Source organism: Microbacterium yannicii (assembly GCF_024055635.1).
GTDB classification, from domain to species: Bacteria; Actinomycetota; Actinomycetes; order Actinomycetales; family Microbacteriaceae; genus Microbacterium; species Microbacterium yannicii.
Genome location: NZ_JAMXMB010000021.1, coordinates 1 through 115,343, shown reverse-complemented (window position 1 = coordinate 115,343; position 115,343 = coordinate 1). Strand labels below are relative to the sequence as shown.

Here is a 115,343-nt window from a genome sequence, read left to right as displayed (position 1 = left end):
TGATCGCGACGGATGCCCCGACTCCCGTGCTCGAGCCGCCGCCGGTCGCGTCGGCCTTCGCCTTCGCGGTGTCGGTGCGGCGGTTCTCGGCCGCGATGAGAACGTCGCCGGTGCCGAAATCGACGCGGGCGCTGGACGGGATCCACGCCTCGGTGCTGTCGAACACGATGTTCAGGGCGACCGCGCCCGCGACACCCACGTCGTCGGAGCCGGCGCCCGCGTTCGCGATCGCCGAGAAGTCGTGCGTGGTGTCGGAGCCGACCGTCGTCATGAGCGCCGCGGCGGTGAAGCCGTCGGCCGAGATGACGGCGTCGTCGCCCACCCACGCGTTGTTCACGAGGAAGACGAGGTTGAGCGCGACCGCGGCGCCCACGCCCGCGTCGTCCTGCGCCAGCGCGGTGCCGCTCGCCTCGGCCTTGCCGTCGACCTGCGCCGACGAGGTGAGCCAGACATGGCCGCCGGCCGTGAGCTCGAGGGCGTCGGGCAGCCACGCGGTGAAGCTGACGTCCGAGATGGTGAGCGCGACCGCCCCGGCGACCGAAACGCCGCCGTCGCTGGTCGATGCCGACGGGCTCTCGCTGTTCTGGACGCCCGCACCGCCCTGGCCGAGGCTGGCGGTGTTCGCGTAGTCCCGCTGCTCCTGCACCTGGCCGTCGACCCCGCTCGAGGGGGCGTCGCCGCTGGACTCGCCGGGAGCGCCGCTCGCCGAAGCCGTCGCGGTGGCTCCGTTGAGGGAGGACCCGGTCGCCGAGAACGCCATCCAGCCGCCGGAGGTGATGCTGCGACGCGTCGTGGCGAAGACGCTGTCGAAGGCGAAGTTCAGCGCGATGGCGACGCCCACCGCGGCATCCCCGGCATCGGTCGCCACCGCGCCGGCCGTCGTGTGGGCGGCGGTGTGCTGCATGGCCGAGACGAGCACGTTGCCGGTGACCACGATCGACCCCGAGGCGAGCGAGCCGATGACGGCGGTGGTGCTGACATCCGACACGGTGATCGCGATCGACGGCGTGACGGTCACGTCGCCGCCCTTGGCACCCATGCGGGCCTCGGTCGTGGTGCGGCTCACCGACGAGGCGGCGACCGTCAGGTCCTCGGCGCCGGTGAGCGAAACCTCGTCGTCGAGACGCGCGTGCGTGTCGCTCGTGACGAGCGCGAGTGCGAAGGATGCCCCGACCCCCGCGTCACCCGTGGCGACGACGCCTTCGCCCGCGGCCAGCGCCTTGACCGTGGTGTCGATCTTGCTGCCGGCGCCGAGCGTCGCGTCGCCGCCGGTCAGGATCACGGTGCCCGACGCGGCGGCCAGGGTGTCGAACCACACCAGGCCGAGCGCCACCGATCCGGCGACGGACACCTTGCCGCCGCCCGCACCCGAGGACGCCACGGCACGGATCGTGGAGGTGTCGTCGGCGCCGTCCATCGTGATGGCGGCGAGCACGGCGAGCGCGTGCGCGCGGAGCGTCAGGGTGGCCGGCACGATCGAGCGGTTGACGACGTCGACGTACGTGATCGCGACACCGACACCGATCGCCGCGTCGCCGCCACGCGAGGCCGAGCCGTCGCCGCCGGACGCGGCATCGGTGTTCTGCGACGACGACAGCGTGGCCGTGCCGGTCGCCGTGATCGCCGCCACCTGCGGCTCGACGATGGAGCGTGCGCGGACGGTCGCGATGACGATGCCGACTGCGGCGGCGACGTTCACCGGACCCGAGCTGGTCTCGGCGTTCGGCGTCTCGGTGTCGCCCGACCCTTCGACGCCGTAGTCGCCGGCGACCTGATCGGCGTAGTCGCGCTGGCCGCCGACCTGCTCGTCGACGCCGGTGCCGGCGGCGCCGCCCTCGGTCGCGGGGTCGCCGGTGCCGGCGTCCTCGTCGTTCTCCGGGGCTCCGGCCGCGGAGGCGGCGGCCAGGGCGCTCGAGCGCGACCAGCTGAAGGCCTGCATCGTCAGGTCGCCGCCGGCCGTGGTGTTGCGGCCCAGCATCGCCGTCACCGTGTGGTTGGCGACGGTGAGCGCCAGACTGACGCCGACTGCCGCGTCGTCGGAGGCGATGGCGGCGGCAGAGGCCGAGTTCTCGGCGGAGGCGTGCTGCGTGGCGCGGATCAGCACGTCGCCGCTCGTCACGAGGACGCCGGTGCCGATCCGGGCCAGCGTCGTCACGTGGGAGAGCACGATCGCTACGGCGGGCGCGATGGCGACGCCGCCGCCCTTGGCGCCCATGCGGGCCTCGGTCGTGGTGGCGTCGCGCGCTTCCGCGGTCAGGCTCACGTCGCGCGCCCCGGTCACCGAGACATCGTCGCCGATGAGCGCGCTGGTGCGGTGCGTGTCGAGGGTGAGGGCGAAGGATGCCCCGACCCCGGCGTCGCCGGTGCCGCTCGCGCCCTCTCCCATCGGCAGTGCGGTGACGGTGCCGGCGACGGCGCTGCGTGCCAGCAGGGTCGCGTCGCCACCGGTGAGGATGAGCGTGCCGAAGACCGTCGCGAGCGTGTCGGTGGTGACGATGGCGATGGCGACCGATCCGGCGACCGACACGTTGCCGCCCGCCGCGCCCGAGGATGCGGCGGCGCCGAACGCGGAGGTGGCATCGGCGCCGTCGGGCGTGACCGTGGCCGACAGCGTGACGTCGTGCGCCGTCACCGTGAGGAACGCCGGAACCGTCGCGCGGTTCGTCGTGGTCGAGAAGGTCAGCGCGACGCCGGCGCCGATGGTGGCGTCGCCGTCGCCGGCGGCCGATCCGTCGCCGCCCGAGCGGGCGTCGGTGTTGACGCTGGTCGCCAGCACCACGGCACCCGCCGCGGTGATCGAGGTCACCGTCGGCTCGACGAGCGTCTCGGCGCGGACCGTCGAGACCACGATGCCCACCGCCGCCGCGACGCTGACCGGGCCTTCACTCGTCTCGGCGCTCGGGTTGCCGGTCGCGCCGGAATCCTGGCCGCCGTTGGCGGTCGAGACGTCGTCCGCGTGGTCCCGCTCGCGTTGAGCCACCTGGTCGACACCCGTGCCAGAACCGCCGCCCGGGTTGCCTGGATCGCCGGAATCCTCGTTCTCGGGCGCACCGGCCGCCGACGCCGCCGCCAGCGCGCTCGAGGCCGAGATGCTGGACCCGCGCAGCACCACATCGGCGCCCGCGACGACATCACGCGCGAGGGCGCTGGTCGCCCCGTGGTTGGCGATGGTGAGCGCCAGCGCGACGCCGATCGCGGCATCCGCGGCATCCAGCACGGCCGACGACGCCGTCGTGGCTGCCCGGGCGGTCTGCGTGGCCACCATCGTGAGGCTGCCCGTGACGCTCAGGACGCCGGTGCCGATGCGCGTCCAGGTCGTGACGTTCGAGAGGGTCACGGCGACCGCCGGCGCGAGCGCGACATCGCCGCCCTTCGCGCCCATGCGCGCCTCGGTGACCGCGGCGTCGGTCGCGGTGGCCGTGAGCGTCACGTGGCGGGCGCCGGTGAGGCTGACGCCGTCGGAGACCTCGGCGCTCGCGCGGTCGGTGATGAGGTTCAGTGCGACGGATGCCCCGATCCCGGCGTCGCCGGTGGCGATCACGCCGTCGTCGTGCGGCAGCGCCTTCACGGTGCTCGACACCGAGCTCGTCGCGGTGAGCGCGGCGTCGCCACCGGTGAGGATGACGGTGCCGTCGATGCCGGCGCGGGTGGTGTGGTTGACGACCGCGAGCGCGAACGAGCCGGCGACCGAGATCTTGCCGCCCCCGGCGCCCGAGACGGCCTGGGCGCCCATCGTTGCGGTGGTGTCGGCGCCGGCCGCCGTGACCGTGGCGCTCACGAGGAGGTCGTGCGCGCGCAGCGTGAGCGTGACGGGCACGTCGGCCGCGTTCGTCACGTGGGCGAGCGTGAGGGCGACCGCCGCGCCGATCGTCGCGTCGCCGTCGCCGGCCGCCGACCCGTCGGCAGAGGATGCCGCGTCGGTGTTGGCGCTCGTCGCCAGGGCGACGGTGCCCGCTGCGGTCACGGCCGTCACCACCGGCTCGACGATCGTGCGCGCCCGCACCGTCGACAGCGTGATGGCGATCGCCGCTGCGACGTTGACCGGCCCGTCGCTCGACTCCGCCTCTGGGGCGGCCTGGTCGCCGGAATCGTCGCCGCCGTTGGCCGTCGCGACCGAGTCGGCGTGCGCACGCTCGCTCGCGGCGAGCTGGTTGACGCCGGTCCCCGACGCACCACCGGGGTTCGCCGGATCGCCGGAGTCCGCGTCGTTCTCGGGGGCGCCGGCGGCCGAGGCCGCCGCGGTCGCCGACGATGCCGAGATGCTCGACGCCTTCAGCGACACGTCGGCGCCCGCCGTGACGTTGCGGCCGAGCGCGCTGGTCACGACGTGGTTCGCGACGGTGAGCGCGAGCGAGACGCCGATCGCGGCATCCGCTGCTCCCAGCACCGACGACGAGGACGTCGTCGCCGCCGCAGCCGTCTGGGCCGCCGACATCGTCAGGCTGCCGCCGATGGTGAGCGTGCCGGTGCCGATGCGGGTCGACGTGGTGACGTTCGACAGCGTGATCGCGACCGCGGGCGCCAGCGCGACGTCGCCGCCTGCGGCGCCCATGCGGGCTTCGGTCACCGCCGCGTCGGTCGCCGTCGCGATGAGCGTGACGTGGCGTGCGCCGGTCAGGCTGACGCCGTCGGCGATATCGGCCGTGGTCTTGTCGGTGATGAGGTTGAGTGCGACGGATGCCCCGAACCCGAGATCGCCGGCGCCGGTGACGCCCTCGCCGGCCGGCAGCGCCTTGACGGTGCTCGAGACGGTGCTGGTCGCGGTGAGCGCCGCGTCGCCGCCGGTGAGGACGACGGTGCCGTCGACCCCCGCGCGGGTGGCGTGGTTGACCACGGCCAGCGCGAACGAGCCGGCGACCGAGACGTCGCCGCCGCCCGCTCCGGCGACCGACTGCGCTGAGATGGTCGACGTCTGATCCGTCCCGTTCGGCGTGACCGCCGCCGACACGATGAGGTCGTGGGCGGTGACGGTGAGCGTCGCCGGAACTGTCGCACGGTTCACCACGTGGGCGAGCGTGATCGCGACCGCCGCACCGATCGTCGCGTCGGTCCCCTGCGACGCCGAACCGTCCGCCGACGAGGAGGCGTCGGTGTTCGCCGAGCTCGCGAAGGCCGCCGTTCCGCCCGCGGTGAGCGAGGACACGCCCGGCTCCACGATCGTCTCGGCCCGCACGGTCGCGAGGGTGATCGCGACGCCGGCCGCGGCGTTCACCTCGCCCTGCGAGGACTCGGGGGCGGGGGTCGTGGCCGACCCGGCGCCGTCGCCGCCGTTCGCGCTCGAGGCCGCTCCGGCGTGGGTGCGCTCGGCCTCGACGGCGTCGGTGACGCCCGAGCCCGAGCTTCCGCCACCGCCCGCGGACTGCGGCGCGCCGGCGGCCGACGCGGCCGCCGACGACGCCGACGTCGAGTTACCGCTCGCGCGCAGCGAGACGTCGGCTCCGGCCGTCACGTTGCGCGCGAGCGAGCTTGTCACCGTGTGGTTCGCGATCGTCAGCCCGAGCGCGACGCCGATCGCGGCATCCGCTGCCGCCGAAACGGCCGACGTGGCCGTCGACGTGGCCGACGCCGTCTGCGTCGCGATCATCGTGAGGCTGCCGGTGAGGTTCAGGGTGCCGGTGCCCACACGGGTCCACGTGGTGACGTTCGACAGGGTCACCGCGACCGCGGGCGCGAGGGCGACGTCGCCGCCCTTGGCGCCCATGCGCGCCTCGGTGACGCCGGTGTCGGCGGATGTCGCGGTCAGGGTGAGGTGACGGCCGCCGGTGAGGGTGCCCCCGTTCGCGACCTCGGCGCCGGTCTTGTCGGTGATGAGGTTCAGGGCGACGGATGCCCCGAAGCCGAAGTCGCCCGCATCGGTCACGCCTTCTCCGGCCGGCAGCGCCTTGACGGTGCTCGCCACGGCGCTGCCCGCGGTCAGCGCGGCGTCGCCGCCGGTGAGCGCGACGGTGCCGTCGATCGCCGCCCGTGTGAGGTGGGTGACCACGGCGAGCGCGAACGAGCCGGCGACCGAGACGTCGCCGCCACCGGCGCCCGAGACCGACTGCGCCGAGATCGTCGAGGTCTGGTCGGCTCCGTCGACCGCGACCGTGGACGAGATGATCAGGTCGTGGGCCGTGACGGTCACGCCGCTCGGCACGTCCGCGCGGTTGCTCACGTCGGCGAGCGTGATGGCGACGGCCGCACCGATGGTCGCATCGCCACCCTGCGAGGCCGACCCGTCGGCGGACGATGCGGCGTCGGTGTTGGCCGCGCTCGCGAACATCGCGGTGCCGCCTGCGGTGACGGCGATCGCCGGACCCACGATGGTCTCTGCACGCACCGTGGCGAGCGTGATCGCGACGGCTGCGGCGACGTTCACGCCGCCCTGCGACGATTCGGCCTTGGGAGCGGCGGCCGTGCCGGCGCCCTGGCCGCCGTGGGCGGTCGAGGTGGAGTCGGCGTGCGCGCGCTCAGCGGCGACCACCTGGTCGACGCCGGTGCCCGAGCCGCCGCCTCCGCCGCCGTTGCCGGGAGCACCGGCGGCAGAGGCCGAAGCGGTCGCGGCGGACGACGAGACCCCCGCGGCCTTCAGCGCGATGTCGGCGGCCGCCGTGAGGCTGCGGCGCAGCTCTGCGAAGACCGAGTGGTTCGCGATCGTGAGCGCGAGGCCCACGCCGACGCCGGCGTCTGCGGCGCCCAGCACCGCGGCTGAGGCCGTCGTGGCAGCCGAGGCCTTCTGCATAGCGGTGGCGGTGAGCGAGCCGCTCAGCGAGAGCAGCCCGCCGGTGCCGAGGCGGGTCGAGGTGGTGACATTCGAGAGCGTCACGGCGACCGCCGGCGACAGCGCGACGTCGCCGCCGGCAGCGCCCATGCGCGCCTCGGTGACGGCGATGTCGGCGGCGGTGGCGCCCAGCGTCAGGTGCCGCGCGCCGGTGAGGGTCGCCCCGTCGGCGACCTCGGCGAGGGTGGTGTCGGTGACGAGGTTGAGAGCGACGGATGCCCCGAAGCCGAAGTCTCCCGCGTCGGTGACGCCGGCTCCCGCCGGGAGCGCCTTCACGGTGCTCGACACGGCGCTCGCGGCGGTGAGAGCGGCGTCGCCGGTGAGTGCCACCGTGCCGTCGATGCCGGCGCGGGTGGAGTGGTTCACCACGGCGAGCGCGAACGAGCCGGCCACTGAGACGTCGCCGCCGCCGGCTCCCGCGACCGACTGCGCCGACACGGTCGAGGTCTGATCGGCGCCGTCCGTCGTGACGGTCGCCGAGACGATCAGATCGCGCGCGGTGACGGTGACGCCGACGGGGACCGCGGCGCGGTTGACGATGTTGGCCAGTGTGATCGCGACGGCCGCGCCGATGGTGGCGTCGGCTCCCTGCGAGGCCGAACCGTCGGCCGCCGACCCGGCATCCGTGTTGGCGCTCGAGGCGAGCATCGCTGTGGCGCCCGCCGTGAGCACCACGCCGGCGACCACTGACGTCTCGGTGGTCACGGTCGCGAGGGTCACCGCGACCGCCGCCGCGGCGTTCACGCCGCCCTGCGACGACTCCGCGGCGGGAGCCGAGGAGCCTGCGGCGGCTGCGCCGCCGTTCGCGGCGGACGTCGACGATGCGTGGGAGCGCTCGGCCTCGACCGCCTGATCGACGCCCGAGCCGGCGCCTCCCCCGCCGCCCGAGTTCTCGGGTGCTCCCGCGGCCGATGCGGAGGCGGTCGAGGAGGAGGACGAGACGCCGAACGCGCGCAGGCTCGCGTCGGCGGCGGCGGTGACGTTGCGGGCGAGCAGCGCCGTGACGGTGTGGCCGCTGATCGTCAGCGCGAGGCCGACACCCACGCCCGCGTCGCCGGCGCCGAGCACGGCGGCCGATGCCGTCGACGCCGCGCGCGCCTTCTGGGTGGCGGTGGCCGAGAGGCTGCGCAACAGGTCGATCGGCGCACCGGCGCCGAGTAGTACGGCGGTGGCGACGGTCGACAGGGTCACGGCGACGGCCGGCGACAGTGCGACGTCGCCGCCCGCGGCGCCCATGCGCGCCTCGGTCACGGCGCCCGAGTCCGCGGTCGCCGCCAGCGTGAGGTCGCGGGCACCGGTGATCGTCGCGCCGGCGGAGACCTGCGCGGTGGTGCGGTCGGTGACGAGGTTCAGCGCAACGGACGCCCCGACCCCGAGATCGCCCGCGTCGGTGACGCCCGCGCCAGCCGGCAGTGCCGAGACCGTCGAGGTGACGGCGCTCGCCGCGCTCACCGTGGCGTCGCCGCCGGTGAGCACGACGCCGCCGTCGAGCGCCGAGAGCGTCGTGTGAGTGACGACCGCCAGGGCGAACGAGCCCGCGACCGAGACCTTCCCGCCGCCGGCACCGGCGACCGACCGGGCACCGAACGCGGACACCGTGTCGGCACCCGACGGCTGGACCCCGGTCTGCACGGTCAGATCATGAGCCGCTACCGACGCTCCGGCCGGCACGATCGCATGGTTCACCACGTCGGCGAGCGTGAGTGCCACCGCGGCGCCGATGGTGGCGTCGGCGCCCTGCGAGGCAGAGCCATCGGCCGACGAGGTGGCATCGACGTTCGCGAGTGAGGCGAGCGAGACCAGCCCCGTCGAGGTGATCGTCGTCCCCGCCGCGAGGCGCGACTCCGCCCGGGCGGTGGCGAGCGTCACCGCGACAGCCGCGGCCGCGTTCACGCCGCCCTGTGACGACGCCGCCTGCGGCGTGGTGGCACCGCCGCTGGCCGACCCGCCGTTCGCGGTGGCGACCCCGTCGGCGTGGGACCGCTCGGCGGCGACCGCCTGATCGACGCCGGTGCCGCCCGCGCCGCCGGGGTTTCCGGCATCGCCGGAGTCGGCCGGGTTCTCCGGAGCGCCCGCCGCCGAGGCGGTCGCGGTGGACGTCGACGTCGAGGTGAGGAACGTCGCCAGCGTCACCGCACCGGCAGCGGTGACGCTGCGGGCGAGCTCGGTGAGGGACGAGTGGTTCGCGATGGCCAGCGCCACGCCCAGCCCCACCGCCGCGTCCGAGGCGCCCAGCGCCGAGGACGAGGCGGTGGCCGTCGCGGTGGCCTCGAGCACCGCGTCGAGGTCGACGGCACCACTGACCGTGACGAGCGCGCCGCTGCCGACGCGCGCCGTCGAGGTCACCGTCGAGAGGGCGACGGCGACGGCGGGAGAGAGGGCGACGTCGCCGCCCGCCGCGCCCATGCGGGCTTCGGCCGAGGTGGTGCTGCGCCCGGAGGCGAGCAGCGTCACCGCGCCGGACCCGGTGACCGTCGCCCCGTCCGCGATCTCGGCTGTGGTGCGCGACGTCACGATCGCGAGTGCCACGGAGGCCCCGAACCCGAGGTCGCCGGCATCCGTCACGCCTGCTCCTGCGGGGACGGCTGCGACGGTGGTCGCGGTGCGCTCGACGGCGTTCGCTGTCAGCGCGCCGCCGGTGAGAGCCGCGGTGCCTGCGACTCCGGCGTCGACGGTGTGGTTGACGACGGCGAGCGCGAACGAGCCGGCGACCGAGACCCTGCCGCCCCCGGAGCCGGCCACCGAACGGGCGCCGAACGTCGAGACGTCGTCGCCCTCCGTCACGGTCGTCGCCGTGGTGGTGAGAGCCTGGGCGGCGACCGTGGCGTCGACGGGCACGACGGCACGGTTGACGACCTCGGCCAGCGTGAGCGCGACCGCCGCGCCGATCGTGGCGTCGGCGCCCTGCGAGGCCGAGCCGTCGGCGGACGACGAGGCGTCGGTGTTGGTGCCTGTGAGCAGGCCGACCGTGCCGCCGGAGGTCAGCACCACGCCGGCTGCCAGCGCGGACTCCGCGCGCACATCCGCGAGCGTCACCGCGACGGCGGCGGCGGCGTTCACGCCGCCCTGCGACGACGATGCGCTGGGTGCTGCCGCGCTTCCGGCGCCCGCTCCGCCGTGGGCCGCCGACGTAGTGGAGGCGTGGTCGCGTTCGGCCGCGACGGCCTGATCGACCCCGCCGCCGGCCCCGCCGCCGCCCGAGTTCTCCGGTGCCCCGGCGGCGGACGCCGAGGCGGTGGAGGTCGACGTCGACACGCTCGTGGCCTGCAGCTGTGCGGCGACGGATGCCGACGCACTGCGCGCGAGCACCGCGGTCACCGTGTGCTGGGAGATGGACAGGGCCAGGGAGAGGCCGATGCCGGCGTCGCCGGCGGCCAGCACCTGCGACGAGGCGATCGCGGTCGACGCCGCCCGCTGGGTCGCCGTCGCGCTGAGCGAACCGGTGAGCGCGAGCGGCCCGCCGGTTCCCAGGCGGGCGGTCGTCGTCACGGTGGACAGCGTGACGGCGACCGCGGGTGCCAGGGCGACGTCGCCGCCGCGCGCGCCCATGCGCGCCTCGGAGCCGGCCTCACTGCGACCGTCGGCGGACACGGTGAGGTCTCGCGCGCCCGACAGCGTCGCGCCGTCGGCCAGCTCGGCGAGGGTGGACTGTGTCACGAGCGCCAGGGCGACCGAGGCGCCCAGACCCAGGTCGCCGGCGTCGGTCACGCCGACGCCGGCCGGCAGGGCCGCCACCGTCGTCGCGGTGCGGCTGCCGGCCATCACTGTCGCGTCGCCGGCAGCGAGCGTCGCCGAACCGGCGAGGGCCGCGCGGGTGGTGTGAGTGACGACGGCCAGGGCGAACGAGCCGGCGACCGACACCTTGCCACCGCCCGCACCGGCCACCGACCGCGCTCCGAAGGTCGAGATGCCGTCACCGCCCGGTGCCGATGCGTCGGCCCGCACCTGCAGGCTCGCGGCCGAGACCGCGGCACCTGCGCCGACGTCGGCGAGGTTGTGCACCGTGGCGAGGGTGAGGGCCACGGCGGCGCCGATCGTCGCGTCTGCGCCCTGCGAGGCCGAGCCGTCGGCAGACGACGAGGCGTCGGTGTCGGCGCGGGCGAGGAGCGTCACAGCGCCCGACGAGGTGATGACGACGCCGGGGCTCAGCTGGACGCTGTTGTCGACGGTCGCGAGCGTGACCGCGATGGCGGCCGCCGCGTTGACGCCGCCCTGCGACGAGGCGGCGCTCGGTGTCGCCGCGGCACCGGTGCCCGCGCCGCCGTGGGCGGTCGAGGTGGCGCCGGCGTGGGCGCGTTCGGCGGCGACGGCGTCATCGACGCCCGAGCCGGCCGCCCCGCCCGGGTTGCCCGGATCGGGCGAGTCGGCGCCGTTCTCGGGCGCGCCGCTCGCGGACGCTGTGGCGGTCGAGGTCGTCGTCGAGAGCATCCGCGTCTCGAGGACGACGCTGGCCGCGGTCACGCTGCGGGCGAGCACCACCGAGCCGGTGACCCCGGCGATCACCAGTGCCAGCGAGACGCCGACACCGGCGGTCCCCGCACCGAGCACGATCGCACCGGCGGTCGCCGCGGCGACGGAGCGCTGCGAGGCGAAGAGCGAAAGCGCCCCGGTCACGGTGGTGGCCGTGCCGCTGCCGATGCGGGCGACGGTGGTCGGCGTCGTCAGCGTGACGGCGACGGCTGGCGCCAGCGCGACATTGCCGCCGGCGGCGCCCATCCGTGCTTCGCTGCGCACCTCGAGCTCGCCCACCGCCATGACGGTGAGATCGGTCGCTCCGGTCAGGGTTGCGCCGTCGCCGACCTCGGCGCGCGTAGTGGCGGTGACCACGGCGAGCGCGAAGGATGCCCCGAGGCCGAGGTCTCCGGCATCCGTCACTCCCTGACCGGCAGGCAGCGCCTTCACCGAGGCCACCACGGTGCCGGCGGCGCTGAGGGCGACCGCGCCACCGACCGTCGCCGCGCCGTCGAGCCCGGCGCGCACATCGTGGGTGGCGAGGAGGATCGCGACCGAGCCGGCGACGGAGACCTTGCCTCCGCCGGCGCCCGCGACCGATTCCACCACGAGCCGCGACACCGGGTCGCCCGGCTCGGCGAGGGCGCGCGCGGCGATGGTCAGCTGCCCGGCGACGATCGTCACACCGGCGGGCACGACGGCGGTCGCATCCACGTCGACGAGTGCGAGCGCGACCGCCGCGCCGATCGTGGCGTCGGTACCCTGCGAGGCCGAGCCGTCGGCGCGGGCGGTCACGTCGGTGTCGGTGGCGGTGTCCAGTCGCACGAGCTCAACGGCGGTCACCGTGATGCCCGAGGCGAGATCGGCGCCGGCTCCGACGGTGGCGACGACGAGCGCGACGGCGGCCGCGGCGTTCACGCCGCCCTGCGACGTCTCGGCGCTCGGTGCGACCGCGCCACCGGTGCCGGCGCCCCCGTGGGCGGCCGAGACGGCGTCGGCGTGGTCGCGCTCGGCGGTGACCGCGGCATCTACTCCGTCGCCGGCGGCGCCGCCCGGGTTGGACGCGTCGCCCGAGTCGGCGCCGTTCTCAGGCGCCCCCGCCGTCGACGCTGTGGTGTTCGCCGTCGCGTCGGACGTGGCGTGGGCCATCAGGTCGACCTGCTGCGCGGTGAGGCTCCGCGCCAGGGCCGTGCGCGTCGAGTGGTTCGCGAACGTCAGCGCGACGGCCGCGCCGATGCCGGCATCGCCGGCGCCGACGACGATCGCTCCCGCGGTCGAGCTGGCCGTCGCCTTCTGCACGGCCGCCACCTGCACCGCGCCGCTCGCCGTCACGAGCGTCCCCGAGCCGATCCGGGCGAGGGTCGACACGTCCGACAGTGTCACGGCGACGGCGGGCACGACGGCGACACCGCCACCGGACGCCCCCATGCGCGCCTCCGTGGTGGACGTGCTCGCGGAGCTTGCGAGGATCGTGAGCGCCGCGAGCCCCGGCAGTGCGCCGTCGTCGCCGACGCCCGCGGTCACCGTGACCGTGACGAGCGCGAGCGCCACCGATGCGCCGAGGCCCAGGTCGCCCGCGTCGGTGACCCCCTGGCCTGCCGGCAGGGCCGCGACGGTCGTCGTGGCGTCCGCCTCTGCCGAGAGTGTCACCGCTCCGCCGCCGGCCGATCCGTCGACCGCGGCCATCGTCGCGCGATCCACGACCGCGAGCGCCAGGCTGCCGGCGACCGAGACCTTGCCGCCCCCGGCTCCCGCGACCGAGCGCGCGCTGGTCGTCGACGTGGTGTCGGCGCCGTCGGCGACGGTCGCCGCGCGCACGGTCGTCGACGGCGCCGTCACGCTCGCACCGGCCGCGATGACGGCGCGGTGCGCCAGGGTCGACAGAGTGAGCGCGACGGCCGCGCCGATCGTCGCGTCGCTCCCCTGCGACGCCGAGCCGTTCGCGTCGGAGGCGGCATCCGTGTTCTCCCCCGCGGTGATCGCCACCGCCCCACCTGCCGTGATGGCGGCGCCCGGGAGGACGGATGCCTCGACCGTGGCCGTGACGATGGTGACGGCCACCGCGGCCGCGGCGTTGATCTGGCCCTGCGAGGTCGCCGCACTCGGGGTCGCCGCGGTACCCGTGCCCGAGCCGCCCGCGGCGGTCGCGACGTCGTCGGCGTGGTCGCGGGCACCGCCGACGGCCGCATCCACTCCCCCGCCCGCGGCGCCGCCCGGGTTCGAGGCGTCTCCCGAGTCGGCCGGGTTCTCCGGTGCGCCGGCCGCCGATGCCGCGGCGGTCGAGGACGAGGACGAGACCGAGCCGGCGCCGAGCGTGACCGCTCCACCTGCCGTCAGCGCGCGTCCGAGCGTCGCGCGCACCGTGTGCGTGGACACCGTAATCGCGAGGCCGAGGCCGACGGCGGTGCCCGCCGACGTCCCTGTCGCGGCCCGAGCCTCGGTCGAGGCGGTCGCGCGCTGCGCCGCGCTCACGAGCAGCGCACCGGTCAGCGTGATCGCCGCGCCGGCGCCGATGCCCGCGGTGGTGGAGACGGCCGAGAGCGTCACCGCGACGAACGGTGCGACCGCGGCGTCCGCGCCGCGCGCCGAGCCCTGCGCGACGGCGGATGCGGCATCCGCGGTGCTGGCCGTCACATCGATGTCGTCCGCGCCGGCGACGGTCGCGCCGGCGCCGATGGCCGAGCGGGTGTGGTGGTCGACGCTGGTGAGGGCGAACGAGGCGCCGATCCCCGTGGTGGGCGTGCCCGCACCGGCGTCCGCGAGGAGCGCCCGCGTGGTGGTCTGCGCGGCCGACGAGGCCGAGATCGTGAGCGATCGATCGGCGCCGGTGAGAGTCACGGCCGAGCCGGTGGCCAGTCCCGCGGATGTCGTGAGGACGACGACCGAGAGGGCGACGGATCCGGCGACCCCGAGGTCGCCCCCGGATCCCTGTCCGGCGGTGGCGGTGGTGGTGAAGCGGTGCGAGGCGTCGGATGCGCCTGCCGCGTTCTGCGGGGCGATGCCCGCGATGAGCTGGAGCGTGTCTGCGGTGATGCTGGTGGAGGGGCCGACCTCGGCGCGGACGGTGACATCCGCCAGGGTGATCGCGACGGCCGCTGCGATCGTGGCGCCGCTCGGGGGTCCGCGGGTCGCCGGGGAGCCGGTCGCCGTGGACGCGGCCGACAGGTTGCCGAGCGCCTCGAGCCGCACCGTCGGCGCGACGAGGGCGATGCCCGACACCGACACGTCGGCGTTCAGCTGGTGGATCGTGAGGGCGAAGGCGGCGGTGACCGTGACATCGCCCTGCGGCGTGCTCGGCGTGGGGATCGGCGTCGAGCCGCTGCCGCCGGTGCCGTTGCCGGCCGCGCCGGCAGCCGGCGCGACGGCGTCGGCCCAGGTGCGGGCGTCGGTCGCCTGGGCGGCCGGAGATTGCGCGACCGGCGAGCCGTCGGCGGGAGCGCCGGTCGCCGAGGCGGACGCGGTGGTCGCGGACGACGCCATGCCGATGGCCTTGAGCGTGATCGCCGCCGCCGTCAGATCGCGGGCGAGCTCGGCACGCACCGCGTGGTCGGCGAAGGTCAGTGCGATCACCGCGGAGACGGCGGCGCCGTCCTCGGCGCTGACGTTGCCGGTGGCGGTCGTGACGACGGGAGCGATCTGGGTGGCGGTCGACGTGTAGGTGCCGGTCAGCGTAAGCGGCGCTCCGGTGCCGAGCCGAGACAGCGTCGTGACGTTCGAGATGTTGACGGCCATGACCGTCGAGATCGCCGCCTCCGACGCCACCCCGCCCTGCGCCTCGGCGGTGGCCGGCGACGTCGACTGTGCGGTGAGACTCAGGTCGGCGACACCCGTCAGGGTCGCGCCGTCGCCCACCTCGGCGATCGCGCGGTCGTTGGCGATGTTGAGGGCGATGCTCGCGCCGATGCCGGTCGTCGCGCCGGCCAGCGTGCCGGGCAGCGCGCGGGCGATAGTGTCGTTGTCGCCGGTCGCGGCGAATGCCAGATCGGCTCCCGGCGCGGTGACGGTGACGCCGCTCAGGATGGCGGCACGGGTGAGGAAGCTCGCGATGTTGACCGCGAGCGCGCCGGCAGCGCCGACGATCGAGGCGCCGCCGGCGCCCGACACCGACTGCGCGCGGTACTCGTTCACGCCGGCCGCGGTGCGCGGGGCGGCGGTGGCGGATGCCGTGACGCCGGTCGCGGTGAAGGCGACGTTGCCGATGCGGGCCTCGGTGCGTGCGTCGGCGAGGTTCACCGAGACGCCGACGCCGACGCCGGCGGCCGATCCGCCGACCGCCGAGCCGTCGGCTTCGGTGATCGCCGATCCCGACGAGACGGCCGAGACCGCGACGCCCGTGCCGCCCGCCGTCACCGCGAGAGGCGACGCGCTGCCGAGCGAGGCGATGGTCTCCTGGTCGAGGTCCGAGAAGGCCAGCGCCCCGGCGACGCCGATCGCGCCCCCCGGTGCCGAGGCGAAGCCGCCGGGCTGCGACGCCGTCGCGGTGGTGGCGCTCGGCGAGGCGCCGTTCGCCGTCGATCCGCCCGGGCTCGCGGTCGCCTTCGTGAGGAGCGTGTGCGTCGAGTCGGCCGTGACCGTGAGCGCTCCGCCGGCGACGATCCCGGCCGGTGACGTGCTGTCGATGACGGCCGCGGTCCGCGTCGTCGCCTTGGTCGTCGCGACGGCGGCTCCCGCCGTGGCCGCGGTGGCGTCGGCGGTGGTCGTCGCAGTCGTGACGGTCGTCGCCGAAATGCTGACCGCGCCCGCCGCCTGCACCGAGGCGGTGTCCGTGATGCGGGTCACGGCCGAGTTGTCGATGGTCGCGTGAGCCACGGCGGCGTCGATCGCGGCATCCGCTCCGGTTCCCGTCGAGGTGGTGACCAGCGTCGCCGTCGACGAGCTCGCCAGCGACACGGTGCCCTGCGCCTCGATACGCGAGGTGCCTGCCAGCTGCACGAGCGCCGATGCGACGCTCTCGCCGATGGCGAGTCCGACAGTGGCCCCGGGGTCGGCGGTGCTGACCGCGGTCGCGGTGGCCTCGACGTTGCCGCCGCGCACGATCGCATCGGTGAGGATGACCTCCGCGATCGCGGGGGTGTCGTCGGCCGTGGTGGCGGTGGCGGCCAGGGTGACGTCGGCGGCGCCGGCATCCAGTACACCGCCCGGGCCGACCAGGACGCGCGTCGCCTCGAACCGGAACGTCACGCCGTGGAAAGTGAGTGTGCCGACGATGCGGATCGTCGCGCCCTTGCCGGTGCTCTTGACGACGAACGAGCCGAGGGGGCGGACCGAGTGGGACTCGAAGGCGTTCGCCAGGCTGCGCACCAGGATGTAGCCGATGTTGACCGCGTCGGGCGTCACCTCGATGGTGTCGTCGTCGGTCGCGTCGGCGAAGTCGAAGTCTGTGACGTCGGCCGGCCCGATGGGCTCGAGACCGTCGTACGCGAGGGTGGTGCCGCCGACCATCAGGGTGCCGGACTGCGAACCGGTCGGGCGCGACGTCACCGCTCCGTGCGCTCCGCTGAACCGCAGCACGTCGTAGCCGCCGGCACCGCCGTCGACCCGCCCGATGCGTCCGCCGGGAGCGACGACGAAGTCGTCCCGATTGCCTGCGGCCCCCTGCAGCACGTCGAACCCCGAGAAGCGCTGGCCGGCGACGGTGCCGGTGCGCTGTCCGTCGATCTGCCACGTCGTGTCGGCTGCCGGACCACGCAGCACGTGACCGCCGCCGACGGCGACCAGCCGGCCGACGCCCGAGAAGGCGGTCGCGCCGACGGATCCGCTTCCGGCGCCGTCGCTGTTCCAGGTGACGCCGGTTCCGCTGACCGCGAGTGCCGCTGCCGAGGTGACGGTGACGGTGATGCCGAGCGAGGCGGGGAGGCTGACAGAGCCGCCCGCCGAGATCGTGAGGGCGGTGACGGATGCCGCGGCCCGTCGCGTCGTCCCTCCATCGGCGACGATCACGAGGTCGGCGCCGTCGATCGTGACCGACACGTCACCCGCCGCGGTCACCTGCCACGGTCCCGGCTGCTCCGCGACCGGTGCGGCCGGGTCGGCCGGCGTCGCGGCGGGGTCGGTCTCCGTCGGCGTCGCGTCCGTCGGAACGGGCTCCGACGCAGTCTCGTCGACGGCCGGCGCGGTCGCCGGCTGCTCGGCCGGCGTCGAGGACTCGGTCTCGGTGGCGGCGGGCTGCTCTGAGGCCGCCGGAGCGGCGGGCTGCTCGGCCGGCTGTTCGGCGGGGGTGCTCGAGGTGCCGTTGTCCGCGGCACCGGCCTGACCGGCCGTACCGGCGCCGGCGCCGTCAGCCGTCGCCTCCGCGGTCGTGGTCCCACCCTCGGGGGCGGTCGCCTCGAACGGGCGCACCTCCAGCATCGCGGGCGCCCCATACATCGCGCCACCGGCTGCCTCGGGCGCATTCTGCGTCGGCGACGGGTCGGGCGTCGGCTCCGGGCTGGGCGTCGGCGTGGGCGTGGGAGTCGGGATCGGCGGCGTCGGCGGCTCAGGCGGGTCCGGCGGCTCGGGCGGCGTCGGAAGACCCGGGATCGTCGGCGTCGGCGGGGTCGCCGGGCCGCTTCCGATCGTGCCCGGGTTCACCGTGCCAGGACCGCACGTCAGGCTCGTCGAGCTGGTGCTCGTCGTGGACGAGTTCGTGGTGCCCCCGCCGGCCTGCGGCGTCGACCCGGTCGACACCTGCTGGCAGTTCGGTCCGAACGGCGAGACCGGCGATGCCGGAGCGGCCGGCGCCGTGGCCGGCGGCACGACGACGACGCTAATGGTCGTCCGGGTGCGCGGCGGCACGGGTACCGGCTGGGAGGGAGCGACCGGCAGCACCTGCTCGACCGGCGCGGGCTCGGGAGCGGGCTCCTCGCCGAGGTCGAGGGGACCGACGAAACGTGGCGTCTCAGCGGGCGTGACGATGTCGGCCGGTGGCTCGGTCGCTGCTGCGATGGCGGGAGAAGCCCAGGTCAACTGCGAAAGCACGAGCGCGGACGCGACGAGGGCCACGACCGCGGTCCTCCGTCGGCCGTGCACCAGTGAGACCGCCGTGCGCGAGACACGGCGCTGCTCTTGCGAAACCCCGAAACCGGGGGATCTCCGACTCATGGGGCCCCTTCTGCCCATTCGTCCTACAGAAATCCCCACCCCTACGCACCGCCAGACAATCCGGTGCGCATCCGAGTGGGAATGTAACGGCTCGGACGACCATCCACAAGAGAAGAGTCGGATTCCCGTTCCGGAATACATCGCCGGCGAAACGAGAGAAGGCCCCGCCGAAGCGGGACCTTCTCGGTGACGACGTGCGTCGGAATCAGCGGGACGCGATGATCTCGCGCATCAGGGCGGCGGTCTCGGACGGCGTCTTGCCGACCTTCACGCCGGCGGCCTCGAGGGCCTCCTTCTTGGCCTGCGCCGTGCCCGCCGAGCCCGACACGATGGCGCCGGCGTGGCCCATGGTCTTGCCTTCGGGAGCGGTGAAGCCGGCGACGTATCCGACGACCGGCTTGGTCACGTTGGCCTTGATGAAGTCGGCAGCGCGCTCCTCGGCGTCGCCGCCGATCTCGCCGATCATGACGATCGCCTTGGTCTCGGGGTCGGCCTCGAAGGCGGCGAGCGCGTCGATGTGCGTGGTGCCGATGACCGGGTCGCCGCCGATGCCGATCGCGGTCGAGAAGCCGATCTCGCGCAGCTCGTACATCATCTGGTAGGTCAGCGTGCCCGACTTCGACACGAGACCGATCGGGCCCTTGCCGGTGATGTTGGCGGGCGTGATGCCTACCAGCGACTCGCCGGGCGTGATGATGCCGGGGCAGTTCGGGCCGATGATGCGGGTCGTGTCGCCCTTGGACTGCGCGTACGCCCACGCCTCGGCGGTGTCGCCGACGGGCACGCCCTCGGTGATGACGACGAGGAGCGGGATCTCGGCGTCGATGGCCTCGATCATCGCGTCCTTCGTGAACGCCGGCGGCACGAACGCGATCGACACGTCGGCGCCGGTGGCCGCGATGGCCTCGGCGACGGAGGCGAACACGGGGAGCTCGACGGGGTTGCCGTCGGCGTCGGTGTGGAGCACCGTGGTGCCGGCCTTGCGGGCGTTCACGCCGCCGACGACCTGCGTGCCGGCCTTGAGCATGAGCGCGGTGTGCTTGGTGCCTTCGCCGCCGGTGATGCCCTGGACGATGACCTTGGAGTCCTTGTTGAGGAAGATCGACATGTCTGTTCTTTTCCTAGTTCCGGATGCTGGGGGTCAGGCGTTGGCGAGCTCGGCAGCCTTGTCGGCGCCCTCGTCCATCGTCTCGGCCAGGGTCACGAGGGGGTGGTTGGCGTCGCGGAGGATCGCGCGTCCCTCTTCCACCTTGTTGCCGTCCAGGCGCACGACCAGCGGCTTCGAGGCGCTGGATCCGAGCTCGGCGAGCGCGCCGACGATGCCCTTGGCGACCGCGTCGCATGCGGTGATGCCGCCGAAGACGTTGACGAACACGCTCTTCACCTGCGGGTCGCCGAGGATGACGTCCAGGCCTGCGGCCATGACCTCTGCCGAGGCGCCGCCGCCGATGTCGAGGAAGTTGGCCGGCTTCACGCCGCCGTGGTTCTCACCGGCGTAGGCGACGACGTCGAGCGTCGACATCACGAGGCCTGCGCCGTTGCCGATCACGCCGACCTCGCCGTCGAGCTTGACGTAGTTGAGGTCGTTGGCCTTGGCCTTCGCCTCGAGCGGGTCGGCAGCGGCCTTGTCTTCGAGGAGCGCGTGGCCGGGGTGGCGGAAGTCGGCGTTCTCGTCGAGCGAGACCTTGCCGTCGAGGGCGATGACGTCGCCCTCCTCGGTCAGCACGAGCGGGTTGACCTCGACGAGCGTGGCGTCCTCGCCCTTGTACACGTTGAACAGCTTGACGAAGACGTCGCTCACCTTGTCGACGAGCTCCGCGGCGAAGCCGGCGGCCTCGGCGATCTCGACGGCCTTCTGCTTGTCGATGCCCTGCAGCGGGTCGACCGCGATGCGCGCGAGCGCCTCGGGGCGCTCGACCGCGAGCTCCTCGATCTCCATGCCGCCCTCGACGCTGCACAGCGACAGGTAGGAGCGGTTGGCCCGGTCCAGCAGCACCGAGAAGTAGTACTCCTTGTCGATGCGGGCACCCTGGGCGACCATCACGCGCTTGACAATGTGACCCTTGATGTCGAGGCCGAGGATGGCCTGGGCCGCCTCGTACGCCTCATCGGGGGTCTTGGCGACCTTGACGCCGCCCGCCTTGCCGCGCCCGCCGGTCTTGACCTGGGCCTTGACGACGACGACTCCGCCGATCTTCTCGGCCGCGGCCCGCACCTCCTCCGGCGTGTCGGCGACGATGCCGGCGAGCACCGGCACCTCGTACTTCTCGAAAAGGTCACGTGCCTGGTACTCGTACAGATCCACAGTGCATTCCTTCGCAGGTGGCGAATGGGGGTGGGGACGACGCGAAAAGCGTCTCGACGTCGAGATATCGACCAGTCCCCCAGCCTACTACCGGTCGCCGTCCGGTTCCGACCGCAGCGACGCGCCCCCGGTTCCGTACGACCCTTGTCAGCCCACCGCTGTCCCGTGCGGGACGGATGCCGCGGGCTCGCCGTCCTCGATCTCCTCGCCCGGTACGCGGGGCAGACGGGTGAGGTCGCACAGCGCCGGTCCCTCGATGCGCCGCCCCTCCGCGGTGAACCGCGACGCGTGGAGCGGGCAGTCCCACGAACGCTCGGCGTCGTCCCACCGGAGCACTCCCCCGAGGTGCGGGCACACCGCGCTGACGGCGCGGGTCACGCCGTCCACGGTCGAGATGCCGACCGGATGCCCGCCGCGGCTGGCGACGACGCCTTCGCCCTCCCCGGGCTGCGGAACGGGAGTCGGCGCCGCCTGGGCGCCGAGCCATCCGGATGCCGCCTCCCATCCGACGCGCAGGTTCTCCACGCCGCCGCGGGCGAGGTCCGCCGGCACGGTGAACCGGGTGGAGATGACGTTCATCCAGTCGGGGCGCTCGCGCCGCGGGACCTTGCCGATCTCGGCCACGATCCGGAGGGCCGCGGCCGGGGCGTTGGACAGCCCCCATTTCGCGTAGCCGGTGGCGAAGCGCACGCGCCCGAGGCCCCGCGGCATCGCACCGACGAAGGGGATGAGGTCGTGCGACTGGTAGTCCTGCGCCGACCACGCCGCGACCGGCTCGGCGCCGGGGAAGTGCTCCCGCGTCCATGTGATCAGGTCGTCGCGGCAGGCGCGCGGGGACGGGGATCGGCCGACCGGGAAGCCGTTGCCCCCGACGATGAGCTGGGCGGCGCCGGCGGGCCCGTCCGCCGGGGTGATCGACCGGATCGACTTGGTCGCGCCGTCCACCGAGAGGTACAGCCCTTCGGGCAACGGCGCATCTGTGGCGAACGCGACGCACTGCGAGCGCAGCCCCCGCGTCTTGGCGAAGTACAGGCCGCGGTCGATGATGGGCGTCGCCGTTGCGAGGACGACCTGGTCGGCCGCGGCGAATCCGGCCGAGGTCTCGACACCGGCATGGGGCACGATGTGCGCGTGGGTCACGCGCACGCCGGTGTGCAGGGCGCCGCCCGCGTCGAGGTACGCGCGGGCCATCGCCGTGAGCAGCTGCTGCGGATCGATGGCGACCTGCTGGTCGAGCGCGACCGCGTCGACGATCGGGAACGGCGACTGCGCCAGCAGTTCGGGTTCCACACGACGCACCGGCAGCCCGGCATCCCTCGCGGCCTGCAGCTCGGCCGCGACCGTCTCGGCGCCGTCGGGAGTCTGCGCGTAGGAATAGGCGGTCCGCCGGGAGTACGGCACCCCGAGCTCGTCTGCCAGGTCGGTCAGCCACCGTGCGCCGTCGACGTTCGCCTCGACATACGCCTGCACCAGCCTCGCCGGGTGATGACGGCGCAGCGTCGACAGCACCGAGCCCTGCAGCAGCGACAGCTTGCCGGTATTGGCCCCCGACGCGAGTTCGCCGACCTCGCCCGCCTCGAGCACTGCTACGTCGCGCCCCTCGCGAGCGAGCAGGAGCGCGGTGGCGAGACCTGTCAGCCCGGCGCCGACCACGACGACCTCGTGGTGCCGGCCGGGTTCGAAGGGCGTGCCCGCCACGCGGACCGCATCGAGCTTCCAGATGGGCGTCATCTTCACAGTGAACGCGCGCGTCCCCGGATGCTCCACCGGGTTGACACGGGTACGGCGGAGTGAGAACACGGAACGCGTGACGGATGCCGCACCCCGCGCCGGCCGGCGCATTAGGCTCTCCCCCGAGATGTCCGACACCGCCGCCGCTTCCGCCGCCCCGCACCCGATGACGGGCGCGGGCGCCGCGCGGGCGGCCGTGGTCGCCGCGGCCCTCGAGCTGTTCGCGGAGCAGGGTTTCGATCAGACCTCGGTCGAGCAGATCGCGCAGGCCGCGGGCGTGTCGCGCTCGACGTTCTTCCGGCAGTTCGGCGGCAAGGACGACGTGGTCTTCACCGATCACGAGGTGCTGCTCGACCGGCTCCGCGAGTTCCTGGCGCAGCCGCACCGCGATCCGTGGGCGGCCGTGTGCGAGGCATCCCTCTTCGTCTACGCGCATTTCGCTGCCGACCCCGAGCTCGCGCGCCGACGGTACACCGTCGTCCGCGGTGTCCCCGCGCTGCGCGATCGCGAGATCGTGACGGTGTTCCGCTACGAGCGACTCTTCGACGAGTACCTGCGTGCGTCGCTCCCGGGGCTCGATCCGCTCGACGCCGTCGGTTTCTCGGCGCTGGTCACCGCGATCCACAACCACGTGCTGCGCCGCCTCATCCGCGGCCCGAAGAAGGTGCCCGTCTCCGTGCTGAAGGCCGCTCTCGACGACGCCCGCCGTCGCTTCGGCGTCCTGCCCGATGGGGATGCCGACCCCGCCGCCGATCAGGTCGTCGTCGCCGTGTTCCCGCGAGGGATGCCGACCGCCGAGCTGGCGCGGCGGCTGCAGGCCCAGCTCGACGACTGATTCCGCGGCGCGCCGCCGAATTCCTCTGTCGGCCGGGCACAACCGGGCGGTAGGTTCAGGCCATGAGCGCCGTGGAGACCACCGCCGGAACGCCGGCCGAGACCGCGTGGTACAGCCAGGACCCTGATGCCGTCGTCGCCGCGTTCCGCAGCGACCGCGACCGCGGGCTGACCGCCGCGGACGCGACGCAGCGGCTCGCCGAGCACGGCCCCAACTCGATCGCCGCCGAGAAGCCGCCGTCGACGTGGCAGGTCGCGCTGCAGCAGCTCGCCGACCCGATGAACGTCATGCTGGTCGCCGTCGCGATCATCAGCCTGTTCATCAACCAGGTGAGCGTCGGCATCCTCGTCGGCGCCCTTGTGGTGCTGAACATCGTGCTGGGTACGCGGCAGGAGCTCAAGGCGAAGGCATCCGTCGACGCCCTGGCGAAGATGCAGATCCCGCAGGCCAAGGTCATCCGGGACGGCACCCTGTTGCAGGTGGGCGCGACCACCCTCGTGCCGGGCGACATCGTGACGCTCGAGGCGGGCGATCTCGTCCCCGCCGACGGCCGCATCCTCCGTTCGGCGACGCTCGAGACGCAGGAGGCGGCGCTCACCGGAGAGAGTGCGCCGATCCCGAAGGATGCCGGAACCCTCGCCGATGCCGACACCGCGCTCGGCGACCGCACCGACATGGTGTTCCAGAACACGCAGGTGACGCGGGGCACGGCGACGGTGGTGATCACGGGCACCGGCATGCAGACCCAGATGGGTCAGATCGCATCGATGCTCTCCTCCGTCAAGCCGGGCAAGTCGCCGCTGCAGCGCGAGCTCGATGCCCTGACCGGGGTGCTGGGCTGGATCGCGTGGGGCGCGGTCGCGATCATCATCGTGACCGGCCTGCTGCGCGGGCAGGAGATCGCGTCGGTCATCCTGCTGGGCATCTCCATGGCGATCTCGGCGATCCCCACGGGCATGCCGTCCTTCGTCCAGGCGATGCTCTCGTACGGCTCGCGGCAGCTCGCGGAGCACAAGGCGGTCGTCAAGAACCTGACGGATGTCGAGACGCTCGGGGCGACCAGCGCGATCAACTCCGACAAGACCGGCACGCTCACGATGAACGAGATGACGGTCGAGACGCTGTACTACCGCGGCGAGTGGTTCACGGTCGCCGGCAGCGGCTACGAGAAGGCGGGCGAGGTGCGCCACACGGCGGGTCTGCCCGTGCCGCAGTTCACGCAGCTGGCTCTCGGGCTGACGCTGTGCAGCGACGCGACGGTGTCGGACGACGGCGCCGTGATCGGCGACCCGACCGAGGCCGCCCTGGTCGTGCTGGCGGCCAAGCTGGGCGCGGACGCCGAACTGACCCGCAGCAAGTTCCCGCGGGTCGCCGAGGTGCCCTTCGACTCGGCGTACAAGTTCATGGGCACGTTCCATCGCATCCCGGTCGACGGCACGGAGCTGCTGGTCGGCTACGTCAAGGGCGGCCCGGATGTCGTGCTCGACCGCTGCGGCTCCGTCGCCACGATGGAGGGCGTCGTGCCGATCGCCGATCGCCGCGACGAGATCCTCGAGGCCAACCGCACACTGTCGGAGCAGGGACTGCGGGTGCTCGCCTTCGCCTTCCGCCGCTTCGCGCCCGACGCTTCGCTGGCGGACGACCCGATGGCGGCCATCGCCGATCTGACCTTCGTCGGCCTCGTCGGCATCATCGACCCGCTGCGCCCCTCCTCGAAGGAGGCCGTGCGCATCGCGCGCGAGGCCGGCATCGAGGTCCGGATGATCACCGGCGACCACGCGATCACGGCCGCCGCGATCGGCGCGAAGCTCGGCCTCGGCGAGGGGTCGGCGAGCGGCGCAGAGATCCAGGAGATGAGCGACGACGAGCTGAAGGCGGCGCTGCCGCGCCTGCACATGTTCGGCCGCGTCACCCCCGAGGACAAGCTGCGGCTGGCTCGCCTGATGCAGGAGGAGGGCGCCGTCGTCGCGATGACAGGCGACGCCGTCAACGATGCGGCAGCACTGAAGCAGGCCGACATCGGCGTGGCGATGGGATCCGGCAGCGACGTCACCAAGCAGGCGGGGAAGATGATCCTCGTCGACGACAACTTCGGCACGCTCGTCACCGCGGTCCGGCTCGGGCGCGGGATCTACGAGAAGATCGTCAGCTACGTCCGATTCCAGATGTCGCAGCTGTTCTCGCTGGTGCTGCTGTTCCTCGTCGCGAGCATCTTCGGCATCAACGACGGCGTGCCGCTCACGCCGATCATGGTGCTGTTCCTGAACTTCTTCATCGCCATCTTCCCGGTGGTCGTGATCCTCCTCGACCCGGTGCCCGACGGCATCATGCTGAAGCCGCCGCGCGACCCGAAGAAGACGATCGCGAACCGCGGTGCGGTGACGCTCTGGTTCGTCTACGGCAGCCTGATCTTCGTGACGACGCTCGTGCCGCTGCTGATCTACCCTGACGAACTCAGCTCGACCGAGCCCAACGTGCCGGTGACGATGGCGTTCGTGGTCTGCGCGCTCGGCTCGATCTTCGGCGGGCTCGTCATGCGGCGCGACCCCGAGTCCGGGCTCTCGGCGCCCATCCTGGCCGCCGTGAAGTGGCTGTCGATCCCGCTGGCGCTCACTGTCGCCGCCGTCGAGATCGGCTTCATGCAGCGCCTGATCGGCACGACCAGCCTCTCGGGCAGCGAGTGGCTGACGGCTCTCGGCCTGGCGCTGCTGGTGCCGGTGCTCATCGAGATCGAGAAGTGGATCCGTCGCGCGCGCATCGCGCGTCGCGCCCCTGTCGCCTGATCTTCGGATGTCGAACGCGCGCCGCCCGTACCGGGTGGCGCGCGTTCTTGTTCGAGCGAGAGTCAGAGCGCGTCGTACGCCGCGCGCAGGTAGGTGCGGCCCCGCTCGGACGCCAGGATGCCGTCCGACATGCGGTTCATGACGTAGGCGAACGTCACGCCGCGATCGACGTCGGCCGCCACGAGCGATCCGCCCCATCCGCCCCAGGACGCCACGCGCCCTTCCGGGAGGTACGCGGTGGAGAGCGGATGCCGCAGCCCCCAGCCGAGCCCCCACCGCAGCGGCAGACCGAGCACGAGGTCGATCCCTTCCACGGGCGACGCGAAGATGAGGTCGACGGCCTCGGGCGACAGCATCCGTCGTCCGTCCACCTGGCCGCGCCCGGCGATGAGGGCGTTCAACCGCGCGACGGAGCGGGCGTTGCCCTGGCCGCCCGCGCCGCCGATGCCCGCTGCGCGCCAGGCCCGCGTCCACGTGACCTCGGCGCCCAGCACGGGGCCGCCGAAGGTGCGCGCGGCCGGAGAGCCGGGCGGGAGGGCCGACAGATCGAGCTGAGACGGCGGCGGAGGCGCGACCGGCGAGACCCGGTGGTCCTCCTCGGCCGGGAGGCCGAGCCAGAAATCGGCGTCGAGCGGACCCGCGAGCTCCTCGGCGACGAACGCGCCGAGACCTCGGCCGGTCACGGCGCGCACGAGACCGTGGATCAGGTGCCCGTAGTCCAGGAGGTGGTAGCCCGTCGCCGCCCCGGCCGGCCACCACGGCGCCTGCGCGGCCAGGCGGTCGGTCGCGGCATCCACGTCCATGATGTCTTCGGCCGAGACGGGCTGGTCCCAGCCCGAGACGCCCGACGAGTGGGTGAGCACGTGGCGCACGAGAACGCCGTCTTTGCCGGCGGCGCCGAACTCCGGCCAGTAGGCGGCCACCGGAGCATCGGGGTCGAGCTCGCCCCGATCGATCAGCAGCAGCGCGGCGAGCGACGAGACGGTCTTGGACAGCGACCAGACGTTCGTGATGGTGTCGCGCTCCCACTGCCGCGTTCGGTCCGGGTCGCTCCAGCCACCCCAGACGTCGACGACGGGCCGGCCGTCGACCAGCACGCAGAGGGAACCGCCCAGTTCCTCACCAGTGGAGAGGTTCTGCCGGAAGGCGTCGAGAAGCCCGGCGAACCGGGGATCGGCGTCTCCGTCCACTGCCACGGTGGGAGCAACGCTGTTCGACATCCTGGTCTCCTTCGACGCTCGGATCCGGCGGCACTGCCGGGTGGACGTGAGCATACCGCGCGGTCGGTATGCTTGTCATCCACCGGCGTCGGGAGAGGCTGGTGTTGCCGCCGATGGTGGACGGCGTCACGACGAGGAGGTCGGATGAAGATCACGGGAGCAGTACTCGAGGTCTCGGGCGCGCAGCCGCCGTTCGCGCAGTCGCGCCCCTTCACCGTCGGCGAGCTGGAGCTCGACGCGCCCGGCCCCGGCGAACTGCTGGTGCGCATCGAGGCGGCCGGCGTGTGCCATTCCGACCTCAGCGTCGTCGACGGCAACCGTATGCGGCCGGTGCCGATGCTGCTCGGCCACGAGGCCGCCGGCATCGTGCAGCAGGCGGGCGACGGCGTCGACGACGTCGCCGTCGGCGATCGCGTCGTGATGACGTTCCTCCCCCGCTGCGGCGAGTGCGACGGCTGCCGCACCGACGGGCGACTGCCCTGCACGCCGGGTTCGGCGGCCAACAACGCGGGCACGCTGCTCGGCGGCGGCGTCCGACTGCACCGTCTCCGCACCGGGCACGACGTGGACGCCGGCGAGACGCAGGACGTCCACCACCATCTCGGGGTCTCGGCGTTCGCCACCCACGCCGTGGTGAGCCGCGCGTCGGTTGTGCCGGTCGATCCCGACGTGCCCGCCGAGATCGCGGCCCTCCTCGGGTGCGCCGTGCTCACCGGCGGCGGCGCGGTCATCAACGCGGGGCGGCCGGCGCCGGGCGAGCGCGTCGTCGTCGTCGGGCTCGGCGGCGTGGGCATGGCCGCCCTCTTGGTCGCTGTCGCGCTCGGCCACGAGGTGATCGGGGTCGACATGGTGCCGGGCAAGCTCGCGCACGCGCTCGCGTGCGGTGCCGCCGAGGCCCTCACGCCGGCGGATGCCATGGACCGCGGCATCCGTGCCCCCGTCGTCATCGAGGCGGCCGGCGCCGTGCGCGCGTTCGAGACCGCCGTCGCGCTCACCGCGCCCGGCGGCACGACCGTGACGGTGGGCCTGCCCGCGCCCGACGCCCGCGCGAGCGTCTCGCCCCTCGTGCTCACCGCCGAGGCGCGCACGATCGTCGGCAGTTATCTCGGCTCCGCGGTGCCGAGCCGCGACATCCCCCGCTACGTCGAGCTGTGGCGCGCGGGACGCCTGCCGCTCGAGCGACTCGTCTCCTCCCGCATCGGCCTCGACGACCTCGACGCCGCCATGGACCGGCTCGCCGCGGGCGGCGAGCTGCGCCAGTTGATCCAGTTCGACCAGCAGAGCACCTTCGAAAGGAACCACGCATGACCAGAACTGCCATCGTCACCGGAGCCGCGCGGGGCATCGGCGCCGCCACCGCGCGGCGCCTCGCCGCCGACGGCAACGCCGTCGCGGTGCTCGACCTCGATGAGGCGCAGTGCGCCGACACGGTGAGGGCGATCACGGATGCCGGCGGCCGGGCTCTCGCGGTGGGCGCGAACGTCGCCGACGCGGCGTCGGTCGAGCGCGCCGTCGCGCGCGTCGCCGAGGAGCTCGGTGCACCGACGATCCTCGTCAACAACGCCGGGATCATCCGCGACAACCTGCTGTTCAAGATGACGGAGGACGACTGGGACGCCGTCATGAACGTGCACCTGCGCGGCGCCTTCCTGATGTCGCGAGCGGTGCAGGAGCACCAGGTGAAGGCCGGGTGGGGGCGCATCGTCAACCTCTCGTCGACGTCGGCGCTCGGCAACCGCGGCCAGGCGAACTATGCCGCCGCCAAGGCCGGCATGCAGGGGTTCACCAAGACGCTCGCGATCGAGCTCGGGCGGTATGGCGTCACCGCGAACGCGATCGCCCCTGGGTTCATCGTCACCGACATGACACGGTCGACGGCCGACCGTCTGGGCGTCGGATTCGACGACTTCATCGCCCACAACGCCAAGGAGATCCCGGTGCAGCGCGCCGGCTACCCGGACGACATCGCCGCGGCGGCGTCGTTCTTCTGCTCCGACGAGGCCGGATTCGTCTCCGGTCAGGTGTTGTACGTCGCGGGAGGGCCCCGCGCATGAGCATCGTCGTCGACTCCCCCGCCGGTCTGACCGGCGCCGTGGGCAGCACCGCCACCGGCGACTGGTTCGCGATCGACCAGCAGCGCATCCAGGCGTTCGCCGATGCCACCGAGGACTGGCAGTGGATCCACCTCGACGCCGAGCGCGCGGCATCCGGGCCGTTCGTTGCCACCATCGCGCACGGGTACCTCACTCTCTCGCTCCTGCCCCGGCTCACGGCCGGCCTGCTGTCGGTCGACGGCACCGCGATGGTCGTGAACTACGGGCTCGACAAGGTGCGGTTCCTGCAGCCGGTCGTCGTCGACTCCCGCGTGCGGGCCGTGACGGAGGTGGTGTCGGCGGAGCCGTCGCCGCAGGGCTACCGCGTGGGCCTGCGCACGACCGTCGAGCTCGACGGATCCGAGCGCCCCGCACTCGTCGCCGAGACCGTGGCGCTCTTCGTCCCGCAGGGCTGAGAGTCCGGCGTTCCCGCGATTCAGCTGATCCGGGGCTCGCCGCCGTCAGGAACGCTCTCCGCCGAGCGGACCTGCGTCGCGTCCGGAGCCCGGCCCCAGGTGGAGCGGTGAGGCGATGAAGAGCGCCACGAGGAGCAGGGCGAGCAGCGTGGTGACGACGCCGACGCGCGCGAGCACCGCTCGGGCCCTGCCTCCGAGAACCAGGCGCGTGACGGCGACGACGGCGAGCCCCGTCAGCCCGCCGGCGGTGTTGACGACGATGTCGGTGACGTCGGTGCTCCCGATCGCCAGGACGAACTGCGTCACCTCGAGCGCCAGACTCACCCCGGCGAGGACGACGGCGGTCCTCCACCACCGCCACGACGGTGCGAGAACGCCCAGATAGAGGCCGAGCGGGATGAACAGCAGGAAGTTGATGACGACCTCGGCGGGCTTGCTCGCGCCTTGGCCGTCCGTCGCAACGAACGGGACGAGCTTGACGACGCGATCCACGCCGCCGACCCACGGGAGTTCGAGCTTCCAGAGCACGATCCAGATGAGGAGCGCCAGGTAGAGCGCGAAGGCCGCGATCAGTCGGACCGGAACCGTATCGGTTGGGGCAGCCTGCTGGTCGGGCGGCGGTGCGGTGGTCGTCATGGCGTCCCGGTCTCCGGATCCGATCGGGGCGATGGCCCGTCGAGGGTCGCTTCTCGGCGAGAAGGACGATTCCAGTCAACGGCACCCGATGTTGCGTCAGCGTATGCTCCGTCGGTCCCGCGATGTCATGGGTCGTGGCCTAGCCTCGACTCGTGATTCACCTCGTCGCGCGACGCATCCGGGCCGACCAGCGCGATCGGGTGGTCGAGTGGCTGCGGGAGATCGACGGTCCGCGCCGGGCTGAGGCGCGGGAGTCGCTCGCTGCCGAAGGTGTCGATCACGAGACCGCGATGATCATCGACACGAGCGACGGCCCGATCATCGTGTACGCGATGCAGACCGACGATCTGGCCCGTGCGCGCGCCGTGACGGACCAGTCCCCTCGGTCCGTGGACGCTGAGCATCGCGCCGTCATGCGGCGTGCCGATGATGGGCCGGCGAACGCCGAGATCGTCCTTGATCTACGCGTCGACCCCGACTGATGGCGGGCTAGCTGCCTGCCGCGAGGCGCTTGTTGTGGAGCGGGATGGTGACGAGGCCCGGGAGGAGCGCCAGTGCGACGACTGCGACGGACCAGTAGCCGATCGTCGGGGCCAGGAGCCCCGCGGAGAGTGCGACCAGGAAGACCCCGGCGACTCGCATGCCGATCGCCGCGCCGGATGCGACCTCGGGACTGCGCCAGTACGGAAGCCGTCGCCCGGCGTTCGCGTTGCTCGCGACCCTCAACGACAGGAAGAACACGACACCACCGGCAACGACTCCGAACCACGCCACGACAGCCTCCACCCGCTCATCCGACCATCGGCGGTGCCCCGAGCGCAACAGGCGCACCGAGATCAGCGGAGCGCGGCGAGGAGGTGCGCATTGCGCGTCGCGATGAGTCGGCGGAGGTACGGCACGAGCACCAGTCGCTCGGCGAGCGATCCGAAGATCGGTGAGGCGAGCGTGATGGTGTCGGTCATGCGCGCGCCCGTGGTGAGCTGCTCGAACCGGTGCTCGTGGACGAAGGTCTTGAAGGGACCACGGACCTGCTGGTCGACGAAACGGGTGGGCCGGTCCAGCGCGGTGATCCGCGACGTCATGGTCCACCACACGCCGAAATGGCGCGCTCGCCACGTCACCGTCTCCCCGAGACCGATCTGTCCGGTCCTCACGCCCGCCACGGCCCGCTCCCCAGACCGGCTCATCGACGAGACGTGCGCGTCGATGTCGAGCGACAGATCGAAGAGCGCCGTGGCGGAGATCGACGTCTCGGTCACGAGCGTGAAGGTCGAAGGCACCCTCCCATCTTGCCCGGGCGCTCCGCTGGCTGAGCGGCCGCTGACCGGCTGATCACCCACCGCGAGAGCACACCGCGAGAGGGCGTCAGCGCGCCAGGCTACGACGTGGCCGCGGCATCCCATTCGCGTCGCAGGTAGCGCGGCGCCTGGACGCGCCATGCCTCCGTCACCAGCTCAGCGAGGTGGCCGTCGTCGATCGCCGCCATGCGGAAGGCGACCTTCGGCTCCCCCCACGGCGTCGTGGTGCCCAGGAATACGTCAGGCGCCATCTCGCGCAGCGCGAGCGCGTCGATCGGGTCGGCGAGCTTCACACCGACCACGAGCTCGGTGGCGATGATCGCGCGGATGTCGGCCGGAGTGCTCGGCCACGGATGGCATTCCCAGGCGTAGAGCTTGCGGCGCACGAACCAGGCGGCGCCGCCGGTGGTCGCGCGCTCTTCGCTGCCGGGCAGCAGTTCGGCGGTGCGGCGAAGATCGTCGAGGGTGGCCACGCCCCCACCCTAGACATCGCCTCCGACACGGACCGCGAGCAGCACAGCCACCGACCGGCGGGCAGCAGCGCGGGCGCCGCCGCCTCCCTATCGGCGGAGGTGGGCGCGAACTAGGGTGGTCGCGTGAAGCGGATCTGGCCGTACCTGGTGCCCGGCGTGTTGCTGACCGCGATCGGGCTGATCTGGACCCTGCAGGGCTTCGGCGTGCTGGGAGGGTCGGTGATGAGCGGCTCGCCGGTGTGGGCGACAATCGGCCCCATCGTGCTCCTGGTCGGTCTGGGGCTCATCGTCGCCGCGATCGTCATAGCCCGGCGCCGCCGCCGAACGGAGTGATGGTCCGCGGCGGACGCGCGCTGCGAGCGGACGCCGCGGCCGTACATGGACGCCACGCCCAGTGATGGGAGCGAGCGCCCTGGCGTCAGTTCCGCTGGGCGATGAGGTCTCGTTTTCGGGTGGGGGATTTGGTGGCGGGTCGCCATTTCACGTGGGGGTCCCACCAGTAGGGGCCCTTTACATGTGGGATGCCGTTGATCATGCGGATGTGCCAGCCGCCGGTGTCGAGGGTGCGGTGGTGGAACCAGCAGAGCAGGACGCCGTTGTCGGTGTGGGTGGGTCCGCCGCGGGAGTGTTCGTGAACGTGGTGGATCTCGCACCATTGCGGTGGGACGTGGCAGCCGGGGATGAGGCAGCCGCCGTCGCGGAGGGTGATCGCTTTGCGTTGGTGGTGGTGGAAGACGCGGTCCAGGGTTGTGATCGACACGATCCGGCCGGTGTTGTCGAGGAGCACGCGTTGGATGGCGCCGGTGCAGGCGATGTGTCGGGCGACCGCGAGCGGGACCGGCTGGTCGTCACCGGGCAGGTGGGCGTGGCCGTGACCGGTGGCGAGGTCCTCCGCCCGCACCGAGACGACCAATGTCGGCGCGGCCCCGCCGAGGGTGGGTAGTTCGCCGGAGGCGGCGGCCGCGGTGAGCAGCACTGCGAACGCGTCGTGCAGCTTCTGGGTGTGGGAGCGCTGATCGGCCGCTGATGCCACCGGTTCTGACGGATCCGGTGGAGCCTCGTCGTCCTGATCGTCGGATGCGGTGAAGCAGGGTCCTGGTGCGGGGGCGCCGTCGGTGCGGGGGTTGAGGATGCTGTCGAACCCGAGCTGCAGCTGCGCGGCCACGTCGGGCAGCAGCAGGCCGCGGAGCGGGACGAGCCCGTCGTCGCCGCGTCGACCCACGGTGATGCCGCGTTTGCGGAGTGCCCGGGTGTCCTCGGGTTCCGCACCGTCCTGGTCGAGGTACGCCGCCCACACCAGGGCGAGCGCCCGCAGCTCATCCGCCGACGCCGGGGGTGCGGCATCCACCCCCTCGCCGCACGCGGCCGCGGCGAGCTCGGTGTCGGCGGCGAGCATCTCGGCGCGGCCGGTGTGGCAGCCGCGGAACGCCCCCGTGACCGCGACGATCCCGTCGATCCCGACCTGCCCGGCCGCGAGCGCGGCCCGGAGCCCGGGGAACGGCGGAGGGAGCAGCTCCCCGGTGGACAGCGCGACAGCCTGCTGCACCGCTCCCGCGGCCGCGAGCATGTCGGACGCGGTCCGCCCGGAGACCCGCGTCGCCCGTTGCACGAGTTCGTTCGTAGTGCGGCATCCGTACCGCGTCGTGATGCGGTCGGCGTGCCGGACGTCACGGTCGCGGTCCACGAGCACCGCGACCGCCTCCACCATCACCGCTTCGGCGCCGCGGCGGATCCGGCCCGCCACCGCCAACGCCCCGAGCACGCCGGCGTCATCCAACCCCCGCAACCCGCCCTCGACGACCGCGGCCGCCGTGACTTTCGCGAGCGCGTCGCCGAGCTCGGTGGGAGCGTCGGCGAGGTTCGTCATACCCCCATTCTGGCGAGGGTCTCCGACATTCGAAGTCCCAGATCAGGCGTGGAAACCGAGCTGTGGATAACTGCGCCGCAAGAGCCGCGAGAAGCGCCTGTGGAGGAACCGGAACGCCGACCGGCTGACGTCCGCGTCCGCGTTTCGTCTCGCTCGTTCCTCGCTCGCTCAACGACCGGTATCAATGGCAGGTCGCCGAACGAGACCACTCAAGCGCCGGCCACACAACGCCCCGAGGTGCAAAAACCCCGTCCGCGTTTCGTCTCGCTCGTTCCTCGCTCGCTCAACGACCGGGGTGCGCGTTTGGTCTCGCGAGCCGGTCGCTGAGCGAGGAGCGCCAGCGACGAGACGAAGCGTCCTCGCTCGCTCAACGACCGGTATCAATGCCAGGTCGCCGAACGAGACCACTGAAGCGCCGGCCGCACAACGCCCCGAGGTGCACAAACCCCGTCCGCGTTTCGTCTCGCTCGTTCCTCGCTCGCTCAACGACCTCTATCCCGGTCGCTGAGCGAGGAGCGCCAGCGACGAGACGAAGCGTCCTCGCTCGCTCAACGACCTCGACGGCGCCGGCGCCCAGCCCGTACGACGCCGCCCGACTCCCGTAGCCTGGGCGAGTGAGCGACGAGCACAATCCGCTGATCCCCGCCGGCTACGACATCGTCTGGTCGCTGGCCGCCGCCATCGTCATCGCACTCGCGATCGTGGCGCTCGTCACCCTCGCTCGGTCCGGCGACAGGCTCACCCCGACCCAGGGACTGCTGTGGGCAGCGCTGGTGCTGCTGGTTCCCGTCCTCGGTCCGATCGCCTGGCTGACGACCGGACGCAAGACCACCACGAACCGTCGTTCGACCGAATAGCGGTCAGCGACCGGCAGCCCCTGCGCGTCAGACCCGTTCCACCACCATCGCCATGCCCTGACCGCCGCCCACGCACATCGTCTCGAGGCCGTACCGACCGCCGGTCGCCGCGAGGCCGTTGATCAGCGTGGAGGTGATGCGGGCGCCGGTCATGCCGAACGGGTGGCCGACGGCGATCGCACCGCCGTGCACGTTCAGGCGCTCCGGGTCGACGCCGAGCTCGCGCGCCGACGGGATGACCTGCGCGGCGAACGCCTCGTTGATCTCGACGAGGTCCATGTCGTCGATCGAAAGGCCCGCGAGCGCCAGGGCGCGACGCGACGCGTCCACCGGGCCGAGTCCCATGATCTCGGGCGAGAGGCCCGAGACGCCGGTCGACACGATGCGTGCGAGCGGCTGCAGGCCGAGCTCGTCGACCACCCGGTCCGACACGACGACGACCGCCGCCGCACCGTCGTTGAGCGGGCAGCAGTTGCCGGCGGTCACCGTCCCGTCGGGCCGGAACACGGGATCCAGCCCGGCCAGCGCCTCGACGGTGACCCCGGCCCGCGGGCCGTCGTCCGCCGTGACGACCGTGCCGTCGGCGAGCGTGACAGGAGTGATGTCGCGCTCCCAGAATCCCGAGGCGATCGCCGCCTCGGCGCGCTGCTGCGACCTCGCCGCGAACGCATCCTGCTCCTCGCGCGTCACGCCCCGCAGCTGCGCGACGTTCTCGGCGGTCTGCCCCATCGCGATGTAGGGATCCGGCAGCGCTTCGTCGGCCCGCGGATCCGTCCACGACGCCGCCCCTGCGGCCGACCTCGCGACGGTGCGCGCGATCGACGGCGCGAAGGCCGGATTGACCGCATCCGGGAGATCCGATGCGCCCGCCCCGTACCGCGACACCGACTCGACACCGGCCGAGACGAACACGTCCCCCTCGCCGGCCTTGATCGCGTGGAAGGCCATGCGCGTCGTCTGCAGCGACGAGGAGCAGTAGCGGTTGACGGTCGCGCCGGGCACGGCATCCCATCCCAGCAGCACCGCCACGATGCGCGCGAGATTGAAGCCCTGCTCACCGGCGGGCTGACCGCAGCCGAGCAGCAGGTCGTCGATGCGCGCCGGATCCAGCCCGGGCAGCTTGCCGAGCGCGGCGCCGATCATGCGCGCCGCCAGGTCGTCGGGTCGCACGTCGACGAGCGATCCCTTGCGCGCGCGCCCGATCGGCGAGCGCGCAGTGGCCACGATGTAGGCCTCGGTCATGGTTCTCCTTCGGAGGGGGACGGATGCCGCGGCCCACCGCCGGCGGCACGATCAGGCGCGGGCAAGGCGCGGGCGGGGATCAGACGAATGCGGGGATGCCGGTGATGGCGCGGCCGACGATGAGGGAGTTCATGTCGTACGTGCCCTCGAACGTGTACACCGCCTCGGCGTCGGCGAAGTAGCGGGCGATGCCGTAGCCGGCGGGGATCCCCAGCTGCTCCTGACCACCGAGCTGCACCCCGTTGCCGCCGCAGATCTCGCGGCAGAGGGCCACCGTCTCGCGGACGCGCGCACTCACGAACGCCTTCGCCATGGCGGAGTGGTGGTCCTTCTGGACGCCCTCGTCCTGCAGCTGCGAGACACGGACGCACATTCCGATGCAGGCGGTGATGTTCGCGAGCGCGTCGGCGAGCCTCTGCTGGACGAGCTGGAACGATGCGATCGGCTTGCCGAACTGCACCCGCGCCTTGGCATAGGCGACCGCGCACTCGTACGCACCGACCGCGACGCCGAGCGCCTGCCACGCGACCTGGGCGCGGGTGAGACGGAGCACGACGGCGAGGTCGCGGAACCCGTCGATGCGCTGCAGCCGGTCGCGCTCGGGGACCACGACGTCGGTCAGCACGATGTCGGCGTTCTCGACGGTGCGCAGCGACTGCTTGCGCTCGATCTTCGTCGCCTCGTAGCCCACCGAGGGGGTGCGCACGAGGAAGCCCTTGACCTGGTCGTCCGCGACGTCGCGCGCCCAGATCACCACGACGTCGGCGAACGCGCCGTTGCCGATCCAGCGCTTGGCGCCGTTGAGCACCCACTCGTCGGTGCCGTCGGGCCCGACCCGGCGCTCTGCGGTCGTCTCGAGACCCTTCGCCGTGTCCGAGCCGTGTCCCGGCTCGGTGAGCCCGAAGCACGCGATCTGCTCGCCGCGCGCGAGCACCGGCAGCCATTCGGCCCGCTGCTCGTCGGACCCGCCCACGGCGATGGAGGTCATCGCGAGGCCGCTGTGCACGCCGATGAAGGTGGCCGTCGACGGATCGGCGCGCGAGATCTCCATCGCGACCCATCCGCGGAAGACGTTGCTGTTCTCGAAGGCGCGCGTCTCGGGGAACGCGTTGCCGTACAGCCCGAGTTCGGCGATCCGCGGTACGAGGTGGCGAGGGCTCTCGGCACGATCCCAGTGGTCGTCCGCGAACGGCCGCACCTCGGTCTCGAGGAACTCGCGGATCTCGCGCAGGGCCCGCTGCTCGGCATCCGTCAGAAGATTCTGGAACTCGTAGAAGTCGGCGTCGAGCACGTCCGCGGCGGCGCCGAGCGCCGCCTCCTGCTCCTGCGGCTCGGTCAAGGTGAACGTCATCGTCTCTCCTTCGGTGGTCGTTCGACGAGTATGCATCAATTCTCAGAACGTTGCACAACACTTTCAGAAACGTTGCAGACTTCCAGCGCCCGAGCGGTAGAGTTCCCGCATGAACCCACCGGCAGCCGCGGTCCCGGCGACCTCCCCCGCCACCATCTCGCGTGTGGGGACGGATGCCGCGCCCTCGTGGCTGTCGGAACGCCTGGCGAGCGGCGCACATCCCGACGCGCAGCGCGCATTCGAGACGGCGCGCGCCACACTCATCGCCGGCCGCCGCATCGACATGACGGCCCTGGCCGCCGGGCTGGGCGTGGACCGGACATCACTGTTCCGCTGGGTGGGCAATCGCGATGCGCTGCTGAGCGAGGTGCTGTGGTCGCTCGCGATCCCCACCCTGGTGCAGGCCGAGCACGCGTGCAGCACCCTCACGGGAGGCGAGCGGGTCGCCGGCATCCTCACGCACTTCGTCGACGACCTCATCACGGCCGAGTACTTCCGCTCGTTCCTGCGCCGTGAGCCGGCGCGCGCGCTGCGACTGCTCACCACGAAGGAGAGCCCGATCCAGCGCCGGTACGTCGCGACCGCGGACTGGCTGGTGCGCCGCGACCTCGGCGAGGCGCCGCTCGGCGGCGCGATCACGCCCGCCGAACTCGCCTACATCCTCGTGCGCCTGTCGGAGTCGTTCACGTACGCCGACCTCATCTCGGGCGACACCCCCAGCGCCGAGCGCGCCCGTGTCGCTTTCCGGCTCATGCTGCGGGTCGGCGAATGAGCACGCCGACCCCCCTCGCCTACCCGGTGCGCGAGCCGTTCGCGACGCGGTGGAACGACAACGACCAGTACGGCCACCTCAACAACACGGTCTACTACGCGGCGATGGACACCGCCGTGAACGCCTTCATGATCCGCGAAGGCGGCCTCGATCCCCTCGGCGGCGACGCGATCGCCCTCTGCGCGGCCTCGTCGTGCGAATTCGTCGCGTCGGCCGGCTTCCCGGACGCCCTGGAGGTCGGCATCGGCATCGAACGACTCGGGACGACCAGCGTCACCTGGGCGCTCGGCATCCTCCGCGCCGGCGAAGACGATCCGATCGCGACCGGCCGCTTCGTGCACGTCTTCGTGGATGCCGCGACCCGGCGCCCCACGCCCGTGCCGGCGTCCATCCGCTCGGCGATCGAGGACCGCCTCCTCACCCGCTCATGACGCGGCAGCAGCGACGAGCGGCCCGGTGCGTCAAACAAACCGACCATCCGGTATGCTGAGTCCACCACCCCGCCGACGGGGACGGGGAAGGGGTCGAGGATGACCGGTGTTCCGGGACTGGATGTCGCGGGGTTGACCGCGTGGCTGCGCGAGGCGCACCCCGACCTCGCCGCCGACGAGCTCACCGCCGAGGTGATCGCCGGCGGCCGCAGCAACCTCACGTACGCGGTCGACGGAGCGCGCATCCCGCTCATCGTGCGGCGCCCTCCGCTCGGGCACGTGCTCTCGAGCGCACACGACATGCGGCGCGAACACCGGGTGATCTCAGCACTGGCCGACACAGCAGTCCCGGTCCCCCGCACCGTCGACGTCGTCGACGACACGGCGACGGGCCGCGTCACCGGCACCGTCTTCTTCGTCATGGAGCGCGCGCCCGGCGTCGTGCTCGCCCGGCCCTCGCAGAACTCGGCCTACACCGCCACCGGGCTGCGCGGTCTCAGCATGGACCTGGTCCACTGCCTCGCCGACCTGCATGCGGTCGACCCCGCTGCCGTCGGCCTCGCCGACTTCGGCCGCCCCGACGGGTACCTCGCCCGACAGCTCTCGACGTGGCGGCGCCAGCTCGACGCCTCTCGATCGCGCGCGACGCCCGCGCTCGATGCGCTGCAGGAGTCCCTGGCCGACGGGATGCCGCGTTCCTCGCGCACTGCGATCGTCCACGGCGACTTCCGGCTCGACAACGCGCTCGTGATCGGCGGGGCCGACGACCCGCGCATCTCGGCCATCCTCGACTGGGAGATGGCGACGCTCGGCGACCCGTTCGTCGACCTGGGCATCTTCGCGCTCTACTGGGACATCTCCGACCTGCCGGGCGGCTTCGCCGGCGCGGTGCCGAGCGCCGTCGACCCCGCCGCCGGCTACCCGTCGTTCGACGAGCTCGTCGAGGTGTACGCGCAGCGCGCGGGAATCGGCATCCCGGATCTGCGCTGGTACCGCGCCTTCGCGGCCTACAAGCTCGCGGTGATCCTCGAGGGCATCCACTACCGCTTCCAGGCCGGCGACACGGTCGGCGAAGGCTTCGACCGGATGGGCGCGCTCGTCGAGCCGCTCGCACAGAAGGGACTGGAGGTGCGCTGATGGATTTCGCCCCCGACGCGACGACGCGCGACTACACCGAGAGGGCGCGGGCGTTCCTCGTCGAACACGTCCTCCCCGCCGAGCCCGTGCTCGACGAGCAGCTGGCCGCGACGCCCGATGACTGGACCGTGCGCCCGGTGGTGCTCGAGCTCCAGGAGAAGGCTCGTGCACAGGGACTCTGGAACCTGTTCCTGCCTGGTCGGCACCCCGGACACGACGGCGCGGGGCTGACGAACCTGCAGTACGCGCCGGTCGCCGAGATCACCGGGTGGAGCCCGCGGCTCGCGCCGGTGGCGTTCAACTGCGCCGCGCCCGACACCGGCAACATGGAGGTGCTGAACGACTTCGGCACTCCCGCGCAGAAGGAGCGCTGGCTCGAGCCGCTGCTCGACGCCCGCATCCGCTCGGCGTTCTGCATGACCGAGCCCGAGGTGGCGTCCTCGGACGCGACGAATATCGGCACACGCATCCGCCGTGACGGCGACCACTTCGTGATCACCGGCCGCAAGTGGTGGTCGACCGGCGCGATGAACCCCGACGCCGCGGTCTTCATCGTCATGGGCAAGACCGATCCGGATGCCGCGCGCCACCGTCAGCAGTCGATGATCCTGGTGCCGCGTGACACGGCGGGGGTGCGCATCGTGCGCCCGCTCAGCGTCTTCGGCTACGACGACCGCGATCACGGCGGCCACGCCGAGGTCGCGTTCGACGAGGTGCGCGTCCCCGCCGACAACCTCATCGCGGGCGAGGGCGACGGCTTCGCGATCGCGCAGGCCCGGCTCGGGCCTGGCCGCATCCACCACTGCATGCGCGCCCTGGGCATGGGCGAGCGGGCGCTGGCGCTCATGATCGAGCGGGCGTCGTCGCGGCAGGCGTTCGGGCGCACGCTCGCCGAGCAGGGCGTCGTGCGGGAATGGATCGCCGAGGCCCGCATCCAGCTCGAGGCGCTGCGCCTGCTCGTGCTGAAGACCGCGTGGCTCATGGACACGGTCGGCAACAAGCACGCGATGACCGAGATCCAGGCCATCAAGATCGCGGTGCCGCGCGCGGTGCAGCAGATCATCGACCGCGCCATCCAGCTGCACGGCGGCGCCGGCGTCTCGTCCGACACCCCCCTCGCCGAGCTCTACGCCGGCATCCGGTCACTCCGCATCGCCGACGGTCCCGACGAGGTGCACCTGGCAAGCCTGGGCCGCGCGCAGCTGCGCGGCTGACGACAGCGGATGCCGCGGCATCCCGTTCCCCGAGAAACCGATGTCGAAGGAGACAGCGATGACCCACCACCCCGACCCCGCGATCGACGGCGCCGGATTCGCGACGCTGTCGGTCGCGAGCATCCTCGCCGAGTCGGCGGTGCGTCACGCCGACCGCCCCGCGTTCCACTTCGCCGGCGGCACGACCACGTATCGCGAGCTGTGGGACCAGACGCGCGCCTATGCCGGCGCGCTGCGTGCCCGCGGCATCGGCCGGGGCGACCGCGTTGCGATGCTCGTGCCGAACGTTCCGGACTTCGCCCGCGTCTACTACGCGGCGCTGTCGCTCGGCGCGATCGTGGTGCCGGTGCATCTGCTCTTCAAGGCGGACGAGATCGCGTACGTCCTGCGCGATTCCGGCGCCGATGTGCTGGTCGCCGCCGCTCCGCTGCTCGGCGAGGCCGTGCCGGCGGCGACGGCGGCGGGCGTGCCGCTGGTCACCGTGCTGCTGCCCGCCGATGCGGGAGTCGACCTGCCGCGCCTCGAGGCCGAGGCCGCTGCGGCCGCGCCCCTCGCACGTCACGAGTCGGTCTCGCCGCTGGACGCCGCCACCATCCTGTACACGAGCGGAACGACCGGCACGCCGAAGGGCGCCGTCGGCTCTCACCTGTCCATCGTCGAGCAGGTGCACACCACGCTCATCGACGCGTTCGATCTGGGGCCGGACGACATCGTGTTCGGCGGACTGCCGCTGTTCCACACCTTCGGCCAGACCGCGGTGATGAACATCGCGCTGCGGGTGGGGGCATCCGTCATCCTCCTCCCCCGATTCGACGCCGACGAAGCGCTCGCGCTCACGACCGCGCTCGGTGCGACGGTGTTCACCGCCGTGCCGACGATGTACGTCGGCATCCTCGAGGCGGCCCGCCGCTCACCGGCCCGGCCCCCGCTGCGGTACGCCGTGTCGGGCGGTGCGGCGCTGCCCGTCGCGGTGCTCGAGGCGTTCCGCGACGCGTTCGACGCCGACGTGCACGAGGGATACGGGCTCACCGAGACCGCACCGACCGTGTCGTCCAACCCGCTGCACCAGCCGATCCGGCCGGGCACGGTGGGCCGGGCACTGTGGGGCGTCGACGTGGCGATCGCCGATCCGGACATCGAGGAATCGGTGGTGCTGCTCGACGAGCCCGACGCGCTCGGCGAGATCGTCGTCCGCGGCCACAATCTGTTCAAGGGCTACCTGGGACGAGCGGATGCCTCGGCCGCCGCCGTCGTCGACGGCTGGTTCCGCACCGGAGACCTCGGCACCTACGCCGACGGGGTGCTCACCATCGTCGACCGCAAGAAGGACATGATCGTGCGGTCGGGATACAACGTGTACCCCACCGAGGTGGAAGCGGTCCTGGCGCGGCATCCCGGCGTCTCGCTGGCGGCCGTGTTCGGCGTCGCAGACGACGTGCGCGGCCAGGAGGTGCACGCCGCGGTCGTCGCGCACGACGGCGTCGACCTTGACCCCGCCGAGGTCGTCGCGTTCGTCCGCGATCGGATCGCGGCCTACAAGTACCCGCGCGTGGTCCACGTCGTGCCGTCGCTGCCGCTGGGATCGAGCGGCAAGGTGCTCAAGCGCGAGCTCGTCGCACAGCACAGCCCCGTCGCCTGACTCTCCGGCGTCGAGCCCGCGGCGCGGCTGGGCGGGGCGCCCGGCCCGGCCCCACCCGGCCGCGACGCCTCAGGCCGACCGCGGGGTGACGCTCCACGCGCGGGTGGTGACACCGATCGCGTTCCACACGTTGATGGCGATGATGAGCGACACGAGGGCCGCGGCGCCCTCCTCGCCGAACTCGGCGACGGCCTCGGCCAGCACCTCCTCCGGCACGTGGGTCTCCGACAGGCGCGTGACGTCCTCCGTGAGGGCGAACGCCGCGCGCTGCGCCGCGGTGAACAGCCCGGACTCGCGCCAGACGGCCAGCGCGTCGACTCGCTGCGCGGTGACCCCGACCGAGCGCGCCGTGCGCGAGTGCAGATCCACGCAATACGCGCAGCCGTTGATCTGCGACGCCCGCAGCCGCACGAGTTCCCGCAGGCCCTCGTCGATGCCGGCGAGCTCGAGCTGCTGCGTCGCCGCCTCGTCCAGCTGGTTCACGGCGCGCGAGAACACCGGCGCGAGAGCGTCGAAGTCGAGTCGGGTGGAGACGGGCACGAGGCTGTCGTTCAGGAGTGTCATTGCATCAGGCTAGGAGCCGGTGGTTCACGGCGCCTGGCCAATTCCGACCGTCTCGCATGGGCCATTCCGTGGCCTCCGCGCACCCGCTCAGCGCGGCTCGCCCCGCCCCTCCTGCGCGGTCGCGTCGACCAGCACATCGACGAGGGTGGCCAGCGCGTCGTCGACCCTCGACGGCGCGGACGCGCCGTACCCCACGACGATCCCGGCCTGAGTGCCCGCGGGGCGCAGCCCGGGATCGCGGTCGGCGTGCCGGGCGCGGTATGCCGCCAGCCCCTCGACGGCGATGCCGTGCTCGCCCGCGAGGGCGACCGCGTGGTCCTCAGCGGACTGATCCGGCAGGCGCACCAGGCACTGGAGCCCCGCTGAGAGCCCGTCGATCCGCAGGTGCGGCGCACGATCGGCGAGGAGCGCGGCCAGCAGTTCGCGCCGAGCGCGGAACCGCGCGCGGCGACGGCGCACGGCACGGTCGTACTCGAAGGAGTCGATGAAGCCGGCCAGGGCGTGCTGATGGAGGCCTGCCGGTGCGCCTCCCACGAGTTCGCGCTGGTCGAGCACCGCGGGACGCAGGTGCGCCGGCACGACAGCCCACGCCACCCCGACCGCGGGAGCGAGAGCCTTGCTCGCGCTGCCCAGGTACACCACCCGGTCGGGGGCGAGCGACTGCAGGGCGCCGATGCTCCGCCTGTCGTAGCGGAACTCGCCGTCGTAGTCGTCTTCGAGCACGAGCCCGCCGGAGGCCGCCGCCCATTCCACTACCGCCCGCCGTCGCGCAGCCGACAGCGGCACACCGGTCGGAAACTGGTGGGCGGGCGTGAGCAGCACGGCGCCGACGTCGAGACGGGCGAGGGCCGCGGCATCCGCCCCCTCGTCGTCGACGGCGATCGGGACCACCTCGAGGCCGGCGGCCTCGACGATGCGCCGGTGGCGGGCATGCCCGAACTCCTCGACCGCGATACGTCGTGCACCCCTCGCGCGCAGGGCGCGGGCGAGGAGCACGAGCAGGTCGCCGAAGCTGCTGCCTACGACGAGCGCGCCACTGTCGACGACCACGCCCCGCGTACGGGCCAGGTACTCCGCCAGGCTCCGCCGCAGCGCCGGCACGCCAGCCGGCTCGGGGTATCCGAAGGCGGCCCCCGGCAGCTCGGCGAGCGCACGCCGGGCGTGCGCGGTCCAGACCCCGTGCGGGAAGTCGCCGGCGTCGACCAGACCGCCGCGCAGGTCGAACGGCGCCCTCGCCACCGCGCCGGCCACCGACGTCTGCTCGGGCCGGGGCACCGCGGCGACCCAGGTGCCGGCACCGACGCGGGTCTGCAGCCACCCTTCGGCGGCCAGCCGCGCGTACACCTCGCCGACCGTGTTGCGGGCGACACCCAGGTCAGCGGCGAGCAGCCGGGACGCGGGCAGCCGCGTACCCACCGGCAGCACGCCGTCCGCCACGAGGGCGCGCAGGCTCGCCTCGATCTCGCGGACCGACCGGCCGCCGTGCAGCGGCAGGAAGAGGTCGAGGCCGGGTGCGGCATCCGTCCCCATCGTGCTCCTCCCCTCGGCCGTCGGACCGTCGCTGCCGACCCTATCGGCGCGCGCCGACGCCGAAGGCCCGGACCCCGCAGGGTCCGGGCCTGAGCCTGAGCGGGGGGTCTCAGGGGCCGGGCACACCCTCACCCGACAGCGCCACGGGCGACGGATCGACCGTGGTCACGGTGCCGCCGTCGAACGCGTAGGTCGCGCCGACGTAGTCCTGCACGCCCTGGTCGACGGTCGTGATGCCGGCGCCCAGGTAGGCGGCGTGGCTGTCTTCGCCGAACGAGAGCGGAAGGATGCCGTTGCCGGCGAGGTCGCCGGACTGCACCGCGTCGATCAGCGACTGGCGCGTGGGGTTCTCACCCGCCGCCTCCAGTGCCTCGGCGAACAGGTAGGCGACGCTCATGCCGTAGATGGTGTTGCCGTCGAACGTCGCGCCGTCGTTGTACTCGTCGTTGATCTGCCGGAAGAGCGTTACCCACTCCGAGTCGCCACCCGATGCCGGCAGGTAGTTGGTGCCCACGAGCCCCTGCAGCAGCTTGGGACCGACGTCGGCTCCCAGGTAGCCGACGAGCGTCTCGTAGTTCGCACCCGACGACGACGAGAACCACATCGGGAACCAGCCCAGCTGTGCGGCCGTGCCGAGCGCGAGCGCCGTGAACCCGTTGATGGTCGCGAGGATGTTGATCTCGCAGCCGGCCGCCTTGAGCGCGCCGATCTGCGCGGCGACGTCCTGGTTCGACACCGAGTAGCGCTCGACCTGAGCCAGTCCGTCGGCGCCGAGGGCGAGCTCGGCGCCCTCGATCATCTCGTCGCCGAAGTCGTCGTCCTGGCCGAGCAGGCACACCACCTTGTCGGGATACTCGTCGGTCGCATACTGTGCGAGCGCCGCGCCTTCCACCACATAGTCGGCGTTGAAGCCGAACGTGAAGGGGTACTTCTCGGGCTGGTTCCAGCTGGTCGAGCCCGAGGCGACGAACAGGTCGGGCACCTCGTTCTGGTTGAGGTAGTCGAGCACCGCCGTGTGGGTGGGCGTGCCGAGGCCGTTCACGATCGCGAACACCTCGTCCTCCTGCACGAGCTCGCGGACGACGGTCTGCGTGGTCGCCGGGTTGTAGCCGTCGTCCTTGACGATGTACTCGATGTCTCGGCCGTGCACGCCGCCGTTGTCGTTGAGATAGTCGAAGTACGCGGTCGCCGCGGCCGAGATTGACGAGTATCCCGCTGCGGCCGGACCGGTCAGGGGCGTGTGCGCGCCGATCGTCACGGTGTCGTCGCTGATGCCGGGGACGTCTTCGTCGGCGTCGCCGGTGGCCGCGGGCGTACTGCAGCCGGCGAGTGCGACGAGGACGGCGGTGGCGCCGGCCAGCGCCGCGACGCGGCGGGTGAGGGAGTGCTGTGACATGGTCACCTCTTTCTGTGTGGTGGGTTGATGCGGGACGAGAGGACGATCACGGATGCCGCGCCCCGGCGACTGCGGTCGCAGACGGCTGCCCGGCCGGCGGTGCGGGAGTCGTCTCTGCCTCGCTCGCGACCGCGGCCGAGGGCTGCGGCGCGCGATCACGCGGATCTGACACGATGCGGCCAGGGGTGGGGGCTGCGACGCGACGCCGCCTGCGGCGGAGGCTCGCGAGCCCGCCGGGCCAGACGAGCATCACGACGATGAGCAGCAGGCCGAACACGAGGATCGAGAGGTTGCCCGACAGCCGCTGGGCGACCTCGGCCGGCAGCGGGAGCGCGGCGGTCGCGGCCCCGAGCGCCCAGGGCAGCAGCACGATGAGCGCCGAGCCGATCGCCGCGCCGCCGATATTGCCGAGCCCGCCGAGCACGACGGCCACGACGAGCAGCAGCGAGAACGCGAGGGTGTACGCGCCCGGGCTCACCGACTGCGTGGCGAAGCAGAGCACCGCGCCGCCCGCGCCCGCGGCGACGGAGCTCAGCGTGAACGCCGTCACCTTCACGCGGCCGGAGCGCACGCCGTTCAGGCGCGCCGCGGTCTCGTCGTCGCGAACGGCGCGCATGCGCAGCCCGAGGCGTCCGCCGGCAGCGGCGGCGAGCCCGGTGACCACGACCCCGGCGACCACGATCGCGACCCACGCCTGCCACTGCTCGACGGCGATGAGCCGCTCCAGCACCGGCGGCACGCCGTCGTAGGCGATCTGCAGCCCCTGGTCGCCGCGGAGCACGCCCGAGAACACGGCGGCGATGGCGGGCACCGCGATGACCAGCGTCAGCGTCACGCCGGCGAGATACGGTCCGCGCAGCCGCGCCGCGGCCAGCCCCAGCAGCCACCCAAGGGCCCCCGACACGACCACGGCCGCGAGCAGACCAGCCAGGAATCGCGGGATGCCGGTGACTCCGGCATCCGTCATCGCATTAGCCGTGAGCGCATAGCCGTAGCCGCCCGCGGCCATCAGCGCCGCCTGCCCCAGCGAGAGCTGCCCGCTCTGGCCGATGAGCAGGGTGAGGCCGGCGGTCGCGCAGAAGTACGCCGCGACGGTGGCGAGCTGGAAGTTGCGGTACGGGTCGAGCAGGAAGGTGCCGCCGACGGCGAGCAGGGTCAGCACGGCGCCGAAGACGAGCACGCGCGGGATGCCGCGGAGCGAAGGAAGCAGGCGGGTCATGCGCTCCTCGCCTCCCGCAGCGAGAACATGCCCCCGGGTCGCACGAGCAGCACCCCGACCAGCAACACCAGCACGCCGATCGGCGCGACGGTCGCGCCGAGGTATCCGGTGACGAGCGTCATCGCCACGCCCACGACGAGCCCGCCGACCAGGGCCCCGACCGGCGAGTCCAGACCGCCGACGACGGCCACGGCGAAGGCGTAGACGAACAGCATGTCGGTCGCGTGGGGGTTGAGGCCCAGCTCGGTGGGCACGAGCAGCATCGCCGCCAGCGCCGCGACCGCGGCCGACAGCATCCATCCGATCGTCACCATGCGGCTGACGCGCACACCGAGCACGCGCGACACCTCGGGCGCGAAGGCCGAGGCGCGCAGCTGCAGGCCGAGCGAGGTCCGCGTGAACAGCACCGCCAGCACAGCCATCACCGCGAGCGCGACCACCAGCACGAACAGGTCGTAGGGTGACAGCAGCGGCACGCCGCCCACCATGATCGGACTGTCGTCGAACGGCGCGCGCATCGGGAGGTACTGCGCGCCGAACAGGATGCCGAGCAGCGACTGCAGCACCATCACCAGGCCGATGGCCACGATCACCCCCGAGAGCGGGCTCGAGTGCGGGGCGAAGCGCATGAGGCCGCGTTCCACGCCGAGACCGATCGCCGCCCCGGCGATGAGTCCGGCGGCCAGGCCCGCCCAGTACGAGCCGGTGAGGCCGGTCACGGCGAACGCCGCGTAGGTCGCCACGAGCGCCATCGCGCCCTGCGCGAAGTTCACGATGCGCGCGGCGCGCCAGATCAGCACGAGCGACAGGGCGAACAGCGCGAAGATCGCGCCGCGGGCGAGGCCGGTGGCCAGGAGGAAGAGCAGTCGGTCCATCAGAATCCCAGGTAGGCGTGTCGGAGGGTCTCGTCGGCGGCGAGGGCGGCGGCCGGGGCATCCGCCACGACCCGGCCGAGGTCGAGCACGACGCCGCGATCGGCGATCGAGAGGGCGCTCGTGACGTTCTGCTCGGCGAGCAGCACAGTCAGGCCGCGGCTCGCGGCGGCATCCCGCAGCGTGCCCATGAGCTGTGCCACGACGAGCGGGGCCAGCCCCAGCGACGGCTCGTCCAGGGCGAGCAGCACCGGCTCGGCGACCAGCGCACGGCCGACGGCCAGCATCTGGCGCTCGCCTCCCGAGAGCTGGTGCCCGGCGCTCGTGCGGCGCCGCGCGAGCGGCTCGAACAGCTCGTACACCTCGGAGATCGCCCGCTCGCGCGCCGCCCCGCGGTGGCGCCAGAGGGCACCGAGTCGCAGGTTCTCGTCGACGGTGAGCTCGGCGACGACGCTCTGCCCGTCGGGCACGAGGGCGAGTCCCCGGCGGGCACGGTCCTCGGTGCGCAGGGCGCGGAGGTCGTCGCCGTCGAGCAGGAGTATCCCGGATGCCGCGGGCACGAGTCCTGCGAGAGTGCGCAGGAGTGTCGTCTTGCCGGCGCCGTTCGCGCCGAGCAGTGCGACGACCTCGCCGGGGGCGAGCGCGAAGCCGACGCCGTGGAGCACCGGCGCGCCGCCGTATCCCACGGTGAGGTCGCGGATCTCGAGCGCGCCGCGGAGTGCGACGGCCGGGGGCTGTTCAGCGGCGCTCATGCAGTCGCCTTGACGCCGAGGTACGCCTCTTCGACGCGGGGATCGGTGCGCACCTCGTCGGGCGTCCCGCGGGCGATGACGCGCCCGAAGTCCAGCACCACGATGCGGTCGGCGAGACCCATGACGAAGTCGACGTGGTGCTCGACGAGGAGCACCGCGCAGCCGGTCGCGGCGACGCGCGAGATCACGTCGCCGAGCGCCGCGATGTCGTCGGCGCCCAGGCCCCCTGCCGGCTCGTCGAGCAGCAGCAGGCGAGGGTCGGTGACGAGCGCACGTGCCAGTGCCACGCGCTTGCGGTCGGGGTACGACAGCGCCGTCGCCGGGCGGTCGGCGAGCGGCTCGAGGTCGAGCGCCGCGAGCTGCGCGGCGACGCGGGCGTCGGCGTCGCGGCGGCCTGCGACGGGAAGCAGGACGTTCTCGCGCGCCGTGAGCCCTGAGAACAGGCCCAGCCCCTGCAGGGTGCGCGAGACGCCACGGGCGGTGAGTCCCGCGGTGCGCCGTGGCGCCGGCATCCCGTCGATCTGCACGTCGCCGCGGCGCCGGACCAGTCCGCAGACGGCGTTGAACACCGTGGTCTTGCCGGCGCCGTTGGGCCCGATGAGGGCGACCACCTCGCCGGGCTGCACGTCGAAGGACACCTCGTCCAGAGCGGTCAGGCCGCCGAAGGCGACGCGCAGTGCGCTCACCTCGAGCCGCGCAGGAGCGCGGTCTTCGGCCTCGGGTCGTACGTTCATCGGCACCTCTTCGTGTCGGGTGCCCCCACTGTAACCCAGAAACCGACCGGGCGGTATGTTCTTGTTGCACGATCGTGATGTGTGACGCCGCGACGACCGCCGTTCCTCGCTATCCGGTCGTTGAGCGAGCGCAGCGAGACGAAACGTGTCACGCGTTCTGGCTACGGCGGCTCGTCGTGGGGGCGCGCCAAACCCCGCGGTGCGCCGCGTTTCGTCTCGGTCGCTGCGCTCCCTCGCTCAACGACCGGGTACTCGCTGCGCTCCCGGCACTCAAGGCGGCGCCCCGGCGGGCGAGCCGAACGCCGCCTACTTGTGGGGGATGCCGGCGATCATGCCGCCGTCGACGACGAATTCGGCGCCGCTGGTGAACGACGACGCGTCGGAGGCGAGGAACACGATGGTGCCGGCGAGGTCCGACGGCTCGCCCGGGCGTCCGAGCGGGATGTCGAGGTGCGCGGGGTCGATGCGCGTGGTCATCTGCGTGTTGATGAAGCCCGGGTGCACCGAGTTGACGCGGATGCCGAACGCGCCCAGCTCGACGGCGAGCGACTGCGAGAGCCCGCGCACGCCGAACTTCGCGGCGGTGTAGCCGTGCAGGCCGGGGCTGCCCCGCATCCCCTCGACCGACGAGATGTTGATGATCGAGCCGCTCCCCTGCGCCTTCATGGTCGGCACGACGGCGCGGCAGCCGAAGAACACGCCGGTGAGGTTGACGGCGATGACGGCGTCCCACTTCTCGGTGGTCAGGTGCTCGATCGGTGCGGCGTTCGCGATCCCCGCGTTGTTCACGAGCACATCGATCGAGCCGAAGGCGTCGACCGATGCCTGGACCGCGGCATCCCACTGCCCCTCGTCCGTCACGTCGAGGTGCACGAACACCGCGCGATCGCCGAGCTCGGCGGCGAGCGCCGCCCCGTCGTCGTCGAGGATGTCGGCGATCACGACGCGCGCACCGGACTCGTGCAGCGCGCGCACGTAGGCCGCGCCGATGCCGCGCGCGCCGCCGGTGACCAGCGCGACCCGCTCGTCGAGCCCGAACCCGCTCACGAGCCCACCTCGATGACCACGCGGCCGACCGTCGTGCCCGATGCGAGCGCGGTCAAGGCCTCCGGCGCGCGCTCGAACGGCACGACGTGGTCCACCACAGGGTGGATCGCGCCCCCGTCGGCGAGCCGTGTCAGCTCGCGGCGCGCGGTGTCGATGAGGTCGGGCCGCAGCCCCGGATACATGCCCCAGTGCAGCCCCACCACCGAGTAGTTCTTGACCAGCACGTGCCCCGCGGGCACCGACGGGATCGTGCCGCCGGCGAAGCCGACGACCACGATCCGTCCCTCGAACGCGATGCACTTCGTCGACGCGTCGAACGCCGCACCGCCCACCGGGTCGAACACGACGTCGGCGCCGTGGCCGCCGGTCGCCGCCTTGACGCCCGAGACGAGGTCGTCGACCCCGCGCACCAGCACGATCTCGGCGCCCGCCTCGCGAGCGACCGCCGCCTTGGCCTCGGAGCCCACGACGCCGATGACACGTGCGCCGGCGGCGACGCCCAGCTGCACGGCGGCGAGTCCGACACCACCGGCCGCCGCGTGCACCAGCAGCCACTCCCCCACCTGCAGCGCCGCACGCCGGTGCAGCCCGAACCACGCGGTCTGGTACGCGACAGTCAGTCCGGCAGCCTCGGCGTCCGAGAGCGAGGAGGGGGCGGTCCAGACATCGGATGCCGGCAGCACCGCGTACTCCGAGAGCACGCCGATCTTCGACCCGACCACGCGCTCGCCGACCGCGGACCCGTCGACCCCGTCGCCGAGCGCGGCGACCGTGCCGACGAACTCGATGCCGGGGCTGAAGGGCAGCGCGGGCTTGACCTGGTACTCGCCGCGGCACAGCAGCACGTCGGGGAAGTTGGCCGCGACGGCCGCTACCTTCACCAGCACCTCTCCGGCAGCCGGAGCGGGCATCGGGACGGTGTCGAGCGCGAGCGCCTCGGCGGGCTCGCCCAGCTGCGTCACGCGCCAGGCGCGCATCGCGTCGGGCAGGGCGCCCGTGGCGTCGGACCTCGGGGTCACCTCAGGTTGCGGCATCCGTTCTCCTCAGACTGGTCAGGAACAGGTCGGTCAGCTGCTCGGCGACGAGCGTCTTGTCTTCTGGGCCCTCGGGCGAGTACCAGTGCGACAGGTAGTGCACGTCGCTGAAGAAGTGGGCGACGAGCATCGCCACCGGGATGTCGGTGCGGTACAGCCCCTCGGCCTGGCCCCGCGAGACGAGCTCGGCGAACTCGTCGTGGTAGGCGCGACGGCGACGGGTCACCTCCTGGTGGCGGGGCGCCGAGAGCATGTTGAGGCTGCGGAAGAACACCGCCCCCTCCTCCATCGAGTCGATGGAGGTCTCGAGCACGTCGACGCACACCGCGCGCAGCACCTCGTCGACCGTGCCGCCTCGGCCGATGATGTCGTCGAGGTGCGCCTTCTGCAGCGTCAGCAGGCGCTCGTAGATGCCGAAGAGCAGGTCGTCCTTCGACTCGAAGTAGTGGTACATCGCGCCCTTGGTGACGCCGGCGGCCTCGACGATCTGCTGCACGCTGGTGTTGGCGTACCCCTGGCGGGCGAACAGCTCGACGGCGGCGCGGGTGACGTCGTCGGCGACGTGGGAATCCTTCATTCCTTCATCCTTCACCCGAACCCGTCGTGCTTCCGGTCAGACGAGCGGACGGATGCCGGCGCCGCCGTCGATCGCGACGGTCTGGCCCGTGATCCACGCGGCATCGTCCGAGAGCAGGAACGCGACCGGCCCGGCGACGTCGGCCGGCTCGCCGAGCCGCGCCAGCGGGTAGGCGGCGGATGCCTCGGCCTCGTGCCCCTCGTAGAGCGCGCGGGCGAAGGCTGTCTTGATCACGGCCGGCGCGACGGCGTTGACGCGGATGCGCGGCGCCAGCTCGTACGCGAGCTGCGCGGTGAGGTTGATGAGCGCGGCCTTCGAGATGCCGTAGAACGCGATGCCGGGGCTCGCGCCGAGACCGGCGACCGAGGCGATGTTCACGACGGAGCGGGTGAGGCCGGCGGCAAGCGCGGCGCGCGTCCAGTCGAGCGTGGCGACCACGTTGACCTCGAGGATCTTGCGTGCTGCCTCGGCCTCGATGTCCACGATCGGCCCGTACACCGGGTTGATGCCGGTGTTGTTGACGAGGTGGTCGAGCCGGCCGTGCCGCTCGGCGATGTGCGCGAAGACCGCCGCCCGGTGGTCGGCGTCGTCGGCGCGGCCGGCGACGGCGGACGCCGCCTCGCCGAGGGCGGCCACGGCGGCGTCGAGCGAATCCTGCTTGCGGCCGGTGAGGACGACCGAGCCGCCCTCGTCGACGATGCGCTGCGCGATCGCGAACCCGATACCGCGGCTCGAACCGGTGACGAGCGACACCGTGCCGTCGAAGCGACGGCTGTGGTCGTTGGTCATGGCGCCTCCTTGCGACATTCCACTCTTGCGTGCTCGACCACGACATACCGGCTGGTCGGTTTTCCCACCGTAGCAGACGCCGCGGGTGCGTTTTGTCTCGTCTCGCTCGCTCGACGACCGGTGCCTCGGCCGGCTCACCTGTGATCTGCATCCACCGGTCGTTGAGCGAGGGAGCGCCAGCGACCGAGACGAAACGCGCCGAGCCCTCGTGCTGCGTCGCGCGCAGGCGTTTCGTCTCGCTCGTTCCTCGCTCGCTCAACGACCGATCGTTGGTGCCACGCGACGAAAGTGATGACACTGAGTACTATGGTTCGTGGCATTGAGTTCCACCAGCAAGCGGATGCCGCAGCCGCCGTCACCCGCGTCAGGAGTCCGATCGTGACCGACTTCCAGCCCCGCCCCGGTCAGAGCGTCGAAGGGTACGACGTGACCGCGCGCCGTGGCACCGACTACTACGCCGTGTTCGCCGACATCCCCGCCGCCGACCGCGAGGCGTGGGAACGCGCCGAGGCGTACATCGACGTGGTCGGCACGCGCATGCTCGAGGCGTGGGATACCGCGGAGTACCCGCTCGACCTGGCGATGCGGATGGGCGAGCGGGATCTCTTCAACGACGGCATCGTGCATCCCGCGCTGACACGCCTCTCGCCGCTCGCGGCGGGTCTGGTCAACATGGAGATCTCGCGCGGGGACGGCTCGCTCGGCACCGTGCTCGCCGTCCAGGGCGGCCTGGCCCTGCGCACCCTCGCCCTGTTCGGCAGCGACGAGCAGCAGGAGCGCTGGCTCGTGCCGGTCGCGCGCGGCGAGGTTCCGGCATCCTTCGCCCTCACCGAACCCGACCACGGATCGGACTCGGTCTCGCTCGAGACCGTCGCACGGCGCGACCCCGCGACGGACGAGTGGGTCATCGACGGGGCCAAGAAGTGGATCGGCAACGGGGCCTCCGGCGGGATCACCTTCGTGTGGGCACGCGTCGAGGCCGACGACGAGTACCACGGCGCGGTGCGCTGCTTCCTCGTCGAGCAGGACACACCCGGGTATGTCGGCACCGTGATCCAGGGCAAGGCGTCGCTGCGCGGCATCCATCAGGCGCACATCGTGCTCGATGGCGTGCGCGTGCCGGCCGATGCCGTCCTTCCCGGCACGAGGAGCTTCAAGGATGCCTCGACCGTGCTCTACTCGACGCGGTCGGGTGTCGCGTGGTCGGCGCTCGGCCACGCCACCGCGTGCTACGAGGCGGCGCTCGCCTACTCGCAGCAGCGCATCCAGTTCGGCAAGCCGCTCGCGAAGTTCCAGATGGTGCAGGAGCGCCTGGCCAACATGCTCGAGGAGCTCACCGCGATGCAGCTGTACTGCCGCTGGATGGCCGATCTCGAAGGGCGCGGTGAACTGCGCCCGACGCAGGCCTCGCTGGCGAAGTACCACAACACGCGCGCTGCCCGCCGCATCGCGTCGACCGCGCGCGACATGCTCGGCGGCAACGGCATCCTCCTCGAGAACGGCGTCATGCAGCATATGGCCGACATCGAGGCGATCCACACCTACGAGGGCACCGAGAGCGTGCAGGCGCTGCTCATCGGTCGTGACATCACCGGCATGAGCGCGTTCGCATAGTCCGCCCGCGCCACGCGCGCAACCCGCACGCCTGGACTGCCGTGGGCCAATACCCTCGGCGCATGGGACTGTTCCGGAACGACCCCCAGCGCGTCGTCGTCGAGTCGCACGAGGTGGAGCCGCGCGCGACCCGCGCACCGTGGAGCCTGTGGGCCGACGGCTTCGGCAAGGTCGGCATCCGGGCGATCCAGATCATCGTGGTCGTCACGGTGGCTGCGGCCATCTTCTTCGCGATCCAGTCGCTCACCCTCGTTACGATCCCGCTCGTGATCGCGCTGATCCTCGCGTGCGCGTTCAACCCGGTGATGAGCTGGATGCGGCGGCGCGGCATTCCATCGATCCTCGCGACGCTGATCACACTGCTCGCCATCGTGGTGATCCTGGGCCTCCTGGGCTGGCTCATCGTGTGGGCGGTGCGCGACCAGTGGGACGACCTGTACGCGCAGGCCGAAGACGGCTTCCAGCGTCTGCTCGCCTGGATGCAGACGCTGCCGTTCGACTTCGTGCAGCCCGATCAGCTCGACGAGTGGGTGAAGACGCTCACCGACTTCGTCACGAGCGCGCAGTTCGGCTCCGGTGCTCTCGCAGGCGTCGGGGCGGTCGCGAATTTCGTGACCGGGCTCGTGCTCATGGTGACGATCCTGTTCTTCTTCCTCAAGGACGGTCCGCTGATGTGGGAGTTCCTCCTGCGCCCGTTCCGCGGCGAGAGCTACCTGCGTGCGCAGCGCATCGGCGACAAGACAACGACGGTGCTGGGCTCGTACGTGCGCGGCACGGCGACCGTCGCCGCCGTCGATGCCATCGGCATCCTCATCGGTCTGCTCATCCTCCAGGTGCCGCTGGCGATCCCGCTCTCGGTGCTCGTCTTCCTGCTCGCCTTCATCCCGATCGTGGGCGCGACGGTGGCCGGCATCGTGGCGGCGCTCGTCGCACTCGTTGCGAACGGGCCGATCAACGCCCTCCTGGTCGTCGGGGTGGTCGTGCTCGTCAACCAGCTCGAGGGCAACTTCCTGCAGCCCGTGCTCATGGGCCGGTCGATGAAGCTGCACGCGTTCGTCATCCTGGTCGCCCTGACCGTGGGCACGGTCCTCGGCGGCATCGTCGGCGCAGTGCTCGCGGTGCCCATCACCGCCGCGGCGTGGGGCATCATCCAGGTGTGGGACGGCCCCGACCTGCCGGCGCGATGGGCCCGGCCGAAGCATCCGGTCGCGGGCTGAGGAGCGGCACCGCCGCCCGCGCCGTCGAGCCCCTGCGCAAGTAAGCACGGCTAAGGCCGCGCGCCGTGCGTCTAAGACATCCCTATACGCCAAGACAGGGCATCTGCCCGATGGGGAGCACCCCCCTTAGCGAGGAACGTCGTACCTGTCAGCAAGACCGGAACCGCATCGGGCTCCGCCGCAGACAGGAGAAGACCATGAACGACATCACCTACGCCGGCTACCTCCTCGAGCACCGCCGCGCCGGCGACCTCGCTCGCGAGAACGAGCTGATCCTCGCGCAGGCGGAGCGGGCTGCCTGGCCGGCGCGTCCGCAACGCCGTTCGCTCGTCGCGTGGCTGCGTCTCGCGACGCATCGGGCGCCCCGAGCGGGTGCCATGGCCGCAAGCCGGGGCGCCGCGTCCGTCGCCACACGATGACGCTCCGCCCGTCGGTGGGGAGTGCCACCATATGAGCATGCCCGCACTCTCTTCGAGCCCGCGCATGGTCGGCCGGCACAACGAGCTCGCCGCCCTGCTCGAGGCGTTCGACGAGGGCGCCGCCGGACACCCCCGCACTGTGGTGGTCCGCGGCGAGGCGGGGGTCGGCAAGACCCGGCTCGTGCAGGAGTTCCTCGCGCTCGTCACGACCGACGACTTCGGGTCGGGGCATCCGGCCGCCGCGACCGACGATGCTCCCGGCCCGGTCGTCGCGTTCGGGCAATGCGTGGACCTCGGCCCGATCGGCGCGCCGTTCGGGCCGATCCGGCGCGTCCTGCGCGACCTGCACGATGCCGTCGGCACCGACGCGCTGCGCGAGGCGGCCGGGTCGGCCGCCGCGATCGCGAGCCTCGCGGCGCTGGTTCCCGGCATCGCCGACGCGACGGCGGAGCCCGAGGAGGCCGCCGGCGAGTTCGCCGAGGCGATCGAGGTGCTGCTCGAGGGACTGTCTCGGCGCCGCCACGTCGTCGTCCTGCTCGAAGACCTGCAGTGGGCGGATGCCGCGACCATGGCCCTGCTGAAGACCCTGGCCAGCACGCTCCGGGGCCGGCGGCTGACCATCGTCGCGACCTACCGCTCCGACGACATCGACCGCTTCCACCCGTTGCGGCCCGTGCTGGCGGAACTCGACCGCACGCGCTCGGTCGTCCGGGTAGAGGTCCTGCCGCTCACGCTCGACGAGGTCGCCGAGCAGGTCGACCAGCTGGCGGGAGGCCTCGATCCGCGGGTGGTCGACGCGCTGGCGAAGCGCAGCGGCGGCATCCCGTTCCTCGTGGAAGAGCTCGTCGATCTCGGCGACCGCGCTCTGCCCGACACGCTGCGCGAGCTCGTCCTCGCCCGCTACATGCGGCTCGGCGCCGACGCGCAGCAGGTCGTGCGCACGATGGCCGCAGGCGGCGTGCACGTCGACGACGACGTGCTCGCGGCCGTGGCGATGCTCGATGAGCGAACGCGCGACGTCGCGGTGCGGGAGGCGATCGACACGCGCGTCATCGCCGCAGACGGCGCCGGCTACGCGTTCCGCCATGCGCTGACGCGCGAGGCCGTCGAGGCCGAGATGCTGCCGAGTGAGCGGGTGCGGGTGCATCGCCGCTACGCCGAGCACCTGGGCGCCCACCGCAGCGACTCGCCCGACGACGCCTCCGCCGTCGCCGAGCACTGGCTCGCCGCGCGAGACCTGCCCGCGGCGTTCGACGCGACGGTCGCCGCGCTGCGGCAGTCCCGCACGCGGTTCTCCCCCGCCACCTCCGCGAAGCTGGCGGAGCGTCTCGCCGAACTCTGGGGACAGGTCCCCGATGCGGAGGCCCGCGCCGGGACCACCCTGCCGGCGCTGCACCTGGATGCGGCGCAGGCCTGGCACGACCTCGGCGACGCCGAGCGCGCCCTGCGGTCCGCCAACGAGGGCCTCGCCGTCTGCCCCGACGATCCGCTTATTCGCGCGGCGCTGATACGGCAGCGATACGTCCAGACCTTCAACCTCGAGCACACGCACACCAGCCAGCCGGCCGACCTCGACGAGGCCGTCGCCCTGCTCGAGGACGTCGACGATCCCCGCGCCCGGGTGCTGCTGTCGCGGGTGCTCACCAACATGGCGATCGACGAGCACGGCACGGATGCCGCGGAGCATGCGGCCCGCGCCATCGCCCTCGCCGAGGAGGCCGGAGACGACGCCGCACTGGCGGTCGCGCTGACCGTCGAAGCGTGGCGGCTCGCCGGCGACGAAGAGCAGGAGTCGGCAGCGCTGGCGCCCCTCGAGCGCGCCGTCGCTCTGCGGCTGGACCCGTCGATGCGCGCCTACGTGGGCAATGCGCTCACGCACATGCTGGTGTCGGCCGGGCGCCTCCGCGAGGCGGTCGTCGTCGGCACGCAGCACTACGAAGACGTCGTCCGCGCCGGCATCGAACGCGGCTCGGGAGCGGCGATCGCCCAATCGGTGGCGTTCGCCCTGTTCGCCACCGGAGAGCCCGAGGCCGCGCTCCAGTACGCGCGCCGCGCGCGCCGGCTGATGAGCCAGGCCGATGCGGCATCCGCGCTCCGCCTGCTCTCGTCGCATCTGACGTGGGACGACCGCCCGCGCGAACGCGACGACCTGCTCGCGGCCGAGCGTGGCCGCATCGACGAGGCGCAGCGGCCGCACTCCGAGAAGGCCGCGTGGTGGGCGGTCGAGCGGGCCGACGCGGCGCTGACCCTTCACGCCCAGGAGAGGACGAACGCCGCCACCGCCGTCCTCGCGGCCGCCGAGCAGTCCGAGAGCGGCCGCACGGCGCGCCGCTATGCCGTGCTGACCGCGGCGCTGCTCACGCACTCCCCCGGCCGCCGCGGCGACGCCGAGGTGCGGGCGCACATCGAGCGAGCCCTCGACGGCTGGCCCGACAACGAGCTCGCGGGACGCGTGTCGAGATTCGTCCGGGCCGTGCTCGCGGACGGCGACGGCGCCCCGGCCGACGAGCGCGTGGCGGCCTGGCGCGCCATCGTGGACGAGCTGACCACCGGCGGCATGCCGACCTGGCACCTGCAGACGGCGCGCTGCCGCCTGGCCTGGGCGCTGATCGACGCCGGCGAGCGCGACGCCGCCGCAGACCTGCTGGCCGCGGTCACGGCCGAGGCGCCGGCGCTGGGCGTCGCGCGGGCCGCGCGCTGGGCTGCAGAGCTCGCGGCGCAGGCTCGCCTCGCTCCGGCAGGAACCGCCGCCGCCGAGGCGAGCGCCGGGGTCATCGCATCGCTGACCCCGCGGGAGCTTCAGGTGCTCGAGCTCGTCGCCGAAGGACTCACCAACCCGCAGATCGGCCAGCGGCTGTTCATCAGCCCGAAGACCGCGTCGGTGCACGTGTCGGCGATCCTCGCGAAGATCGGCGCCGCCAACCGGGCCGAGGCCGCCGCGTTGTACAGCGCGACCACCTCGGCCGCCTCGCCGGCCTGACCGCACCGCCTGCCGACGCGGGGTGTCGGGTGTCGGCGGACCGCGGCAGGATGAGACGCATGCCGTACGAGATCCCCGCGCCGATGCTCGCGAAGTCCGTGCCCGATGTCCCCGATGCGGCGAAAGTCCCGGGCGGGCTGAGCTACGAGCCCAAGTGGGACGGCTTCCGCGCACTGATCTCGTGGGACGGGCAGAACGTCGAGATCGGGTCGCGCGGTGCGAAGCCGCTCACGCGCTACTTCCCGGAGCTGGTCGAGGCTTTCGCGCGGGTGCTGCCGGAACCCTGTCTGCTGGACGGTGAGATCGTCGTGCCGGTCGATCGCGAGGGCCGTCGGCGGCTCGACTGGGAGTCGCTGTCGCAGCGCATCCACCCCGCGGCATCCCGCGTCAACATGCTCGCCGAGCAGACCCCGGCGATGTTCATCGCCTTCGACCTCCTGGCCGTCGGCGACCGCGATCTGCAGGGCGAGCCGTTCGCCACCCGGCGCGAGACGCTCGTGAACCTGCTTCGCGACGTGCCCGACCCGGTGCACGTGACGCGCACCACCGACGATCCCGACCTCGCGCGCCGCTGGCTCGCCGAGTTCGAGGGGGCGGGTCTCGACGGCGTCGTCGCGAAGCCGCTCGACCAGCCGTACGCGCCCGGCAAGCGGACGATGTTCAAGATCAAGCACGCGCGCACCGCCGACGTCGTGGCGCTCGGGTACCGCATCCACAAGTCCGGGGAGGGCGTCGGCTCCCTGCTGGTCGGGCTGTACGGCGAAGACGGCACGCTCTATCCCGTCGGCGGTGTCGCCGCATGGAGCAACGCGCGCCGCCTCGAGCTCATCGAAGAGCTGGCCCCTCTCGTCCAGCGAGACGCCGACGGCGAGGCGCTGAAGGGCGAGGGCGAGAAGTCCCGCTTCCAGGCCGGTCGCGCCGACTCGTCGTTCGTGAAGCTGCGCCCCGAACGCGTGCTCGAGGTGCGGTACGACCAGCTCGAGGGCTGGCGGTTCCGTCATACCGTGCAGTTCGAGCGCTGGCGTCCCGACCGCGATCCGACGTCGTGCACCTACGAGCAGCTCGAGGTCGTGGCGGCGTACGACCTGGCCGACGTCCTGGTCTGAGCCGACGATGGCCGGTGATCGCATCCCCTCGTTCGTCGTGACCGGAGCGAGCGGCGGCGTCGGCGCCGTCATCGCCAAGCACCTCGCCTCGATCGGGCACGTGGTCAATCTCGACCCGGCGCCTGCGGTCGAGGGGAGCTCACGCGTGCATCACCTTCGCGGCGACGCAGGTGATTCCGCTGCGGCCGCCGCCGCGGCGGAGGTCGCCGAGACCCATGGAGAGCTGAGCGGCTGGGTGAACAATGCCGCCGTCTTCCGCGACGCCGGCCTCGCCACGGCCACAGCCGACGAGATCGGCGCCCTGATCGGACTCAACCTCAACCTCTCCCTCGTCGGGTGCCACACCGCGGTGCGGCACTTCCTCAACCACGAGCGGCCCGGCTCGATCGTGAACGTCTCGTCCCACCAGGCGCAGCGTCCGGTGCGGGGCGCGTTGCCCTACGCCACCGCCAAGGCGGCGGTGGAGGGACTCACACGCGCAGCCGCGGTCGACCACGGTCCACACGGTATCCGCGTCAATGCGGTCGCGCTGGGCTCGATCGCGACCGAGCGCTACGAGGAGTACCGCCGCGCGCATCCGGATGCCGACCAGCAGATGGCCGCGCTGCACCCGGTGGGCCGCGTCGGCCGACCGATCGACGTCGCCCGCGCGGTCGCCTTCCTGCTGTCGCCCGAGTCCGGGTTCATCAGCGGTGCGGTCCTCCCGGTCGACGGCGGGCGCGCCGCCCACGGCTTCGACCCCGAGAGCAAGGCGGTCTGAGCCTTCGGGGCCACGAGCGCGGCGACGGGAGCGCCTGAGCCGGACCGCGCGGCCACCCCCTGTCCAGCGGATCGCCACGGGTGTACGGTGCGGCCAGAGCCACGGAGGCTTTCATGGCCGGCCACCACCGCACAGCGTCGCGCCTCGCCGGTGCGCGTCGCGCGTTCGCAGCCGCCGCCCTGGGCCTCATCCTGGTGGCGAGTGGGTGCGCGACGGCCCCCTCGCCGTCGCCGACCGACGTGATGGACGAAGACCTGGCGTCGGTCTTCGATGTCGTCTACGGGGAGGAGACGGTCCGCGCCATCATCGTGCAGCAGCACGGCGAGCCCCTGTACGAGCGCTACATCGACTCCGGTCCCGACGACACATGGGACGTGCGGGGTGTCACCCGCATCGTCACCGGCACCCTCGTCGGGATCGCGATCGACCGCGGCTTCATCCGCGGCGTGGACGCCACGCTCGGCGAGCTGCTGCCCGCATACGCCGGGATCATGACGCCGGAGACGGCCGCCATTCCGCTGAAGTCGGTGCTCACGCACACCGCGGGATTCCCCCTCCGCGTGGCACCGTCCCCCGCGACCGACCCGGACTGGGTCGCTTCGATCCTCGCCGGGCAGACGGCTCGCGACCCGGTGGGCGGCCGTATCCTGCCGTCCGACGCCGGCGCCCACATCCTCGCCGCCGTGGTCACCCAGGCGACCGGGATGTCGGTGCTGGCGTTCGCGAAGGAGGCGCTATTCGATCCTCTGGGCATCGATGCCGATCCGCTGTGGGAACAGCGTGTGGCCGCCGAAGCCGAACTCGCCGCGCTGCGCCCGGCCTACGACGACGCCGAGGTGGCGTGGCCCGCCGACCCGCAGGGCGTGGACCTCGGTTACTCGCATCTGCGCCTGCGCCCCTCGGACCTCCTGCGGATCGGCCAGCTGTACCTCGACGAGGGCGACTGGAACGGCACGCAAGTGGTCTCTCCGACGTGGGCGGTCGAGGCCACCTCGCCCCTCGTCGCCACGAGGGACATCGGCACGACGAGCTACGGATACCAGTGGTGGGTCGACGCCCCGGGTGGCGTCTTCTACGCGCAGGGCAACGGCGGCACCGCGCTCGTCGTCGACCGATCGCGCGGCGCGGTCGCGGTCATCGTCTCAGAAGCCGCTGCCGATGACCCGCGCGGCACGATGGGCCTCACGCCGGCGACCGCGGCCGGTGTCGCGGTCGCGCTGATCCGCGACCTGCCCGACGTGTCGGACTGAGCGGCATCGCCGATCGCGCCTCGATCACCCCTCGTTCTTCGGCCAGTTCTCGGGATTGATGCGGCTCGGCTGCACGCGCGGCGGCTCGCCGGGCATCTTCGGGAAGTCCGGCGGGAAGGGCAGCTCGCCCAGGCCGTCGTCGAGATCGCGCTGCCACCACGCGAGGAGCGTGTCGATGCGTCCCGGCTTCGCGAGCAGGTCGGCCCAGGGATCGCCGACGTCGGCGAGGCGCTGCGGGACGGTGCGCACCGTGAACGCCGTCGGGTCGACGCCCGCTTCGAGCTCGTCCCACGTGAGCGGGGTCGAGACCGTCGCGGTGGGCAGCGCGCGAGGACTGTAGGCACCGGCCATCGTGCGGTCCCGGTTGGCCTGGTTGAAGTCGATGAAGATGCGCTCGCCGCGCTCTTCCTTCCACCAGTTCATCGTGACCTTGTCGGGCAGCCGCCGCTCCAGCTCGCGGCCGGCGGCGATGACGGCGTGGCGCACCTCGAGGAACTCCCACTCCGGCTCGATGGGACAGAACACGTGGATGCCGCGATTGCCGCTCGTCTTGAGGAACGCCGTCAGCCCCGCCTCCGCGAGGACGTCGCGCAGCGCGGGGGCGACGGCTGCGGCATCCGCGAAATCGGTGCCCGGCTGCGGATCGAGGTCGATACGCAGTTCGACCGGGTTGTCGGTGTTCGCCGTCAGCGACGCCCACGGGTGGAACACGATGGTGTTCATCTGCACCGCCCAGACCGCCGCGGCGATCTCGGTGAGGATGATCTGCGGATGCCGCCGCCCGCTGTTGTACGTGACCGTCTGCGCCTCGACGAAGGCCGGCGCTCCCTTCGGCGGGTTCTTCGAGTAGAACTTCTCGCCGTCGACGCCCTCGGGGAAGCGCTCGAGGGAAACCGGCCGATCGCCGTTGGCAGCCAGGAAGGGCGTCTGGACGGCGATGAGGTACTCGGCCAGTTCCAGCTTGGTGATTCCCTGCGCGGGCCAGATCACGCGGCGGGGGTTCGAGATGCCGACCTCGCGGTCGCCGTCCGGACCGGGGACGGTGAGGGTGATGCGTTCGGACGCCATGGTCCGACGCTAGCGGGCAGTCCCGACAGGGGCCACCCGATCCCTACCTCTCGACCGGGAACACCATGTGCGTCACCCGCGTGCTGGGGATGATCGTCGTCGGGTCCCCCAGCCGCACAGCCGCCGGGTCGACGTCGGCGAAGTAGCGGTGGCCGCTGCCGAGCACGACGGGCACGAGATCGACGGCGACCTCGTCGACGAGGCCGGCGCCGAGCGCCTGACCGGCGACCGTGCCGGCCGCGAGGGCCACCGTCCGTTCGCCGGCGATCTCCTGCGCGCGCGCGATCGCCTCCTCGATGCCCTCGGTCACGAAGTGGGCGTTGCCGGTGTGGGCGTGGGCCCAGTCCGCCGGCGGCTCGTGCGTCAGCACGACGAACGGCACGCCGAGCGGATGCTGGCCCTTCCAGCCGTCGGTGATGTCGAACAGCAAGCGTCCGACGACCAGACAGCCGATCTGGCCGATCCAGTCGCGCCAGTAGTCGGCGCTCGTCGGGGTCAGGTGGAACGACGCGGGCTCGCTCGCCGTGACGACCTCGACGTCGCCGACCTCGTACCAGTCGAACAGCCGCCCCGGGTCGTTGTTCTCGTGCGCGACGAAGCCGTCGAGCGACATGGATGCAGAAGCCACGACCTTGCCCATGGCTCAGCGCTCCCCGGCGAGCAGCTGCTCGAGCTTGTCGTAGCCTTCGCGCATGCCCCGCTCCATGCCCTCGGACTGCATGTTCTCCAGCACCTCGACGCTCGAGAACACGCTGTGGTCGACGATCCGCGAGCGGCCGCCTTCGAGCGACTCGAAGCGGATCGCGTCGATGCTGACCTCGTCCGGCCAGCCCTCGTACTCGAAGGTCTGGATGATCAGCTCGTTCTCGCGCACGGTGTGGAACACTCCGCGGAAGGCATACTCCCCGGAGCCGTCGCGCTGGACGAAGCGATAGCCGCCCCCGGTTCGGAAGTCCCAGAGCGTGATCTCGGTGCGCTCGTCACCCGGGCCGATCCACTGCGCGAACAGTTCGGGATCGGCGTGGGCGCGGAACAGCGCCTCGACCGGCGCGTCGAACTCGCGCGTGATGTCGGCGTACGACGTACCGGGAACGGCTTCGATGATGAGCGGGTTGCTCATGATTCCTTCTCCTTCGTGTCGGTCGTGCGAGGGGTTGGTGAGGGCGCTGAGGCGGCGACGGCCCCCGCGGCCGCCAGCACCGCGTCGAGCCGCCGGTAGGCGCGCTCGGCGTCGAGTCGGTAGCGGTCGATCCAGGCGGTGAGCTGCTCCAGTGCCGAAGCGTCGAGGTGGACGGGCCGGCGCTGCGCGTCCCGGGACCGAGTGACGAGGCCGGCGTCTTCGAGCACTTTGATGTGGCGCGACACGGCCTGCATCGTGATCGCGAACGGCTCCGCGAGCTCGCCCACCGTCGCCGGGCCGCGGCTCAGCCGCGCGATGATCGCGCGCCGTACCGGATCCCCCAGCGCGACGAACGCGCGGTCCAGCTCCTGATCATTCATGCTCAACAGTTTCCTTTATCAACGATTATGTTGAATAGGATACGCGCATCGACGCGCGCGTCAACCCCTCAGCGCGAGCCGACGTCGTTCGCCGGCCGGGCGCGTTTCATCTCGGTCGCTGGCGCTCCCTCGCTCAACGACCGGCACCCACCGGTCGGTCGTTGAGCGAGCGAGGAACGAGCGAGACGAAACGTCCCTGTGCCGCCGCGCGACCCCCACCCGGTCGTTGCGCGAGCGAGGGACGAGCGAGACGAAACGCCCCCGTGCCGCCGCGCGACCCTCACCCGGTCGTTGAGCGAGCGAGGAACGAGCGAGACGAAACGCCCCCGTGCCGCCGCGCGACCCCCACCCGGTCGTTGAGCGAGCGAGGAACGAGCGAGACGAAACGTCCCTGTGCCGCCGCACAACCCCGAGCGGGAAAGACCCCGTCAGTCCGCGAGCGAGATCACCGGCGACAGCTCGTCGCGGGTGAGGCGGATCCACGGGCCCGCGGGGTCGACCACCAGCCCGGTGATCCCCTCGTCCGTGCGCAGCGCGCGCGACAGCTGCGCGGCGGTGATCGGAGCCGCATTGTCGCCACGGCCCATGACGGCGACCTCGAGCGGATGCGAATAGACCTCGAGGTAGCGCGCGCCGTCGGCGTCGCGACCCTCGGCGAGCCCGGGCGCTCCCCCTTCCGCCGTGCCGACGGCCACCCACAGCGGCACGCGCGTGAGGGCGTCGGCCACCTGCGCGCCGATCTCCGGCGTGCGCTCGGCGGCGAGCAGTGTCTTGACCGTCAGCTGCGGGTCGGCTTGATCGACCGCGCGCTGGAGAAGCTCCTTCGGCAGCACCGCGCGCGACGGCGTCGACGCAGGATCGATGATGATCCCGTCGTACGAGCTCTCGAACACGTGCCGCAGCACCGTGAGCACCGGCTGGCCCATCGCCGAGGTGTCGGTGTCTCCGTCGGCCTTGAGGCTCGCCTGCAGCGCTGCTCCGCTCGAGAACACGAGGGCGAACGTACGGTCCCCCGCGTTCGCGACCGCGAGCGGCAGCCCCTTCCCCTCGGCCAGCAGCGTGCGGGCGTCGCCCTTGACGCGCAGGAACACGTGCCCCTGCAGCAGCTGCCGCGCGACATCCAGCAGTGCCTGCGAGGCCGGCGCATCCCCGACGCGGCCGAGCGCGGCCCTCAGCAGCACGTTGTCGCGCAGGCCTGGGACCGTCTCGGTCTGCTCGGGCGCAGTGCGCATCCACTCGCGCGTTCCGAGCCGCGGGCGCGGCCCGGAAGGCATGGGCTGGTCACCGCTCGACGGGTCCTGCGGGCCCGCCGAGGCGGCGGGCGTCGACGCTGCGGACTGTGGCGACGCACCGAGACCGCCGAACGCCGAGAGCGAGATCGGCACGGATCCCACGCCGCTCTCCTCGCCAGCCGCGGCCGCCGGCTCGGCCGGCGTCTCGGCCGCGGCCGAGGCGGGCGGCTCGGTCGACGTCTCCGGGGAAGCCGTCACGTCCGGACCGCTCGACATCGCCGCGGCGTCCGCGGCGTCCGGCTCCACCCGCTCGTCCGCTGCCGGCTCAGGTACGGGCGACGGCTCGGAGGGCTCGGCGGGCTTCTTCGGACGGCGCGAGAACAAGGCCATTGTGCGAGCCTAACCCGCCGCCCTGACCGCGGTTCGCCGCAGCAACTCGTCCATCGCGCCCAGGGACGGCGGGCGGTCACCCCAGCGCCGCGACCCCCGCGGCGATGACGCCGATGCCGACGGCGAGAAGGGATGCCGCGAGCACCACCGCTCCGACCCACAGCAGCGCGATCGCCCGCCCCGGCCGCTGCGGGTCGCGGCCGAGCACCGACAGGAAGAACCCGCCGGGGATCAGGATGGCGCTGGCTAGCACCCCCACCGACGCCCACTGCCAGGCGAGCGCCGCACCCGCAGCAGACGTGAGCAGCAGGCTCACCAGTCCGAGCAGCACGAGCACGCCGGCATGTGCGTGGCCGGCGCGGAAGAAGCTCTTCTGCAGGCCGTTGAAGGGCAGTCCGCGTGAGGCGATCCGCAACAGGAACGTGCCGCCCGACATGATCCCGATGACGGTGAGGATCGTCGCGCCGGCGACGATCGTGAGAACCGGATCCATCAATTCCTCCTGGTGATCGAGCGTTGGATAGTTACGCTCTCCAATGTTAGATAGCTATAGTATCTACCGCAAGCAGGAAGGGGGCCTCAATGAAGATCTCGGAGCTGTCGGAACGGAGCGGAGTGCCGGTCGCGACCGTGAAGTTCTACATCCGCGAGGGGATGCTGGCTCGCGGCGAGGCCCTTTCGGCCACGCGCGCCGAGTACGGCGAGGAGCACGTCGCACGGCTTCGCCTCATCGCCGCTCTCGCCGACGTGCGCGGCTTGCCGCTCGCCCGCGTCCGCGAGGTCCTGGCGCTCATCGACGCCCCGCTCGACGACCCGCTCGAGACTCTCGGCCGCGCCGTCGGGGCCCTTCCTCCCTATGTCGAGAGCGGTCGCCAGGACTACCCGCGCGCACGCGCGGTCATCGGTGATCTCGGCCTCACCTATGACGCCGACTTCACCGCGGTCGCTCAGCTCGATGAGGCGCTTCAGGCGCTGGATGCGGCGGGATTGGATGCCTCGCCCGCCGTGCTCGGCCGCTACGGCGATGCGATGCGCCAGGTCGCCGCGGAGGAGATCGCTCCGATCGGCGGCATGTCACGCGCCGAGGCCGTGACCTACGCCGTGCTCGGCACCGCGTTGTACGAGCCGGTCATGCTGGCCCTGCGCCGCCTCGCCCACCACCATCTGCTCGTCGAGCGCGGAACCGCCCCCGATCCCGATCGTTGAGTGAGCGCGGCTCCCTCGCCGCTCGACCGCAAGAGCGCCGGCGCCTCAGAGCTTCGAGATCGGCGCGATCTTGATCAGCAGCTTCTTCGGCCCGGCCGTGTCGAAGCGGACGTGCGCGACGCGCTTGGCGCCCTCGCCGGTGACGGCATCCACTCGCCCGTCGCCGAAGTCCTCGTGACGGATGCGGTCGCCCGGCGCGAGCTCCATGTCGCCGTTGTCGCGCACCTTGGAGGGAATCTTGTTCGCGAAGCGCTCGAGGTTGCCGGTCGGCTCTCGACGCGCGAGCGGCACGAGGTCGTCGCCGTAGCGCTTCCCTGACCCGGAACCCGACCCGCCGAAGCCACCGCGCCGCGCGTTGAGCGCGCGCGACTGGGTGCCGCCGCGCGAGTTGACATCGCCCGGCGACTGCCGCCAGTGCAGCAGCTCGAGCGGGATCTCCTGCAGGAAGCGGCTCGGCATCGCGACCGTGACCTCACCGAACTGCGCGCGGGTCATCGCGAGCGAGAGGTAGAGGCGCTTGCGCGCGCGGGTGATGCCGACGTAGAAGAGGCGTCGCTCCTCCTGCGGACCGCCCGGCTCCCCCGCCGAGATGCGATGCGGAATGAGGTCCTCCTCGACGCCGGTGACGAACACCGCGTCGTACTCGAGGCCCTTGGCGGTGTGCAGGGTCATCAGCGAGACCGAGCCCGATGCGTCCTCGAGGTCGTCGGCATCCGACACGAGCGCGACCTCGGTGAGGAAGTCCAGCAGCGTGCCCTCGGGGTTGTTGCGCGCGAACTCGCGAGCCACCGCCACCATCTCGTCGAGGTTCTCGATGCGGGCCTCGTCCTGCGCGTCCTTGCTGGCACGCAGCGCGTCGTAGTACCCGCTCTTGTTGAGCAGCAGTTGCAGGCCGTCGGCCACCGCGGTCGGCGGCGCGAGCTCGCCCGACGCGGGCAGCATGATCTCGGACGCCTCGGCCAGGACCGCATCCAGATGCGCGATCGCCGCCTGGATCTTGGGTCCCACGCCGAGCGCCGACGAGTTCGCCAGCGCGTCGCGGAACGTGATCTGCTGGTCCACCGCGTAGCGCGCGATGGTCTCGATCGTCACGTCGCCGATGCCGCGGCGCGGCCGGTTGATGATGCGGCGCATCGCCATCTCGTCGGCGGGATTCGCCACGGCGACGAGGTACGCGAGGGCGTCCTTGATCTCGGCGCGCTCGTAGAACTTGGTGCCGCCCATGATCTTGTACGGCAGCGCGGAGCGGATGAAGATCTCCTCCAGCGCACGCGACTGCGAGTTGGTGCGGTAGAACACCGCGATCTGCGAGTAGTCCACGCCCGCCCGGCGAAGCGCCTCGATCTCGTCGGCGACGAACTGCGCCTCGTCGTGCTGCGAGTAGCCGGTGAAGCCGATGATCTTCTCGCCCTCGCCGACATCGGTCCACAGGCGCTTGTCTTTGCGGTCGAAGTTGTGGCTGATGACGGCGTTCGCGGCGGAGAGGATGTTCTGCGTCGAGCGGTAGTTCTGCTCGAGCAGCACAACCGTGGCGCCCGGGTAGTCCTTCTCGAACTCGCTGATGTTGCGGATGTCGGCGCCGCGGAACGCGTAGATCGACTGGTCCGAGTCGCCGACGACGGTGAGCGACGCCCCGTCCTCTTCACCGGTCCCTGAGCCTGTCGAAGGGGCCTCGAAGATCATCATGCCGCCGGAGCCGGCCAGCGGCCTCCCGCCGGTTGCTGAGCCTGTCGAAGCACCCGGCGGGCGGGTCAGCTCGTGGATCAGCGCGTACTGCGCGTGGTTGGTGTCCTGGTATTCGTCGACGAGCACGTGCCGGAACCGCCGGCGATACACGTCCGCCACCTGCGGGAACGCCCGGAAGAGGAACACCGTCTGCCCGATGAGGTCGTCGAAGTCGAACGCGTTCGCCCGCTGCAGCTCGCGCTGGTACGCCGCGAAGAGCTCAACGAAGACCCGCTCGGCGGGATCGCTCATGTTGGCCGTGCGGGCGTAGGACTCGGCATCCGCCAGCTCGTTCTTGAGCTTCGAGATCCTCGACTGCGTCGCCGCCGGAGTGAGCCCGAACGCATCGGCCTCGTGCTCTTTGACGAGCCGCTTGATGAGCGCGCGCGAGTCGCCGGAGTCGTAGATCGTGAACGACTTCGTGAAGCCGAACTGCTCGGCCTCGCGGCGGAGGATGCGCACGCACGCCGAGTGGAACGTCGAGATCCACATGCCGCGCGCCGAGTCGCCCACCAGGTGCTCGACGCGCTCGCGCATCTCGCCGGCGGCCTTGTTCGTGAAGGTGATGGCGAGGATCTGGCTCGGCCATGCCTCGCGGTTGCGCAGCAGTGACGCGATGCGCCGCGTCAGCACGCTGGTCTTGCCCGAACCGGCACCGGCCACGATCAGCAGCGCCTGCCCCCGGTAGGTGACGGCTTCGCGCTGCTGCGGGTTGAGTCCGTCGAGCAGGTCCTCGTCGGGGCGCGACGATGCGTCTGCTGCCCAGGTGGGCGCAGAGGTTCCGTCGAGAATGATCGGACGAACGGATGCCGCGCCCGGCGCGGCCGCTTGGGCATCGGTCATATCGCAACAAGTCTAGGTCGCCCCGCCGACACCCGTCCGACTCCTCGTCGTCAGAGCAGGCGTCGCTCGGAGGCCCACGCGGTCAGCTCGTAGCGCGACGACAGCTGCAGCTTGCGCAGCACCGCCGACACGTGCGACTCGACAGTCTTCATCGAGATGAACAGCTCTGCGGCGACCTCCTTATAGGCGTAGCCGCGGGCGATCAGCCGCATGACCTCCTGCTCGCGCGCCGACAGGCGATCGAGCTCGTCGTCCCGCGCGGCGGTCTCGCCGACGGCCGCACCGAACGCGTCGAGCACGAAGCCGGCGAGGCGCGGCGAGAAGACCGCATCACCCTCGGCGACGGCGTGCACCGCGCGGCTCACCTCGGCGCCCGACGAACCCTTCGTGATGTACCCGCGGGCGCCGGCGCGGATGACGCGCACGACGTCCTCCGCGGCATCCGACACGCTCAGCGCCAGGAATCGGGTCGTCGGCACCAGGGGGCCGGCGGCACGGATCACCGATTCGCCGCCTGCGGCCTCAGGCCCGGATGCCGCCCCCTGCCCGGACGGCAGGTGCACGTCGAGCAGCACGACGTCGGGACGTGTCGCCTCGATGATCGCGACGGCGGCAGCCGCGTCGGCTGCCTCGCCCACGACGTCGATCGAGGCATCGAGGTCGGCGCGCAGACCGGAGCGGAAGATGGAGTGATCGTCGACGATCACCACGCGAACCCGGCCATCAGCCATGACGCACCTCCGATGCCGTCGCTGTCGCGTAACGCAGATGCACCTCGGTGCCGCCGCTCGCACCGCGGCGGACTGTCGCCGATCCGCCCGCACGTCTCATACGGCCGAGGATCGACTGACGGATGCCGAGCCTGTCGTCGGGCACATCGTGCAGGTCGAATCCGGGGCCGCGGTCGCGGACGTAGACGTCGACGGCGTTCGCGTTGCCCTCGATGTACACCGACACGTCGCCCCCCGCGTGGCGGGCGGCGTTGAGCAACGCCTCGCGGGACGCCGCCGCCACCTCGCCACTGGCGCGCTCGGCCGGCAGCCCCGCGGAGACGACGTCGATGCGCACGGGATAGTCGAGCTCGAGAGCGGCCGCGTAGTCGCGGAGGTCGGTGGCGAGATCGCTGTCGGCGGGAGCGTCGCCGTCGTACAGCCAGGCTCGCAGCTCACGCTCCTGCGCGCGGGCGAGGCGGGCGACCTCGCTCGAGGCACCGGCGCGGTTCTGGATGAGGGCGAGCGTCTGCAGCACCGAGTCGTGCAGGTGCGCGGCCATCTCGGCGCGCTGCTCCTCGCGGATGCGCCGCACGCGCTCACCCGACAGCTCACGCCATTTGTCGATCAGCATGGAGGAGTACACCAGCGCGATCCCGAGCAGCGGCATCAGGGCATAGACGAATCCGGCGACGCCGACCTGCTGCAGGGTGGTCAGCTGCGCCAGCAGCAGCACGATCAGCACCACGGTCACCGCCACCCGCACGACGTTCTCGTGCCGGGGCCCGCGCGCCGGGTCCCGGCGATCGACGAGCGTGGCCCAGGAGCCCGCTGCCACCGCGAGCACGGTCGCGGCGAAGACGCCCCCCGTCCACCCGGGAGCCGACGCCTGCACCGTGCCGTTCCCCGAGAACAGCGCGATCGCCCCGACGGTCGCCAGCGTCGCGACCATGGCTGCGGCCGTCAGGATCCACGCCACCGGCGCCCGCCGCGTCGGCACCTGCACGACGGGCGCAGCGGCGGGTCCGGCTGCGGTCTCGAGCTCGTCCCAGGGCATGAAGAGCCAGAGCCACGCGTACAGCAACACGCCGGCACCCGAGACGAACGCCAGAGCGACGAAGCCGGCGCGCACGAGCCACACGGGCCACCCGAGGTGGTGGGCGAGGCCGGACGAGACGCCCGACACCACACAGTCCCGGGGGCGCCGGAGGGCTGGTCGCTCGAGGGCAGCGCGCACGCGGGCGCGCTCCGCCCGATCCTGCGCTCGCCGCGCCGCGTGTCGTCGCCGCCGGTCGCGCCCGCCACCCACGGGGTCCGCGGGAACGGTCGCCGCGGGAACGGTGACCGGCGCGTCGGATGGCATGCCGCCATCCAATCATCGCCCGCCGCCCCCGACCACACCCGGGCGCGAGGATCAGGGAAGCGTCAGGGGATCACCCCATAGCGAGCGGCACGCGGCGCCCGCCAGGGTGGAACCATGACCGACACCGCCTCCGCTCCCCCCACCGATCCCGGACCGCCGCCGCCCGCGCCCCCCGGCGTGCCGAAGGCGTCGGAGCGGTTCTTCGACTGGGTGCGAGGACTCGGCGTCGCGCGGGGCGACGCGTGGCTCGGCGGAGTCTGCGGCGGGATCGCCGCGCGCCTCCGGATCGACCCCCTCATCGTGCGCGGCATCTTCGTGGTCGTGGCGCTGCTCGGCTTCCCCGCGCTGCTCGTCTACGCGATCGCCTGGGCGCTGCTGCCTGACGCCGAGGGTCGCATCCACCTGCGCGAGCTCTTCTACGGCCGCTACGACCCGGCGATGACCGGGGTCTTCATCCTCGCCGCCGTCGGCTTCATCCCGGTGGTGCCCTGGCTGCGGAACCTGCTGCTGTGGCCCGTGTGGGCGGTGTTCGGCGGGTACCCGTCGTCGATCTGGGACCTGGGCTCGCCCTGGGGCGGCTTCGGGGTCATCATCGCGCTCGCCGTCATCGGGCTCGCCGTCTACTTCATCGTCCGGTCGGCACGCGCCGACCGGTCCCCGTGGGCGGGTGCGCAGAGGGCTTCCGCGCAGTCCGCTCCCCCGGCCGCGTCGCATTCGGGTGACGACGCGACCGCTCCCCTCGTGGCAGCTGCTGCGGGCGTCGAGGACTCGGCCGGTCGGGCGCCGGCCGAGTCCGCGACGGGAGCCGCAGTCGCCGACGACGCGCAGGTGTCCGACTGGCGCGCACGGCAGGAGGCGTGGCGCACCGAGCACCACAGCTGGCAGCGGAGTCAGCAGGACGCCGCACGCGCGGCCCGTGAGCAGGCGCGCCGTGAACGCGAGACCGCCGGCAGTGCCTTCGCCCTCGAAGCGGAGGAGCGTCGCCGCATCCGCCAGGCCACCCGACCGCGTACGAGCTTCGTCTTCGTGCTCACCGCGCTCGGCGCCGCGCTCGTCGCCGGCTCCCTGGCCGTTCTGGCGACGGCATCCCTGCCCTTCGCCGGGGCGGTGGGCGTGTTCACCGCTGCCTTGGTCACAGCCCTCGCGATGGTGGTCGCCGGCGTCGCGCGCCGCCGCAGCGGGTTCCTCACCGCCGTGACACTCGTGCTGCTGGTGGTCGGCGTGTCGGCGGCCGCGGCATCCGGTCCCGATCGCTTCGCCGTCGGCGACGTCAACGTCGGCACCGCCACGTACGAGCAGGTGATGGTTCAGCCGTTCGGCAGCACCTACATCTCGGTCGATCAGCTGTCAGGATCCGAGGACGTCCGCGCGGGAGGCGTCGTGCTCACAAAGGGCACCGGCGGCACCGACATCGCCGTCTACCCGGGCACGTCGCTCGATCTGGACGCGACACTCGGCGACGGTGTCGTCGTCTACACCCGCTCACCCGGCTCGGACGGCGGTGCGGTCGAATCCGGCACGGTCGAGCCGGGCCGCGACGGCACCCTCACCTGGAGCGTCGACAACGAGCTCCCTGACACGGACGCCGTCACGACGCAGCACATCACCCTCGACCAGCGCACCGGCTCGGTGCAGGTCACGATCTACGAGAAATGAGCCCTGCGATGAGCACTTCCGAGATTCCGGATGCCGCCCCCTCCGCGGACACCTCCGCCGCCGCGCCCTCGACCCCGGTCGACCTCGCGCCACCCGTTCCCGCCGTCGCGGTCGACGCACCTGTCTCCGATGCGGTCACGGCCGTCGTTCCGCCGCCGTTCACCGACACCCGTCCGCCGGCGTGGGAGCCGCCGACGGCGACGGCGCCCGCGCTGCCGGAGCCCGCAGCATCCGTCGATCTCACCGGCCCGCGTGTCCGCTGGGCGGGGATCGTATGGGGCCTCGTCCTCGCCACCATCGCCGCGGTGGCGCTGTGGATCCTCCTCGACCCGGCTCGCCAGCTGGCCCTGACGTCCTGGCTGGTCGACCTCAGCCCGGCGACCGCGGTCGCGATCGCCGTGCTCCTTCTCGGGCTGTTCGCACTCATCGCCGGCATCGTCGGCATCGCGCGCCGCGCCCAGCGCGGTCTCGAACGCCGCCGCGCGGCATCCGTTCCCGGTCGAATCTGACCTCCGACAGCGCTCATGCCCCTGGGCACGGACATCGTTCCGGCAGACCTGGTGCGCGCGCCCTGATTCGGGAGCACGGATGCCGTCGCCACGGTCCGCATCCGGCGGCTACGGCTCCACGATGTGCGAACGCGTGGCGATCTCGTTCAGCTCCTCGCATCCGTCCGCCGTCACGAGCACTGCGCCACCCACGCACACCTGGCGAAGCCCCAGGAGCGCGGCAGGCTGGAACGCGAACGTCATACCCACGCGAAGCTCGAAGTCGCCTTCTGCGGGTACGACGCCGGGGATTGGATACTGGTCGAGGTCGGCGCGCCCCTGCGCATTGACCCACATCGGGCTGTTGTACAAGCCCGGCGAGACCGTCTGGATGACGGGCGGACGGCTCCAGACGTCGGCGGCGATGATCTCGGAATGCATCGCGGTGTACACCTCCGAGAACAGCGCACCCGGCCTGGCGGCGGCGACGCCGGCGCTGTACGCCGCGCGTGCGGCGTCGGCGAGTCGCCGGTGCTCGTCGTCGGCGCCGAACTGGACATGCATCTGCTGCTGCGTCTCGAGTCCCGCGCAGCATGCGAAGATCTCCGCGCCGATCGAGTCGCCTGGACGCAGGATCGGGGGCTCACCGCCGGCCCAGCCCCACTCGATGGGACCGCCGAAGGCGGGGTTACCGCTGCGCAGGATCATCCCCGGCCCCGCGCTGTGGCCGCCCCGACGGGTGATCTCGGCCTCGACCGCCGCGTACACGTCGCTCTCGCGCGCACCGATGCGCGCGGCATCCAGGAACGCACGGCTCGCATGCTCGCCGATCTCGGCCGCGTGCCGGAAAAGCTCCTGCTCCTCCGCACTCTTCACCAGCCGCGCCCGCGCGAAGGGCAGCGTGATCTCGATCCATTCGACGTCCGGGGTGGCCGCGGTGATCAGTTCCCACGCACCGTGCGGGACGCCGCCCCCGAAGGGGGACGCTCCGCCCAGGCCGATGACCCCGACTCGCGCCTTGCCGCCGACTGCCTGCGCAATGAGCAGTGGCGGGGGGCCCGTGCGAAGATCCGCGATCCATCGTTCGCCGGCGAGCCGCTCGCCCTGGTCATCGAACCTCAGAAGCGCGACCGCACCCACCCCGGTGAGCAGCATGGGCTCGCCCTCCCGCGGAATCACCACGACGGCGCCAGGAACCGCTTCGCCGGCCAGGTACACATCGGTGCGGTCGAACACATTGCCGAAGGCGACGACGGCCGAGAGGTCATCGGCATCGATCAGCTCCCGCACCACCGCCCATCGGCGGTCCCGCTCCTGCAGGCTCGGTCGGGGGAACGGGACGCCGTGGTGTGGCATGTCGGTGCTTCCTGTGAGTGTGCGGCGGGAAGGAGCGAGGGAGAGGACACGTCGCCGCGCCTCTCCCCCGTATATGGATCACTCCCAGGCGGCGTCCATCGAGTCCAGCACCTGCTCGATGGTCAGCTGCCCGGTGAGGATGCCGGTCACGCCGGTGCCGAGTGCGTCGAACACGGCGCCGTTGGGCCAGTCGACGGGCGGGTAGGGCCGCGTTCCGTCAGACGTCAGGAGCGCCTGGGAGCTCTGATAGGCCTCCGGAAGATCGGCCGTGTCGCCGCCCAGCGGGAGCGTGCCCTGGATCTCGGCCATCATGGCTGCCTGCTCGGGCTCCGCAGACCACTGGATGAAGTCCTTGACGAGCTCGGGGCTCTTGGTCTTCGCGTTGCCCGCGATCCCGTCGGTGCTCGTGAGCACCAGCTTCGTCTCGACACCTTCGGGTGCCGGCATCGGCAGCACGGCCATCTGCAGCGCGCCGCCCGAGGCGTTCGCCAGGGTCACGTTCGCGCTGCTCGGCGCCGCGAAGCCGAGCATCGTGCCGCCCGCGACCCCGTTCGTCAGCGCGTCGAAGCCCGCACCCTCGGCGCCCGGCTGCATGCAGCCGGCGTCATACAGCTCCTGGATCGCCTGCAGTGCGTCCTTCCAGCCGTCCGACTCGGCGAATGTCGTCTCGCCCGCCGCGCGCTGTTCGTTCCAGTCGGGCTCCGGGCCGTAGACCGTGCTGGCCGCGAAGCCGAGCGCGGTGATCGCCGGTGCGGTGGGCACCGCGCCGGCAAGTCCGAGCACGGCGATGCCGGCGTCGGCCGCGTCGCCGCATTGCGCCGCGAGGGCTTCGGTGGTGGTCTCGGCAGTCCAGTCGATCCCGTTCTCCTCGGCCAGCGGCGAGTTCACGACGAGCCCGTTCACCTGCACCGAGGTGGGCACGCCGTAGAACGTTCCGTCGAACACCCATCCCGCCTGCACCGCCTCTGGCAGGGACTCCTCGAGCACCTCGCTATCGAGCGGGAGCACGAGACCGGCGTCTGCGAGCGGGCCGACCGACGGGTTCTGGCCGGTGCCCGACAGACTGTAGAACACGTCGGGACCGTTGCCGGCATTCAACTGGGTGTTCAGCAGCGTCGGGTAGCTGTCGAGGCCGTACTTCTGGATCTCGATGGTGACACCGGGGTGGCTGTCCATGTAGTCCTCGGCCAGTTTCTCGTACCAGTCCTGGGCGTCGGCCGCGATGGAGTACGCGAACGTGATCGTCTGCGGCTCCTCACCGCCGCTGTCGCCGGTGTCCGCCGAGCCGGCGCAGCCGGCGAGGAGGACGCCGACGGAGAGCGTCGCAGGGAGCATGAGCGTGCGTCGTGAAAGGTGCTGTCTTGCCATGGTGGTGCCTTTCTATCGGGCGGGCGGATCGCAGAGGTCGGGTGCTGGGGGAACTCAGGCGGCCGCAGATGGCTGCGGCGCGCGGGCGGAAACGAGCCGGCGCAGGCGGGCAGCGCTGTCGACGATGAATGCCGTCGCGACCTCGTCGGTCACCGTGGCGCGCAGCCGCTCCTCCCGAAGGGCGCCCTCCTCCGACTGGGCGTCGCAATGGCGGCGCGCCCAGGCGAGCTCTTCGTCGGTGAGGTCGACGTGCGAGGAACGCCACTGCGGGTCGTCCACGAACAGCGACATCTCGGTGCCGAGGTGTTCGCGCATGCCCGGGAAGACGCCCTCGATCGAGTAGTTCTGCGCGGGCGCGGATGCCAGGGCTGACAGCATCCCGTCCCAATCGATCACACCCTCACCGATGGGCGCGATGAGGCGGCCGATCCCGTGCTCGTTGGGCACCAGCACGACATCGCGCAAGTGTGTCTGGCGCGTGTAGGCCGCAACTCGGCGGGCGGCCGCAACGGGGTCCTCCCCGCGCACGACGACATTCGCGGAGTCGAACGTGATGCCGAATGCGTCCGGTCCCGCCTCTTCGACGAGTCGCACGACCTCGAAGCTCGAGATCTCCTCGTGGGTCTCGAGGTTGAGGTGCAGGCCGAGGTCCCGAACCACCGGCGCCAGCATGCCGAGCACCTTTGCCGTGGCGGCGAGCTGCTCCGGCCACGTCACGTCCGTGCGGAAGCGGTCGCACGCGCGCATGCCGCGCAGCCGGAACTGGTAGTTCGTCGTGGCCGCCCACACCTCTCGGATGCCGCACCCGGCCGCTGCCTCCAGCTTGCGCGCCATTCCGGCGAGCCAGTCGCCATCACCGAGGCCCCGCGTGGTGGGGTCCTCGGGCATGGCGAACGGGTTCACTTTGCCGGCGCCGGCCTCGAGGTACAGCCCGCGCTCGCGTGCGGCGGCGGTCACGTCGGCGATCTCGACGACATCGAGAGTGCGGCTGAGGTCGAGGATGTCCCGGAAGAACACTCCGTCCAACCCCAGATCGGCGACGCGTTCGATCACCCAGAAAGCGTCGTGTGTGAACGCGCCGGGCAGCTTCGTGGAGTCGGTGCCGACGCGGATGCCGGTCATGCGTCGGCGCCCGCGTCGTCGCCGGGGTCCGAAAGGTCGACGAGCCCGCGGCGGAAGACGTTCTCGGGGTCGTAGCGACGCTTCGTCGCGGCGAGGTCCTCATACTTCGCGCCATAGACGGCGCGGGCCACCGCGTCGTCGCCCTGCACCGACGTGAAATTGATGTAGGTGCCGCGGTTCGCGGGCGCGAGTGCGTCGGAGAACCCACGCGCCCACTCCACCAGCGGCGACTTCTCCGACGCGTACTCCCAGTCCGCGCCGATATTGGCGGAGTAGTTGAGCACGCGCCCGCTCGGCAGCGCGTCGTCCCCCGGTTCGCGTGCGGTGCCGGGTCCGGCAATGATCTCGAACGGGCACATCACCTGGTGGGAGATGTACGCGCTGGAGTTGAGCGCGCGGCCGGGATAGAGGTCGCACTGCTCGATGATCGTGTCGATCACGTCGTCGGTCAGCTCCTCGATGAACGTGTGCTTCCAGTAGTGACGCAGTCCGTAGCGGAACTCGTCGTCGGTCTGGTGCTGGAGCGTGACGTGCGGCATGGTCCGCACGTCGAGGTAGATCGGCGTGAAGCCCTCGAAGATCGGGGCGGTGGCCTCCGGTTCGTCGGCGGGGTCGCCGTATCGGATGGTCGCCAGCGAGAGGATCGGCTTGCCACGGTGCTCGGCGGGGATCTGACTCCAGAACTCCGGTGCACGGTAGAGCCGCAGGTAGGTGCCGACCTCGGCCGGCATCCCTATGCCGCGCTCGGCGAAACGCTGCATGATCGCCCGACGGTCTGCGGCGGCGAAGAGTGCGAGGCGCACCGTGGCCGGGCCCGCGAGGCGCTGCGGCCGGAACGTGAACCGCGTCGCCACGCCGTAGTTGTGCCCGGCGCCCTTCATGGCGCGGAAGAGGTCCGGGTGGGAGGTCGCGTTCACCTCGAGGATGCTGCCGTCGGCGACGACGACCTCGATCGACTCGAGGTGGTCCACCGTCGCGCCGTGCTGGCGAGCGAGGTAGCCGAAGCCGCCACCCAGGGTGAGGCCGGCCACGCCCGTGTGCGAGACGACGCCGGCGGGCACCGCGAGGCCGGTGCCCTCGCACGCACGGTCCACCTGCCCCCAATTACAGCCGCCGCCCACGCGGATGAGCCCTGCCGCTTCATCGATCTCGATGTCGTTGATGAGCCGCGTGTCGATCTGCACGGCACCGTCCATGGCGGCGGTGCCGGCGAGGTTGTGGCCACCGCTGCGAACCGTGACCGGGTAGCCGTTCGCGGTCGACCAGCGCAGAGCCGCCGACACGTCGTCGGCGTTGCGCGCACGCACGATAGCGGCGGGGCGGCGGTCGATGTCGGCGTTCCAGAGCCGCCGAGCGAGATCGTAGTCCGGCGAGCCGGGGTACAGAACGACGCAGTCGACGGCGTTGGAGAGCTGCTCGATCGGGGTGATCGTGAAGGTCGATGTCATGATGCTCCTATCGAGGTGGGGACGGATGCCGCGCGCACGGCGAGCACGGATCGAAGATGCGCAGCGGAACGGGCGACGAAGTCGTCGTGCGCGGCCCGCATGTCGGGTCGGAAGACGTCGAGGTCGGCGAACGACGGTTCGCGGCCGTCTGCAGCGGCCTGCATGGAGGCGGCGCCGAGGGCCCGCAATGACGTCAGCTCGTCCTCGCTCAGGTCGGGGTGCAGACTCCGCCAGATCGGGTCGCCGGTCGGCACGTCACTGCGTCCCGACCACCCGCCGACGCCCTCGATCGTGAGGTTGACTCCCGGACGGGCGGCGAGCAGCGTGCCGAGCACCTCGCTCCAGTCCAGTTGCCCGTCGCCGCACGGGCGAAGGAAGCGGGTGAGTCCCTCACCGTCCGGCGACGGGAGGACGTGGACGTCACGCAACTGCGTGCTGATGAGATACGGCGCGATCCGCTCGAGGGCCGCGCGTGGATCCTCCCCGCGGGCAATCGGGTTCGCCGGGTCGAAGCAGATGCCGATGTGGGGATCGTCGACGTCCTCGACGATCCGCACGAGCTCATATGTGGTGATCTCCTCGTGGGTCTCGATGCCCAGCGCGAGGTCGTAGTGGCGCAGCGCCGGCAGCAGCTTGTCGACGAGCGTGCGGATGGCACGCAGTTGGTCAGGCCACGGCGCCTCTCTGCGAGCGCGGTCGGTGTCGTACGGGGCCGCGTACTCCTTGACGCCGGCGCACGCCGTCCACAACGTCGTCCACCCCATATCGGCGCACACGGCGAACATGCGCTCCATGCCGGCGATGAAGTCGCCGTCGCCGAGCGCGCGGACCTCGGGCAGCTCGGCGGTCATGTACGGATTGATCTTGCCGACGCCCATCTCGACGTACATGTCGAGTTCGTCCGCGCGCTGCCGGAATGCCTCCAACTCCCCTATGTCAAGGGTGGGCGACAGGTCGGTGAGCGTGCGGACGTTGATGCCCTCGAGACCCTGCGCGTGGAGGGTATCCAGGAGTGCCGGGCCGTGCCCCCACAGATCGCCGACCCGAGCGAGGCTGATGTCGGAGCCGACGCGCGTCACCGCGACACCTCGACGCCGAGGCGGCGGCCGGCGTGGGGAAGGATGCGGAGAGCGTTCTCGCTGGACACCGCCGCGGCCTGCTCGGCCGTCCATCCGTCGCGCACCCGGGTCGCGTAGTCGTGCTCGAGAGGAAGGATCGAGTCGTTCGCCCACGGGATGTCGGTTCCGAAGAGGATGCGGTCGGTGCGTTCGAGCTGGAGGAGCGGGCCGAGATTGAGCGTGGTGTCGTAGTAGAGGCCGTCGAGCTTGCGGATCTCCGCCTCGAGTCCGTCGGCAGTCACGCGGACGTTCCAGTCACCGCCCTGAAGAGCGTGCATGGCGATGCGCCACTTGATGTAGGGGACCATCCCGCCGGTGTGGGGGAAGATGAACCGGATGCGCGGGAAGCGCTGGAACACGTCCGCCGCAGCGAGGGCGGTGACCGCGCGCGTCGTGTCGAACGTCCCCTCCAGCAGTGGTCCCGGAAGGCCCGCAGGGGCGTCGAACACGAGGATGGGATGCATGAACACGACAGCATCGCGTGCGTCGAGCTCCTGAAGCAGCCCGGCGTATTCGGGCTGTGCGAGGTACGCACCCCGGTAGCTCGTCAGCATCGCGACGCCCTCGAACCGACCGCTGTCGAGCGCCGCGACCGCGTGTGCGGTCGCGAGATCGGGGTCGGGCAGCGGCAGCGTGGCGAACGCGCCGAAGCGGCTGGGCGCTTCCCGCACAATGTCGGCGAGCTCGTCGTTGAGCCCATCGGTCACGGCGGCGATATCTGAGCCTGCCCATGACAGGTCGGCGGGTACGGACAGCACCGACATCGTGGTGCCGGTGAGCGACATCTGCTCGAGCGCGAGCTCCGGAGTCCACGCGGGGCCGCCTCGGAAGACGGGGAGTCCGCGCCGCTCCTGCTGGGCGATGAGCCCCGGCAGCGTGGGGTGGTGGTGGACGTCGATGAGTGTCATCCGACAACTCCGCTCTCAGTGTTCGAAGGTTGGTATACAACATGCCATATGCCACGATGCGCCGCTATATCCAACGGAAAGATACGGGTGATGCGCGGAATAAATGCGATCTATGTCCGCGGCGCGTGTCCTACCCCTTGAGGCCACCCGCGTAACCGGTGATGAACTGCTTCTGGGCGAAGAGGTAGAACGCGAGGATGGGGATCATCGAGACGATGACGATCGCGAAAATCGCATTCCACTTCGAGATCAGTGAGCCGATGTAGTAATACATCGCGACTGGAAGCGTCTGGCTGTCGGATCCGCCGAGGAAGATCAAGGAGGTGAAGAAGTCATTCCAGATGATGAGACCGGCGAGGATGGCCACGGTTCCCGTGGCAGACGACATCAGCGGCAGCACGATCCGGAAGAAGATCTGGGTGCGGCTCGCTCCGTCGACGGTCGCCGCCTCTTCGTACTCGGTGCCGAGACTTCGGAAGAAGCCTGCGTAGAGGAAGATCGTGAGCGGCAGCATCATTCCCGTATAGAGGATGACCATCCCCCACATCGTGCCGGTCAAGCCCAGGGTTCGCGCGCCGATGTAGAGAGGCACGGTGCCGAGCTGCGTCGGGAGCAGGATCGCGACCAGGAACAGGTAATAGACGCCCCTGCTCCATCTGCCAGTCCTTCGGGCGATGACGTACCCGGTGAGCGAGCCGAGCAGCACCAGTCCGCCGATGCTTGCGGCAGTGATCAGCACGCTGCTGGCCAGCCCGCGCAGCACCGCGCCGTCCCCCGCGGTGAGCACCTGGAGGAACGCGGCGAAGGTGGGGGCCTGAGGGAGCGCGAGGGGCGACGACGAGAAGACCTCGCCGTCGGCCTTGAACGCCGTGGTGAGAAGGACGTAGAAGGGCAGCAGGAAGACGAGCGCGACGATCCACAGAACGATCTCGCGCATGAGGGTGAGCTTGGTGTACCGGAACATGTCAGTCCTCTCCGGGGCGGGCGCCGGTCAGACGCTGCTGAGTGATGGCGAACGCCAGGATGATGAGGGTGAGGATGAGCGCCAGAGCAGCTCCGTATCCGAAATCGCCCAGCGAGAAGGCCTGCTTGTAGACCTCGGTCGCCAGCGTCTCAGTGACGCCTGCGGGCCCACCGCCCGTCAGCGCCAGGATCTGATCGAACACTCGGAGGCCGTTGACCAGCCCGAGCGTCGTGGAGATCGCAACAGCAGGCATGATCGACGGCAGAACCACGTGCCGGAAGCGCTGCCACAGGCCGGCTCCGTCCAGCGCCGCCGCCTCCTCGATCTCCACCGGAACCGCGGCGAGGCCGGCCATGTAGATCACCATCGCGAACCCGGTGTTCTGCCACACGAGGACTACCAGGATCGCCCAGATGGCGGTCGCGGGATCGCCCAGCCACGCGCGCGCCAAAGAACCCAACCCCACCGCGTCGAGCACAGTGTTCACCGGACCGGCGTAGTCGAAGACGAACTTCCAGATGTAGGCGACGGCGAGCGGGCTGAGCACCACCGGCATGAAGAACAGCAGTCGCAGCACGTGACGCGTCTTCACGATGCGGTTCGCGCCGAGTGCGAGCAGGAGGCCGGCGACATTGGACAGGATGACGGACCCAAACGCGAGCAGCAGTGTGTTGCCGATCGCCCGCGCGCTCCCTGGATCGCGCAGGACACGTGCGAAGTTGTCGAGCCCGGTCCACTCGAACCCGCCGATCCCACTCCAGTTCGTGAACGCGAAGGCCCCACCCACCGCGGTCGCAACGTAGTGCACCGCGACGACGAGGACGATCCCCGGAAGCGCCCACCACCAGTAGCCGAACACGAGCCCGCCGGCGCGACCCGGGCGCCTCCTGAATGTCTTCGGCCCGGCGGAGGGCTCCGCTTCGGCTTCACCGCGCCGCCCCGGCGATTCGGACTGCGTGCGGATCGCCGGAGGATCCAGATTGCTGGTGTCGATCATCGCGTCGGGCTCCCGTCGAGGTCGGCCGGAGCGCTTGAGTACAGCGGCGCGACGGCAGCGGAGGTCGTAAGGCGAGGTGCATCTTCTCCGCCGCTGCCTCGCGGCGCTCGGTCCCGGTCAGATACGACCCGTACTTCCGTTTGGTATACAAACGGACCGTGCGCGGCACGTCAACCCCGAGTCCGGCGCCCTGGCCAAGCTCAATCGCGGCCGACTCGGGCGCGCCGCCGCCATTCGCCTGATCGCGAGCGTCTCCCGTGTTTTCAGGCGATCGTGATGTCCTGCCCATGTTTAACACGGTCGTGACCCACAGTCACGAGGCCGAAACATCCACGAGCGGGTCCTGAGGAGCGGCGGTATACGATATTCCCGCGATGGAAGGAGGCTTGCATGCGGGCCGCGCTCCGAACGCAGTACCGGCGCCTGAACGGGGCGCAGTGCCCCGTCGGAGCGGAGTCGACGGAGCCCGTCGGGCTCGGCGCCTAGACGGAGCCTGCGGCGTCGGCGCGGTCGAACGCGGCGTCGTCGCCGTCCACCTCAGGCGCGTGGGACAACTCCTTCGCGAGCCGGAGCTTCTCGAGCGAGGGCTGCCTGCCACTGGCGACATGGGCGAAGGCCAGGGATCCGGCGAGCTCGACATGGCCTGCCTTCACCGCTCGGAAGAGCTCCTCATGCTCTTCGCACTGCGCGCGCATGTCGCGGTCCACCGTGAAGCGGAAAAGCCACTCCATCCGGCCTAGTATCCCGCGGACGACACCGATGAGCAGCGAGTTTCCAGACAACTCGGCCATCGCCTCGTGGAACGCGACGTTTGATTGCACGAGTGCGCGCTCATCACCGGAGGCGACGGCTTCGCGTGCCGCCGCGAGCACCTGTTCCATGCGGTCGAACGGGGCCGAGTCGGCGTTCTTCGCTGCCAGGCGGGTCGCGAGCACTTCCAGCGACTCACGGACGTCGAACAGCTCTTCGACATCGCGCACCGCGAGCTCGTTGACGATCGCCCCGCGCCGGGGGAGGCTTCGGATGAACCCATCGGCTTCCAGAAACGGAAACGCCTCCCGCACCGGCACCCGAGAGACGTTGAGAAGTTCCGAGATCTCCCGCTCCTTGAGGCGTGTGCCCGGCGGTAGCTGACCGCTGACGATCTGCTGGCGAATCTCTTGGTAGACGAGTTCCGGGATCGAGCGATGCGCGAGTTCCTGCATGAATCAGACTCCGATCCGTCGGTAGATCGTACAACGCGCAACCGCGCGTGGCGCAGCAACAGCCCCGCGGTTCCCGCCTCACAGCGTAGAAATACTGCGTGTAGCCCTGGTAGGTTGTATACCAAATGACCAAAGGATGCCCGTGGTTCTTCAACCCCCGCCGTCCGTTAGCGTGCCCCCGAATCGGACCGATTCGATGATCAGGCTGATCCCCTCGTCCGAAGTCATCGAGCGGGTCGCGATGTCTGACGCCATTGCGGCGGTGGCCACCGCGCATCGCCGGCTCGCGGCGGGCACCGCCATCGCGCCCGCACCGTCCTCCATGCCGGTGCCGGGGTCCGACGCACAGTTCCTCGGCATGAGCGCCATCGATTCGGTGAGCGGACTGGCGAGCATGAAGTTCCTGGCGGACATCCCCTCCAACCGTGACAGAGCGCTGCCCGCCCAGCGCTCCATGATCATCGTCTCCTCCCTGCACGGCACCCCTCTGGCGCTGATCGACGGCGCCGCTGTGACGCGCATCCGCACTGCCGCGGCCACAGCCGTCGCGACGGATGCGCTCGCCCGTCCTGACGCGCGAGTACTCGGCCTCATCGGGGCCGGAGCGTTGGCGGAGGGGCACGTGGAAGCACTCATGCTGGTGCGGCCGATCAGCCGCGTCGTCGTCTGGAGTCGCACGACCGAACGCGCCAGGTCGCTCGCTGCAACGCTGTCGGATCGCGGCATCCCCGCCACGACAGCGGCGTCAGCACGCGAGGTCGTCGGGCAAGCCGACATCGTCTGCACCCTGACCCCGTCCCGAGAACCGGTACTCGAGGGCGCGTGGCTGCACCCGGGCCATCACGTCAATGCGGTGGGAGCTCCCCCGCGTGCCGATCACCGCGAGGTCGACAGTGAAGCCGTCCGACGATCCCGGGTCATCCTCGACACCCGCTCGGCTGCCCTCGCCGAATCCGGTGATGTCCTGATTCCGCTGCGCGAGGGCTCGATCGACGAGAGCCACTTGGGGCCGGAGCTGGGCGAGGTTCTCGTCGGCGCGGCCCCCGGCCGTCGCGATCCTGAGGAGATCACCCTCTTCAACTCCCTCGGCAGCGGCCTGCAGGACCTCGCGCTGGCTGCCCTCCTGGTGTCAGCGCACTCTGCGCAGCCTGCACAGGCGGGGCCATGACACCGCCCGCCTCGTCGCCCACCGCCCAGCGCAGCATCGGCCGCGGCGCTGCGGCATCCACTCCCGCCCCGAACCTGACTTCCGCACGGCGGGGAACAGTCACCGGCCGACCAGCCTGATCCCGGAACCGAGACCGGATAACGGATCCTTCGGCTTCGGCCCGCCACCGCGGCGTGCTTGGCGAGGACTACTCCGCCGGCAGCCAAGCCTCGATCGCCTCGACGACCTCGGGCGCATCAGGCTTGGTCTGCGGCGCGAACCGCTTGATCTCACCCGACGGGCTCACCAGGAACTTCTCGAAGTTCCACGTGATGCGGCCCTTCTTCCCATCGACGTCGGGCGTTCCGGTCAGCTCCTGGTACAGCGGATGGGCGTGGCGGCCGTTGACCTTCACCTTCTCGGCCATCGGGAAGGTCACTCCCCACGTGGTCGAGCAGTACTCGGCGACGGCCTCTTCGGTCGACAGCTCCTGGAGGAACTGGTTGCTCGGGAAGCCGATCACGGTGAAGCCACGGTCGGCATAGGCCTTCTGCAGCGCCTCGAGCTGTTCGTACTGGGGCGCCAGTCCGCAGCGCGACGCGACGTTGACGACGAGGGCGAGCCGCCCGTCGGCGATCTCGCCGAACGTGGTGCTCTCTCCGTGAATCGTGGTGACGGGGATCTCTTGGAGGGTCATGCGTTTCCTTCCTTGGCGTTCATGAGGCTATGGATGCCGCGCGCGCGTCGTAGCCGCGCATCGAGGTGCGCAGCGCGCGAAGCGTTCCGATGACGGACTCGGCGTCGGCGGGCGTGACCTGCATGGCCTCGGCGACGCAGCGCTCGATGTGGCCGAGTTCGCCGCGCACCGCCAGCGCGTGGGCGGTGGCGGTGATCCGCACCGAGCGGCGGTCGGTGGACCGGTGCTCGCGCTGGAGATAGCCCATGCGCTCGAGCCGCCCGACGAGTCCCGACACGCTGCTGGCGTCGAGGCAGAGAGCCTCCGCGAGTTCGCCCGGCGACACCTCGTCGCGCTCCCACACCACCGCGAGCACCATGAGCTGCTGATACGTCAGCCCCCACGGCTCCAGCAGGTCGCGGTAGAGCTGCAGCGTCGCCTGCATCGAGGTGTACAGCGCGAAGCAGACCGACGATTCGAGCGGCGCTGCGGTCGTGGTCATGGCGAAAGCTTTGCATACAAACTATTGGGATACAAGAGATCACCCGAGCTCCTTCGGGTGTGCCGCGATGGGCGAGTGCCGAGGGCTCAGCGCGCCGCGTCCGCGGGCGCGGTCTCCGCGGCCCGGTGGGCCCGCCGGCGCGACCACGGCAGCGCCAGCGCGACGCCCACAACGAGCAGCAGAGCGCCGAACCCGGCGGCGGCCCAGGCCGTGGCATCCGGGATCTCGAGGTAGGTCGTGATGCCCAGGATCCGCGCGAGCCCCCACGGCAGCAGGCCCATCTCGTCGTTCCAGACAGTCAGTGCCGCCTCGAGGCCGAGCGCGCCGACGGCGGCGGCCGGCACCAGCAGCCCGGCACCCACGGCGGCCAGCACGAACCCGGTCGCGCGGCGCGCGCGCACCTGGGCGGCGAGCGCCCACCCGGCGGCGACGAAGACCCAGACGAAGAGCGCGAAGGCGACCGCGATGTAGATCGTGCGGAGCACCGGCTCGGTCCAGAAGGCGAACCAGTACCCGCCGGGGCCCGTGAACGACAGAGCGAACAACGTGAGGATGCAGCGCAGCATCACGACGCCGCCGACCGCGGCGATGACCGGCCATGGCGACCGGCGCCAGAGGAACAGCCGCAGCACGAGGGCGAACAGCACCCAGGCGCCGATCGTGACGGCGAGATGCGTCCACGACAGGAACGAGGTCTGCACCGCCCGTGTCGCGACCAGCAGCGCGGCCGGCACGACGAGGAGCAGCCAGCGGTCGAGCTCGAGCATGCCCAGTGTCGATTCCCGCGCCCGCCACGGGCGGGTCGACGCGATCCACGTCGCCCGGGCGGCGGCGGCTCCGGGCCTCGCGACCAGGCGCGTGCGCGCGGCGACCATGCCGATCACGACCCACGCGATCGCCAGCACCAGCAGTCCGCGGGCGAGCCACGCCATCGTCAGGTCGCGCGTGGCGCGGTCGACGCCCAGCTGGGCGGCCGTGAGGTTGAACGCCGGGTAGTCGAGGTTGCCCTCGTATCGCTCGAGGTGCGTGGCGGCGAGCGTCTCGTAGGCGGCGCGATCGGCATCCCACGCGGCGTGCGACTCGGGCGAGAGCGTGTCGTGCCACTCGCCCTGGTGCAGGATCATCGCCCGGTACGCCTCGAGCAGCCGCAGCGTGTCGAGCTCGTACTCGAGCGTCCCCACGAAGGCGTCGCGCATGTCGGCGGAGTGCCAGGTCGCGGCATCCGTCCCGGTCACCAGCTCTTGCATCTTCTCGACCGCGGCGACGGCCTGCGCGCCGTCGGCGATCGCGGCGTCCACTCCGTCAGTACCCGCCTCGATGGCGCTGTCGCGCACGATCGCGTACAGCACGTCGAGGACGGCGGAGTCGCCGGTGAGGATGTCCCACTCGAAGATCCACATCATGGGCGGCGGCTCGAGCCCGATCGCGAAGACGCGCTGGTCGGCGAACTGCTCGATGTACATCCCCTGCGCGATCGCGTCGCGCGACAGGGTCATCGCCTCGGCGATGGCCTGCACGGTCGCGGGATCGTCCGAGAACCACTGCCGCGCCCAGTCGGTGGTCACCTCGGCGACATCGGTCTCGGGGTCTTGCGCGAGCGCGGCGGCCAGCTGGGTGTTCAGCTCGTACAGCTGCCAGAAGCCCGACTTGAGGTACAGCGACATCGGCCCGGCACGCCAGGGACCGCCGTCCTGCGTCCACACCCACACGCCCTCGATGCGGTCGTTCGCGGCCAGCAGCTGTTGCAGCGCTGCCTGATACTGCGGCCCGAGGTCGTTCGGGAAGGCGCCGAAGTTCTCGAACTCGCGGCGGCTCTGGAACTCGACGATGCGCCGCTGCGCGCCCTGCTCGAGGGTGTGGTTCAGCGGCAGCCACGTGTAGAAGTCCCCGAGCGTGTACTTGGTCGACACGATGAGCGCGGGCGAGTCGATGCCGTCGAGCACCGCCTCGTACGACGCGTCGTTCGTGTGCATGTCGCCGACGGCGCCGACGCCGACGCTCCAGGTGCGGAAGATGACCTCGCGATCGGATGCCTCGGCCTGCGCCGTCAACGCCTCGAGCATCGTCCGCACGGCGTCGACGGTGGTCACCTCGAGCGCGGAGTAGTAGTCCCAGCCGCCGACGTCATAGACGGGACCGGCCTCGCCGATGCGGATGAGCACGCCGTCGAGCGCGGGAACCGCGTCGTACAGCTCGTCGAGGCCGGCGGCGTAGACGTTCCAGAAGTCGGGGTTCTCGGTGTCGAGCGAGCCGAACCGGTCGACGAGGTAGCGCTCGAGCGGCCCGGTGAGGGCGAGCATGTCGGTGCGGAGGAACACCTTCACGCCGAGTTCGTCGGCGCGCTCCCAGAACGGCGCGAACGCCTCTCGCAAGGCCAGGGCTTTGTCCCGGTGGTCGTCGCCTTCGGCGTAGACGGCGCCGCCCGGCACGTCGTCGAACGTGACGTACTCCACGAACCCGGGAAACGCGACGGCGTTGATGCCGTTGGCGAGCGAGTGGCGCAGGAACCCGTCGAAGTCCTCGTAGGCCGCGGCGAGCGCGGTCTTGTCGATGTACGGCGGCTCGGGCTGCACGACGGCGGCGAACGCGTCGGAGGCGTGCGAGTAGTTGTCGCCGCTCTCCCACTCGGCCGGGTCGGGGATGACTCCCACGGCTCCGAGGTCGCTCATCCGCAGCGGCAGGCGGGATGCCGCGTGCTCACCCACCAGTTCGGTGACGGGCTGCGCCGCGCGCACCTGGGCCGCGAGGTCGTAGATCCCGCGAGTCGCGCCGGCCTCGGTGTCGGCGCGGATGGTCAGGGCCGCGGCATCCCCCTCCAGCGTGTAGCCGTCGGCTGTCTCACCGGGGCCGTCATCGGCGAGGGCGACGGTGAGGGCTGCCGCGCCCGCACGTTCGGACGCATCGGCCACGGCGCCGAGCAGCTCATCCATCGCGACGTTCACACGGACGGTGTCGGGCACGTCGACCGCGGTGATCTCGGGCGGAGCGACGGCCTCCGCCGCAACCGCGACCACCGGCGCGGCCGGCTGCATCTGCGTGGCGGGTTCGGTGCGGATGCCGAGCGCGTCGCCGGCGGCGAACGCGATGCCCGTGCCCATCGCGAGGAGCACGATGGCGGTGACGGCAGCGAGGATGCCTCGCCGTCGCGCCGTCGTCATCCTCTGATCCTAGGACCGCGCTCCCTGCGCTCCCGACCGTCGGCCAAACACGTTGTACAGGCGTTGTGAACCGCTCGGCGCACGCACGACGGATGCCGCAGGCCCGGGCCGCGGCACGAGGCATCCTCCCCCGGTCCCTGAGCTTGTCGAAGGGCGCTTCGACAAGCTCAGCGACCGACTGCGCCGGCTCAGCTGCTCTTGCGCATCGCCCTGATGCCGACCGCCAGACCCACCACCGCCAGCACGATCGCGGCGATCCAGCCCCACAGCACCGTGATGTCGCCGAGGTCGCCGGCGAACAGCGCCCGCTCGGCCTGCACGACCCAGTTGATCGGATTGACGGTGGAGATCGCGCGCATCCAGGCAGGAGCCTCGTCGAGCGGCAGCAGCATGCCCGACAGGATCAGCAGCGGGAAGATCAGTGTCTGCTGCACACCCCAGAACAGCCACTCGCGGTCCTTGGTCTTGAGCGCCAGCGTGTACGACAGCGCCCCGAGCCCGATGCCGAACACCGCGAGCAGCGCGAGCCCGACCACCAGTCCCGGCACGTTGATCGTGAAGCCGAACGGCCACGCGATGAGGACGATGATCAGCGCCTGCACGACGATCGGCGCGATCTCCTTCAGCGCACGACCGACCAGCAGCGACGACCGCGCGAGCGGCGCGACCAGCGTGCGCTCGTGCGAGCCCGTCATCATCTCGTACTGCAGGTTCGAGCCGGTCGCTCCGGTGCCGAACAGCACGATCATCACGAGCACGCCGGGCACGAACCACTGCAAGGTCTCCCCCACCGGCTGGCCGGACGAGCCGACCAGCAGCGGCGCGAACAGCCCGAGGAACACCAGCGGCTGCACCAGGCTGAAGATCAGCGTGAACGGGTCGCGCACGACGGGCCTCAGTTCGCGCGTGAGCACGTTCCACGTGTCACGGGCCGGGTTCGCCCGCACCGCGGTGTCGGGCCGGATCTGCGTCTGGGCGGTCATCGGTTCGCTCCTGTCTTCTCGGGCGCCGGTTCGGCGGTTCCGGATGCCGCGTCCACGGCGTCTGCGCTCTTGTCGGGGTCGTCGTCGGACTCGCTTTCGCCCTCGCCCGCCTCGCGCAGGGTGCGGCCGGTGAGCGCGAGGAAGACGTCGTCGAGCGTCGGCGGCACCCCGGTCGCGGTGCGGACAGTGAGGTCGGCGGCGTCGAGAGCGCGGACGGCGGCCGGCAGCAGTGCGTCTCCCTCGGGTGCGGTGAGGACGACGGATGCCGCGGCCCGGCGCACCTCGCGATCGGTGAGTCTCTGCACGACCGCGACGGCGGCTGCGGCATCCGTCTCCGTCGCGAAGCCGAACGTGAGAACGTCGCCCGCAAGATCGGCCTTGAGGCGCACGGCCGTGTCGTCGGCGATGACGCGGCCGCGGTCCATGACCATGACGCGTTCGGCGTAGCGGTCGGCCTCCTCGAGGTAGTGCGTCGTGAGGAAGACGGTCGTGCCGTGCTGCGCCCGCAGATCGATGATGTGCTGCCAGAGGTTGGCGCGGCTCTGGGGGTCGAGTCCGGTCGACGGCTCGTCGAGGAACAGCAGCGGCGGCGCATGCATCAGCCCGAGGGCGATGTCGAGCCGGCGCTTCTGCCCGCCCGACAGCTGCTGCACCGACCGCGTCGCGAAGCCGGCGAGGTCCAGCGACTCGATGAGCTCGTCGGCCCGCGTGCGCGCGGCGGCCTTCGACATGCCGTAGAACGCGCCCTGGCTCAGCAGCTCGTCGCGGGCGCGCTGCGAGAAGCTGCCGCTCGTGAGCTGGCCGACGTACCCGATGCGGGCGCGCACGTCGGCGGGCTGCTTCAGGATGTCGAAGCCGACGACCTTCGCCGTGCCCGCGGTCGGCGGAATCAGGGTGGTGAGCATGCGCAGGCTCGTCGACTTGCCGGCGCCGTTGGGTCCGAGGAACGCGACGAGCTCGCCGCGCGCCACCTCGAATGCGAGGTCGGTGACGGCCTCGACGGTCTTGCCTTTCACGGTGAAGCGCTTGGTGAGTCCCTGCGCTTGGATGATCGATTCGTTCGCCATGGCCTCAGGCTAGAAAGCGATGCGGACAGTTTCGGTCCGCAATGTGCGGCAATGTTGAGTCATGTCCGATACGACGACTCGAGCGCTCTCGCTGCTCAATCTCCTGCAGACGCACCGCCACTGGCCGGGCTCCGAGCTGGCGGATCGCCTGGGTGTGACCGAGCGCACGGTCCGGCGCGACGTCGAGCGGCTGCGCGACCTCGGCTATCGCATCGAGTCGTCGCCGGGTGCCGCGGGCGGCTATCGCCTCGAGGCCGGCAGCGCGGTGCCCCCGCTGCTGCTCACCGATGAGGAGGCGGTGGCCATGGCGATCGGGCTGCGGGTCGCGGCATCCCAGCGACTGGTCAGCGGTCCCGAGACGACGATCACGGCCCTCGCGAAGCTCGAGCAGGTGCTGCCCGCTCCCCTGCGCCGACGGGTCGCAGCCCTGGCGGACGCGGTGCAGCCCGCAGGCCTCAACGCCGGCGCCGCGGTCTCCGGCGAGGTGCTCGGCGAGCTCGCCCTGGCCACGCGCGACCACGAGCGCGTGCGCTTCACGTACACCGCGGCATCCGGCGAGGTCACCCACCGCCGCGTCGAACCTCACGCTCTCGCGCCTGCCGACCGGCACTGGTACCTGCTCTGCTGGGATCTCGAGAAGGAGGACTGGCGCACGTTCCGTGTCGACCGGCTGGCTTCGGTGGAGCACACGCGTGTGCTGTTCGAGCCGAAGCCGCTCACACCGGGCGAGGTGGAGGAGTTCATCCTCGTGGCGCGGTCGTGGGTGCGCCAGGCGGTCGAGGCGGACGCGGTGATGGAGCTGCCGATCGAGGCGATGCGCGAGTACTTCGGGCAGTGGGGCCAGGGTGCGTCGGACGCGGGCGATGGCCGGACGCGGTGGCCGGTCGGCGGCGGCGACTTCCGCGAGACGATGTACGGACTCTCCTGGATCCCGGAGGGCGTCGAGTACACCACCGACCTGCGCTCGCCCGCGCGGGAGGAGCTACGCGAGACGCTGGGGCGGATGCTGCGCGCGCTGGACGCTCCCCCGCCTGAGGTGCCGCCGCAGCGCGCGAAGGAGCGGGCGCTCCCCTCGGCGTGATTCCGGCCGCGGCGCGTTTCGTCTCGCTCGTTCCTCGCTCGCTCAACGACCGGAACACTGTTGCGGGCGACCAAGGAGCAACCTCGCCCACTGGCATCGAGCGCTGCAGTTTCCTGCGAGCGCTGCGTCAAGGAAGGTGGCGCTCGCAGCGAACTGCAGCGCTCGCCCCGCGCAGTACCGCCGGAGCGGTCGTGTGCGCGCGAGACGCGCACGCCGCACGCCCCTCGCTCAGGACTGCTCGGCGTTCCCCGCCTCTTCCGCGCGACGGAGCGCTTCCAGCCGTTTGCGCTCCTCGAAGGCTCGCGACGCCGCCATGTCCTGCTGCTGTTCCTGTTGCTGCTGCTCCTGCTGCTGCGGTTGTTGCTGCTGCTGGTGCCCGTCCGGGCTCTGCGTGTTCATTCGGTGCTCCTTCTCTTCGTTCTCGACTTATACCTGCGCGGACGTTCGACCGAGCTCGACATCGTGCGGCCAGATGATCTTGCGAGCGACGACTTGGATGTTGCGCCTTCCGCCCGCCCACCTCCAGATGAGTCGCACTTCGATGCGCACCGGCAGCTCGACGAAGACGACGGGCGCGATGAGGTCGTCGGTGACCGTCTCGCCCGGTTCGATCCAGGCGTGGGACTCGAAGATGCTCACCACGGGCCCGGGCACCCATTCGACATGGCGCCCGGCCCCGGCCTGCATGCCATCGACGCCGAGGCCCGTGCTTTCCTGGATGAGTTCGACCATCGACGCGCCGATGTTCCTCAGAGACGTGGTCACGTGCAATCGCCGCGCACCGCCCGCGTCCACCCACGCGCCGGCAATCGCCACATCGACCCGAGGCCGGTAGGTGCGATTCTTGACGAGTTTGAAGTAGGCCCACAGTCCGCCGACGACCACTGCGATGGCGGTGATCAGATCGCCGGTGATCGCGACGATCGCCTGAAGGTTCTCCAGTCCCTGCGTGGACATCGCGCGTCCCTTCACCGATCGGCGTGGATGCAGCGAAGAGCGCAGCGGCGCAGCCCCTGATACTCCGTCGAGCCAGCCCCTCCTTCGGTGGGTTGCATGAACTCGATGCGGATCCCATTGTCGTCCTCGACGAACGACGCGTCGTAGCGGTCGGTGAGCCGCGGGGAGAGCTTCGGCTCGCGCACCCGACAGTCCTACCCGCCCGCGCTCACCCGAGCGCCGACATCGCCTCGCGCCACAGCTCGCGCAGCCGCCGGTTCGGCTCGGGCGCAACGCGGTTTCCCGATCGGAACTGGAACCGCCACGCCACCTCCGGCACGATGACCTCGAGCACGTCCCGTGGCACGCGGTCGTCCTCGACGACGAGCTCGTCGAACGCGACGTCGACGAAGCTCGCGGTGCGGCGCGGATCGGCGAAGTGCACGTCCGCGTACGGATGCGTCAGCACCCTGCCGTGCCCGATGAGCCCGTAGGACCCGCCTTGCCGCAGCAGCCACGCGTCGGTCCCCGGCTCCACCTCCTTGCGGGCGCCGACCGACCACTGCGTCACGTACGGGGCACCGTCCGCGACGCTCGCCACGACCCCCGCGTATGTGCCGGGCCATTCGTCCCACAGGCTCGGATTCCAGCCCATGATGATGCCGGCGTCACGCCAGTGCTCGGATGCCTCGGCCATGCGCCCGACCTTCACCCCTCCTGCAACCCTTCCGACGCGACCCGGGTCGACGGACGACGAGCCGTCGCCGACCCCGAGCCGTCGCCCACTCAGTCGTCGAAGATCCCCACCGACTCCGACAGGCGGGTGACCTCGTCGGCGGTGAGCTCGAGGTCTGCTGCCTGAGCCGAGTCGATGATGGATGCCGCGCGCCGCGCCCCCGGAATCGGAATGACGTGCGAGCCCAGCGCCAGCTCCCACGCGAGCACCGCCTGCTGCGGGCTGACGCCGTGCGCCTCGCCCACTTCCCGGAACGTCGAGAACCGGTCGCCGACCCGGCGCGCTCCCCCGCCGGTGCCGCCCAGCGGGCTCCACGGCAGGAACGCGATCCCGCGCTCTCCGCAGAAGCGCAGCTCGTCGACGCTTCCGGGATGCTTGGGCGAGAACTCGTTCTGCACGCTGGCGAGGTTGCCCTCGCCGAGCACGTCGATCGCGATCTGGATCTCCTCGACGCTCGCGTTCGATATGCCGATCGCGCGGACGAGGCCGTCGTCCTGCAATGCCTTGAGTCCCGACATGATGTCGGCGTACACGCGCGAGCGGTCGGGGCGGTGGTACTGGTACAGCGCGATCTGGTCGACGCCGAAGATGTCGAGCGACTTCTCGACCGCCGAGCGCAGGTACGCCGCCGAGCCGTCACGTACCTTGGCGCCCCCTTCGCCGTGCGTGATGCCGCCCTTCGTCGCGACGAACACGCTCGACGCGTCGCCGTCCCACGTGCGCAGCGCCTCGGCGATGATGCGCTCGTTGTGCCCCATCTCCTCGCCGTCCGGGGCGTAGATGTCGGCCGTGTCGATGAGCGTGACGCCGGCGTCGAGCGCGGCATGCACGGTCGCGACCGCATCCTCGAACGACGGATACTCCTTGTCGTTGTTCATCGACAGCGGCATGGCTCCCAGCCCGATCGCCGATACCTGTCGTCCCGCCAGCGTGCGCTGCTTCATCGCATCTCCTTGTCGCATGGGTTCAGCCTGCCAGGGCTGTACGACACGAAGCAGGGACTGGACAACCCTGTGCCGAGGCCGTAAAGCCCGGGTTACGGCATCCGCTCGAAGATCTCCCGAGCGCGCAGCGAGCGCGTCCGCGTGACCGGGTGGGTGGCGAGGACGATCTTCCCGCGCGCGTGCAGGTGGGCGAGGTCTTCGAAGGCGTCCACGATGTCCTCGATGGGGTACAGGCCCGACACCAGAAGGCGGAACGCTCCCCCGCCGGCCAGGTCCACCACACGTTGCAGCACCTCCGTCGCATGCGAAACGGATTCCGGGTCGTCTCGGAGCATCCGCAGCTCGACCTCGCGCCGGTCCGCGCTGGAGCGATAGCGCTCGGGAGGAACCTCGAGGGCGTCCGCGACCTCACGGCCGTCCTTGCCGTAGTTGTCGATGTACGCGGTGATCGGTCCGCCCGCGACCCGCCGGATCCGCTCCGCCATCCCGTCGCCGTACTTCACGGGCGTGATGTGCAGCTGCCGCAGGTAGTCGAAGTTGCGCTCGCCGCACGTGCCGATGACGCGCGCGCCGCGGTGCTTCGCCACCTGCGCCTCGATGCTGCCGACACCACCCGCCGCTGCGGAGATGACCACCGTGTCGGAGGCGCTGATGCGAAGGTCGTCGAGCGTCTCCAACGCGGTCGTACCAGCGAGGAAGAGACCGCCGGCGACCTCCCATTCGATGCTCCGGTGCTTGCTCACGAGCTGGTCGGCCGGCACGACGATGTGGCTCGCGTGTGCCCCGGTCCTGGTGTGCCCGACGACGCTCGCGCCGATCCGCAGCGTGGTCACTCCCGGGCCACAGCCGCGGACGATCCCGGCGAAGTCACTGCCCGACAACCGCGGCCACGGGTCCTCGCGCCAGGTCTCCTCTTTGCCGTTGCGCAGGAAGGCATCCATGTGATTGATCGCCGTCGAGATCACCTCGACCAGCACCTCGCCCGGTCCGGGAGCAGGCAGCGGGTATTGATGCCGATGGAGAACGTCGGCCTCGCCGTAGTCGGCGTAGCGGTAGGCGAATGCCTCGGTCGGTGCGCGCATGGCGGTGCCTCCTCCAGTTCTCCTCGAGGCCCGCACTGGCCTCGAGGATGTATTCCGGCGGAGAGGCACGTACGGATGCAGCACCCGGTCGTCGAGCGAGCGCGAGGGGCTACGGGAAGACGATCTCCGAATCCGGATGCCGGATCAGGAAGCCCTGAGCGCGATCACAGCCCAGCTGCACGGCGATGTCGAGATGGGTGAGGGTCTCGACTCCTTCGGCGACCACGCGCAGTCCGTGTGCGTGCGCGATCTCGACCCTCTCCCGCAGCACGGCTGATGCGTCTCCCGTCGCGGACCGCACCAGGTCGCCCCGGAGCTTCACCTCGGTGAGCGGCACACTCCGAAGTCGGTCCAGGGAGGGCGCGCCGGCGCCGTAGCCCGCCAGCGAGATCTCCACGCCGATCTCGCGGAGCATCTGCAGCTGCGGCAGCACGACGCGCTCGTCGACCGGCTGCCCGTCCTGCGTCAGTTCGAGGACGACGGATCCGGCCGGCAACGCACGTCGCTCGACCTCGGCGGCGACATGCTCGGCGAAAGCGTCGTCGTCGAACTGCACCGGTGAGACGTTGACCGCGACGGCCCACTGGCGACCCGTCTCGCGCCATCGGGCGAGCGTGTCGAGGCACTCGTCGAGCATCCGCCGTCCCAGCGGGTGGATCACACCGCTGCGTTCCGCGACCTCGATCATCGTCGCGGGATCGATGTCTCCGAGTCGCGGATGCCGCCAGCGGCATAGTGCCTCGGCGGCCACGATCGAACCGCTCTCCAACGACACCTGCGGCTGATAGACGGCGAAGATGTCGGCGCCGTGGACGGCGATCGCAAGCTCGTCCGCGAGCTCTTCAGTCGGAGGCACTGGTCAAGTTCACCCCGTCCGGCGGTGCCGGTGCAAACCCGTGATCCGACGGTCGGTGATCGGCTAGAGTCCGCTCTGCAGCGGTCGCAGACGAGGATCGCCCGGTCGGATACCTCGGCTCACGCGGAACCAGTGTGAAGCCCGCCGAGTCGGCGAAACCCGGATCCCGTCGACTACGCCACCACGCGGCATCCCATCCGATTTCCGGAGGACACCGAAGACCTTTCACAGCACGGCAGATCGCCGCTGAGAAAGAGAGGTCTCCCATGGGCTCGTCACCGAATCGCATCGTCGCCACCGTCTTCGGCGCCGTCTACCTGCTCGTCGGCCTCCTGGGCTTCGCGTTCACGGGAGGCGTCAGCTTCATCGCGACCGAGGGCGGGCTGCTCTTGGGGATCTTCGAGGTGAACCCGCTGCACAACATCGCGCACCTCCTGATCGGGGCAGCGCTGCTGATCGCCGGCCTGCGCGGCGCGCGGCCGGCCAAGATCGTGAACATCACGGTGGGTGCCGCGTACCTGCTGCTGGGTGTCGTGGGCTTCTTCCTGGTCGGCACCGCGGCCAACATCCTCGCGCTGAACACGCCCGACCACTTCCTGCACCTCGCGAGCGCCATCGTGCTGCTCGGTGTCGGACTGGCGGCCGAGCGGACGACACGGGTCGCGACGGCGTGACCGGGCGACGCGAGGCACCCGCGACGGAACGCGCCGTCATGCGCGCCCCGTTGTGGGTGCCGATCGCCGCGTGGGGCTTCGGCCTGGTCAGCGCGGCACTCGGAGCCGCGGCGATCGTCGCGCTCCAGGCCGACACCCTCTCACGGGTGATCGGCGCCCTCTCTGTCGTGGTGGGGCTGGCCGCGCTGGCCTGGGGCGCGGCCGCCCTCACCCTCGATCGCACGCCGGCACCGCGGGGGGCGGTTGCCGGCGTGTCTGCAGGAGTCATCGTGGGGCTGACTCTGCTCACCACCGAGCCCGGCCGGGCAAGCGTCCTAGCGATCGCTCTGCTGGTCGGGCTCGGTGTCGTGGTCGCCTGCGGCATCCTTCGCGGGCGCCGCCACCCCTCGAGAAGCACGAGCCTCTGGAGCCTCATCGCCGCGGCCGCCGTCGTCACGATCGCGGTGGTGCCGGCACTCGGCACGTGCCAGGGCGCCGCGCTTCTCGACGCCGATGGGACTGTGCTCCCGGTCGTCACGCACGGACACTGACGGACGGATGCCGGAGCCACCACGATCTCGAAAGAGATCGTGGTGGCTCTCCCCGTCGATCGAGGTCTACGGCTGCCCGTCGTCCGTCAATAGGTCGCGGGCACGAGGACGCGGTCGATCGTGTGGATCACGCCGTTGGTCGCCTGGATGTTGATCGCCCAGAACACCAGCCGCGGGTCGCTGAGGGCAGGGGTCTCGTCGCGCAGCGTGATGCCGCGAGGCTTGACGATGCCACCGTTGGCCATCGTGAGGGAACCGGCCGTCAGCACCTTCAGGGGCCCGAGCTTCTGGCCCGCGACCACGTGGTACAGCAGGATGTTCGAGATCTGCGCGCCGGTGAACGTCGAGGTGATGGTCGCCAAGGCGGCAGCCTCGTTCGCCGGCGCCGTGCCGGTGAGGTCGGTCACGAGTCGCAGGAACGCGCGGTCGTTCGGCGCGAAGACCGTGTAGGTCTGGCCCGCATCGGCGAGCGCGCCGCTGAGCCCCGTGGCGACGACAGCCTGCACGAGGATGTCGTAGTCCCAGGGGTTGTCGTCAGGGGTGCCGCCGCCGGATGCCGCGACCGCGACGTCCACGATCGTGCCCGCGGGCGCCCCGCCGCCGTATGCCTGAGCGGGCGTGGACGTGAACACGAGGGCCAGAGCGGCGACCGCCGCGACGGCCAGGCGAGACTTCTTCATGGTTCGATCTCCTTCGATGCGATGCCCGGCACGGTCCGAACGGAGGGTGCCGTAGAGGTATTCGCCCGACGTGGCCGAAACGGATGCAGGGGCGGAGACGTCTTCGGAGATCACGCGCCCCAGGTAGGCAGCACGCGGGGTCAGCGACGCCCCGCGTCAGCTGAACTCGAGCTGCCCGCGCACGATCGAGTCGCCGGAGTGCGTGGGATCGCCGTCGAGCGGCTCTTGCGAGACGTCCACGAGCACGTAGTCGCGCAGGTCGACGTCAGCGGGGACCACGAAGGTCCCCTTCCTCCCGTCGAGCTCGCCGAGGCTCACCAGCGCCGAGGCGTCCGCCGTGATGAGCCACACCTCCCGGAAGCCGTCGCCGTCATCGGAGTCCTTGAGACGCACCGTGATCGTGCGCTCGCCGTCCGCGAGCTCCGTCACCTCGGCCGTACCGGCGGCACCCGGGTGATCGGGGAAGGCGTCCAGGCTGGCCGACGCGATCTCGACCGACTGCGGCGCCCGGACGAAGCTCCAGATCCCGACGATCGCCAAGACCGCGGCGATGCTCGCGGCCAGGGCGAACAGCATCCGTCCGCCTCGCAGCCCGCGGCGACGCTTCGACGGCTCGTCCGCGACCGGCGGTGCGGAGACGGCAGGACCGACCGCGCTCGGCTCGGACGCCGCGCTCGGCTCGGACGCCGCGCTCGGGTCGGAGGTCGCGGGGCGTTCGGAGGCCGCGGACGGCTCGGACGCCCGGCTCGGCTCGGAGGCAGCTGACGGCTGCGACCTGACCTCCGCGAGGACGCGATCCCACACCCGCTCGGGCGGCGTCTCGAGCTCGCCGAGAGTCACCGTGGAGCGGCCGACCGCCACGGCGTGCTCGAGCTCAGCCAGCTCGAGGGAGCAGGCGTCGCACGTCGCAAGGTGTTCGTGCTCGGCATCCGTCACCGCTTCTCCGACGGCGATCAGCGCCAGGCGCTCAGGGTCAAGGTGCGACATACGACACCTCCAATCGGTCGCGCAAGCGGGTGAGGCTTCGGCGGATGTGACTCTTCACGGTACCCAGCGGCATGTCGAGGCGCGTCGCGATCTGCTGGTGGGTGAGATCGTCGTAGAACGCGAGCCTCACCACCCGCTGCGCGTCGGGCTCGAGTTGGTCGAGCTCATCGGCGAGAAGGAGCCGGTCTCCGAGATCGATGTCGGACGAGATCGTGTCGTCATCGGTGACGGCGAAGCGCTGCAGCTTCTCCTGCAGCTCGCGCACACGCCGGCGCGTCTCCAGGGTGTCGGCGATGCGGCGGCGGGCGATCGTGACGAGCCAGGTCGACAGCCGGCCCTTGGCCGGGTCGTACGAGGCCCGGGAGGTCCACGCCGACACGAACGTCTTCTGCGTCACGTCCTCCGCATCCCCTCTGTCGCCCAGCACTCGCAGCGCGAGGGTGAAGACGATCGGCGACCATCGCCGGTAGATCTGCTCGAGGGCGCGCTCGTCGCCGGCGGCGAAACGGCCGCACAGCTCGCGCTCTTCCTCGTCGTCCACGCTCGTTCCCCTCTGGTCGTCCGGCGCCATCGCCGGCTCACATGATCGGGGTCGCGATGGCGACCACGTTATCCGCGTATCGGCCGGTGCGGGAGTCGAACTGCCCGCCGCACGTGATCAGCACGAGGTTTCGGGTGCCCGATCGGGCGAACAGCTCGTCGACGGGGAGGTCCGCCTTCGGGTAGTACGTGACGCTCTGCACCTGGTACCGACGCACCTCGCCCGCGGCATCCGTCACCTCCACGGTCTCGCCCGCGGGCAGATCGCGCAGCCGGCTGAGCGGGCCGATCGGATACTGCGGCGCATCGACGTGGGCCGAGATGACGACATTGCCGTCGGATGTCGCCGGGTCGGCGCCGAACCGGTACCACCCGCCGATCGCGGGGTCGACCGGGAGCTCCATGAACCCCCCGGCCTCCACGCCGACGGGCACCACCGGCATGTCGACGTCGATGGAGGCGGCGACCACCCTGACCGGCGGCACGGGAAGCCGCGCGGGTGGTGGGGTGGCCGCCGCGATCGGCACCTCGATGGCGGGCGTCGGGAGCGGTGTCGCCGTCGGTGCCGGCGCTGACGGGGCGGCCCCTGGGGACGAGCCGCACGCCGTCAGCGCAAGGGCGATCGCAAGAGATGCTCCGACTCCTGCGATCGCCCTGCTCATGTCTCGGGACTTCAGCGGCGTGCTCGGCTGCGCACGACGACGAGGGCGGATGCCGCGACCGCCGCCGCGACGACGAGACCGCCGATCGCCCACATCGACTGCTGGAACAGGTCGCGCTGCGCGAGCTGGCCACCCGTCCCGGAGTTCACGCCGTCCGGCGCCGAGTGGAGGCCGGTGATCGTCTGCACCGCGAGCTCGAGGTTGTCGTCCTCGAGGCTCCCCCACGCATACGCGATGGTGAGGACGCCCTCCTGCACATCGACAGGCGCCGGGCCGACCACGGGATCGGTGGTGCCGGCCGCGGCCACGGAGGCCTGGATGGTGCCGGCGGGCAGGTTCAGGGTCGCCTCCTCGGGATTGGCAAGGTCACTGATGACCGCCGTGCCGCCCGCGAGCACATCCACCGCGGGTGCGGCCGCGTCGTGCCGCACGGTGAGTCGTCCCTCCCCCGCCGCCGTGGGCGACGTGTCGTTGACGTACGGAGTCACCGTCGGCGAGCCGGAGGCGTTGAGATGCGCGACGGCCGTGTAGTTCTTGCCGGCCTCGAGCGTCAACGTCACCGGGCCGAGCACGGGCGCACTGTCGTCGGTGGCGTCCGTCGCGGTGAGGGCGACCTCGTAGGCGCCGGCGGGCAGATCGAGGGGGCCGGCCAAGTCTCCCGGCTGGAAGTCGTCGAGCGTGAGTGCGCCGTTGACGTACACGTCGACGGGCGCGTCGGGTATGCCGTGCAGGACCGAGAGCACGGCGTTGCCGTTCGTTGCCGCGGTTGCGGGGATGCCCACGCTGAGCGCGGCGACGATGCCGGCGGCGATTCCCGCGAGAACCTTCTTTCGCACAGTCTTCCTCCTTCTTCGAGCGGCCGATCGCCGCCTGTTGAAGAGTGATTCCTGTGGGAGGGATAGTTCGGATGCAGCTGGGCCGAAGTTTCTCGATGAGCGCCGTCCGCCGTCACATCTCGTCATGACCCGACACGCTCCGTCACCCTCGCGCGGTTCGCGGCCCGCACGCCTAGCGTGGAGTCATCGCGGCGATCCGGGCGGTCCCGGGCTCCGGTTCATACCCGGCAGCGTTGCGGGTTCGACTCCCGCCGTCGCGTCCAGTTCCAGCAACGACTGACTCAATCCCTGCCGCCTCCGCCCGACAGCGGCTTGCAGGCGAGCCCGTCGCCCTCGCGGTCGAAATTCTGGACGCCTCTGCCGACCAGCGCGTGAGGACGCGCCGCCCCTTCCCCCCTGTGCCGGCGCAGCGATAACCTGATGCCGTTGTGAGCGTTTGGGGACGCGATGGCGAGGAGTTACACGACCGACTGGGTTCGGCTCACTCCGCGATGGCACGGCGACGTGATGGAGATCGGTTACGCCGACAGCCGAGGCAACGCCGCGCCCGCGGCCGGCGACTCAGCCGCCGACGGCTGGGTGGAGTACACGGCCCGTTCACGCGGGTTCCGGCCACTGGACATCCCGCTCCTCGCGACCTCGGTGCGCTGGCCAGAGCGCGCCCACGAGCACCTGCGGGAACTGCTCGACGCCGGCTCGCAACCGATGAGGGATGCCTCGGGCCGGCCTCGCCGACTGCCGATCGCGGTCCTCGTTGCCGACACGTTCGGCGGGCCGCCACCACCCGAGACGCTCTTCCACGCCCTGATGAGGGCGAGCCGCGTGCGAGCCGACCGGTACGTGGTGGTCTTCGAAGCGGCTGCGTCCGCTCACGCACCGTTCGCGCTCCCCTTCACGGTCGCCGCGTCCGGCGCCGCCTTCGCCCAAGTGAGCGAGCTGTCGAACCACATCCTGAGCGGGCTCTCGATCGAGGAGCGCAACAGCGCGATCCGCCTGCGCCGCGTACGCGCCGGCTCGGCGCACGACGAGCCGCCCGACATCGTCATCGATGAACTGCACAACCTCGCCGGAATCCTGTCGGACCTCCCGGGCACGCGCCTGCTCATCGCGTCCGACCCGGAGCGGCGAGCGGGTGAGCTTCCCTCGACCTGGCTCCCGTCCGGAACCTCGGCGGTCGTCCTCCCCGTCGGCCCCGCCGCCACGGCCCACTGGTCACGCGAACTGCTGCTGGGGCTCATCCACGATCTGCCGCTCCAAGAGGCCGCGCTCAACGCGATCGACGTCACCCTGGGGCCTGCCGCCAGGCCCGACGTCAGGATCTGGTCGTCCGCATCGGGGCTGGACGCGCTGCGCATGTCGACCGCCTACAACCAGTTCATGGACCAGACACGGCCGATGTTCCGGCTCAACGGCATCAGCGGTGCGGTGTCGCATGCCGTCGGCCGTGCCCCGCGAACACCGGCGGAGCACATCGACGAGGCGATCAGGCTCGCCACCGAGGCATCCGTCGACTTCCGTCGGGAGTCGACCGGACTATGGCAGCTTGCCCGCGCGCGCGTGGCGCGAGAACGGGCCGAGAAGGCGATCATCGAGCTGCAGACCAGAGCCCGGTCCATCGCGACCCCGTCCGAAGACGACACGGTCGAGCCGCGGCGGGTCGCGATGTGGTTCGAGCACGATCCGTCCGGACGCGACCCGCACACACGGATGCGGGAACTGGACAAGAACACGACGCTCGCGCACGACTCCTCGTACGTGCTGAACGTGGGGATCGGCATCCATTGGCCGACCGATCTCGTTCCTGAGGACGCACCGGCGATCGACCCGCTGCTTCCCCTGCAGCAGCAGGAGGAGCACCAACTACGGGTCGCGGTGTTCTCGGACTCGTCCGAGATCGTCGGCGAGGCGTCACGGGAGCTCGCACTCCCCCGCCACGGGCCCAGCGAACCGGTCGCCTTCCGTATCGACACACCCGCCGAGGGTGAGTCCACGCGTCTTCGCGTACTCATCTACTTCCGCAGCCACCTGCTTCAGGCGCTCACGATCGACGCCGCGCTGACCGCGCACGAGCGGAGTCGGCGTCGCGGGGTCAAGACACGGGTGCAATTCAGCCGCTCCACCGCGTTCGCCGACCTCGACACCACGCCCAAACGCCTTCTGGCGCTCGCGACCAATGAGGATCTGCGCGCGGCGACGCACAGCTTCATGTTCGAGACCGGGCGGGGCATCCACCTCACCGAGACCCTGACGTCGCGGGCCCGGGATGCGTTCACCGACTTCCTCGGCGACGTGGGATCGCAGCTCGGCGGCCAGGGCGCCATGGGGTCCGCCGAGTTCGACACCGCCGTACGCAACCTCGCAACCACCGGTCACGATCTCTGGCTGAAGCTGTTCACGGAACTCGGTGAGTCCACGGAAGGCGAGCTGGAGCGGGTGAGAGAGTCCGCGAAGGGGACTGTCCAGCTCACCCGGTTCGAACCCGCGTTCTGCTTCCCCTGGTCGATGCTGTACGACTGGGACCTCCCGGAGTCCAGCAACGCCCTCGCCGCCGCAACCGTGTGCCGGGGGATCGTCGACGGCGCCCTGTGCACGTGCGGACCCGATGGCCCGGGCCTCTGCGTGCGCGGATTCTGGGGCATCCGGTTCGTCATCGAAGAGATGATCGGCGAAGGCAGCAACGAACGTCTCACCGCCGCGCGCGGAGGCGCCGAGGGTCACCTCGTCGTGTGCACGAACGGCACCAGCGACAAGTGGAGCGACGACATCGCCACGACCCTGAGCGGCGCATTCGGCGACCTCGTCGACGACTTCGCGGATGACGCGTCCCTGCTGGATCTGCTGTGGGATGAGCAACGCCGACCCGCTGTTCTCGTGGCGGTCGGGCACGTCACGACGAAGCCCGACGAGCGTGGTGAGGAATCGAGCGCTCCCCGTATGTACGTCCGCGCCTCGGAGCGCTACCTCACGGTCGACGCGCTCGTGAGGGCGCGGTTGCAGCACAAACGGGGTCGCTGGGTGCAACCCCGCCGGCCGATCGTGCTTCTCCTCGGCTGCGAGACGAATCGGGGTGACCTCGCGCAGGCGCACAACCTCGTGCAGGGCTTCACCTCGGTCGGCGCGGTGTCGGTCATCGCGACCGAACAGGTGATCGACACACGGCTGGCACGGGATGTCGCCGTCGCCGTCGTCGGCGGGCTGTCGGCCACTGGACCCGGCGAGGGACTGCGCTCGTGGCGCGCACAGCGCATGTCGGAGCAGAACCCGCTGGGACTCGCGTTCACGTGCTTCGGCAACGCTGATGTCGTCGCCGACCAACTCGCACAACCACAATCCACGGCATCGTGAGAACAGGGAGATGACATGTCGATACTGATGGTGGGCGCAGTCTGCTTCGGAGTCGTCGCCGGTTATATCACCTACCGCACGCTGGTGCGGACGAAGGAGACGGCGGTCTCGGACCTCGCCGCCGTGTTCGCCGCGATCGGCGGCGGTGCGGTGACGGTGCTCTTCGACTCGAAGGGCGAGCAGTTCGCCTGGTACGCGATCGGCCTGCTCATCGGAATGGCCGTTTTCCTCATCCTCCGCCTCGTCATCGAGGTGCCCCGGGCGAAGGAGAGCGGGGAGATCCCCATCATCCTGGGCGACCCGAAGTCCGCGGCTCCCGCGGCTCCCGCGCCGGGCGGCGGCGGGTTCGGCCGGTAGTAGCGCAATCGCCCACCGCGAGCGTGGCCAGGCAAATGCCCGTGAGCTCGTTGCACTGATTGACAGCGGTGGCACCAACCCGGCGCAGTCAAGGCTCTCCTCGACTCGACGGGTGGCCGCGCACGACATCCCCGACCGCGTGCGGACACGGTTTGAGCTTTTTCCCGAGCTTGCCGGGCTCAACCAGAAGGATCGATGGCGTTAGGCCTCACTCGCGCGGGAGTGGATTGAGGAAGCGGAGATCCAGCATCTGCGCAGCACAGACGAGCCCCCGGGACCCACACTTAACGGCTGACGACGGTCGCTCCGCGGCGCACTTCCCATGGACGCCAGGTGGACACAAGCGTTGCCCGTAGGTGGCGCCGGGAGACCGCCGGGTCGGCAGGCGCCTCGGTTTCACACCGGGTCGGTTGAACACGGTTTCAGCCGCGGAGTTGTTCGAAGGTCGGAGGGTTCGAACCAGCGTGAGCGACGACGAAGGCCGCGGCGCGCGACGCCATCCCGCCGATGTCGAGCAGCACGTCGGCCGACAGGTTCTCGATGCCGACAGCGACCGCGTCGTTCAGGATGAGTGCACCGAGCATCGCGCTCATGTAGGCGTCGCCGGCTCCGATCGTGTCGACGACCTGTGTGCGAGGGGCGGCGATCTCGACGGTGTGCTCGTGTGTGGCGATCACAGAGCCGTCGCCCCCTCGGGTCACGGCGATGAGACTGGGACCCGAAGCGAGCAGCATGGCGATGACGTCGGCGATGTCGACACCGGGGTACAGCCACGCGGCGTCTTCGTCGCTGAGCTTGAGCACGTCGATCCGCCCGGCGATCGCCTCCACCCGCGACCGTGCCTCGTCTGGCGGGCCGACGAGTCCCGGCCGGATGTTGGGGTCGAACGACCGCAGGCGTGCCGGTTCGTGCTCGAGGAGCCGATCGACCAGCTCGCGGCCCGGCCGGAGGAAGGCGCCCAGGGAGCCGACATGCACGGCACCCCACAGCCGATCGGTCGAGAACTCTCCGGCCAGGTGCGGGTCCCAGTCGAGCGCGAACCGGTAGGTTGCCGATCCGTCCTCCGCGAGGTGAGCGTGAGCCGTCGAGGTCACGCCCACGCGCTCTCCGACGAACGTCGCTCCGGCGTCCTCGAGTGCATCCAGCAGCAGTTGACCGTCGGCATCCGTTCCCACATGGGCAAGGAGCGCCGTCGGAATCTGCAGTCTCGCCAGGCCGATCGCCACGTTGAACGGCCCACCGCCCGGCGTCCGCCTCTCCGGACGCCCCGGTTCGGACACCACGTCGATGAGTGCCTCGCCGATCACGAGCGCGGTCATGCTGTCATTCCTCTCGGTGCATGGACTGGTCGACGGCGTTCGTCAGATGGCCAGCTCGCGAATGGTGAGACCTCGGAAGGTCGCCGATCCGTCGTTGGCGTACAGCCGGATGCGGTCGTCGCCCTCCAAGGGGAAGACGCGGTGCGAGTGGACCACGCGGCCGTCTCCCACGAACAGCTCCACGCTCGTGCGATCGACGAGGATGCGGACCGCGAGCCGACCCGTCGAGGGGTCGATCGGCGTCTGCGACTCTCCCCCGGTGGGATTGATCGTCGGGCGGCGGTTGACGTAGGTGAATGGGCCGTTCAGGAACGCCCCGGCGGCGACGTGACGGCCTCCGCCCGGAGCGCGGCACACCTCGAAGCCGATGTTGGAGGGTGCCGCCGCCGGATCCCAGACCAATTCGCACGAAAGGTCGTAGGCGAGCGAGCGCACCTCCAGGTCGCGCACGCCCGAGACGGCGACGTCGCCCAGACGGTGCGTCTTCTTGGCGTACTGCGCGAGCGCCGCTGTCGGCGTGGAGGCGAGGTAGTAGCCGCCGTCGCCCGCGGTGAGCCGCACATCGCGCACGATCATGTCGTCGCCGTTGTAGCCGTCGGTGGCGAGCGTGGGCGTGTTGTGGGGGTAGTCCCAGAAGTTCGCCCAGCCGATGGCGCGGCGCAGCGTCGGGTCTTCTGCGCCCGATGCATCGTGATTCGGGTAGGTCACGGCACCGTAGAAGTCGAACCCGTAGTCGAGCCAGCGCGGCTCGCCGTGATCGGGGACGAACGACGCGCCGTCGAACGCGCCCGTCCAGTACGCGTACGTCGCCGGCAGCCCGCGGCCCTTGCCGTTGGCGCTGATCCCGAGGATCCAGTGCGTCGTGCCGTCGTCGGCCGTCATGCGGAAGATGTCGGGACACTCGATCAGTCCCAGGTCGGTGCGCACGAACTCGCCGACGCGCCGCCACGAGCGAAGGTCGGCGGAGACATAGAACCCGACCCGCTGTCCTTCCGCGTTCGCCATGAACCAGCGCCCGCGGTCGGCGTCCCAGATGACCTTGGGATCGCGGAAGTCATGCACGCCAGGGTTCTGCAGGACCGGCGCGTCGCCGCCGGGCTGGAACGTCCGCCCGCGATCCGTGGAGTACCAGAGGTACTGCGCCTGCCTGCCGTCAGGCGCCTGCGTCACCAGGGCGATGACGGCGTCCTCACCGTAGCCTGCCGTGTTCCGCTCGTCGACGACGAGGGATCCGGACCAGCAGTCGCCGTTCCCATTGCTGAACTTCGGGATGGCAACCCCACGATCACGGAACGACACGTGGTCACTGGTCGTCGCACGCCGCCACGCGGTGCCCCCGCCGCCCTCGTTGTAGTCCGCGTTGTAGAGGTAGTAGTAGTGGTACTCGCCGTCGATATAGACGGGTCGCTGAGGGTCGTTCTTCCAGTTGTCGGGAACGCTGACGTGGTAGGCGGGCCGCATTCGGCTGCGTCCTTTCGAGTTCGTGGCGAGGACGGATGCCGCATCCGCGGCGGCGGCGGGCGCTCCCTCGCCGGCGAGGGCCAGAGTGCCCGCCAGCGCGCTGACGCCGGCGCCGGCGAAGAGTGCGCGGCGCGAGACCGCAGTCGATTCCTCCATGGAGATGCCTTTCGTCGGGGGCAGCGTCGGCGCTGCCCCTGGGGTGGTGGTTGTGTGCGTGAGGTCAGCCGGCGGGCGCCATGCGCCACACACGCAGCGTCGCGGAGGCGCCACCGACATCAGCGCAGACGCGCAGCGCGTCATCCCGCGTCGGATACGCACGCGCGGCGAGCGGGATGCCGTTCGCGAATGCCTCCAGAGCGGAGTGATCCACCACGACGCGCAGCCGCACGGTGTCGCCCTCGAGGCCGACCATGCCTGTGAGCGGCTTCGCATCGACGCTGTCATCGAGGCTCGACCGGCTCCGATCGAGTGAGAACTCGACCTCCCCCCCGACACGGCGGAGGCGGTATACGGTGCACTCCGCTCCGTCCGCCGTCGCGCGCACGGCGAGCTCGACCGAGGCGCCTGGACGAAGCGTGGCGTCGAACTCGATGTCGAGCTGATCGCCGCTGACACCCGCCGCGCCGACCTCGGCGGCGGGGCCGTCGTACAGCAACTCGGTGCGCAGCCGGTCGACCTCGGGCGCCGGTGCCTGATGAAGAGATCCGTCCGGGCGGCCAGTGACGACGCGCGGCAGCGACATCACCCCGGACCAGCCGGCGGCGACGGCCGCGGCATCCGTCCGCCCTTCCTGCATCCACCCGAACATGAGCCGTCGGCCGGTCTCGTCGCGCATCGACTGCGGAGCATAGAAGAAGCGCCCGCCCAGGTCGAGCCGGTGCAGTGCCCGGGGCTCGAAACGGTCGCCGTGGTACCGCCCTGACCAGTACAGGGGGTGATGGGTCACACCGTCGTCCCACGCGGAGAACACGAGGACGTCGGCCCCGTCCGCGGTGAACAGGTCGACGCATTCCCACATGGTCCCAGTCCAGTCGGGAGCCGTCTGCGGTCGGTCGGCCGCGTCGCCGACGAGGAGCGGGCCGACATATCGCCACGAACGCAGGTCGTCCGATTCGTAGAGCAGTGCCGTGCCGCCGACGCCTCGGATGCCGGCGCCGATGATCTGCCGCCATCGGCCGGTCCCATCCGCGGACGGCTCACTCCACACGCAGTGGTCCCGAAAGGCGACGATGTCGAGATCCTCGGGGGGTGCGGCGATGACCGGGTTCCCTGGTTCCTTCGTCCATTCCACGAGGTCGTCCGACCCCGTGGCGAGGCAGGGCAGTTCGACGCCGCCGTGGCGCCCCGAGTACACCAGCGTGGGCACTCCCCCGTCGTCGACGAAGACGCCGGACCAACATCCGTCGACGTCCGGACCCGGGGTCGGCTCCAGCGCGATCGGCAGGTGCTCCCAGCGCACCAGGTCGGTGCTGCGCGCATGGCCCCAGTGGATGCGATCGTGTACCGGCGCGAAGGGGTTGTACTGGTAGAAGAGGTGGTACTGGCCGCCCCTCTGCGTGAGCCCGTTGGGGTCGTTGAGCCATCCGGCAGGCGAGACGAAGTGAAACGCCGGCCGGTGCGGGTCCGCGGCGGCGAGCTCCACCAGACCGGGTGACGTCCGGTTCTCGCTGGTCGTCGGGTGCGTGGTCATGCGGCGTCGTTCTCCTGATCGCGTGCGGGCTGTTCCAACGCGGTTCCCGGGGCATCGGACGGCGGTGCGTACAGTCCGCAGCGCACCCAGTGCTCGGGCTTCTCGTTCAGCCGGTGGAACACAGCTGTCTCCGTCGAGCAGGGCTCGCTCGTCTTTCCGGTCCACTGACAGCCGGTCGGGTGCAGCACCTCGCGACGAAGTCGCGCACGTTCGACGGGGTCGAACGGTTCGGTGCGCTTCGGGTCGGGCACCGCCGAGATGAGCAGGCGGGTGTAGGGATGTGCCGGGTTGGCCAGCAGCTCCATCGCCTCGCCGCCCTCGACGAACTCGCCGGCGAACATCACCACGATGCGATCGGCGAGGTAGCGCGCTGAGGCGAGGTCGTGCGTGATGTAGAGCATCGAGATGCCCTGTTCCTCGCACAGCGTGCGCATGAGGTTGAGCACCCCGATCCGCACCGAGACATCGAGCATGGACGTCGGCTCGTCTGCCAGGATCAGCCGTGGGTTGACCGCCAGCGCGCGGGCGATCGCGATGCGCTGACGCTGGCCACCGGAGAGTTCGTGCGGGTAGCGGTCCAGCATCTCGTCGGGAAGCCCGACCTTCGCCATCAGCCGCTGCTTCGCGCGCTCCATCTCCGCGCGGCCGGATGCGGCACCGTGGATGCGCAGCGGGCGTTCGAGGAAATGCCCGATACGGTGCACGGGGTTCAGCGACCCGAAGGGGTCCTGGAAGATCATCTGCACGGCCGAGCGGTACTCGCGCGTCGCTCGCCTCTTCGATGTGGCGATGACGTCTTCGCCCTCGAAGAGGAAGGTACCTGCCGAGGGTTGCTCGAGGCGCGCGATGCAGCGCGCGAGGGTCGACTTTCCGCTGCCGGACTCGCCGACGAGCGCAACGACCTCACCGTGGGCGATGTCGAGGTCGACGCCGCCGAGGGCACGGACGCGCTTGCGGGAGAATGCCCCGCCGATGGTGAACGTCTTCTCCAGTCCCCGGGTCGAGAGCACGGGGGTCTCTTGTGCGTTCATGCGATTGCTTCCATGGTCAGAGAGTCGTCATCACTGGGCGCCACCCAGTGGGTGGGCGTGAGTCGTTCGAGATCGGGGATGTCACGGAACCTCACACCTTCGCCGAGGCCCTGCAGCCGGGTGCGGGGTCCCGACATGGGCGGGAACGCGTTCATCAGGGCGCGGGTGTACGGGTGCTCCGGCGTATCGAAGATCTCGTCTGATCGCGCGGTTTCGACGAAGCGCCCCGCGTACATGACCGCCATCCGGTCCGAGAGCTCGACCATGAGCGACATGTCGTGCGTGATGAACAGGATCGCGAAGCCGAGTTCGCGCTGCAGGTCCTTGATCTGCGCCATGATCTCCTGCTGCACCACGACGTCGAGAGCCGTGGTGGGCTCGTCCATGATGAGCAAGGGGGGCCGAAGCGCCGTCGCCATGGCGATGACGACCCTCTGCCGCATCCCACCCGACAGCTGGTGCGGGTACGAGCGCAGTCGGTCTCGCGGGATGCCCACGAGATCGAGGAGGTCACCGGCGCGGGCGAGCGCGTTCTTCTTCGACACGCCATCGTGGGTGGTGAAGATGTCGACGATCTGGTCGCCGATGGTCATCACGGGGTTCAGCGAGTTCATGGCGCTCTGGAACACCATCGCCACCTGGCGCCAGCGGAATTCGCGGAGCTGCTCGGCGTTCAGCGCCAGCACGTCCGTGCCGGCGAACCGGACGGAGCCGCCGGAGATGACGGCAGGGTCGCGAAGCAGCCGCAGGATCGCGTTGGCGATCGTCGACTTGCCGCAGCCGGACTCGCCCGCGAGGCCGAACACTTCGCGCTCCGCGATCGAGAACGACACGCGGTCGACGGCGCGCACGGTGCGGGCCTCGGTGACGTACTCGACGGAGAGATCCTGGATTTCCAGCAGCGGAGCGCTCATCGCACCATCTCCTTCCGCGTGTCGGCAGCAACGCGCGTCGGCGCGTCGGGCGTGGTCCGACGGCGCGGACGTCGCAGGCGGGGGTTGGTCGTCTCATCGACTCCGTAGTTGACGAGCGCGAGCGCGAACGCGACGAGAGCGATACACACGCCGGGAGGGACGAACACCCACCAAGCCCCAGTCAGCAGGGCACCGTCGTTGCTGGCCCAGTACAGGTTGGTGCCCCAGCTGACGGTGCTGATGTCGCCGAGGCCGAGGAACTCCAGCCCCGCCTGAGCGCCGATGCCGAAGATCACGCAGGCGAGGAATGTGCTCATCACGATCGACGCCATGTTGGGCAGCATCTCCCGGAACATGATGCGCAAGCCGCCCTCACCAGTGACCTGCGAGGCGGCGACGAAGTCCTTGCCGCGGATCGACATCGCCTGCGAACGCAAGACGCGCGCCGATCCGGCCCAGCCGGTGATGACCAGCACCAGGACGACGGTGCCGAGTCCCTGAGGCAGGAACGCGGCGAGGATCACCAGAAGCGGCAGCCCGGGCAGCAGGAGGAACACGTTCGTGACGAGCGACAGGACGTTGTCGATGGTGCGTCCGAGGTACGCCGATGCGAGGCCGACGAGAAGTCCGACGAACGTCGCGAGGATGCCGACGGTGAATCCGACGAACAGCGACGAACGAGAACCCCAGATGTTCAGCGCCAGCACGTCCTGCCCCTTGGCCGTCGTTCCCAGCCAGTGCTCCGGCGAGGGCGGCTGCGAGCCGATGCCCTGGATAAGCGTCGGGTCGCCTGGAGCGAGGACCGGAGCGAAGACCGCCATCAGCGCGAAAAGAACGAGGATGACGAGTCCCGAAGCCGCCTTGGCATTTCCGAACAGACCCCGCACGAGGCCGTTGCCTCCGCGTCGCCGGCGAGGCGGCTGGGGTGCAGTTCGAACCTGCCCGTCAGGACCGGGTGGGGTGCCGAGCTCGAGCTCGGCCATGGCGCGGGGATCTTGCGCGAGTGACATCACAGCCTCCGTTCAGCTCACGCGCACGCGCGGATCGAGGCGCACGTACACGATGTCGACGAGGAAGTTGGCGATCAGCACGGCCGTGGTGATCGTGAGGAAGAGCCCCTGCATAAGGGGGTAGTCGAGGTTCTGCACCGCGGCGAGGAGTGTGTAGCCGATGCCCGGATAGGCGAAGACGACCTCTGTGAGAAGGGCGCCGCCGACGAGGAAGCCCAGAGACATGCCGAATGCGGTGACCGACGGGAGAAGGGCGTTGCGGGCCGCGTACTGCATCATGACCCGGTTAGCGCGCAGCCCCTTCGCTTCGGCCATCACGATGTAGTCCTCGGCGTTGGTGGCGATCATGGTGTTGCGCATGCCCAGCATCCAGCCGCCGACCGAGACGAGCACGATCGACGTGGCAGGGAGGATCAGGTGGTACGCGACGTCGCCGAGGAACGCTAAGGAGAACTCCGGTGTGGTCCCCACCTCGTACGCGTGTCGCAGGGGGAACCACCCGAGCGTGACGCCGAAGAGGTACAGCAGTCCCATCGCCAGCCAGAAGTACGGGAACGAGCCGATGAAGATGAGCAGGGGCGGAACGAAGGAGTCGAGCACGCCCCCGCGCCGCCAGGCAGCGAGGATGCCGAGCACGTTGCCGATGAGGACGGCGATGATCAGAGACACGAAGCCCAGCAGGAAGGTCCAGCCGATGACGCTCGAGATCACATCGATGACGGGGGTCGGAAACCTCGAGATGGAGAATCCGAGGTTGCCGCTGAAGATCTGGCCGAGGTAGCGGAGGTACTGCTCCCACAGCGGAGCGTCGCTGAGCCCGAAGGAGTCTTTGAGCGCCTCGATCTGGTCGGGACGGATCTGCCCCTGCAGTCGCGCGACCATGCGCGAGACCGGGTCACCCGGCATGAAACGCGGGAGGAAGAAATTGAGGGTGATCGACACCCAGAACGCCACGAGATAGAACCCGAAGCGCCGCAGCATATAGCTCATGATGTGTCTCCTCGGTCGTCCTGCTGCGCC

The 115,343-nt window shown here is 71.3% G+C and carries 94 protein-coding genes and 1 tRNA gene (1 of these 95 running past the window's edge); 30 read left to right on the top strand and 65 right to left on the bottom strand.

Annotated features, from left to right (window positions below; genetic code table 11):
• The 4 genes from NCG93_RS09245 to NCG93_RS09230 form a co-directional block, all read right to left on the bottom strand.
• Nucleotides 1–18,193, bottom strand: partial view of a hypothetical protein gene (locus NCG93_RS09245; protein ID WP_252787497.1) — the 5' portion only. It extends 14,459 nt beyond the left edge of the window; only the first 18,193 of its 32,652 coding nucleotides appear in the window; the start codon lies at nt 18,191–18,193; its stop codon lies beyond the left edge, outside the window.
• A gap of 304 nt (nt 18,194–18,497) precedes the next feature.
• Nucleotides 18,498–19,400, bottom strand: a complete 903-nt coding sequence (sucD, locus tag NCG93_RS09240) for a succinate--CoA ligase subunit alpha (RefSeq protein ID WP_194414281.1) — start codon at nt 19,398–19,400, stop codon at nt 18,498–18,500.
• Between the two features lie 33 nt (nt 19,401–19,433).
• Nucleotides 19,434–20,597, bottom strand: coding sequence for an ADP-forming succinate--CoA ligase subunit beta (sucC, locus tag NCG93_RS09235; RefSeq protein WP_194414282.1), 1,164 nt, complete (start codon nt 20,595–20,597; stop codon nt 19,434–19,436).
• Between the two features lie 147 nt (nt 20,598–20,744).
• Nucleotides 20,745–22,328 (bottom strand): FAD-dependent oxidoreductase, encoded by a 1,584-nt coding sequence (locus NCG93_RS09230; protein WP_194414283.1) that lies wholly within the window; start codon nt 22,326–22,328, stop codon nt 20,745–20,747.
• Nucleotides 22,329–22,455: 127 nt separating this feature from the next.
• Between NCG93_RS09230 and NCG93_RS09225 the strand changes: the two genes are divergently transcribed.
• Nucleotides 22,456–23,163 carry a TetR family transcriptional regulator gene (locus tag NCG93_RS09225; protein WP_194414284.1) on the top strand — a complete coding sequence of 236 codons (708 nt, stop codon included), beginning with the start codon at nt 22,456–22,458 and terminating at the stop codon, nt 23,161–23,163.
• A 62-nt stretch (nt 23,164–23,225) separates the two neighbouring features.
• Nucleotides 23,226–25,946: a cation-translocating P-type ATPase gene (locus NCG93_RS09220; RefSeq protein WP_194414285.1), complete on the top strand. Its 2,721-nt coding sequence runs from the start codon at nt 23,226–23,228 to the stop codon at nt 25,944–25,946.
• A gap of 62 nt (nt 25,947–26,008) precedes the next feature.
• On the opposite strand, the gene NCG93_RS09215 is transcribed toward NCG93_RS09220, so the two are convergent.
• Complete coding sequence (locus NCG93_RS09215) at nt 26,009–27,166, bottom strand: serine hydrolase domain-containing protein (RefSeq protein ID WP_194414286.1); 1,158 nt, start codon at nt 27,164–27,166, stop codon at nt 26,009–26,011.
• Nucleotides 27,167–27,310: 144 nt separating this feature from the next.
• On the opposite strand from NCG93_RS09215, the gene NCG93_RS09210 reads away from it, so the two are divergent.
• The 3 genes from NCG93_RS09210 to NCG93_RS09200 are packed head-to-tail and all read left to right on the top strand — an operon-like array spanning nt 27,311 to nt 29,675.
• Entirely contained in the window at nt 27,311–28,474 is a 1,164-nt protein-coding gene (locus NCG93_RS09210; RefSeq protein WP_194414287.1) for an alcohol dehydrogenase catalytic domain-containing protein, read from the top strand.
• The gene (locus tag NCG93_RS09205; protein ID WP_194414288.1) at nt 28,471–29,220 is read left to right on the top strand and encodes an SDR family oxidoreductase; all 750 of its coding nucleotides are present in this window, start codon (nt 28,471–28,473) and stop codon (nt 29,218–29,220) included. Before NCG93_RS09210 ends, NCG93_RS09205 begins: the two co-directional genes overlap by 4 nt.
• On the top strand, nt 29,217–29,675 hold the full coding sequence (locus tag NCG93_RS09200) for a MaoC family dehydratase (RefSeq protein ID WP_194414289.1): 459 nt from the start codon (nt 29,217–29,219) through the stop codon (nt 29,673–29,675). Before NCG93_RS09205 ends, NCG93_RS09200 begins: the two co-directional genes overlap by 4 nt.
• Nucleotides 29,676–29,720: 45 nt before the next feature.
• On the opposite strand, the gene NCG93_RS09195 is transcribed toward NCG93_RS09200, so the two are convergent.
• Nucleotides 29,721–30,311 (bottom strand): VanZ family protein, encoded by a 591-nt coding sequence (locus NCG93_RS09195; RefSeq protein ID WP_252787496.1) that lies wholly within the window; start codon nt 30,309–30,311, stop codon nt 29,721–29,723.
• Nucleotides 30,312–30,463: 152 nt separating this feature from the next.
• On the opposite strand from NCG93_RS09195, the gene NCG93_RS09190 reads away from it, so the two are divergent.
• Entirely contained in the window at nt 30,464–30,793 is a 330-nt protein-coding gene (locus NCG93_RS09190; protein ID WP_194414291.1) for a DUF6176 family protein, read from the top strand.
• Nucleotides 30,794–30,800: 7 nt separating this feature from the next.
• Here NCG93_RS09190 and NCG93_RS09185 read toward each other — a convergent pair whose 3' ends face one another.
• The 3 genes from NCG93_RS09185 to NCG93_RS09175 form a co-directional block, all read right to left on the bottom strand.
• Nucleotides 30,801–31,097 carry a hypothetical protein gene (locus NCG93_RS09185; protein WP_194414292.1) on the bottom strand — a complete coding sequence of 99 codons (297 nt, stop codon included), beginning with the start codon at nt 31,095–31,097 and terminating at the stop codon, nt 30,801–30,803.
• 50 nt (nt 31,098–31,147) lie between these two features.
• Nucleotides 31,148–31,591 (bottom strand): SRPBCC family protein, encoded by a 444-nt coding sequence (locus NCG93_RS09180; RefSeq protein ID WP_194414293.1) that lies wholly within the window; start codon nt 31,589–31,591, stop codon nt 31,148–31,150.
• A 98-nt stretch (nt 31,592–31,689) separates the two neighbouring features.
• Entirely contained in the window at nt 31,690–32,082 is a 393-nt protein-coding gene (locus NCG93_RS09175; protein WP_194414294.1) for an MmcQ/YjbR family DNA-binding protein, read from the bottom strand.
• 123 nt (nt 32,083–32,205) lie between these two features.
• Between NCG93_RS09175 and NCG93_RS09170 the strand changes: the two genes are divergently transcribed.
• On the top strand, nt 32,206–32,415 hold the full coding sequence (locus NCG93_RS09170) for a hypothetical protein (protein WP_194414295.1): 210 nt from the start codon (nt 32,206–32,208) through the stop codon (nt 32,413–32,415).
• 85 nt (nt 32,416–32,500) lie between these two features.
• Here the strand turns inward: NCG93_RS09170 and NCG93_RS09165 are convergent, their stop codons facing one another.
• Complete coding sequence (locus NCG93_RS09165) at nt 32,501–33,949, bottom strand: HNH endonuclease signature motif containing protein (RefSeq protein ID WP_194414296.1); 1,449 nt, start codon at nt 33,947–33,949, stop codon at nt 32,501–32,503.
• A 614-nt stretch (nt 33,950–34,563) separates the two neighbouring features.
• Between NCG93_RS09165 and NCG93_RS09160 the strand changes: the two genes are divergently transcribed.
• Nucleotides 34,564–34,806: a PLDc N-terminal domain-containing protein gene (locus tag NCG93_RS09160; protein ID WP_194414297.1), complete on the top strand. Its 243-nt coding sequence runs from the start codon at nt 34,564–34,566 to the stop codon at nt 34,804–34,806.
• A gap of 27 nt (nt 34,807–34,833) precedes the next feature.
• Here the strand turns inward: NCG93_RS09160 and NCG93_RS09155 are convergent, their stop codons facing one another.
• The gene (locus tag NCG93_RS09155) at nt 34,834–36,048 is read right to left on the bottom strand and encodes an acetyl-CoA C-acetyltransferase (protein ID WP_194414298.1); all 1,215 of its coding nucleotides are present in this window, start codon (nt 36,046–36,048) and stop codon (nt 34,834–34,836) included.
• Nucleotides 36,049–36,127: 79 nt separating this feature from the next.
• Nucleotides 36,128–37,399 carry an acyl-CoA dehydrogenase family protein gene (locus NCG93_RS09150; protein WP_194414299.1) on the bottom strand — a complete coding sequence of 424 codons (1,272 nt, stop codon included), beginning with the start codon at nt 37,397–37,399 and terminating at the stop codon, nt 36,128–36,130.
• Nucleotides 37,400–37,508: 109 nt separating this feature from the next.
• Between NCG93_RS09150 and NCG93_RS09145 the strand changes: the two genes are divergently transcribed.
• From NCG93_RS09145 to NCG93_RS09125, 5 genes are all read left to right on the top strand, one after another.
• A complete protein-coding gene (locus NCG93_RS09145; RefSeq protein WP_194414300.1) occupies nt 37,509–38,171 on the top strand; it encodes a QsdR family transcriptional regulator in 663 nt (220 codons plus the stop codon).
• Nucleotides 38,168–38,602, top strand: coding sequence for an acyl-CoA thioesterase (locus NCG93_RS09140; protein ID WP_194414301.1), 435 nt, complete (start codon nt 38,168–38,170; stop codon nt 38,600–38,602). The genes NCG93_RS09145 and NCG93_RS09140 overlap by 4 nt, the downstream gene beginning before the upstream one ends.
• 99 nt (nt 38,603–38,701) lie before the next feature.
• Nucleotides 38,702–39,739: a phosphotransferase family protein gene (locus NCG93_RS09135; RefSeq protein ID WP_194414302.1), complete on the top strand. Its 1,038-nt coding sequence runs from the start codon at nt 38,702–38,704 to the stop codon at nt 39,737–39,739.
• The gene (locus tag NCG93_RS09130; protein ID WP_194414303.1) at nt 39,739–40,953 is read left to right on the top strand and encodes an acyl-CoA dehydrogenase family protein; all 1,215 of its coding nucleotides are present in this window, start codon (nt 39,739–39,741) and stop codon (nt 40,951–40,953) included. The genes NCG93_RS09135 and NCG93_RS09130 overlap by 1 nt, the downstream gene beginning before the upstream one ends.
• A 58-nt stretch (nt 40,954–41,011) precedes the next feature.
• The gene (locus NCG93_RS09125; RefSeq protein ID WP_194414304.1) at nt 41,012–42,592 is read left to right on the top strand and encodes an AMP-binding protein; all 1,581 of its coding nucleotides are present in this window, start codon (nt 41,012–41,014) and stop codon (nt 42,590–42,592) included.
• Nucleotides 42,593–42,661: 69 nt separating this feature from the next.
• On the opposite strand, the gene NCG93_RS09120 is transcribed toward NCG93_RS09125, so the two are convergent.
• The 11 genes from NCG93_RS09120 to NCG93_RS09070 all read right to left on the bottom strand — a co-directional run bounded on the left by NCG93_RS09120 (nt 42,662) and on the right by NCG93_RS09070 (nt 53,106).
• The gene (locus NCG93_RS09120) at nt 42,662–43,156 is read right to left on the bottom strand and encodes a carboxymuconolactone decarboxylase family protein (RefSeq protein WP_194414305.1); all 495 of its coding nucleotides are present in this window, start codon (nt 43,154–43,156) and stop codon (nt 42,662–42,664) included.
• 87 nt (nt 43,157–43,243) lie between these two features.
• The gene (gene pdxR, locus NCG93_RS09115; RefSeq protein ID WP_194414306.1) at nt 43,244–44,686 is read right to left on the bottom strand and encodes a MocR-like pyridoxine biosynthesis transcription factor PdxR; all 1,443 of its coding nucleotides are present in this window, start codon (nt 44,684–44,686) and stop codon (nt 43,244–43,246) included.
• Between the two features lie 109 nt (nt 44,687–44,795).
• The gene (locus NCG93_RS09110) at nt 44,796–46,082 is read right to left on the bottom strand and encodes an ABC transporter substrate-binding protein (RefSeq protein WP_194414307.1); all 1,287 of its coding nucleotides are present in this window, start codon (nt 46,080–46,082) and stop codon (nt 44,796–44,798) included.
• 46 nt (nt 46,083–46,128) lie between these two features.
• Nucleotides 46,129–47,301 carry a branched-chain amino acid ABC transporter permease gene (locus tag NCG93_RS09105; RefSeq protein ID WP_194414308.1) on the bottom strand — a complete coding sequence of 391 codons (1,173 nt, stop codon included), beginning with the start codon at nt 47,299–47,301 and terminating at the stop codon, nt 46,129–46,131.
• Entirely contained in the window at nt 47,298–48,176 is an 879-nt protein-coding gene (locus tag NCG93_RS09100; protein WP_194414309.1) for a branched-chain amino acid ABC transporter permease, read from the bottom strand. Before NCG93_RS09100 ends, NCG93_RS09105 begins: the two co-directional genes overlap by 4 nt.
• Nucleotides 48,176–48,925 carry an ABC transporter ATP-binding protein gene (locus tag NCG93_RS09095; protein WP_194414310.1) on the bottom strand — a complete coding sequence of 250 codons (750 nt, stop codon included), beginning with the start codon at nt 48,923–48,925 and terminating at the stop codon, nt 48,176–48,178. The genes NCG93_RS09100 and NCG93_RS09095 overlap by 1 nt, the downstream gene beginning before the upstream one ends.
• Entirely contained in the window at nt 48,922–49,659 is a 738-nt protein-coding gene (locus tag NCG93_RS09090; RefSeq protein ID WP_194414311.1) for an ABC transporter ATP-binding protein, read from the bottom strand. The genes NCG93_RS09095 and NCG93_RS09090 overlap by 4 nt, the downstream gene beginning before the upstream one ends.
• Nucleotides 49,660–49,965: 306 nt before the next feature.
• Nucleotides 49,966–50,706, bottom strand: coding sequence for a glucose 1-dehydrogenase (locus NCG93_RS09085; protein ID WP_194414312.1), 741 nt, complete (start codon nt 50,704–50,706; stop codon nt 49,966–49,968).
• Nucleotides 50,703–51,740 (bottom strand): NADPH:quinone oxidoreductase family protein, encoded by a 1,038-nt coding sequence (locus NCG93_RS09080; RefSeq protein ID WP_206687616.1) that lies wholly within the window; start codon nt 51,738–51,740, stop codon nt 50,703–50,705. The genes NCG93_RS09085 and NCG93_RS09080 overlap by 4 nt, the downstream gene beginning before the upstream one ends.
• Nucleotides 51,727–52,317 (bottom strand): TetR/AcrR family transcriptional regulator, encoded by a 591-nt coding sequence (locus tag NCG93_RS09075; RefSeq protein ID WP_194414313.1) that lies wholly within the window; start codon nt 52,315–52,317, stop codon nt 51,727–51,729. Before NCG93_RS09075 ends, NCG93_RS09080 begins: the two co-directional genes overlap by 14 nt.
• Before the next feature lie 36 nt (nt 52,318–52,353).
• The gene (locus NCG93_RS09070) at nt 52,354–53,106 is read right to left on the bottom strand and encodes an SDR family oxidoreductase (RefSeq protein WP_194414314.1); all 753 of its coding nucleotides are present in this window, start codon (nt 53,104–53,106) and stop codon (nt 52,354–52,356) included.
• A 378-nt stretch (nt 53,107–53,484) separates the two neighbouring features.
• On the opposite strand from NCG93_RS09070, the gene NCG93_RS09065 reads away from it, so the two are divergent.
• The 7 genes from NCG93_RS09065 to NCG93_RS09035 all read left to right on the top strand — a co-directional run bounded on the left by NCG93_RS09065 (nt 53,485) and on the right by NCG93_RS09035 (nt 62,452).
• A complete protein-coding gene (locus NCG93_RS09065; protein ID WP_194414955.1) occupies nt 53,485–54,720 on the top strand; it encodes an acyl-CoA dehydrogenase family protein in 1,236 nt (411 codons plus the stop codon).
• Nucleotides 54,721–54,782: 62 nt separating this feature from the next.
• On the top strand, nt 54,783–55,937 hold the full coding sequence (locus tag NCG93_RS09060; RefSeq protein WP_194414315.1) for an AI-2E family transporter: 1,155 nt from the start codon (nt 54,783–54,785) through the stop codon (nt 55,935–55,937).
• 197 nt (nt 55,938–56,134) lie between these two features.
• Nucleotides 56,135–56,356 (top strand): hypothetical protein, encoded by a 222-nt coding sequence (locus NCG93_RS09055; RefSeq protein ID WP_194414316.1) that lies wholly within the window; start codon nt 56,135–56,137, stop codon nt 56,354–56,356.
• A gap of 37 nt (nt 56,357–56,393) precedes the next feature.
• Nucleotides 56,394–59,336 (top strand): helix-turn-helix transcriptional regulator, encoded by a 2,943-nt coding sequence (locus NCG93_RS09050; protein ID WP_194414317.1) that lies wholly within the window; start codon nt 56,394–56,396, stop codon nt 59,334–59,336.
• A gap of 59 nt (nt 59,337–59,395) precedes the next feature.
• Nucleotides 59,396–60,442: an ATP-dependent DNA ligase gene (locus NCG93_RS09045; protein WP_194414318.1), complete on the top strand. Its 1,047-nt coding sequence runs from the start codon at nt 59,396–59,398 to the stop codon at nt 60,440–60,442.
• A 7-nt stretch (nt 60,443–60,449) separates the two neighbouring features.
• Nucleotides 60,450–61,202 carry an SDR family NAD(P)-dependent oxidoreductase gene (locus NCG93_RS09040; RefSeq protein ID WP_194414319.1) on the top strand — a complete coding sequence of 251 codons (753 nt, stop codon included), beginning with the start codon at nt 60,450–60,452 and terminating at the stop codon, nt 61,200–61,202.
• Nucleotides 61,203–61,315: 113 nt separating this feature from the next.
• A complete protein-coding gene (locus NCG93_RS09035) occupies nt 61,316–62,452 on the top strand; it encodes a serine hydrolase domain-containing protein (protein ID WP_194414320.1) in 1,137 nt (378 codons plus the stop codon).
• 24 nt (nt 62,453–62,476) lie between these two features.
• On the opposite strand, the gene ligD is transcribed toward NCG93_RS09035, so the two are convergent.
• The 6 genes from ligD to NCG93_RS09005 all read right to left on the bottom strand — a co-directional run bounded on the left by ligD (nt 62,477) and on the right by NCG93_RS09005 (nt 67,135).
• Entirely contained in the window at nt 62,477–63,520 is a 1,044-nt protein-coding gene (ligD, locus tag NCG93_RS09030) for a non-homologous end-joining DNA ligase (protein ID WP_194414321.1), read from the bottom strand.
• A gap of 43 nt (nt 63,521–63,563) precedes the next feature.
• Complete coding sequence (locus tag NCG93_RS09025) at nt 63,564–64,148, bottom strand: dihydrofolate reductase family protein (protein ID WP_252787495.1); 585 nt, start codon at nt 64,146–64,148, stop codon at nt 63,564–63,566.
• 15 nt (nt 64,149–64,163) lie between these two features.
• Complete coding sequence (locus NCG93_RS09020; protein ID WP_194414323.1) at nt 64,164–64,640, bottom strand: SRPBCC family protein; 477 nt, start codon at nt 64,638–64,640, stop codon at nt 64,164–64,166.
• Nucleotides 64,637–65,020, bottom strand: coding sequence for an ArsR/SmtB family transcription factor (locus tag NCG93_RS09015; protein WP_194414324.1), 384 nt, complete (start codon nt 65,018–65,020; stop codon nt 64,637–64,639). Before NCG93_RS09015 ends, NCG93_RS09020 begins: the two co-directional genes overlap by 4 nt.
• 428 nt (nt 65,021–65,448) lie before the next feature.
• Nucleotides 65,449–66,642, bottom strand: coding sequence for an SseB family protein (locus NCG93_RS09010; RefSeq protein WP_194414325.1), 1,194 nt, complete (start codon nt 66,640–66,642; stop codon nt 65,449–65,451).
• A 76-nt stretch (nt 66,643–66,718) separates the two neighbouring features.
• Nucleotides 66,719–67,135: a hypothetical protein gene (locus NCG93_RS09005; protein ID WP_194414326.1), complete on the bottom strand. Its 417-nt coding sequence runs from the start codon at nt 67,133–67,135 to the stop codon at nt 66,719–66,721.
• An 89-nt stretch (nt 67,136–67,224) separates the two neighbouring features.
• Here NCG93_RS09005 and NCG93_RS09000 point away from each other — a divergent pair, with 89 nt between their 5' ends.
• Complete coding sequence (locus NCG93_RS09000) at nt 67,225–67,848, top strand: MerR family transcriptional regulator (protein ID WP_194414327.1); 624 nt, start codon at nt 67,225–67,227, stop codon at nt 67,846–67,848.
• 45 nt (nt 67,849–67,893) lie between these two features.
• Here NCG93_RS09000 and NCG93_RS08995 read toward each other — a convergent pair whose 3' ends face one another.
• Genes NCG93_RS08995 through NCG93_RS08985 form a run of 3 tightly spaced genes read right to left on the bottom strand, consistent with a single transcriptional unit; the run spans nt 67,894 to nt 72,489 of the window.
• Complete coding sequence (locus NCG93_RS08995) at nt 67,894–70,416, bottom strand: ATP-dependent helicase (RefSeq protein ID WP_194414328.1); 2,523 nt, start codon at nt 70,414–70,416, stop codon at nt 67,894–67,896.
• 50 nt (nt 70,417–70,466) lie between these two features.
• The gene (locus NCG93_RS08990; RefSeq protein WP_194414329.1) at nt 70,467–71,147 is read right to left on the bottom strand and encodes a LuxR C-terminal-related transcriptional regulator; all 681 of its coding nucleotides are present in this window, start codon (nt 71,145–71,147) and stop codon (nt 70,467–70,469) included.
• Nucleotides 71,140–72,489, bottom strand: a complete 1,350-nt coding sequence (locus NCG93_RS08985; RefSeq protein ID WP_194414330.1) for an ATP-binding protein — start codon at nt 72,487–72,489, stop codon at nt 71,140–71,142. Before NCG93_RS08985 ends, NCG93_RS08990 begins: the two co-directional genes overlap by 8 nt.
• 114 nt (nt 72,490–72,603) lie before the next feature.
• Between NCG93_RS08985 and NCG93_RS08980 the strand changes: the two genes are divergently transcribed.
• Both NCG93_RS08980 and NCG93_RS08975 read left to right on the top strand, forming a co-directional pair.
• Nucleotides 72,604–74,145, top strand: coding sequence for a PspC domain-containing protein (locus NCG93_RS08980; protein ID WP_194414331.1), 1,542 nt, complete (start codon nt 72,604–72,606; stop codon nt 74,143–74,145).
• A gap of 8 nt (nt 74,146–74,153) precedes the next feature.
• Nucleotides 74,154–74,654 (top strand): hypothetical protein, encoded by a 501-nt coding sequence (locus NCG93_RS08975; RefSeq protein WP_241741864.1) that lies wholly within the window; start codon nt 74,154–74,156, stop codon nt 74,652–74,654.
• Between the two features lie 108 nt (nt 74,655–74,762).
• On the opposite strand, the gene NCG93_RS08970 is transcribed toward NCG93_RS08975, so the two are convergent.
• The 9 genes from NCG93_RS08970 to NCG93_RS08930 form a co-directional block, all read right to left on the bottom strand.
• Nucleotides 74,763–75,989 carry a M24 family metallopeptidase gene (locus NCG93_RS08970; RefSeq protein ID WP_194414332.1) on the bottom strand — a complete coding sequence of 409 codons (1,227 nt, stop codon included), beginning with the start codon at nt 75,987–75,989 and terminating at the stop codon, nt 74,763–74,765.
• A 78-nt stretch (nt 75,990–76,067) separates the two neighbouring features.
• Nucleotides 76,068–77,357 carry an ABC transporter substrate-binding protein gene (locus tag NCG93_RS08965; protein WP_194414333.1) on the bottom strand — a complete coding sequence of 430 codons (1,290 nt, stop codon included), beginning with the start codon at nt 77,355–77,357 and terminating at the stop codon, nt 76,068–76,070.
• A 54-nt stretch (nt 77,358–77,411) separates the two neighbouring features.
• Entirely contained in the window at nt 77,412–78,479 is a 1,068-nt protein-coding gene (locus tag NCG93_RS08960) for a sugar phosphate isomerase/epimerase family protein (protein ID WP_194414334.1), read from the bottom strand.
• Entirely contained in the window at nt 78,476–79,927 is a 1,452-nt protein-coding gene (locus NCG93_RS08955; RefSeq protein WP_194414335.1) for an FAD-binding oxidoreductase, read from the bottom strand. The genes NCG93_RS08960 and NCG93_RS08955 overlap by 4 nt, the downstream gene beginning before the upstream one ends.
• A complete protein-coding gene (locus NCG93_RS08950) occupies nt 79,924–81,006 on the bottom strand; it encodes a sugar phosphate isomerase/epimerase family protein (RefSeq protein ID WP_194414336.1) in 1,083 nt (360 codons plus the stop codon). Before NCG93_RS08950 ends, NCG93_RS08955 begins: the two co-directional genes overlap by 4 nt.
• Nucleotides 81,003–81,953 carry an amidohydrolase family protein gene (locus NCG93_RS08945; RefSeq protein ID WP_194414337.1) on the bottom strand — a complete coding sequence of 317 codons (951 nt, stop codon included), beginning with the start codon at nt 81,951–81,953 and terminating at the stop codon, nt 81,003–81,005. The genes NCG93_RS08950 and NCG93_RS08945 overlap by 4 nt, the downstream gene beginning before the upstream one ends.
• 130 nt (nt 81,954–82,083) lie before the next feature.
• Nucleotides 82,084–82,917 carry a carbohydrate ABC transporter permease gene (locus NCG93_RS08940; RefSeq protein ID WP_194414338.1) on the bottom strand — a complete coding sequence of 278 codons (834 nt, stop codon included), beginning with the start codon at nt 82,915–82,917 and terminating at the stop codon, nt 82,084–82,086.
• Between the two features lies 1 nt (nt 82,918).
• Entirely contained in the window at nt 82,919–83,914 is a 996-nt protein-coding gene (locus NCG93_RS08935) for a carbohydrate ABC transporter permease (protein ID WP_194414339.1), read from the bottom strand.
• Between the two features lie 482 nt (nt 83,915–84,396).
• Entirely contained in the window at nt 84,397–85,119 is a 723-nt protein-coding gene (locus NCG93_RS08930; protein ID WP_194414340.1) for a GntR family transcriptional regulator, read from the bottom strand.
• A 136-nt stretch (nt 85,120–85,255) separates the two neighbouring features.
• Here NCG93_RS08930 and NCG93_RS08925 point away from each other — a divergent pair, with 136 nt between their 5' ends.
• The gene (locus NCG93_RS08925) at nt 85,256–86,287 is read left to right on the top strand and encodes an ornithine cyclodeaminase family protein (RefSeq protein WP_308212142.1); all 1,032 of its coding nucleotides are present in this window, start codon (nt 85,256–85,258) and stop codon (nt 86,285–86,287) included.
• A gap of 187 nt (nt 86,288–86,474) precedes the next feature.
• Here the strand turns inward: NCG93_RS08925 and NCG93_RS08920 are convergent, their stop codons facing one another.
• The 5 genes from NCG93_RS08920 to NCG93_RS08900 form a co-directional block, all read right to left on the bottom strand.
• Complete coding sequence (locus tag NCG93_RS08920; RefSeq protein WP_194414342.1) at nt 86,475–86,963, bottom strand: glutathione peroxidase; 489 nt, start codon at nt 86,961–86,963, stop codon at nt 86,475–86,477.
• A 19-nt stretch (nt 86,964–86,982) separates the two neighbouring features.
• A complete protein-coding gene (locus NCG93_RS08915) occupies nt 86,983–87,444 on the bottom strand; it encodes a MarR family winged helix-turn-helix transcriptional regulator (RefSeq protein WP_194414343.1) in 462 nt (153 codons plus the stop codon).
• Nucleotides 87,445–87,530: 86 nt separating this feature from the next.
• The gene (locus tag NCG93_RS08910; RefSeq protein ID WP_194414344.1) at nt 87,531–90,602 is read right to left on the bottom strand and encodes a hypothetical protein; all 3,072 of its coding nucleotides are present in this window, start codon (nt 90,600–90,602) and stop codon (nt 87,531–87,533) included.
• A gap of 188 nt (nt 90,603–90,790) precedes the next feature.
• Nucleotides 90,791–91,585 (bottom strand): ABC transporter permease, encoded by a 795-nt coding sequence (locus tag NCG93_RS08905; RefSeq protein WP_194414345.1) that lies wholly within the window; start codon nt 91,583–91,585, stop codon nt 90,791–90,793.
• Complete coding sequence (locus NCG93_RS08900; protein ID WP_194414346.1) at nt 91,582–92,652, bottom strand: ATP-binding cassette domain-containing protein; 1,071 nt, start codon at nt 92,650–92,652, stop codon at nt 91,582–91,584. The genes NCG93_RS08905 and NCG93_RS08900 overlap by 4 nt, the downstream gene beginning before the upstream one ends.
• 61 nt (nt 92,653–92,713) lie before the next feature.
• Between NCG93_RS08900 and NCG93_RS08895 the strand changes: the two genes are divergently transcribed.
• Nucleotides 92,714–93,733 (top strand): helix-turn-helix transcriptional regulator, encoded by a 1,020-nt coding sequence (locus NCG93_RS08895; protein ID WP_194414347.1) that lies wholly within the window; start codon nt 92,714–92,716, stop codon nt 93,731–93,733.
• A 228-nt stretch (nt 93,734–93,961) separates the two neighbouring features.
• Here the strand turns inward: NCG93_RS08895 and NCG93_RS08890 are convergent, their stop codons facing one another.
• The 7 genes from NCG93_RS08890 to NCG93_RS08860 form a co-directional block, all read right to left on the bottom strand.
• Nucleotides 93,962–94,132, bottom strand: a complete 171-nt coding sequence (locus NCG93_RS08890; protein ID WP_194414348.1) for a hypothetical protein — start codon at nt 94,130–94,132, stop codon at nt 93,962–93,964.
• A 27-nt stretch (nt 94,133–94,159) separates the two neighbouring features.
• Nucleotides 94,160–94,690: a hypothetical protein gene (locus NCG93_RS08885; RefSeq protein WP_194414349.1), complete on the bottom strand. Its 531-nt coding sequence runs from the start codon at nt 94,688–94,690 to the stop codon at nt 94,160–94,162.
• Nucleotides 94,691–94,701: 11 nt separating this feature from the next.
• A complete protein-coding gene (locus NCG93_RS08880) occupies nt 94,702–94,875 on the bottom strand; it encodes a hypothetical protein (protein WP_194415021.1) in 174 nt (57 codons plus the stop codon).
• 23 nt (nt 94,876–94,898) lie between these two features.
• A complete protein-coding gene (locus NCG93_RS08875; RefSeq protein WP_194414350.1) occupies nt 94,899–95,366 on the bottom strand; it encodes a hypothetical protein in 468 nt (155 codons plus the stop codon).
• A gap of 89 nt (nt 95,367–95,455) precedes the next feature.
• Entirely contained in the window at nt 95,456–96,349 is an 894-nt protein-coding gene (locus NCG93_RS08870) for an aldo/keto reductase (protein WP_194414351.1), read from the bottom strand.
• A gap of 92 nt (nt 96,350–96,441) precedes the next feature.
• Nucleotides 96,442–97,431, bottom strand: coding sequence for an NADP-dependent oxidoreductase (locus NCG93_RS08865; RefSeq protein WP_194414352.1), 990 nt, complete (start codon nt 97,429–97,431; stop codon nt 96,442–96,444).
• A gap of 109 nt (nt 97,432–97,540) precedes the next feature.
• Nucleotides 97,541–98,287, bottom strand: coding sequence for an EAL domain-containing protein (locus tag NCG93_RS08860; RefSeq protein WP_194414353.1), 747 nt, complete (start codon nt 98,285–98,287; stop codon nt 97,541–97,543).
• Nucleotides 98,288–98,553: 266 nt separating this feature from the next.
• On the opposite strand from NCG93_RS08860, the gene NCG93_RS08855 reads away from it, so the two are divergent.
• Nucleotides 98,554–98,961, top strand: coding sequence for a DUF4383 domain-containing protein (locus NCG93_RS08855; RefSeq protein ID WP_194414354.1), 408 nt, complete (start codon nt 98,554–98,556; stop codon nt 98,959–98,961).
• Nucleotides 98,958–99,491, top strand: coding sequence for a hypothetical protein (locus tag NCG93_RS08850; protein ID WP_194414355.1), 534 nt, complete (start codon nt 98,958–98,960; stop codon nt 99,489–99,491). The genes NCG93_RS08855 and NCG93_RS08850 overlap by 4 nt, the downstream gene beginning before the upstream one ends.
• 86 nt (nt 99,492–99,577) lie before the next feature.
• Here the strand turns inward: NCG93_RS08850 and NCG93_RS08845 are convergent, their stop codons facing one another.
• The 5 genes from NCG93_RS08845 to NCG93_RS08825 all read right to left on the bottom strand — a co-directional run bounded on the left by NCG93_RS08845 (nt 99,578) and on the right by NCG93_RS08825 (nt 103,196).
• Nucleotides 99,578–100,171 carry a fasciclin domain-containing protein gene (locus NCG93_RS08845; protein WP_194414356.1) on the bottom strand — a complete coding sequence of 198 codons (594 nt, stop codon included), beginning with the start codon at nt 100,169–100,171 and terminating at the stop codon, nt 99,578–99,580.
• A 156-nt stretch (nt 100,172–100,327) separates the two neighbouring features.
• Nucleotides 100,328–101,158, bottom strand: a complete 831-nt coding sequence (locus NCG93_RS08840; RefSeq protein WP_194414357.1) for an anti-sigma factor — start codon at nt 101,156–101,158, stop codon at nt 100,328–100,330.
• The gene (locus tag NCG93_RS08835) at nt 101,145–101,699 is read right to left on the bottom strand and encodes an RNA polymerase sigma factor (protein WP_252787494.1); all 555 of its coding nucleotides are present in this window, start codon (nt 101,697–101,699) and stop codon (nt 101,145–101,147) included. The genes NCG93_RS08840 and NCG93_RS08835 overlap by 14 nt, the downstream gene beginning before the upstream one ends.
• Nucleotides 101,700–101,736: 37 nt before the next feature.
• Nucleotides 101,737–102,360 carry a class F sortase gene (locus tag NCG93_RS08830; RefSeq protein ID WP_194414359.1) on the bottom strand — a complete coding sequence of 208 codons (624 nt, stop codon included), beginning with the start codon at nt 102,358–102,360 and terminating at the stop codon, nt 101,737–101,739.
• 11 nt (nt 102,361–102,371) lie between these two features.
• Complete coding sequence (locus NCG93_RS08825; RefSeq protein WP_194414360.1) at nt 102,372–103,196, bottom strand: DUF4397 domain-containing protein; 825 nt, start codon at nt 103,194–103,196, stop codon at nt 102,372–102,374.
• Nucleotides 103,197–103,383: 187 nt separating this feature from the next.
• Between NCG93_RS08825 and NCG93_RS08820 the strand changes: the two genes are divergently transcribed.
• From NCG93_RS08820 to NCG93_RS08810, 3 genes are all read left to right on the top strand, one after another.
• Nucleotides 103,384–103,459: transfer RNA gene (locus tag NCG93_RS08820), tRNA-Met, on the top strand.
• Between the two features lie 184 nt (nt 103,460–103,643).
• Nucleotides 103,644–106,541 (top strand): hypothetical protein, encoded by a 2,898-nt coding sequence (locus NCG93_RS08815; RefSeq protein ID WP_194414361.1) that lies wholly within the window; start codon nt 103,644–103,646, stop codon nt 106,539–106,541.
• A 15-nt stretch (nt 106,542–106,556) separates the two neighbouring features.
• Nucleotides 106,557–106,898: a hypothetical protein gene (locus tag NCG93_RS08810; protein ID WP_194414362.1), complete on the top strand. Its 342-nt coding sequence runs from the start codon at nt 106,557–106,559 to the stop codon at nt 106,896–106,898.
• Nucleotides 106,899–107,320: 422 nt separating this feature from the next.
• Here the strand turns inward: NCG93_RS08810 and NCG93_RS08805 are convergent, their stop codons facing one another.
• The 7 genes from NCG93_RS08805 to NCG93_RS08775 form a co-directional block, all read right to left on the bottom strand.
• Nucleotides 107,321–108,217 (bottom strand): carbohydrate kinase family protein, encoded by an 897-nt coding sequence (locus NCG93_RS08805; protein WP_194414363.1) that lies wholly within the window; start codon nt 108,215–108,217, stop codon nt 107,321–107,323.
• Nucleotides 108,218–108,259: 42 nt separating this feature from the next.
• Nucleotides 108,260–109,678, bottom strand: coding sequence for a glycoside hydrolase family 32 protein (locus NCG93_RS08800; protein WP_194414957.1), 1,419 nt, complete (start codon nt 109,676–109,678; stop codon nt 108,260–108,262).
• A gap of 220 nt (nt 109,679–109,898) precedes the next feature.
• A complete protein-coding gene (locus NCG93_RS08795) occupies nt 109,899–111,368 on the bottom strand; it encodes a glycoside hydrolase family 32 protein (protein ID WP_194414364.1) in 1,470 nt (489 codons plus the stop codon).
• On the bottom strand, nt 111,365–112,399 hold the full coding sequence (locus tag NCG93_RS08790) for an ATP-binding cassette domain-containing protein (protein WP_194414365.1): 1,035 nt from the start codon (nt 112,397–112,399) through the stop codon (nt 111,365–111,367). Before NCG93_RS08790 ends, NCG93_RS08795 begins: the two co-directional genes overlap by 4 nt.
• Nucleotides 112,396–113,313 (bottom strand): ABC transporter ATP-binding protein, encoded by a 918-nt coding sequence (locus tag NCG93_RS08785; RefSeq protein ID WP_194414366.1) that lies wholly within the window; start codon nt 113,311–113,313, stop codon nt 112,396–112,398. The genes NCG93_RS08790 and NCG93_RS08785 overlap by 4 nt, the downstream gene beginning before the upstream one ends.
• Nucleotides 113,310–114,296 carry an ABC transporter permease gene (locus NCG93_RS08780; RefSeq protein WP_194414958.1) on the bottom strand — a complete coding sequence of 329 codons (987 nt, stop codon included), beginning with the start codon at nt 114,294–114,296 and terminating at the stop codon, nt 113,310–113,312. The genes NCG93_RS08785 and NCG93_RS08780 overlap by 4 nt, the downstream gene beginning before the upstream one ends.
• 39 nt (nt 114,297–114,335) lie before the next feature.
• Nucleotides 114,336–115,313: an ABC transporter permease gene (locus NCG93_RS08775; protein ID WP_194414367.1), complete on the bottom strand. Its 978-nt coding sequence runs from the start codon at nt 115,311–115,313 to the stop codon at nt 114,336–114,338.
• Nucleotides 115,314–115,343: the final 30 nt, after the last annotated feature.

What these genes read in the sequence shown, in the direction of transcription:
- sucD (WP_194414281.1), bottom strand. Translation starts at nt 19,400, where the DNA reads ATGTCGATCTTCCTCAACAAGGACTCCAAGGTCATCGTCCAGGGCATC.
- NCG93_RS09230 (WP_194414283.1), bottom strand. Translation starts at nt 22,328, where the DNA reads ATGACGCCCATCTGGAAGCTCGATGCGGTCCGCGTGGCGGGCACGCCC.
- NCG93_RS09225 (WP_194414284.1), top strand. Translation starts at nt 22,456, where the DNA reads ATGTCCGACACCGCCGCCGCTTCCGCCGCCCCGCACCCGATGACGGGC.
- NCG93_RS09220 (WP_194414285.1), top strand. Translation starts at nt 23,226, where the DNA reads ATGAGCGCCGTGGAGACCACCGCCGGAACGCCGGCCGAGACCGCGTGG.
- NCG93_RS09215 (WP_194414286.1), bottom strand. Translation starts at nt 27,166, where the DNA reads ATGTCGAACAGCGTTGCTCCCACCGTGGCAGTGGACGGAGACGCCGAT.
- NCG93_RS09210 (WP_194414287.1), top strand. Translation starts at nt 27,311, where the DNA reads ATGAAGATCACGGGAGCAGTACTCGAGGTCTCGGGCGCGCAGCCGCCG.
- NCG93_RS09205 (WP_194414288.1), top strand. Translation starts at nt 28,471, where the DNA reads ATGACCAGAACTGCCATCGTCACCGGAGCCGCGCGGGGCATCGGCGCC.
- NCG93_RS09200 (WP_194414289.1), top strand. Translation starts at nt 29,217, where the DNA reads ATGAGCATCGTCGTCGACTCCCCCGCCGGTCTGACCGGCGCCGTGGGC.
- NCG93_RS09195 (WP_252787496.1), bottom strand. Translation starts at nt 30,311, where the DNA reads ATGACGACCACCGCACCGCCGCCCGACCAGCAGGCTGCCCCAACCGAT.
- NCG93_RS09165 (WP_194414296.1), bottom strand. Translation starts at nt 33,949, where the DNA reads ATGACGAACCTCGCCGACGCTCCCACCGAGCTCGGCGACGCGCTCGCG.
- NCG93_RS09155 (WP_194414298.1), bottom strand. Translation starts at nt 36,048, where the DNA reads ATGACCGAGGCCTACATCGTGGCCACTGCGCGCTCGCCGATCGGGCGC.
- NCG93_RS09150 (WP_194414299.1), bottom strand. Translation starts at nt 37,399, where the DNA reads ATGACGTTCACCTTGACCGAGCCGCAGGAGCAGGAGGCGGCGCTCGGC.
- NCG93_RS09145 (WP_194414300.1), top strand. Translation starts at nt 37,509, where the DNA reads ATGAACCCACCGGCAGCCGCGGTCCCGGCGACCTCCCCCGCCACCATC.
- NCG93_RS09140 (WP_194414301.1), top strand. Translation starts at nt 38,168, where the DNA reads ATGAGCACGCCGACCCCCCTCGCCTACCCGGTGCGCGAGCCGTTCGCG.
- NCG93_RS09135 (WP_194414302.1), top strand. Translation starts at nt 38,702, where the DNA reads ATGACCGGTGTTCCGGGACTGGATGTCGCGGGGTTGACCGCGTGGCTG.
- NCG93_RS09130 (WP_194414303.1), top strand. Translation starts at nt 39,739, where the DNA reads ATGGATTTCGCCCCCGACGCGACGACGCGCGACTACACCGAGAGGGCG.
- NCG93_RS09125 (WP_194414304.1), top strand. Translation starts at nt 41,012, where the DNA reads ATGACCCACCACCCCGACCCCGCGATCGACGGCGCCGGATTCGCGACG.
- NCG93_RS09120 (WP_194414305.1), bottom strand. Translation starts at nt 43,156, where the DNA reads ATGACACTCCTGAACGACAGCCTCGTGCCCGTCTCCACCCGACTCGAC.
- pdxR (WP_194414306.1), bottom strand. Translation starts at nt 44,686, where the DNA reads ATGGGGACGGATGCCGCACCCGGCCTCGACCTCTTCCTGCCGCTGCAC.
- NCG93_RS09110 (WP_194414307.1), bottom strand. Translation starts at nt 46,082, where the DNA reads ATGTCACAGCACTCCCTCACCCGCCGCGTCGCGGCGCTGGCCGGCGCC.
- NCG93_RS09105 (WP_194414308.1), bottom strand. Translation starts at nt 47,301, where the DNA reads ATGACCCGCCTGCTTCCTTCGCTCCGCGGCATCCCGCGCGTGCTCGTC.
- NCG93_RS09100 (WP_194414309.1), bottom strand. Translation starts at nt 48,176, where the DNA reads ATGGACCGACTGCTCTTCCTCCTGGCCACCGGCCTCGCCCGCGGCGCG.
- NCG93_RS09095 (WP_194414310.1), bottom strand. Translation starts at nt 48,925, where the DNA reads ATGAGCGCCGCTGAACAGCCCCCGGCCGTCGCACTCCGCGGCGCGCTC.
- NCG93_RS09090 (WP_194414311.1), bottom strand. Translation starts at nt 49,659, where the DNA reads ATGAACGTACGACCCGAGGCCGAAGACCGCGCTCCTGCGCGGCTCGAG.
- NCG93_RS09080 (WP_206687616.1), bottom strand. Translation starts at nt 51,740, where the DNA reads ATGCCGCAACCTGAGGTGACCCCGAGGTCCGACGCCACGGGCGCCCTG.
- NCG93_RS09075 (WP_194414313.1), bottom strand. Translation starts at nt 52,317, where the DNA reads ATGAAGGATTCCCACGTCGCCGACGACGTCACCCGCGCCGCCGTCGAG.
- NCG93_RS09070 (WP_194414314.1), bottom strand. Translation starts at nt 53,106, where the DNA reads ATGACCAACGACCACAGCCGTCGCTTCGACGGCACGGTGTCGCTCGTC.
- NCG93_RS09060 (WP_194414315.1), top strand. Translation starts at nt 54,783, where the DNA reads ATGGGACTGTTCCGGAACGACCCCCAGCGCGTCGTCGTCGAGTCGCAC.
- NCG93_RS09055 (WP_194414316.1), top strand. Translation starts at nt 56,135, where the DNA reads ATGAACGACATCACCTACGCCGGCTACCTCCTCGAGCACCGCCGCGCC.
- NCG93_RS09050 (WP_194414317.1), top strand. Translation starts at nt 56,394, where the DNA reads ATGCCCGCACTCTCTTCGAGCCCGCGCATGGTCGGCCGGCACAACGAG.
- NCG93_RS09045 (WP_194414318.1), top strand. Translation starts at nt 59,396, where the DNA reads ATGCCGTACGAGATCCCCGCGCCGATGCTCGCGAAGTCCGTGCCCGAT.
- NCG93_RS09040 (WP_194414319.1), top strand. Translation starts at nt 60,450, where the DNA reads ATGGCCGGTGATCGCATCCCCTCGTTCGTCGTGACCGGAGCGAGCGGC.
- NCG93_RS09035 (WP_194414320.1), top strand. Translation starts at nt 61,316, where the DNA reads ATGGCCGGCCACCACCGCACAGCGTCGCGCCTCGCCGGTGCGCGTCGC.
- ligD (WP_194414321.1), bottom strand. Translation starts at nt 63,520, where the DNA reads ATGGCGTCCGAACGCATCACCCTCACCGTCCCCGGTCCGGACGGCGAC.
- NCG93_RS09020 (WP_194414323.1), bottom strand. Translation starts at nt 64,640, where the DNA reads ATGAGCAACCCGCTCATCATCGAAGCCGTTCCCGGTACGTCGTACGCC.
- NCG93_RS09015 (WP_194414324.1), bottom strand. Translation starts at nt 65,020, where the DNA reads ATGAATGATCAGGAGCTGGACCGCGCGTTCGTCGCGCTGGGGGATCCG.
- NCG93_RS09010 (WP_194414325.1), bottom strand. Translation starts at nt 66,642, where the DNA reads ATGGCCTTGTTCTCGCGCCGTCCGAAGAAGCCCGCCGAGCCCTCCGAG.
- NCG93_RS09005 (WP_194414326.1), bottom strand. Translation starts at nt 67,135, where the DNA reads ATGGATCCGGTTCTCACGATCGTCGCCGGCGCGACGATCCTCACCGTC.
- NCG93_RS09000 (WP_194414327.1), top strand. Translation starts at nt 67,225, where the DNA reads ATGAAGATCTCGGAGCTGTCGGAACGGAGCGGAGTGCCGGTCGCGACC.
- NCG93_RS08995 (WP_194414328.1), bottom strand. Translation starts at nt 70,416, where the DNA reads ATGACCGATGCCCAAGCGGCCGCGCCGGGCGCGGCATCCGTTCGTCCG.
- NCG93_RS08990 (WP_194414329.1), bottom strand. Translation starts at nt 71,147, where the DNA reads ATGGCTGATGGCCGGGTTCGCGTGGTGATCGTCGACGATCACTCCATC.
- NCG93_RS08985 (WP_194414330.1), bottom strand. Translation starts at nt 72,489, where the DNA reads ATGCCATCCGACGCGCCGGTCACCGTTCCCGCGGCGACCGTTCCCGCG.
- NCG93_RS08980 (WP_194414331.1), top strand. Translation starts at nt 72,604, where the DNA reads ATGACCGACACCGCCTCCGCTCCCCCCACCGATCCCGGACCGCCGCCG.
- NCG93_RS08975 (WP_241741864.1), top strand. Translation starts at nt 74,154, where the DNA reads ATGAGCACTTCCGAGATTCCGGATGCCGCCCCCTCCGCGGACACCTCC.
- NCG93_RS08970 (WP_194414332.1), bottom strand. Translation starts at nt 75,989, where the DNA reads ATGCCACACCACGGCGTCCCGTTCCCCCGACCGAGCCTGCAGGAGCGG.
- NCG93_RS08965 (WP_194414333.1), bottom strand. Translation starts at nt 77,357, where the DNA reads ATGGCAAGACAGCACCTTTCACGACGCACGCTCATGCTCCCTGCGACG.
- NCG93_RS08960 (WP_194414334.1), bottom strand. Translation starts at nt 78,479, where the DNA reads ATGACCGGCATCCGCGTCGGCACCGACTCCACGAAGCTGCCCGGCGCG.
- NCG93_RS08955 (WP_194414335.1), bottom strand. Translation starts at nt 79,927, where the DNA reads ATGACATCGACCTTCACGATCACCCCGATCGAGCAGCTCTCCAACGCC.
- NCG93_RS08945 (WP_194414337.1), bottom strand. Translation starts at nt 81,953, where the DNA reads ATGACACTCATCGACGTCCACCACCACCCCACGCTGCCGGGGCTCATC.
- NCG93_RS08940 (WP_194414338.1), bottom strand. Translation starts at nt 82,917, where the DNA reads ATGTTCCGGTACACCAAGCTCACCCTCATGCGCGAGATCGTTCTGTGG.
- NCG93_RS08935 (WP_194414339.1), bottom strand. Translation starts at nt 83,914, where the DNA reads ATGATCGACACCAGCAATCTGGATCCTCCGGCGATCCGCACGCAGTCC.
- NCG93_RS08930 (WP_194414340.1), bottom strand. Translation starts at nt 85,119, where the DNA reads ATGCAGGAACTCGCGCATCGCTCGATCCCGGAACTCGTCTACCAAGAG.
- NCG93_RS08925 (WP_308212142.1), top strand. Translation starts at nt 85,256, where the DNA reads ATGCCCGTGGTTCTTCAACCCCCGCCGTCCGTTAGCGTGCCCCCGAAT.
- NCG93_RS08920 (WP_194414342.1), bottom strand. Translation starts at nt 86,963, where the DNA reads ATGACCCTCCAAGAGATCCCCGTCACCACGATTCACGGAGAGAGCACC.
- NCG93_RS08915 (WP_194414343.1), bottom strand. Translation starts at nt 87,444, where the DNA reads ATGACCACGACCGCAGCGCCGCTCGAATCGTCGGTCTGCTTCGCGCTG.
- NCG93_RS08910 (WP_194414344.1), bottom strand. Translation starts at nt 90,602, where the DNA reads ATGACGACGGCGCGACGGCGAGGCATCCTCGCTGCCGTCACCGCCATC.
- NCG93_RS08905 (WP_194414345.1), bottom strand. Translation starts at nt 91,585, where the DNA reads ATGACCGCCCAGACGCAGATCCGGCCCGACACCGCGGTGCGGGCGAAC.
- NCG93_RS08900 (WP_194414346.1), bottom strand. Translation starts at nt 92,652, where the DNA reads ATGGCGAACGAATCGATCATCCAAGCGCAGGGACTCACCAAGCGCTTC.
- NCG93_RS08895 (WP_194414347.1), top strand. Translation starts at nt 92,714, where the DNA reads ATGTCCGATACGACGACTCGAGCGCTCTCGCTGCTCAATCTCCTGCAG.
- NCG93_RS08890 (WP_194414348.1), bottom strand. Translation starts at nt 94,132, where the DNA reads ATGAACACGCAGAGCCCGGACGGGCACCAGCAGCAGCAACAACCGCAG.
- NCG93_RS08885 (WP_194414349.1), bottom strand. Translation starts at nt 94,690, where the DNA reads ATGTCCACGCAGGGACTGGAGAACCTTCAGGCGATCGTCGCGATCACC.
- NCG93_RS08875 (WP_194414350.1), bottom strand. Translation starts at nt 95,366, where the DNA reads ATGGCCGAGGCATCCGAGCACTGGCGTGACGCCGGCATCATCATGGGC.
- NCG93_RS08870 (WP_194414351.1), bottom strand. Translation starts at nt 96,349, where the DNA reads ATGAAGCAGCGCACGCTGGCGGGACGACAGGTATCGGCGATCGGGCTG.
- NCG93_RS08865 (WP_194414352.1), bottom strand. Translation starts at nt 97,431, where the DNA reads ATGCGCGCACCGACCGAGGCATTCGCCTACCGCTACGCCGACTACGGC.
- NCG93_RS08855 (WP_194414354.1), top strand. Translation starts at nt 98,554, where the DNA reads ATGGGCTCGTCACCGAATCGCATCGTCGCCACCGTCTTCGGCGCCGTC.
- NCG93_RS08845 (WP_194414356.1), bottom strand. Translation starts at nt 100,171, where the DNA reads ATGAAGAAGTCTCGCCTGGCCGTCGCGGCGGTCGCCGCTCTGGCCCTC.
- NCG93_RS08840 (WP_194414357.1), bottom strand. Translation starts at nt 101,158, where the DNA reads ATGTCGCACCTTGACCCTGAGCGCCTGGCGCTGATCGCCGTCGGAGAA.
- NCG93_RS08830 (WP_194414359.1), bottom strand. Translation starts at nt 102,360, where the DNA reads ATGAGCAGGGCGATCGCAGGAGTCGGAGCATCTCTTGCGATCGCCCTT.
- NCG93_RS08815 (WP_194414361.1), top strand. Translation starts at nt 103,644, where the DNA reads ATGGCGAGGAGTTACACGACCGACTGGGTTCGGCTCACTCCGCGATGG.
- NCG93_RS08810 (WP_194414362.1), top strand. Translation starts at nt 106,557, where the DNA reads ATGTCGATACTGATGGTGGGCGCAGTCTGCTTCGGAGTCGTCGCCGGT.
- NCG93_RS08805 (WP_194414363.1), bottom strand. Translation starts at nt 108,217, where the DNA reads ATGACCGCGCTCGTGATCGGCGAGGCACTCATCGACGTGGTGTCCGAA.
- NCG93_RS08800 (WP_194414957.1), bottom strand. Translation starts at nt 109,678, where the DNA reads ATGCGGCCCGCCTACCACGTCAGCGTTCCCGACAACTGGAAGAACGAC.
- NCG93_RS08795 (WP_194414364.1), bottom strand. Translation starts at nt 111,368, where the DNA reads ATGACCACGCACCCGACGACCAGCGAGAACCGGACGTCACCCGGTCTG.
- NCG93_RS08790 (WP_194414365.1), bottom strand. Translation starts at nt 112,399, where the DNA reads ATGAACGCACAAGAGACCCCCGTGCTCTCGACCCGGGGACTGGAGAAG.
- NCG93_RS08785 (WP_194414366.1), bottom strand. Translation starts at nt 113,313, where the DNA reads ATGAGCGCTCCGCTGCTGGAAATCCAGGATCTCTCCGTCGAGTACGTC.
- NCG93_RS08780 (WP_194414958.1), bottom strand. Translation starts at nt 114,296, where the DNA reads ATGGCCGAGCTCGAGCTCGGCACCCCACCCGGTCCTGACGGGCAGGTT.
- NCG93_RS08775 (WP_194414367.1), bottom strand. Translation starts at nt 115,313, where the DNA reads ATGAGCTATATGCTGCGGCGCTTCGGGTTCTATCTCGTGGCGTTCTGG.